The organism is Nonomuraea sp. NPDC052116, assembly GCF_040680035.1.
GTDB lineage: Bacteria > Actinomycetota > Actinomycetes > Streptosporangiales > Streptosporangiaceae > Nonomuraea > Nonomuraea angiospora_A.
In genome coordinates this window covers 55,130-168,745 of sequence record NZ_JBFAWA010000012.1, presented here as the reverse complement: position 1 = coordinate 168,745, position 113,616 = coordinate 55,130, and the positions used below count along the sequence as shown (strand labels likewise).

Here is a 113,616-nt window from a genome sequence, read left to right as displayed (position 1 = left end):
GCTTCGGCGTGCGGGCCGACGACCGAGACGGATGCCGTCAGTAAGAGAGCCGGCCCGATCGTCCATCGACCCATGCTCATGCGCTCCCCGCTCGGTTCCGTGCCGTCCGGAACGGAGGCTGTGGGAGATCTTCGCGAATCAAGATCTCAACGCCGTCACGGATGCGTTCCGGCGGAGCCCGGCCGGTGCCTGCGCAGGGTGGTGGCGGCACCGGCCGGTCAGGCAGGAGCGTCAGGTGGTGAGGGTGGCCACCGGCTCCAGGTCGTAGGTGCGGGCGTAGCCGTTCTCGGTGCCCACGAGCAGGTCCACAACGTCGAAGTAGCGGTCCCAGAAGGGGGTTTCGCGCAGCGCGTCGATCAGCAGCCGGTAGGCGTCGTGGTCGTCCGCCTCCCAGACCCAGATGTCGGTGACCCGCGCCGAGTAGAACTCCGTGTCGTAGAAGCGGGAGCGCACGCCGCGGGTGCGGGCCTCGATCACCGGGACGACGTGGGTGGTGAAGGCCTGGACGCGTTCGGCCACGGTCATCGCGAGCCACTCGGGCGTTGTCTTGACCAGCATGAACGCGGTGACCGGTGGCTGGGTTCGGTCAGTGGGCATCGACGGCCTCCGGTGTGGCGAGGACGGCGGGCTTGAGAGTCTGCGCGCACCACTGCGCGAATCCGGTGGCCGGGCCCGCCTGTGGCGAGCGGTCGACGCCCGCGTCCAGGCCCTGGTCCTTGGCGCGCTTCATCTCGACCATGCCCTCGACGAACGCCTCGTTGAGGCCGTAGCCGAGCAGGGTGGACCGCAGCTCGTCGAGCGGCCGGCGCCGGTAGCGGACCGGACGGCCCAGCTCCTCGGTCATGATGCGGGCCAGGTCGTCGGGCGACAGGTCCTGCGGGCCGAGCACCGGAACGCTGCCGACGCCGGTCCAGGAGCGGTCCAGCAGCAGCCCGGCCGCCGTCGCGGCGATGTCGGCGACGGCCACCAGCGGGGCCGGACGGTCCGCGGCGACGGTGTCGGTGAAGACGCCGTGCTCGCGGATCGAGTCGGCCTCCTCCAGCAGGTTCTCGAAGAAGGACGGGCTGGCCAGGGCGCGGTAGGCGACGCCGGAGCCGGCGATCAGGTCGTCCATGGCCAGGGAGGCGGTGACCAGCCCGGCCCGGGCGGCGTGCGGCGTGCCGCGGCCGAGCGCCGAGACGCCGACGACGTGGCCGACGCCGTGGGCGGCGAACGCCCGCGCGGCCGGGCGGGTGAAGCCGCTGTACGCCTCGTCGGGTGTGGCCGAGGCGTCCGGCGGCACCAGCCAGAAGACGGCGTCGGCCCCGGTGAAGGCGCGCTCGACGGTCGCGGCGTCGCCGTGCGAGCCGGTGACCACCTCGACCCGTCCGCGCACGGCCTCGGGGAGCCGGGCAGGATCGCGGACCACGACGCGCAACTCCTCTCCGCGGGCGGGCGCGGCCTCGACCAGCAGCGACAGCAGCCGCCTGCCGATGTTCCCGGTGGGGGCGGTAATGACGATCATGAAAACCTCTCGGTCTGTATCGGATCGGTACGGCCCTTTGATCGTGCAGACCCGAATCGCATTGCCACAATGGGAACTTCAGCATCCAATCATTGCCTGAAACGGAATAATGCCGGTGAGCAGCCCAGACCCGAACCTCGACGCCAACCTCGCCGTCGCCCTCGACGCCCTGCTGACCGAGCAGAGCGTCACCCGTGCCGCCGCCCGGCTGCACACCTCCCCCGCGGCGATGAGCCGTACCCTGGCCCGGCTGCGCCGGGTGCTCCAGGACCCGCTGCTGGTGCGGGCAGGACAGGCGATGGTGCCGACACCCCGCGCCGAGGCGCTGCGGGACGAGGCCGCCGCGGTGGTGCGCCGGCTGGAGGCCTTGCTCACCCCGAGCGGCGGGATCGACCCCGCCACATTGCGGCGCACGTTCACCGTCCAGGCCTCGGACCTGGTCGGCGCGGCGCTGGCGCCGGGTCTGCTCGGGCTGGCCCGGCGCCGGGCGCCGGGCGTCTCGCTGCGGGTGCTGGCCGAGGAGTGGGAGGCGGGCCCCGCGCTGCGCGAGGGCCGGATCGATCTGGAGATCGGGGCCATCGACCACGTCGACCCGGAGACCCGGGTCGAAGAGCTGGTCACGCTGCGGATGGCGGCTGGCGTCAGGGCCAGGCACCCGCTCGCCGAAGGAACCCTGACCCCCGCCAGGCTGGCCGCGGCCGAGCACGTCACGGTCAGCCGCCGGGGACGCTTCACCGGCCCGCTGGACGCGGCCTTGGCCGAGCAAGGGCTCAGCCGGCGGGTCAGCGCCGTCCTGCCCGGACATCTGGCGGCGATGGCGCTGGCCGCCGTCGGCGACGTGGTCTGCCTGGTGCCGACGGCGCTGCCGGGCGAGCCCCCTTCACCACTCAGCGACGCGGCGCACGCGCTGGGACTACGCCTGCTGGAAATCCCGCTGCCGCTGCCACCACTGACGATCGGCATGGCCTGGCACCCGCGCCACACCGCCGACGGGGCCCACCAGTGGCTGCGTGGCGCCGTGCGCCGGGTACTCCGTCCGGCCATATACGAAACTCCGGTTGCGTAAATGGATGGCTCCGGTGTACCTTGAATTTCGCTACCCAAGTAGCGAAATGGAGGGATCCACATGAGGCCACGGGGGCGACCGCGTGACACCGAGGTCGACGAACGCGTCCTGCAGGCGGCCACCGAGCTGCTGCTGCGGCGTGGGTACGGCGGCCTGACCACCGACGAGGTGGCCGAGCGGGCCGGCATCGCCAAGACCACGCTGTACCGCCGCTGGCCCACCAAGGACCACCTCGCCCTGGCCGTCGTGGCCAGGCTGCAGGACCACGACGAGATCACCGACACCGGCGACATCCGGCGCGACCTCACCGACTACATGGAGAAGGTCGCCGCCGGGCTCAACCGGATGCGGGTCGCGGGCCTGCCGCCCGGCCAGGAGAGCCGCTCGGCGGGGACGGTGGCCGAGCTGGTCGCCGCCGCCGCCCGCCACGACGACGTCGGCGAGCTGGAGCGGGATGTCTACGCCCGCCGCAACGCGCTCGCCTGCCGCCTCATCGAACGCGCCCGCGACGAGGGCCGGCTCCGCCCCGACGTCGACCCCATGACGCTGCTGGAGCAGCTCGCCGGAGCCCTGTACTACCGCGTCCTGATCACCGGCAACCCGGTGGATCGCGCCTACGCCGGACGCCTGGTCGCCGCCGCCCTCGACGGCGCCCTGTAACTCCTGAGGAAGGACTTCTCACCATGTCGCTCATCACGCCCGAGACCGCGGTCGTACGCGCGGCCGACGCCGAGATCATCGGCGGCGGCGACGCCCCGGCCACCGGCCGGCTCCTGCTCGACTCCAGCGCCACCGGAGGCGCCCTGAGCAGCCTCCGCATGACCCTCACCCCGGGCGCCGACGGCGCGGTGCCCCACCTGCACACCTCCTCCAGCGAGCTGTTCTACGTCCTGGGCGGCGCCGCCCAGGTGCTGGCGGGTGAGGAGGTGCTCACCCTGGAGGAGGGCGACATGGCCGTGGTGCCCCCGAACGTCGCCCACGCCTTCGCCGCCGCCCCCGGCTCCGAGGCCGACCTGCTGATCGTCATCACGCCGGGCGTGGAGCGCTTCGAGTACTTCCGGCTGCTGGCCCGCCTGCGCACCGGCGAGGCCACCCTCGTGGAGCTGCTCGATTCGCAGGAGCTGTACGACAACCACTTCCTCGACAGCCCGCGGTGGAAGGAGGCCCGCTCGCTCGGGCAGGGCTGACGATCAGGACTCCACGGGCGGCTTGGGCGGCTTCCGGTCCCACCCCTGGCTGCCCTTACGGCCCAGCGACCACATCTGCATCCCGCGTTCGATCTCCAGCGCCGACGGCCAGGACACCGCGGGCGGGCCGAGTTCGAGGGTGGCGCTCTGCTTGATCCGCCGGGCCAGCTGGGGGTCGGCGGCGGCCATGGACACGAGCCGGGTGGCGGTGTCCAGCATGGCGTGCGGCTCGGCCACGTCCCAGGCCAGGCCGCGGCGTACGGCCTCGGCGCCGGACAGCGCCGCGCCCAGGGCTCCGAGCGCGATGGCGTGCTGATACCCGGCCGCGCGGCCGAGCAGGGCCAGGTGACCACCGCCCGGATGGATGCCGCGCGCCACGAACCCGCTGTCGAGCACCGCGTCCGGGCTGACCAGCATCAGGTCGGTGGCCAGGGCGAGGTTGAGCCCGGCGCCGACCGCGCCGCCGGTCACCAGGGACACGCTGGGCACCGGGAGCCGCCCGACCTGCACGAACGCCGCGTACACGGCCGAGGTCCGCGCGACCGACTCGGGCGCGGCGGGATCGGCGGAGGAGGCGGCCAGGTCGCGGGTGTCGGCGCCGCTGCAGAAGTAGGCGCCCGCGCCGTCGACGAGGACGGCGCCGATGGTGTCGTCACCGTGAACGCGGGCGCAGAAGTCCTCGATGACGGCGGCCATCTCCAGCGTGATGGCGTTCTTGCGCCGGGGGTTGTTCAGGGTGAGCCTGGCGATCCCGTCGCCGACGGTGGTGATGGCGGGCGGTTCGGCGGTCATGGTGCTGCTCCTGTCGTCAAAGGGGCCTCGACCCCGGCTCGCCGGTGACGAGCTCCCACACGTCGCCCGATCCTCTCGCCAGGTCGGCGCATCTGCGCTGCCAGTGGAGCTCGTTGCCGTGTTCCTCGCGCCACGCCCACAGCCTCCTGGTGCAGGCGCCGAGCCGGTGCTCCATCGTGAACCCGATCGCGCCGTGCAGCTGGTGGCCCGCGGCGGCCACCGACCGGGCCAGCGCGGACGCCTCGGCCTTGGCCGAGGCCACGGCGAGCTCCCGGTCCTGGGCGCCGTCCCGCAGCGCCGCGACCGCCGCGTCCGCCGCCACCTCGACGGTGACCACGTCGGCCGCCAGCCGCGCGAGCCGGTGCTGGACGGCCTGGAACCGGGCCAGCGGCCGGCCGAACTGCACCCGGTCGGCGACGTGCCGCGCGGTGAGCGTCAGTACGGCGCGGGCGGCGCCGGCCAGCTGCAGCGCCCGCGCCGCGGCCCCGTGCAGCTCCAGCTCGTGGCGCCACGGGCCGGGCGGCAGGGGCGTGACCGCCGCCTCGGCGCGGTCGAGCACGGCGCTGTCGCGCTCCTCCCCCGCCAGGTTCTCGCCGGGGGAAAGCACGGCGGTGGCGGGCAGCACGGCGGTGGCCGGCCCGTCCGGGGTGCCGACCAGGGCCACCAGGTGATCGGCGGATCGCAGCCAGGGCACGCGGATCAGCGGGCCGGTGACCCGCCACCGGCCGCCGGGGCCCGGCTCCGCCACCAGATCACCGGTGTACGCGGTCACCACCCCGGGCTGCAGGGCGGCTCCCGACGCGGCGAGCAGCGGGCCCGCGACGAACAGGGCCTCGGCCAGGGGCAGCGCCGCCCCGGCCGCGCCGGCTTCGCGGACCACCACGGCGGCGTCCGTGAGCGTGCCGCCGCTCCCGCCCTGGGGCTCGGGAACCGTGAGCGAGGTGAAACCCAGCTCCTCCAGCCGGGCCCAGAGCGCCGGGCCTGGCAGCTCCGCGTCCAGCAGGCCCCGCACCGCCTCGGCCAGGTCGCGGAGATGGGCGGGGGTCATGAGGACAGCTCCTTGGCCACGATCGAGCGCAGGATCTCGTTGGTGCCGCCGCGCAGGGTGAAGGCCGGGACGTGCAGGACGGCCTTGGCCAGCATGGCCGCGAGCCCCCGGCCGCCCGGCTCCGGACGGACGTGCCGCCGCACGGCGTCCACGACGTCACCCTCGAACTCCGTGCCCAGATCCTTGACCAGGGCCGCCGCCACGGCCGGGCTCTCCCCCGCGGCCAGCCGCGCGGCGACCGACAGGGACAGCCGGCGCAGCGCCACCAGCCGGGAGACCAGCCGGCCCAGCTCGGCGTGCGCGACCGGGTCGTCTCCCAGGTTCTCCGGCCGGGCCCACTCCCGCAGCAGCGGCAGCGTGCTGAGGATGCGCTCGGGGCCGGAACGTTCGTTGCCCAGCTCCGCGGTGACCTGGCGCCAGCCGTCCCCCCGGCGGCCCAGCAGGCCGTCCGCCGGGATCACCGCGTCGTCGAAGACCACCTCGTTGAAGTGGTGCGCCCCGTCGATGGTGATGATCGGCCGGATCGAGACCGCCGGGTGGGGCAGGTCCACGATGAACTGGGAGAGCCCGGCGTGCCGGTCGCCGGCGTCGTCGGTGCGCGCCAGGACGACCACCGCCGTGGCGATGTGCGCCACGCTGGTCCACACCTTGGTGCCGGTCAGCCGCCAGCCGTCCTCGACCTCGGCGGCCCGGGTCCGGACCGAGGCCAGATCCGAACCCGAATCGGGCTCGGACATGCCGATCGCGAAGAAACCCTGGGCGCGGGCGATTTGCGGAAGATACGTATGTTTCTGTTGCTCTGTGCCGTTATGCAGGATGCTGGGGGCGATCTGCCGGTCGGCTATCCAATGGGCCGCCACCGGCGCCCCGGCGGCCAGAAGTTCCTCGGTCACCACATAGCGCTCCAGCGCGGTCCGCCCGTGCCCGCCGTACGCCGCGGGGATCGTCATCCCCACCCAGCCGCGCCCGGCCAGGCGGCCGCTGAAGGCCGGATCGACGCCCGACATCCAGGCGTCGGCCTCGGGGGCGAAGCCGCCGGAGGCGATCTCGTCCTCGAGGAACCGCCTGACCCGCACCCGGAGGTCCCGTAACCCCTCCGGCAGCCCGGCGACCGCGCCGAGCGCCAGGGCCTGAGCATTCACGAGGGGATCTTATATACGCGATGCTTCCCACTCCGGGAAATGCGCGGCCAAACCGGCCGTTCCCAGGAAAACAAGTAGATCTTTTGCTCATATGTGCCATTCATCAGCCCCTGACACCTAAACTTCGGGAATGCGTTATGTCCCTTTTGTCCTGGTTGCCGCTGCGACGCTGGCATACACCGCGACTCCGGCAGCGGCCATCACCAACGGTTTCACCGACGGTGACGCTCACCCGGAAGTAGGGGCTCTCATCTCCGATGAGGCGAATCCCGACGGCACGTGGTCGTACTGCACCGGAACGCTCATCTCGCCGACCGTCTTCCTCACCGCCGCCCACTGCGGTGAGCCGAAGCAGAAGACGGCCACCGTCTCCTTCACGGGCCACTACAAGCGCGGGGGCCAGGTCTACTCCGGCCGTTACATCCCGGACCCCCGCTTCTCGAAGAAGTCCGACCTCCATGACATGGCCGTCGTCCTGTTCAACAAGCCCGTCCCGAACATCACGCCCGCCCAGCTGCCCGCTCTGGGCCTGCTCGACCTCCTCAAGGCCCAGAACAAGCTGGACTCCACACGTTTCACCCCCGTCGGGTACGGCTCGCTCAAGCCCACCAAGAAGAAGCCGCGCGGCCAGAGCTTCCACTACACCGACACGCGCCACCAGGCGACCATCTCGTACAAGAGCATGACTCGGAGATGGCTCAACCTCTCGCTGTCCACCAAGGGCGACGGGAGCACCTGCTTCGGCGACTCGGGCGGCCCGAACTTCCTGGGCGGGCTCACCTCGCACCTCCTCATCGCCACGACGATCTCCGGCGCGGACGACGCCTGCAGGAAGACCAACTACGACTACCGGCTGGACTCCGCCTCGGCGCGGCAGTTCCTCGGCAAGTACGTCACCCTTCCCGGAGATGCCTGGTCAGCGGCGATCGCGGCGCTTCCGGCCCGTCCGAGCGCGGGCTGAAGATGGGGCGGGGCATCGGGACCCGCTCCGCCGCCGGCGGCGGCGCCTGATCCACCAGCGCCTGGATCGCCGTCCTGCGCCTCTCGATGCCCGCTCCGTCGATGCTGATCCGCGGCCTGCTCCGGCTCTTGTCTTCCATCACGCACGGGAGCGTACTGAGACGGAGACCAAGAGCAGGTCACGAGCGCGCCCGGTTACTCCCCGTCAGTCGAACGTCTCGTGGACGGCGTCCGGGACGTCCTCGTCCAGCTCCACGCGAACCCGCTCGATCGTGCCGGTGAAGGGGAAACCGCGCGGATAGTCCCAGCTCACCGGGGACAGCGCGTCGCGCCCGAGCACCAGGCCCTGCCAGCCGATCAGGTAGCGGGCGGTCGTGAGCGGCTCCTTGCCGCCGTCGGGGCGGCCGTCCACGGCCAGGGCGGCCACACCCTGACAGGGGCCGGTCCTGGTGAAGATCATCGACAGGACGTGGTCGCCCGGCGGCAGCGGGCGCTCGCCGTGCACGCGGTAGCGGGTGCCCTGGTGGTTGTACTCGTAGTGGAGCCGGCCCTCTGCCACGTACAGGACGTGACCGCCGTTCACGTCACCCTGGGAGATCAGCACGCCTTCGTCGCCCTCGCGCAGCCGCACCTCGGCGTCGATGCGGTACGAGCGGTCGTAGATCAGCGGCGTGACCCCGCCCGGGATGCGGCTCATCTCCGGGTAGAGCACGAAACTCCGCCGCCTTCTGGGCGAGGCCGCGCTGTGGTATTTCGCGGCGCGTTCGGCGAAGTTGCGGTCGTCCAGGGGGAAGACGCCGTACCGGTCGGCCTCGGACCACCAGCGGCCGATCAGCTCATGGAGCACGTCGGGGCGCTCGGCCGCCAGGTCGTGGCACTCGGAGAAGTCGTCGTCCAGGTGGTACAGCTCCCACCGGTCGTCGTCGTAGGAGGTGCCGCGCTCGTGGTAGGCCACGGCCTTCCAGCCCTCGTGCCAGATCGCGCGGTGCCCGTACATCTCGAAGTACTGGGTGGGGCGGCTGGTCGGGGCCGTGGCGCCGTCGAAGGTGTAGCGCATGGACACGCCGTGCACGGGCAGCTGCGCGAGCCCCCGGTACGTCTGCGGCATCTCCGCGCCGACGACGTCCAGGATCGTCGGGGTCACGTCGATGACGTGGTGGAACTGCGTCCGCACGCCGCCCTCGGGGACCCGCCCCGGCCACGAGACGATGAGCGGGGCCCGGACGCCCCCGGCGTGCGTGTTCTGCTTGTAGCGCTTGAGCGGCGTGTTGCCCGCCTGCGCCCAGCCCCATGGGTAGTTGCCGTGGCAACGGAAGCCGCCGATCTCGTCGAGGCGGGCGAAGTTGTCGGCGTGGGAGACGGCGTCGCCGTTCTCGTAGGCGATCGAGTTGGTGTTGCCGAGCGCGCCGCCCTCCTGGCTGGCGCCGTTGTCCGACAAGAGCACGATCAGCGTGTTCTCGCGGGTGCCGATGTGCTCCAGGTGGGCGATGAGCCGGGCGAGGTGGGCGTCGGTGTGCTCCAGCATCGCGGCGAACGCCTCCTGCAGCCGGGCGGCGACCGCGCGTTCCTCCTCGGGGAGCTCGGCCCAGGGCCGCACCCCGTCGTTGCGGGGCGCCAGCGCGGTGCCGGGCGGGATGATCCCGAGCTCGACCTGCCGGGCGTGGCGGCGCTCCCTGATCACGTCCCAGCCCTCGTCGTAGCGGCCCCGGTAGCGCCGCAGGTACTCCTCGGGCGCCTGGTGCGGCGCGTGGCCCGCCCCCATGGCCAGGTAGAGGAGGTACGGCTTGTCCGGCCCCACCGACTTGTGGTCGGAGACGCAGGCGATGGCCCGCTCGACGAGGTCCTCGGTGAGGTGGTAGCCCTCCTCCGGGGTCCTCGGCGGCTCCACCCGGTGGTTGTCCTGGACCAGCTCGGGAAAGTACTGGTCGCTGATGCCCTCGAGGAAGCCGTAGTAGCGGTCGAAGCCCCGGCCCAGCGGCCACTGGTCGTAGGGGCCGATCGCGCTGGTCCGGTCCATGGGCGCCAGGTGCCACTTGCCGAAGGCGTAGGTGTTGTAGCCGGTGTCGCGCAGCACCTCGGCGATCGTGGCCGCGCGGTGGGTCACGGTGCCGCGCTTGCCGGGGAAGCCGCTGTCGGCGTTGGACAGCAGGGACATGCCGACGGCGTGGTGGTTGCGGCCGGTGAGCAGCGAGGCCCGGGTGGGCGAGCACAGCGGCGTGACGTGGAAGTTGGTGTAGCGCAGCCCGCCGGCGGCCAGGGCGTCCATCGTGGGGGTGGCGATCTCGGATCCGTAGCAGCCGAGGCTGCCGAACCCGACGTCGTCGAGGACGACCACGATCACGTCCGGCGCGCCCTCCCGGGGCCTGGGCGGCTGCGGCCACCACGGCGTGGAGTCCTGGTAGGTACGTCCCACGTGCCCCGAGGTCATGCACGCATCCTTTCTTCGAGCTGGCGCAGGGTCAGGCCACGGGTCTCCGGGGCCAGTTTGAAGGTCACCGCGGCGTTCAGCACGGCCAGGGCCGAGATGACCAGGAAGGAGACGGCGCCGAGCGCCTCGAACATGCTGGGCAGCGCCAGCGTGCCGACCACGCTGCCCGTCTTGCCGACCATGTTGACGATGCCGACGGCCCGCCCCCGCACCCCCGCCGGGAACAGCTCGGGCGCCCAGGAGTAGAAGGCCAGCGAGGTGCCGCCGTTGATCACCGCGATCGTGACGGCGAAGGCCGCCAGCACGAGCCACGAGGTGCCGAACCCGGCCCAGATGAGGAACGTGCACGCGGCGGCGACGGCCGTGCCGGTGATCGCGATGAAGCGGCGGCCGATCGACTCGATCACCCACAGGCAGACGATCAGGCCCAGGATCACGGCCAGCGCCGTCGTGCAGGCGGTGAACAGCAGCGAGGTGAACGTGCTCGGCGTGACGATGCGTTTGATCAGGCTGGGCTGGTAGAGCAGGATGGCCGAGCCGTACAGGTTGTTGCAGCCCCAGTACACGCAGAGCATGACCATCATGATCGCCAGCGGCCGGCGGAACAGCATCCGCAGCGGGGCCGGCTGCCCGCCGCCCGTCGCGGCGGGCTCGGGCGGGCCCGCCTCGCCGGAGGTGGCGTACCGCCAGGCGGCCACGGCCTCCTCGTGGCGGCCGTGGGCACGCAGCCAGTACGGCGACTCCGGCGTACGGCGGCGCAGGAAGAGCAGCAGCACCGCCGCGACGGCCCCGGTCGCCATCACCCAGCGCCAGTGCTCCACCCCGGAAGCGGTGAAGACCAGCAGCGTGACGGCGATGGCGGTCAGCGCGCCCAGCATCCAGGCCACCCCGCCCAGGCCGGTGAACGTCCCGCGCCTCCTGGACGGGATGAACTCCGTGATCAGGGCGGCCGAGGCGGGCATGTCCGCGCCGATCGCGAACCCGACGCAGAACCGCAGCGCGATGAGCTGCCACACGTCGTTCACGAACAGGAAGCCGAGCGAGGCCAGCACGAAGACGGCCATCGAGGCGAAGAACACCGGCCGCCGGCCGAAGCGGTCGGTCAGCGGGCCGGTCAGCAGGGAGCCGAGTGCCATCCCGACGAACGCGGACGCGCCCACCAGGCCGAGGACGCCGGGGTCCGGGGAGAGCTCGGGCACGATGCCGAGCAGGGCGCCGGACAGGACCAGCAGGTCGTAGCCGTCCACGTAGTAGCCGCCGATGGCGGTCAGCGCTATCCTGCGCTGACCTCTGGTCATGCGTCCGGCATCGAACTCCACAATCTCGCTCGTCATATTCCGGGAATTTAGGACAGGCGCAACCATTCGTCTATTGCCATGGCCCGGCTCAAAACCATACGTTTTCCGGATGATCGAACGCCTGGACCTGCAGCTGAGCTGGCTGGCCACCTTCGTGGCGGTCGTGGACCACGGGGGCTTCACCGCCGCGGGGCGCTTCCTGTGCCGCTCGCAGCCCCGGGTCAGCGCGCACGTCGCCGCCCTGGAGCAGGCGCTCGGCGACACGCTGCTCATCCGTACCAGCAAGGAGGTCACGCTCACGGCCGCCGGCGCCAGGTTCCTGCCCAAGGCCCGCGCGGCGCTGGCCGCGATCCAGACCGGCGTGGACGAGGTGCGTACTCTGCGCGCCGAGCTCAAGGGCCGGGTCACGGTGGGCGGCTACCCGGGGCTGAGCGCGGTGCTCCTGGCGCCGCTGATGCAGCGGTTCAGGCGGCTGCACCCCGGGGTCACGGTGGTGCTGCGCGAGGGCGACCCGCTGCAGCTGGAGGAGGCCATCGCCCGCGGCGAGCTCGACGTCGCGCTGCGCACCTCGGACGTGCCGCAGGTGTACCACAACGTCCCCTCCGCGCACCTGTTCCACGAGAAGATCGTGCTGGTGGCCCCGAGAGGCCACCCGCTGGCCACGGCCTCGCCGGTGGACCTCGGGCTGCTGTCCCAGGAGACCGTGATGGTCACCGGCGACCCGTACGCCGGCTGGGCCGACTACCGCGACCGGCTCGACCGGGTCGGCGCCGATCCCGTCGAGATCATGGTGATCGCGCAGGCCACCACGATCTCGGCCATGGTGGCGGCCGGTCTGGGGGTGGCGATCCTGGGCGCGTTCGCCGCGCAGGTGGCGGTGTTCGGGGACGACGTGGTGACCCGGCCGCTGCCGGCCCCCTTGTGGCAGCGGGAGATCCGCGTCTACCGGAAGGCCGGACGCGTGTCCACCAGGCCGGTGGACGCCTTCCTCGACCTCCTCCACCAGGAGGCCCCGGCCCTGACCGCCCGCACCGCCGTCTGGCCGCATTGACCCGCCGCTAGGAACGGCGCCGGAAGTAGCAGATCGTGGCGGTGGCCAGGGCGGCGCCCCAGATCGGCCAGAAGCACTCCGGGAGCCAGGCGCCCCATTCGTCCAGGGTGAACCGGCCGGCGATCGTGGACCTGATGTAGGTCAGCCCGGCCACGGTGACGACGATCGAGACGAACCCGGCGGGGATGACCGCCAGCAGGGGCGGCACCCGCCTGCCGCGCAGGCCGAGGATCCAGCGCGGGAAGACCTCGCCCCACCGCTGGGTCAGCCCGAGCGTGAGCACGCCGCCGAGCGCGCCGAAGGTCGCCAGGTACGCGCCGGCCAGCCACAGGCCGTCCTCTCCCTGGGCGAGGAACTCCGGGGTCACGCCGAGCGGGATGCCCAGGGCCCAGGCCCACCGGGTCAGGCAGTAGACCAGCGGCACCGCGACCGCCACGTACACGGCCCGCCGCCCCCGCTCGGGGGTGAACCAGCGCGCGGCGTCCCGGCCGCGGCCGTACGACAGCGCCGCGGCGGCCAGGAGCAGCCCGCCGAGCACGCAGACGAGCTGGTTGAGCACCGGCCACGGCCAGGCGTCGGCGAGGGTGACGCCGCCCAGGCTCCAGCCGAACAGCGGTGCGACCAGCAGGAGGGGGGTGTAGGCCAGGCCCATCATGAGCCGGGAGTCGGGGACGACCAGGATCAGGAGCACGGCGATCGGCCAGGCCAGGTAGAGCGGCGTGCGGCCGCCGTCGCCGCGGGCCAGCGCCAGCGCCGTCACCAGGGCGAGCAGCGCGACGGCGGCGATCCACCAGCCGAAGCTCGGCGTCGTGCCGGCCAGGACGGACAGCGCCCCGTCCGGGTCGGGGTCAGAGGCGCCCCAGGGGAAGCCGGGCGTCCCCAGCGCCCACGCCGCCCCGAGCAGGCCGTAGCCCAGCGCCCACAGCGCCGCCGCGTAGCCGCGTCGGCCGGAAGTGAGGGTTTCCATGCGATCAAGCCTCGCGGGGGCCCGGTCGCCGGGGCCAGATGCCGTTCGGCACCTCTTGACCCCGGCGACCGTGCCGTTCGGCACCTAGGAACGGTTTCCCACGAAGACCGGAGGAGTCCGGTCCTTCCAGGGCATCGCCTGTTCCAGGTGGGCCGCGATCCGGAACAGCAGATCCTCGCGGCCGTAAGGGGCGACGATCTGCACGCCGACGGGCAGCCCGTCGGCGTGGCCGAGCGGCAGGCTGATCGCGGGCTGCCCGGTGACGTTGAACAGCACCGTGAACGGCCCGTAGCCGTCGAGCGACTCCAGCCAGCTCGTCAGCGTGTGTTCGGGATCGTCGTAGCGCAGCGCGCCGTGTGGTGCGGGCAGGCGGGCCAGCGTGGGGGTGACCAGCAGGTCGTGCTCGGTGAAGAACGCGCCCACGGAGCGGGTGACCCGGTTCTGGGCGTCGAAGGCGGCCAGCAGGTCCAGCCCGCTGTACTCCCGCGCCGCCCGCAGGGCCTGCCGGGAGACGGCCTCCATCCGGGCCGGGTCGGGCTGTCTGGGGGCCATGAGCAGCGTGGAGGCGATCGCCACGCTTTCGGCCACCAGGCTGCGCATGACCGCCTCCTGGCCCACGTCCGGGGTGGCCTCGGTGACGTGGTGCCCGGCCCGCTCCAGCGCGTGGCCCACGCGGAGCGCCGCCTCGGCCACTCGGCCGTCCACCTCGGTCCCCGACCAGGCCTTGGTGGTCACCGCCACCCTCAGCCGGCCGGGGTCGGCCCCGACCTCGTCGGCGTAGCGTCGCCGCGGGGGCGGCGCGGTGTACTTGTCGCCGATGCCGGGTCCGTGGACGGCGTCCAGGAGGTGCGCGGCGTCGCGGACGGTCCGCGTGAGCGCGAACTCGTACGACATGCCGAGCATCGCCTCGCCCGCGTCGGGCCCGCAGGTGATCCGGCCACGGCTCGGCTTGAGCCCGACCAGCCCGCAGCAGGAGGCCGGGACGCGGATGGACCCGGCTCCGTCGCTGGCGTGCGCGACGGGCACCGCGCCGGCGGCGACCAGGGCGGCCGCGCCGCCGCTCGACCCGCCCGCGCCCCTGTCCAGGTCCCAGGGGTTGCGGGTGGGCCCGTACCTGAGCGATTCGGTGGCGAAACTGAGGCACAGCTCCGGGACGGTGGTCAGGCCCAGCGTGACCAGGCCGGCGGCCCGGAAGCGGGCCATCAGCTCGGTGTCGCGCCCGGCGACGATGCCCGGCAGTGCCCGGCTGCCGAGGGTGAACGGCACCCCCTCGGCCACCGGCCCGTGATCCTTGATCAGGAACGGCACCCCGGCGAACGGGCCGTCCCCTGCATGGTCCAGCGCCTGCCTGAACACTGGTAGAGCCAGGCCGTTGACCTGCGCGTCCGCCTGCTCCAGGGCCCGCCTGGCGGTGGCCTCGACCTCGCCGGCGGTGACCTCACCCGACCTGATCAGGTCGCGGATCCCGACGGCGTCGTACCTTGCGTATTCGTCAAGCTCCATGAAGAGCCTCTTTCTGGCGTCCTCGATCACATGTGGCGGTGGGCGGCGCCCGGGGCGCCGCCGATGACGAACAGCCTGAACAGCGGCGATGGCCGCGAATCGGGGGCCATCCCCTGCTGTGATCGAGGTGCTTCTACGCTCGGTACATCAGGACCCATGGTGGCGGGTGACGCCCAGGGCCGTCGAGCGGTTTTCCCCGCGACCGGGGTCCTCCCGGCGCACGGCTCGTGCGCCGGGAGGGCGGGCCGGCGTCAGTCGGCGGAGTGCCCGGAGCGCTTCCACGGGCCGGTGATGGCGAACACGTGGCCGGGCGTCTGGATGTTGGCGAACAGGATGCGGCCGTCGGCGCTGAAGGTCGGGCCGGTGAACTCGCTGTCGTTGAGGTCGTTGCGGGCCAGCGGGTACGACTTGCCGTGCGCGCTGACGCCCACCAGGTGCTGGATGCCCTCGCCGTCTTCGGCGAGGATCACCCCGCCGTACGGGGAGACCGTGATGTTGTCGGGTCCGTCGTAGTTGGTGTCCTGGCTCGGGTCGGGGTTGACGCCGAAGAGGACCTTGAGCGTGACCGTCTCGGTGCGCGGGTCGTAGAACCACACCTGGCCGTCGTGCTCGTTGACGCTGCCGTCGGTGTGCCGGGCGAAGCTGGCCACGAAGTACGCGCCGCCGTCGCCCCACCAGGCGCCCTCCAGCTTGCGGCTGCGGGTGACCTGGTCGTTGGCGAACTGCAGGCGTACCGACTGGGTCTTCGCGTCACGGTCGGGCACCTCCACCCAGCGGGCCTTGAAGCGCGTGCCCGGCTCGGTCGCCTCCGACAGGTCGGCGATGTGCGTGTCGTCCCGGTAGCAGCTCAGCGCCTCCAGCTTGCCCGCGGTGTCGCCGCCCTCGGACAGCGCCAGCGCCCGCAGCGCGCCCTTGCGGCCGTGGAACTTCCTCGGCGGGGTCCACCGGTAGTAGAGCCCGTTCGGCCCGCCGGCGTCCTCGGTCAGGTAGATCGCCGACGTCCTCGGGTCGACGGCGACGGCCTCGTGCGAGTAGCGGCCGAGGAACTTCAGCGGCACCGGGTCCTGGTTGGCCTCGCGGTCGAACGGGTCGACCTCGAAGACGTAACCGTGGTCCTTCTGGTAGGCCCCGCCGGCGCGCTGCTCGGTCTCCTCGCAGGTCAGCCAGGTGTTCCACGGGGTCTTGCCGCCGGCGCAGTTGTTGTGGGTGCCGGCCAGGCTGACGTATTCGCGGATCCGCTCGCCGTGCGCGTCGACGTCGATGTTCGTGGTGCCGCCCCCGGCGCCGGGGTCGTAGGTGAGGCCGGGCAGCGCCGGCACCCGATACGGCTCGCTGCCTCCGATCTCGTGGTTGTTGACCAGCGTGGCACCCCGGCCGTGCGGGAAGGCCGCGGTGCCGTCGGCGTCGCTCGGGGTCGGCTCGCCGCTCTCCAGCAGCGTCACCCCCGCCTCCGCGACGACGCGGTACGAGAATCCGGCGGGCAGGGCCAGGATGCCGGCCGGGTCGGGGACCAGCGGGCCGTAGCCGAGCGGGGGCCGGGTGGCGGCGAGCGCGGCCGGACCGGCGATGGTCTCGATGCTGCCGGCTAACGCGATGCCAAGGCTCCCCGCGGCGGCGCGGCCGAGGAAGGAACGACGAGGAATTGAGTGAGGGTCAACAGGTGAGGACACGGGACATCTCCTCTAGCGTCTGGGCGCTTGTACACCAGCCGACCCAACGATGCCACGGAGACGGCCGCCGCGCCGCCCGCAGTCCGCATGATGAACGCCGGATGAACAACCGGTTCCGTCCGGCGCCCTGGTGAGCGGGTCGGGGTTCGAAATTCTCACGACGCGGATAACAGTTGAAGAACGGACGATGGCGGGTCAGTGGTGCGGTGCATCAGCATGGAAACGTGACAGTCATTTCCGCCAGGCGGCGATCGACCGGGCGCCGGGGGCCGTACGTGGCCCGCGCGGTGGCCCAGCTGTTGTCCTGGCCGGCCCTGGAGCTGAGCGACACCAGGCGTGGCATGGCCTTCACCGTCCGCGGGACCGAGATCCTGCGCCTGACCGGCGCGGACGAGGTGCGCCTGTGCCTGACGGAGCCCGCGATCGAACGGCTGGAACCGTACCTGCGCGACTGCGATCAGGTCCAGGTGGACGCCGACCACACGTGGGTGACCCTGAGGGTCGAGGCCGAGCCGGACCTCGATCTGCTGCTGGCGCTGACCAGCGTGGCGATCAAGGCGCACGCCGCCTCGGAGGTCGTCTGATATCGGGCATGGGCCGCCCGCCCAAGCTGACTGATTTATACCGACAAAGTGCTCTATGGTGCGGGGCTTTGGAACGTGCTATGACAAAATTATGGCGTACGACGAGCGCCTCGAACGTGAGGCGATCCAGGACGTGGTGACCAGGCTGGTCGCCAGATTCACCGGAACGCGTTCGGCCGAGCAGGTCGAGGCGGCAGTGCGGGCGGCCTATGACCGATTCACCGACAGCCCGGTGCGCGATTTCATCCCGGTGCTGGTGGAACACGATTCCAAGGAGCTGCTGCGCGGCTCCAAGGAGTTGCTGCGCGGCGGCACCAGCTGACGGGGCCGCCTGACGGGTGACGGTCTCCCTTTCCGGGGTAGCTGAGCCGGCGGAACACGACAGGCTCGGCGCGGGGAGCGGGGATGTACTACGACCAGTTGCTCAAGATCGTGGAGCAGCAGACCGGGGCGGGACCCCAGGCCGCCGAACGCGCCGTGCAGGCCACGCTCCGTACGCTCTCCGAGCGGCTCTCCAAGGACGAGAGCCGCGACCTGCTCAGGGAGCTGCCCCCGGAGGCGATGCCCTGGCTCTACACCGAACGGGACCCCGAGACCTTCGGCATCGAGGAGTTCCTGCGGCGGGTGGCCGAGCGCGCCGGGATCGACGTCGAGACGGCCGGGCGGCACACCCGCGCGGTCTTCTGGGCGATGGGGCAGGCGGTGAGCCCCGAGGAGTTCGCCGACATGGCGGCCGACCTCCCGGACGACTTCGAGGCCCTGGTCGCGGAGGCCGGACGCGGGTACGTCGAGATCGTGCCGGCCGGGGAGTTCCTGGCCGGGGTCGCGGAACGGACCGGGCTCGACTACTCGGGCGCGCGCCGGGCCACCGAGGCGGCGCTGGAGACGCTCGCCGAGCGCATCGCCCCGGGCAAGGTCGAGGACCTGGTCGGCCAACTGCCCGTCCAGCTGCACGCGCCGCTGAAGCGCGGGGTGGGCGGGGATTCCGGCCGGGAGGTCCCGCTGGAGGAGTTCGTCCACAGGATCGCCGCGCGCGAGGGCATCTCCCCCGAGCGGGCTCGCGAGCACGCCAAGGCGGTCTTCACCATGCTGCGCGAGTCGATCGCCGGCGAGGAGTACGCCGACCTGGCGGGCCGGCTGCCCGACGAATACCGGATCCTGCTACCACGTCCCTGACAATCACCATTTACACGAATATTTGACGGCTGTTCGAGCAGAATGCCTTTCATGGTCACCTTGATCAAGCGGCTACGGCAGGGGCTCGCCATCCGGGTGATGCGGGCGGCCAGGGCGGCGAACCGGAGCCCTCTGGCCCGCAGGCTCCTGCGCGGTCGCAGCATCCGGCGCTTCGCCCTGGTCAACCGCCTCTACCACACGGTGTTCCGGCTGGGGGTGGCCACCGGCGACCGCGACGCCGAGGCGCGTTACCGGGGCGTCGTGCTGACCGGCCCCGCGTGGGACGCGACGATCATGCCTTCGGTCTCGGCGGGGTACTACGAGGAGTTCGAGGTCGGCGTCTTCGAGCGGCTGGCCTCGATCAGCCGTTCCGTCCTCGACGTGGGGGCGAACATCGGCGTCTACACCTGCACCGGCGCGGCGCGCCTGCCCGAGGACGGCAGCCTGATCGCCTTCGAGCCGGTGCCGGAGAACCTCGGCTACCTGCGGCGCAACGTGGAGCGCAACGACCTCGCCGCCCGCGTGACCATCGAGCCCGTGGCCGTGGGGGCGGCGCCGGGCCGGCTGACCGTGCACCTGTCGGGCGAGCAGACGGGCAAGCACTCGGCCGCCGCGGCGAACGTCGGCACCGCCGCGGGCACCCTCACCATGCCCATGACCTCGATCGACGCCTACCTCGCCGACGGCGGCCTCGGCCCGCCCGACCTCATCAAGATCGACGTCGAGGGGTACGAGGGCTTCGTGCTGCGGGGCGCGGCCGAGAGCCTGGCCGCGCTGCCGGCGCTGCTGTTCGAGGTGCATCCCGAGCTCCAGGAGAACTGCGGCTGCGCCGCGGGCGAGCTGCTCGACCTCGTCTTCGACCGCTACCCCTGGGTCTTCGTGATCGACGAGCTCGAAAACGTCCTGCGGCCGTGCACGCGGGCCGAGCTCGACGACCCGCACGCGATCGGCCTCTACCGCTCCAACCTCGCCGCCGTCGGCAGGCCGGAGCACCTCGACGCGTTGCGGCAGTGGCACGGCCTCGGCTCACCCTGAGGGATCACTGAGGGATCACTGCTCGGCCCTGCCGGTGGCCCAGGCCCACGCGGCGATGGCGACCCGGTTCCTGGCGTCGATCTTGCGCTGGATCGCGGCGATGTGGTTCTTGACCGTGCCCGGAGCGAGGAAGAGCTCCGCGGCGATCTCGGCGTTGGTCCTGCCGTGCGCCACCATCGCCACGATCTCGTCCTCGCGCTCGGTGAGGACGACGTGCGGCGCCCCGGGGGGTGTCTCGGGCAGGCCGCGCTGGCGGAGCAGCCGGACGGTGAGCTGGGGACTGATGAGCATGTCGCCGTTCATCGCGGCCCGGACGGCCTCGACGAGCAGCGCGGGGCCGGAGCGCTTGAGGATGAACCCGGAGGCGCCGTGCCGCAGCGCCGCGTCGACGTACTCGTCCAGCCCGAACGTGGTGACGATCACGACGTGGATGCCGGTGCCGGCCAGCGCGCGGGCCACCTCGATGCCGTCGGCCCCGGGCATGCGGATGTCGGCGAGCACGACGTCGGGCCCGATCGCCCGGGCGGTCTCGATCGCGGCCCGGCCGTCGGCGGCCTCGGCCACGACGGTCATGTCGGGCTGGGCGTCGAGGATCAGCCGGAAGGCGGCGCGGATGCCTTCCTGGTCGTCGGCGATGAGGATGCGGATGGCCACCCCGGCGATTGTGCCAGCGGCAGGCGGGCGGCCAGCGACCACCCGTCCGGTACGGCCCGCGCCACCAGGTCACCGCCCTGCTCCCGGACGAGCGCGGCCAGCGCGGGCAGGCCGGAGCCGCCTCGCCGGCCGCCCCGCGTTCCCGCCACGCCGTCGTTGGTCATGGTGATCTCGAGCGCGCCGGACCCGGCGGTCACGGCGAGGTCGAGCCGGGCCGCCCGCGGGGCGTGCCGCCGCACGTTGGTCAGCCCCTCGATCACGATCCGGTAGGCCAGGGCCCCGGTGTCCGCGGGAACCGCCGGCAACGCGTCCATGCGCAGGCGGACCTCGGCGGGTCCCGCCTCGGAGAAGCGCTCGGCGGCGGCGCGGACGCCGTCGAGGTCTCCCGCGGGGGTGAGGGGCCGGTCGTGGTGCAGCGTGTCCAGGGTCCGGTCCAGCATCGACAGGGCGCGCTGGCCGGCCGCCTCGACGCGTTCGAGGGCGTCCAGCGGATCGCCCGCCACCATGCCCGCCTGGGCGTGCGCCACCATCTCGCTGATGTCGTGGGCGACGAAGTCGTGCAGGTCCCGGGCCAGCCGCAGCCGCAGCTCGGTCCGGGCGTCGGCCGCCGCGCGCGCCTGCCGTACGTCGAGGAAGCGCAGGTAGCCGCCCACGGCGGCGGCCAGGAGCGCGCCCAGGCCCCAGAACGCGGACGCGCCCACCGCTTCCAGCCACGAGACCGGGAAGAAGAACCGCAGCAGCCAGACGGCCCCGGCCAGGCCCGCCGCCGACGCGGCCGGGGCCGCCCGCCGGGGCGGCGCGTACCGGACGACCAGACCGGCCAGCGCCGCGAGCGCCAGCCCCTCGGCCATCCCCAGCGCGTCGGCGCCGGGCGCCGCCTCCACCACGCCCATGACGTGGGCGAGCGTGACGGCCAGGGAGACGGCCGCGGCCAGGAGCGTCAGCGCGGGCAGGCGCGACCTGAGCCGCGGGCGGAACGACGTGGCCGCCACGCACGAGACCGCTGCCAGCGCCGGCATGGCGTCGGCGACCCACATCAAGCTCACCGGACCGACGATACGCGCAGACCGGACACCGACCGGAACTCCCCGCGTGCTCACCGCAACTTTGGCGGATCCGGGGGCATCTAACCCGCCGTGGAGGCGCTGATCGCGGGAGATCCGCAGCAGATCGGGGACTACTGGCTGGCCGGGCGGCTCGGCGCGGGAGGTCAGGGGGTCGTCTACGACGCCTACGACCCCGACGGGCGGCGGGTGGCGGTGAAGGTGCTGCACGCGGCGGGTGACCGCGGGCGCTTCGCCAAGGAGGCGGCCGCGGCGGAGCGGGTGGCCTCGTTCTGCACCGCCCGGCTGCTGGCGGCCGATCTCGACGGCGGCAAACCGTTCCTGGTCTCGGAGTACGTGCCGGGCCCGAGCCTGCGCGAGGCCGTACGGGAGGGGCGGCGCTTCACCGGCGACGACCTGCACCGGCTGGGGACGGCGGTGGCCACGGCGCTCACCGCGATCCACGAGGCGGGCGTCGTCCACCGCGACCTGAAGCCGGACAACGTGCTGCTCGGCCCGGACGGGCCGCGGGTGATCGACTTCGGCATCGCCAGGACGGCGGAGATGTCGCTGACCAGGACCGGCGAGCTGGCCGGAACGCCCGGTTACATGGCGCCCGAGGTGCTGACCGGGCAGCGGGCGGGGACGGCGGCCGACGTCTTCGCGTGGGGCGCGATCATGGTGTTCGCGGCCACCGGGCAGGACGCCTTCGGCGGCGAGAACCTGGGCGGCGTCATGCACCGCGTGCTGACCCACCACCCCGACGTGAGCGCGCTGCCCCCGGGGCTGGCCACGCTGATCGAGGCCGCGCTGGAGAAGGATCCGCGGGCCCGGCCGTCCGCCCGCGACCTGCTGCTGGCGCTGGTCAGCGGCGACGGGACCGACGTGGGCGGGCTGCTGGCGGCCGGCAGCCGCCGCGCCGGGGGGATGCGGGCGCCCGACCGGGACGACCCCGCGCTGGGCGCGATCGCCGAGGACGCCTACGGCTCGCTCGGCCCGGAGGCGCGCGACCTGGCGGCCGAGGTGTTCCTGCGGCTGGTCGCGGTGAACGCCGAGGGCCAGGAGACGCTGCGGCGGGCCGGCCACGAGGAGCTGTTCGGCGGCCGGCCGGACCACGAGGCGGCGGCCGTCCAGCGGATCCTGGAGGCGTTCTCGTACGTGGTCACCACCAGGGACGGGTCGGTGGCGCTGGCGCGTCCCGGCCTGGTGCGGGCCTGGCCGCGCCTGCGGACGTGGATGGAGGCCGAGCGCGCCGGGCTGGCGATGCTGGACGAGATCAACGCGGCGGCGCGGCACTGGGAGGAGCACGGCCGGCGCGACGGCGACGTGCTGCAGGGCAGCCGCCTGGAACAGGCGCTGAGCTGGGCGGCGACCGGCCGCAGGCACCTGACGCTGACCCCGTTCGAGCGCGATTTCCTGCGTGCGGGCACCGAGCTGACCAAAAGGCGCAGCCGGCGCAGGACGCTGGTGACGTCGGCGCTGGCCGGGCTGCTGGCGGTGGCGCTGGTGGCGGGCGGGCTGGCCGTGTGGCAGCGCCGGCAGGCCGTCGAGCGGCTCGACATCCTGACCGCCAAGCAGGTGGCGGCCGAGGCCGACCGCATGCGCACCGCCGATCCGGGCCTGGCGATGCTGCTCAGCGTGGCCGCGTACCGGGTCTCGCCGCAGCCGGAGGCCCGCTCCAGCCTGATGGGCTCGCTCCAGCAGTTGGAGACGGCCGCCTTCCGCGACCCGCCGGTCAAGGGCATGGGCCGGCGGACGCTGAGCCGCGACGGGCGCACGCTGGTCAGCTTCAGCGAGGGCGGCGTCAACGTCTACGACGTGCGCACCGGCCGGCGGACGGCGAGCTGGCCCGGCATGACCCTGCGCGGGACGATCATCCAGGGCCCCGCGCTCAGCCGCAGCGGGCGCCTGCTCGCCCAGACCACCTCGGACGAGCTCGGCGTCTGGGACCTGAAGACCGGCAGGACGCTGGTGCGCAGATCTCTTGAGCCGACCGGGAACGGCGGCTACGGCGTCGTGTTCGGCGAGCACGAGACGACGCTCGTCGTCACCATGGCCGACGACGTCCCCTTCCTCATCGACGTGACCACCGGGAAGCAGTTCGGCCGGATGGTCTACGCGGACCGGACGATGGCGCAGACCCCCGCGCCGCTCGTGGATCCGACGGGGAGACACCTGCTGCTGCCCGGCTACCGGTTCGACCAGATCGCCCTGCCCGGCTGGACCACCGAGCGCCCCTTCCCCGCCTGCGTGAAGAACCACGTGCTGGCGGCCTACAGCGCGGACGGAAAGACCCTGGCCTGCTCCGACGTCGCGGGCGACATCGTCCTCGTGGACGCCGTCACCGGGCGCCCGCACAAGCTGAAGGAAACGCTGAACTGCGGGATCTGCCACGACTCCGGACGGCTCCGGTTCAGCGCCGACGGGCGCTACATCGCCGGCTTCTACGGCCGCGACCTGGAGGTCATGCGGATCGGCGACCAGCGGACCGTCCTGCGCTACCGCGCCGAGGGCGAGTTCGGCGACGTCCGCTTCGACCCCGACGGCAGGACGCTGCGCTACCTCGTCGACGACACCGTCATCAGCGTGGACCTCGTGCCGCGCACCCCGTCCGTCGCCCTGCCCGACACCCCGACGCTCAGCCGCGACGCCCACTGGGCGGTGTCCTGGACGAACGGCGCCGAGCTGAGCGTGTTCGACCTGCGGACGCGTAAGGAGGCGGGCCGCCTGCGCGTCGGGGAGGAAGGGTCCATCCTGGGCATGGACGACGCCGGCACCAGGCTGGCCGTCGCCGGCATGGACCGCACGATCACCCTGTGGGACCTGGCGACCAGGAGGAAACTCTGGTCCAAGCGGGTGGGGGAAGGCGACTACCAGCCGGCGTACGTCAACTTCACCCCCGACGGGCGCAGGATCGCCGTCACCCTCCTGCTGGGCGAGAGTCCGTTGATGAGCATGGTCGTGGTGGACGCCGCCGACGGCCGCGCGGTGGCCGCGTACAAGACCCGGCTGAGCGTCGGCCCCTTCCTTCCGGGACGGCAGGTGTTCGTCTCGGGGGACGGCAGGCTCGTCGACGTGATGACCGGCAAGGCCGTCGGCTCCGGGCTCGGCGACGCCGGCACGCTGGCCGTCAGCCGTGACGGGCTCCTGGCCGTCCAGGAGTCCGCCACCCACCGGATCGGGCTGTGGGACGTCAAGGGCCCGACCCCGCTGCGTCCCGTCCTGCCCCGCGCCGCCGGCGCCAGCGACGTCATGGTCTTCTCGCCGGACGGCAGGATCCTCGCCACGTCCACCGACGAGGGCGTGCTCGAGCTCTGGGACGTCCGGTCCAGGCGCCGGCTCGGCAGCTCGTACCGGGTCGGGGAGTTCGCCCCCTCGTCCATGGCCTTCGGCGCCGACGGGAACGTCCTGTACGTCGGCATGCAGGACGGCCTGGTGGCCGGGGCCGTGCGCGAGGTGCCCGTCGGCGACGCGCTGATGATCGGGAAGGTGTGCGCGCGGGCGGGTCGCCCGCTCACGCCCGCCGAATGGGACCGGTACCTCCCGGACGTGCCGTACCAGGACGTGTGCGCGCCCCGGTGACAGAATGCATGGCTCTTGCTCTTGCGAACTACTCGCAATTAGGCTTCGCGCATGCGTCACGACGGACCTGGCATCACCGCGATATCCACTCAGATCATCGACCTCTACCGGCGTTGCTACGCCGCCCCGCCGTGGTCGGAGACTCCCGAGCAGCTCGGCCGCTATCCCGCCAAGCTCGCCGCGGGCGCCGCCAAACCGGGTTTCAGCGCGCTGACCACGACCGACGACGCCGACCGGCTCACCGGCGTCTGCTACGGCTGGCCGACCCCGGACGAGCTGAGCGGCAACCGCGTCTATGACGCCCTCGTCACGGCCTTCGGCCTGCCCGCGGCGACCGCGCTGACCCGCGGCGCCTTCGAGGTCGTCGAGCTCTTCGTCCACCCCGGCCACCAGGGCCAGGGGATCGGCGCGCGGCTGCTCGACGGGATGACCGCCGGCCGGCCCTCCGCCTGGCTCATCACCGACCCCGGCGCGCCGGCCGCCGGCCTCTACCGCAGGCTCGGGTGGCGGGAGGCGGGCCCGCTGCCGGCCGGCTTCTACCCGCAGTCGCGGGCGTCGGTCTTCACCCTGACCCGTCCGGACGCGTGATGACCGGGCTCTAGATCCAGCCGCGCTCCCGGGCCGCCAGCCCCGCCTGGAAGCGGGTGATGGCGTTCAGCTCCTGCATGACGGCGTGGATGCGGCGCTGAACGGTGCGCAGCCCGAGCCCCAGCGCCCGCGCGATGGCCTCGTCCGTCAGGCCGCCCGCGAGCAGCGCGAGCAGGTCCCTGGTCAGCTCGTCGGGCTCGCCGGGGCCGGCGGCGGGCCGGGGCTCCCCGCGCAGCGGGAACCCCCGCCGCCACTCGAGCTCGAACAGCGCGATCAGCGCGTCGAGCAGGGCGGACCGGTGCAGGATGAACGCCGCGTCGATGGAGTACGCCCCGTTGCGGATGGGGATCAGCGCGAGCGCGTCGTCGGCGATCCACATCTTGGCCGCCGCCCCGGCCACCACGCGGGCCTTCTCGCCGTGGGCCACGGAGTCCTGGACGAGCCGCAGCTTGCCGGGCAGCGCCAGCGACTCCAGGTCGTACACGCTGCGGTAGTCGATGCCCGACCTGAGCATGCGCCGCTCGCGCTCGACGTTGTCGGCGTGGCCGCGCATGACGTACGGGGGCTTGTCGATGTTGCGGAACATGGTCTGCGCGCTGTCCTGGAGCGCGTACGCCCTGCTGATGATGTTGTCGGTCCCCGTGACGACCTCGACCTGCTCGGCCGGGTGCGCCGCGTAGCGGGAGGCCAGGTGGAACGACGTGGTGAGCTCGTGGATGGCCGTGCGCACCTGGTGGAGCTCCTCCTCCTGGCGGGTGAGCAGCGGCCTGAAGGCGATGTCCGGGGCGACGGCGACGTAACGGGCGCGGCGGCCCGGCAACCTGCTGGCCAGGCCGCGCCGCGCGAAGGCCGCCAGCGTCCGGGCCGCCAGGGGCGTCGAGACGCCGCAGTGCGTGGCGAGTTCGGCGGCGGATGATCGCGGGTTCTCGACGAGCGTCGCGTACAGGCGGCTCTCTGCCGGTGACAGGCCGATCGCTTTGAGCATCGGCGACGCCCTTCCTCCCGCCTCAGGGATGGCGGGTTACCGCCACCTGGCGGGTTTTGGCCCGTTCGGCGGACTTGTGCCCTGACTCAATCCCAGATTAGGTCAGCGAGGAAACGATCTCCGGCGTTTCCCAGGTCTGGAGAAAGGTGTGCGTATGCTGTCCACCCCCCGGCGCCGCGGACTCGTGGCCTTATTCGCGTCCTTACTCGCGGCGCCGCTCGCCGCGGTCCCGCAGGCGGCCGTCGCGGCGACCGTCACGACGGCGACCACGAGGGTGAACGCGCCGGTGACCGGCCTGCCGGTCAAGATCACGCTGATCACCGGGGACACCGTCACCTACGCGAAGGACGCCTCGGGCCGCGCCTCGGCCACGCTGGAGCCCGTCGAGGGTGCGGAGGCGCGGACGTACCAGGCCCAGCAGGACGACCACGGCTACTACGTGATCCCCGCTGACGCCGCCCCTTACGTCAACGGGGGCCTGCTGGACAAGGAGCTGTTCAACGTCGACTACCTGGCGGCCAACGGCTACGGCGACGCCAAGACCGCGCAGCTGCCGCTCATCGTCCAGTACCAGCCGCAGACCAAGGCCGCCGACCTGGCGGGCAAGGCCAGGTCGCTGAAGGGCGGCACGGAGCCGATGGTGCTGGAGAGCATCGACGGCGCCGCGATCAAGGTGGACAAGAAGCAGGCCGCCGCGTTCTGGCAGTCCCTGGGCGGAGGCCGGAACGACGCCAGGGCCCTGACGAGCGGCCTGCGCAAGGTGTGGCTCGACGGCAAGGCCAAGGCGCTCGACGACGTCAGCAACCCGCAGATCGGCGCCCCCGCGGCGTGGGCGGCCGGCTACGACGGCACGGGCGCCAAGGTCGGCATCATCGACAGCGGCATCGACCTGGCGCACCCCGACCTGCAGGGCAGGATCGTCGCGTCCCGCAACTTCGTCCCGGCCGGCATGCCGGGCGGTGGCAACCCCGACGAGGTCACCGACCGGGTCGGCCATGGCACCCACGTGGCGTCGATCATCGCCGGCAGCGGCGCCGCCTCCGGCGGCAAGTACAAGGGCGTCGCCCCCGGCACCAAGCTGACCATCGCCAAGGCCCTGGACGACACGGGCAGCGGCAACAACTCCGAGATCATCGCGGCGATGCAGTGGCAGGCGGCCACCGAGCGCGCCCGGGTGGTCAACATGAGCCTGGGCAGCAGCAGCCCGACCGACGGCACCGACCCGCTGAGCCAGGCGGCCAACGAGCTGACCGCCGAGTACGGCACGCTGTTCGTGGTCGCTGCGGGCAACTCGGGCCCCGGCCGGTACACCATCGCCTCCCCCGGCGCGGCGACCTCGGCGCTCACCGTCGGCGCGGTGGACTCGGCCGACAAGATCGCTTCGTTCTCCAGCCGCGGCCCGCGCCTGAGCGAGGACTTCGCGATCAAGCCGGAGATCACCGCCCCCGGCGTGAACATCATCGCCGCGCGCGCGGCGGGCACCTCGCTGGGCGAGGGCAGCAGCGTCCCGGGCGGCGGCCCGATCGACGACAACTACACCGCGGCGTCCGGCACCTCGATGGCCGCCCCGCACGTGGCCGCCTCCGCCGCAATCCTCGCCGTCCAGCACCCCGACTGGACGCCCGAGCAGCTCAAGACCGCGCTGACGGGCACCGCGAAGCCGACCGACGGCACGGTCTACGACCAGGGCTCGGGCCGGCTGGACATCGGGCAGGCCGTCACCCAGCAGGTCTTCGACGACCTCGCGACGGTGCACGCGGGGTTCACCGACCCGTACACCGGCCAGACGCTGGCCAGGAAGGTGACCTTCCGCAACACCGGCAAGGACCCCGTCACGCTGGCCCTGTCGATGACGCTCAAGCGTGGTGACGCCCAGCCGCCCGCCGGGATGGCCACGCTCACCCCGTCGTCGCTGACCGTCCCCGCGGGCGGCACCGCGAGCGCGGACCTCACCATCGAGCCCACGCTCGGCGACCCCGGCTGGTACGAGGGCCGCCTGACGGCCACCGCGGGCACGACCCGGTTGACCGCGCCGATCGCCCTGCACAAGGGCGCCAAGCTGGACACCGTACGCGTCAGGCTGGTCGGAAAGCCGGAATGGACGCTCAACCCGGGGGTCCTGACCGCCCTCCGGGTCAGCGACACCGACCCGCTCCTCCAGGGCGAGCCGATGACCACGGCCACCGGTAACTGGCGGACCACCGACACGCCCGGCACGGTGGAGACCGAGCTCAAGCTCGCGCACGGCGGCGTCTACTCCATCGGCGACATGCCCTGGTGGTACACCAGGCCGGACCGGCAGATCCAGTACGCCACACTGCTCGCCCCCGAGATCAAGCTCGACGGCGACACCACGGTGACCCTGGACGCGACCGAGGTCGAGCAGATCCAGGTGAGCACGCCGCGCACGTCGGAGCCGGTGTTCATGAACCTGATGGTCGCCCGCACGACCGCCTCGGGCCAGATGTACGCGGGCGCGTCGCTGCTCAGCTACGAGCCGGTCAGCAGGGGCAGGTTCTGGGTCACGCCGGTGCGCAAGGCGCCCACGGTGGGCACCTCCACGGTGCTGTTCGACCAGATCCGCCGGGCACCGGAGGTCGAGCTGGCCGTGCCGGGGCTCCGGCTCAACCCGCACTACGTCAGCGAGCACGATCCGCTGGTGCCGAAGTTCGCCGCCGACCAGCGCCTGAGCCTGACCACGGGCGACGACCTGCGCGGCGGCGCGGACGCGCGCGGCAAGCTCGTCTACCTCCCGGCCAGGGACTCGCTCGACCTCTTCACGGCCGACGTGGACCTGGCGATCAAGGTGGGGGCCGCCGGCGTGGTCACCAGCGACCGGTTCGCCTGGCTGCTCAGCGACTCGCACTACGCGGACCACAACAAGATCCCGGTGCTGTGGATCGACAGCGGCGAGGCGGACCGGCTCGGCAAGGCCCTGGCCCGCAAGCCGTACCCGAGCGCCGCCCTGCGCGTCACGCCGACCACCCCGTTCGAGTACAAGCTGGCCTACTACGTGAAGGGGACCACGGCGGGCAAGCTGAGCTTCGCCCCGAAGGCGCGCGACCTCACCGAGATCGACACCACCTACCACGCCCGGTTCGCCCCCCAGCCCGGCACGTGGGGCCCGTACACGAACTTCACCGAGGTCAACCACACCTACAACCCCGAGCAGCGCTTCAGCATCCGCGGCTCGCACGCCTTCGCCGGACCCACGGCGAGGACCGAGTACTACAACGCGCCCGGCCGGGACGTGCTGTGGGAGCGCGAGTTCACCTTCATCGACCCCGCCTCGGGCGGCGCGCGCTTCGCCGCTTCGGCCCGCGGCTTCAACGGCGCCACCAAGGAGCGGGAGGACTGGAACGAGGCCATCATGCCCTCGCAGTTCGCAGCCGGCGCCGGACTGCCGGACTGGGTCACCCCCACCATCTACTGCGACGGCTGCCGCCAGGGCGACCGGCTGCGGCTGCGCGCGCTCAGCCCGATCGGCTTCGGCTACTACTCCGACGCCTCCGACCCGACCCACATGTACCAGGGCGCTCCGGGGACCGAGGAGCTCCGGCTGTTCAGCGGCGCCGCCGAGGTCAAACCGCAGTACGACGACCTGGGCGTGCCCTACTACGGCGTCCCCGCCGGGTCCGGCACGTACCGGCTGACGAGCTCGTGGAAGGACGCCTTCCCCGGGAAGCACGCCGGCACCGGCGTGGAGACCAGCTGGACGTTCCGCTCCGCCCGCCCCACGGGCGACAGCAACCCCTACCCCTGCCTGGACTCCGTGCTGTGGGAGGACAAGCAGCCCTGCGCGCAGGTGCCGATGATCCGGCTGCGGTACGAGCTCGGGCTGCCGGAGAACGACACGGTCCAGGGCGGCCGGCCGTTCGCCTTCACCGTCAGGACCGAGGGTGGCCGCTCGTCGTCGCTGCGGGCGGCCTGGATCTCCGGCGACATGGGCGCGCACTGGACCCGGGCCACGGTGCTGCCCGGCGGCAAGGTGCTGGTGCTCAACCCCAAGGGCCCCGGCAGCATCTCGATCAAGGTCGAGGCGCAGGACAAGGACGGCAACTCCGTCCAGCAGATCCTCTCCGACGCCTACCTCGTGAAGTGAGCACCGGAGCGGGGGCCGGGACATCCTGGCCTCCGCTCTCAGCCGCCGGGTCCTCTCCGCCGGATGGGAGCGGCGTCGCCGTTCGGGGGCAGATCGCCGCGCTCCACCGGGGCCGGTGGCGAGGGAGCGGGCGGGCCCGTGCCGGTCGCCGGGCGGGCGCCCTGCGCGGCCCGCTTCAGCACCGGCCGGTCCACCTGGCCGACCGGGCAGATCAGCCGGATGTGGTGGTCCTTGCGCACGGCGACGTACTCCTGGTCGCCGCCGTGCACGACGTACCAGCCGCCGCCGTCGCGCTCGCACGGGCCCGTGCGCACGTACGGCCCGCGGTCGATCCGCAGCTCCACCCGCTTGCCGTCGGGCGAGATGTAGACCGCGCCGAAACCGTCGTCGTTGATCACGCCGACCGACTGTTCGGACACTTCGTACCCGGGCAGGTCCACCACGTACATCAGCTCGGGAGCCGCGCCCTGCCGCCGGGCCAGGTCCATGGCCGCCCGGCTCAGCTCGGTGCCCCGGCGCGACGGCACGATCAGGGCTTGCGCGCGATGCCGCCGAACATGAGGCGCTGGCCCACGGACAGCTCCTCGGGGACGTCCGCCTCCGGGCGCCACAACGGCAGCGGCACGACGCCCGGCTCCACCAGCTCGAACCCCTCGAAGAAGCCGGTGATCTCCGCGACGGTGCGGAACCTGCCGGTGCCGAGAAGCGCGAGGTACTGCTTCTCCGCGTCGCGGGACTCCTGGCTCGAGTCGCAGAAGTGGGTGATGAAGAGGTAGCTGCCGGGCGGGACGGCGGCCATGTACGCATCGACGATCCCCTGCGGGTCCTCGTCGTCGTGCAGGTGGTGCAGGATGCCGACCAGCATCACGCCGACCGGCCGATCGAAGTCGATGAGCTGCTTGACGGCCTCGTCGCCGAGGATCGCCGCCGGGTCGCGCAGGTCCGAGGTGACCACCGCGGTGCGCTCGTTCTCGGCCAGGAGGGCTCTGCCGTGGGCCAGCACCATCGGGTCGTTGTCGACGTAGACCACGCGGGCCTCCGGGTTCGCGCGCTGCGCGACCTGGTGGGTGTTCTCCACGGTCGGCAGCCCCGAGCCGAGGTCGATGAACTGCGTGATGCCCTGGTCGATCATGAAACGGACGCCGCGGTCCAGGATCTGGCGGTTGTAGGCCGCCACGTCGTAGATCTCCGGGATGACCTTGACGATCTCCGCGACGAAAGCGCGATCGACCTCGAAGTTGTCCTTGCCGTGCAGGACGACGTCATAGGCCCTGGCGATGCTGGGCCTGGTCGTGTCGATCGCGCTCTTCCACTCATCCGACTTCTCGCCCACAGGTGCCCTTCCTCACGGAGTCGATCATCAAGATCATAGGGCGGATCCGGCCCGACAAATGCGCTTATCGCCGCATTGTCACCAGCCGTCTGCTTCGCCGCGGCGGCACGCCGTACGCGCCGCGGCCCCGGAAGGCGGCTTCGGCCCGGCCTCCCGGTCTAAGCTGATCACGGCGGTGAGCGAGCTGGCCCGCGACTGCTACGGACAGGGGGGCTGGTGGTCGAGCAGCCTCGGCGTGGGCGGGGGGCGGTGTGAAGTCCGTCCCCGATGAGCCGCTGCGGCGGATCCGCACGCTGGAGGGCGAGCTGGCCGACGCCCGTCAGGACGTGCTGGCCCTGGTCGCCGAGCTGGAGGAGCGCGACGTACGGCTCAGGCGGGCCCACCGGGCGATCTTCCGCGAGCTGGAGGACGCCCTGCGCCCGCCGATCCCACACGTGGAGCAGGCGCGGCTCGCGGTCTACTACTCCTCCTCCGAGGACGACGCTCCGACCGGCGGCGACCTCTACGACGTGGTGATCATGCCGGGCGGCGAGCTGCACGTCGTCGTGGTGGACGCGGCCGGCCACGGCGTGGCCAGCACCCGCGCCGCGCTCAACATCATCCACGCCGTCCGCGTGCTCTCCCTGGCCGGGCTGCCGCTGGAGAACGTCGTGGAGCGCGCCGCGGCCATCCTGCAGCCGGTCTACCCCGATCTGGCCGGCACCGTGCTGGTGGCCCGCTTCGACCCCCGTACCGGAGTGCTCCGGGTGGCCACCGGCGGCCACCCGCCACCGCTGATCGTGGCTCCCGGCGAGCCGGCGACGTACCTGGAGGCGTGGGGGCGCGGCCTCGGCTACCCGGATCCGGGCAGCGACCACGTGGCCGAGCGGTGGCTGGGGCCCGGCACGCTGGTGCTGTTCTACACCGACGGGCTGGTGGAGGCCCGGCGCGACCTCAACGCGGGGCTGGACGAGCTGGCCGAGCTGGCGGGCCGGCACCGGGACCTGCCGGTGGACGAGCTGACCGACACCCTCGTACGGATGATGCGCCGCGAGGTGCTGCACAGCGACGACACCCTGCTCCTGGCCATGCGCTGGACGCCGGCGCGCGAAAGTTGACCTGGAGCGCGCTCCAGCAGGCAGGGTGGACCCATGCACAACGCCATGCGAACGCGCACCATCGGAAACCGCCAGGTCGGGGCCGTCGGGCTCGGCGCCATGCCCATGTCGGTGGCCGGGCACATGCCCGACGAGGACCAGTCGATCCGCACCCTGCTCGCGGCCCTGGAGGCCGGTGTCACCCTGATCGACACGGCAGACGCCTACACGCCTTCGCACGACGACGTCGGCCACAACGAGCGCCTGGTCGCCCTCGCGCTGGCCCGCTGGGGCGGCGACGCCGACACGGTGCTGGTCGCGACCAAGGGCGGCCACACCCGCGTCGCCGGCGGCGGCTGGTCCGTGAACGGCGACCCGTCGTACCTCAAGGAGGCCTGCGAGCGCTCGCTCAAGGCCCTCGGCGTGGAGAGCATCGGCCTCTACCAGCACCACCGGCCCGACCCGAAGGTGCCGTACGCGGAGACCATCGGCGCGCTGAAGGACCTGCACGACGCCGGCAAGATCCAGATGGCCGGCATCTCGAACGCCGATCCGGAGCAGATCAGGCTCGCCCACGACATCCTCGGTGAGCGCCTGGTGAGCGTGCAGAACGAGTATTCTCCGCGCTTCCGCTCCAGCGAGCCCGAGATCGACGTCTGCGCCGAGCTCGGCCTGGCGTTCCTGCCCTGGTCGCCGCTGGGCGGCATCGGCCGTACCGGGGAGCTGAGCCAGAGGGACGCCTTCACCGAGATCGCCGAGGCGCGCGGCGTGTCCCCCCAGCAGGTCTGCCTCGCCTGGGAGCTGGCCCGCAGCCCGGTCGTCATCCCCATCCCCGGCGCGAGCCGGCCGGAGACGATCCTCGACTCCATCGGCGCCGCCGACCTGGAGCTCACCGAGGAGGAGCTGGCCCGCCTCGGCTGACCTCTGCCGTCACGGTCCGAGGGTGACCGGGCCCGTCACGAGCCGCGGGTGGACGGCGGCAGTGCGCGGGAGATGGCGCGGGCGCTGGTGCGCAGGAGCGGGGCGAGCGCGTGGGGCGACGTGCTGCCGTGGTGGACCACGAGGGACACCGCGGCCACGACGTCGCCCCGGGCGTCGTGGATCGGCGCCGCGACCGACAGGGCGTCCATGGTGACCTGCCGGTCGCTGACGGCGTAACCGCGGGCGCGGGTGTCGGCGAGCGCGGCGCGGATCTGCCGCGGGGTGGTCATGGTCCGTTCGGTGTAGCGGGTCATGGGGCCGGCCACGACCTGCTCCTGCACCTCGGCGGGCGCGTACGCGAGCAGCACCAGCCCGACGCCCGTGGCCGTGAGCGCGAAACGGCCGCCGACCCGGGTCAGCACGGGGACGGCCTTGCTCCCGGCGATCCGTTCGACGAACACCACCTCGGCGCCCTCCCGGACGGCCAGCTGCACGTTCTCGCGGGTGACCTGGGACAGGTCCTCCAGGTACGGCAGCGCGGCCTCGCGCAGGCCCAGGCCGCGCGGGGCGAGCGAGCCGATCTCCCACAGCCGCAGGCCGATGTGGTAGCACCCGGCCGGATCCCGTTCGAGCGCGCCCCAGGCCAGCAGCTCAGCGGCCAGCCGGTGCACCGTGGAGACCGGCAGGCGGGCGTGCCGGGACAGCTCGCTGAGGGTGAGCGAGCGCCGGTCTGGCGTGAACGCGCCGAGGATCTGCAGCGCGCGGGCCACGACCGGGCCGGTGCGTTCGGCCGTTTGCCTGGGGGCTGGGATCTGCATCGGCGGCTCCCTGGTCAGAGTTCGAGGACCAGCTTGGGGCAGGCGGCGCGGGAGACGCAGACGAACATGGTGTCGTTCACCGCCCGCTCCTCGGAGGTGAGGAGAGAGTCGCGGTGGTCGACCGCGCCGGCCAGCACCGCGGTCTCGCAGGTGCCGCACGTCCCCTCATGGCACGAGGATAGGACCTGCACGCCGGCCTCCAGCACGACGTCGAGGATCGAGCGGTCCGGGGGCACGGTGAGGGTGACGCCGGTGACGGCCAGTTCGACCTCGAAGGACTCCGTCCGTACGGGGTCGGCCGCCTCCTTGGGCTCGAAGCGCTCCATGTGCAGCGTGCCGGACGGCCGGTCCGCGCAGCGGCTCTCGACGGCCGCCAGCAGCGGGGCGGGGCCGCAGCAGTACACGAGGGTGTCCGGCGTGGCCCGCGCCAGGAGGGCGTCGAGGTCGAGCAGGCCGTGCTCGTCCTGCGGGCGCAGCTCCACCCGGTCTCCGTGCTCGGCTTCGAGGTCGCGGGCGAACGCCATCGAGCCCGCCGTACGGCCGCCGTAAGCCAGGTGCCACCGGGCGCCGACGGCGTCGGCGGCCCGCACCATCGGCAGGATGGGGGTGATGCCGATGCCTCCGGCGACGAACAGGTAGCGGGGCGCCGGGTGGAGCGGGAAGTGGTTGCGCGGGCCTCGGGCGAGGACCGTCGTACCCGGGTGGAGGTCCTCGTGCACGTACGCCGAGCCGCCCCGGCCGTCCGGCTCGCGCAGCACGGCGACGCGCCAGGTCGTGCGGTCGGCCGGGTCGCCGCACAGCGAGTACTGGCGGACGCGGTCGCCGCCGAGCACCAGGTCGATGTGCGCGCCGGGCTCCCACGCGGGCAGCTCGGCGCCTGCCGGGTCGCGCAGGTCGAGGGCGACGACCCCGTCGGCGACCGGGTCACGAGCCTGCACGACCAGCTTGCGCTCCGCGCTCATCGGACTGCCGAGGTCCGGGCCGGGTGCGCGCTCGATGCTCATCGGACGGCTCCCGCCCCTGACAGGGCGTCCGGCCCCGCCATCCCGGCGTCGGTTCGCGCCGCCCCGGCGTCGGTTCGCACCGTCCCAGCGTCGGTTCGCGCCGCCCCGGTGGGGGTGTCGGGGGGCGGCGGGTTCGTGGAGGCGTTGTGGCCGGTCGGGTGGCCGAGGAGCCATTCCCAGACCTCGACGGGCCCGTCGGCCACGTGTACGGCGCCGCAGTGGCAGGTGCCCTGGAGCAGGTCGCTCCCCGGCAGCCACACCACGCGGAGCAGCCCCCGCCGGGTGGGCACGCGTCCGGGCTCCATGCCCGTCACACCTGCCGGGCCGGAGCACCCTGCCCCGCCAGTCCGGCCAGCATGCGCCGGGCCGCCAGCCCGCCCGTGTCGATGTTGATCGACAGCTCCTGGTAGCCCGCCGGCTCGGTCGCGATCACCCGTTCCAGCACGTCGAGCGCGGCCACGTCCTGCAGCACCACCGTGCGGTTCTGTTCGGCCAGGAAGTCGGACACGCCCTGGTCGTCCAGGGCGAAGTCGCGGGCCACCGCCCAGAAGTCGTGCGTGGAGTGCTCGGTCTCCGGCGTGATCGCGTACACGACCTCGACGTGGAAGGCGTCCGGGTCGCCGCCGTCGGCGTCGGGCAGCACGCCGAGCGGGGCGATGCGGGAGTGCAGCTTGTACAGGCACGGCGGGGTGTACTCGATGTCCTGCCAGCGCATGATGCGGCCGGTCAGCCCGGTGGACTTGGAGTAGAACGGCGGGCATTCGGCGTCGTCCATGTGGCGGCTCACGTGCACGATCCCGGCCTCCTCGTCCACCGTGGTGGTGATCGGGGTGGCGGCCACCTCGGGGGTGCCGATGTACCCGCCGTGCAGGTACGTCTCGTGCGACAGGTCCATGAGGTTGTCCACCAGCAGCCCGAACCGCGCCTGGAGCGGCTCCATCCCCGACACCGTCGTGTACTCGGGCGAGTCCAGCCAGGGCGCGCGCGGGATGCGGGCCGTGTCGGCCCGGGCGGGGTCGCCGATCCAGACCCAGACGAAGGAGTCCAGCTCGACGACCGGGTAGCTCTTCAGCCGGGCGGTACGCGGCACTCTGGTCTGGCCGGGGACGGCGACGCAGCCGCCGTCGGCGCCGTAGGTGAAGCCATGGTAGCCGCAGACCACCTGGTCCTCGACGAGCCGGCTGGGCGGCTGCGACAGCGGGAACCGGCGGTGCACGCAGCGGTCGGACATGGCGGTGACGGTGCCGGCGCGGGTGCGCCAGAACAGGATGGACTCGCCGCATATGGTGCGGGTGAACAGCTCCTGGCCGATCTCTCGCCCGTACGCGGCGACGTACCACTGATCGCGGGGGATGCTCGACACGGCGACTCCTTCGTGGTGCGGCTGCCGGTGGGAACGATGGTGGCTCGGCCACCCGGAGCGCGGAACAACGATTCCCGGATGCCGGAAAACTCGCTCTTCCCGAGTGCCGGATTCTTCTTTATCCTCATGCTCAAGCAGTCTGTGAACGTTCACAGTATGCATAAGGCCGATTTCGCCCCTCAAAGGCGCATTTTTCGGGCGAATCGTCGCCACATGGGTCCGTGAACGTGCACACAGTCCGGAATTCGGCTCTATCAACGGGACCGATCATGACCACGTACCACTTACGAAGGATCCGGGTCACCCTCCTGCTGACACTCGCGGCGCTGATCGCGGTCGCGCCGGCGACGCCCGCCCGGGCCGCCACGCTGAGCATGCGGGGCGCGGACATCTCCTCGCTCCAGCGGAGCCTGGACCTGGGGGCCAAGTACTACAACGCCTCCGGCACGGCCGCCGACCCGCTGGACATCCTCATCGGCGCCGGAGTCAACTACGCCCGGCTGCGCATCTGGAACAACCCGGCCAGCGGCTACAACAACAAGGCGAAGGTGCTGGCCTACGCCAGGACGGTCAAGGCCAAGGGGCTCGGCCTGATGATCGACTTCCACTATTCGGACACCTGGGCCGACCCGGGCAAGCAGTTCAAGCCGGCGGCGTGGGCCAGTCACGGCATCGCCCAGCTCCAGACGGACGTCTACAACTACACGTACGACATCTGCACCAGCCTCAAGGCGCAGGGCACCACACCGGACAGCGTGCAGATCGGCAACGAGATCAACGTCGGCATGCTCTGGAACGACGGCAAGGTCATCAACAACGACTTCACCAACCTCAGCCTGCTGCTCAAAGCCGGTTACAACGCGACCAAGGCGTGCAACAGCGGCACCCAGGTGATCATCCACACCGCGGACGCCGACAGCCTCGCGAACGCCCGCTGGTTCTACGACGGGATCCGCGCCAAGGGCGTGCCGTGGGACATCACCGCCCTGTCGTACTACTGCATGTGGCACGGCTCGCAGTCCACCCTGTCCAGCGTGATCAACGACGTGCGGACCCGTTACGGCAAGCCCGTCATCGTGGCGGAGACCGCGTACCCGTTCACCGCGAACAACGCCGACAGCGAGCCGAACGCGATCAACGGCTCGGCGCCGTGCTCCGGCTACCCGGCCACCTGGGCGGGGCAGGCGAGCAACTTCACCGCCGTCCAGAACACCGCCCGCAGCGCCGGGGCGATCGGCGTCTTCTACTGGGAGCCGACCTGGTACGCCATCCAGGGCAACGGCTGGGACCCGGCCAACATCAACGGCACCGGCGACCAGTGGGACAACATGGCCACCTTCAACTGGACCGGCGGCGTCAACCCCGGCATCAGGTGGACCCCCTAGCCTGATCCGCTCCCCGGCTCGACGGCGTGCTCGACGGTGTCGGGCCGGGGTCCAAGACGTCCGCAAGTGAGCGCCAAGACGTTCTGGAGAAGCCTTCCGCACACTGTCTCCGGAGGACGGAAGGGAGACAGGCGATGATCACAGGCTTCACGACCACAGCCCCTGCGGGCGGGACCTACCCCGACAAGGCCGAACGCGCCCGCCGTGACCCGCGGGTGGCGCTGCTGTACTCCGACCCGGCGGGCAGCGGCCTCGACCGGCCGCCCGTGGTGCTCGTCCAGGGGCGGGCCGCCGTAAGCGACGCCGACCTGCAGGCCAACACCGACCGGTACGTGCGCGAGGCGCTGACCAAGGCCGGGAGTGGGCTCGCAGACGCGCCGCTGTTCCTGCTCAGGGGGCTGACCTGGTATTTCGCCCGCGTCTACGTGGAGGTGACCCCCGAACGCGTCACCTGGTGGCCGGAGGGCGACCTCTCCTCCGCACCCCGCACCTGGACCTGCCCGGGCGGGACGAGCTTCCCCCGGTCCGACCTGGCGCCGTCGGGGCCCCGGCTGCCGAGCCGGTCGGCGCCGCCGGTGGACTGGCGGCCCTACGCCGCGCGGGCGATGGGGCTCGGCGCCCCCGTCGTCTCGATGGTGGCCGACGGCCTGCCGATGACCGTGCGTGCCCGCTCGGTCGTCCGCACCAGGCGTGGGTTCGAGGTGCTGCTGCCCGCCGGGGTGACGGGCTCGCCGGGGCCGGTGTGCCTGACGTTCCACCGGTCCTCGGGGACCGGAGGGCAGGAGAACGTCGTGCTGCTGGGATCGACGACGGGCTCGGGCGACCTGCTGGAGGTCGAGGTGGAGCGGGCGCTGAACGACTGGAGCCTGGCCGGCGGTCCGGTGGGCCGTACCTGGTCGTTCGTCCGGCACGCGAAGGAGCTGCGGAAGCGGGTCAGGGCGGAGGCCGCCCGCCGTGACCAGCCGGTGCCCGTCGTCCGGCGGTGACGCGCCTACTACATCTGCTAGTACACTCCGTCACTATGCGCGACCCCCGGGCATCATCGCAGGTCAGGTCGGCGGAGAACTCTGAACGGGTCGCCAGCCGTATCCAAGACCAAATGGACATCACAGTTACCGGATCCGGGCCCCTCCCGGCCGGCGGCCCGCACCCGGGCCTCATGCACACTCAGGTGCCGTCGTGAGCGCCCCTCGCTCGCGGCGCGTGCTCATCATCACCGCCGCCGTCATCCTGGTCGCGGTGCTCGGCTACGCCGTGCCCGCCATCGCGCTCTCCGGCAAGGTCCCTCCGGGCACGCGCGTGGACGGCGTGGACATCGGCGGGCTGGCGCCCGAGGCCGCCCGCTCCCACCTCGACCGGCAGCTGGCCCAGCGCGTACGGCAGCCGATGACGCTGGTCGCCGGCGGCAAGCGGGTCCAGCTCACGCCCGCCGAGCTGGGGCTCGACTTCGACGCCCGGGCCACCATCGAGGCCGCGATGGCCGGGGCCGCCACCCCGGCCGGCATCGCCCGCTCCCTCTTCGGCAGCCGGCAGCTCCCGCCCCGGGTCATCGTGGACGAGCAGCGGCTGGCCGCCGGGCTCGCCGGCCTGGCCAAGAGCGTGGACACCAAGCCGGTGCAGGGCGGCGTCCGCTACCAGGGGCTGGAGCCGCGCACGGTCCTGCCCAAGCCCGGACGGGCGCTGGACCGCGACGGAGCGGCCCAGGCGGTGCGGGCGGCCTTCGCGGCCGGGCGCCGTTCCGTCGAGCTGAAGCTCCAGGTGACTCCTCCCACGCTCACTGCCGCCCAGGTCAAGGAGGTCGCCTCCGCCACGGCGCGCACCGCGGTCGCCTCCCCGCTCACGCTGGCCAGCGGCGGCAAGCAGGCCACCGTGTCCAGGGAGCAGCTGGCCGCCGGTCTCCGCTTCGTCCCCGACGGCAAGGGCAGCCTGCGCCCGTCGTACGACGCCGGCAAGATCGCCGCGGACATGGCCAAGTCGCTGCTGATCACACCGCCCAAGGACGCCTCCTTCACGATCGTCAAGGGCAAGCCGAAGGTCGTCCCCTCCCGGGCCGGCCACGGCGCCGACATCAAGACGCTCGGCCCGGCCATCGCCGAGGCCGTCGCGGCGGGCAGCCGCCGCGTCGACCTGCCCGCCACGGCCCGGCAGCCCCGGGTGACCACGGCCGAGGCGGCCAAGCTCGGCGTCAAGGAGCAGGTCAGCTCGTTCACCACGCAGCACCCGTGCTGCGCGCCCCGCGTGACCAACATCCACACCATCGCCGACATCGTGGACGGCTACGTGGTGCAGCCCGGGGAGACGTTCTCCCTCAACGACGTGGTCGGCAAGCGCGACAAGGCCCGCGGCTTCGTCGAGGCGCCGATGATCCTCAACAACCGGTTCGTCAACGACGTCGGCGGCGGGGTCTCCCAGTTCGCCACCACCATGTTCAACGCCGTCTTCTTCGGCGGCTTCCAGGACGTCCAGCACCGGGCCCACCAGTACTACATCTCCCGATACCCGGCCGGGCGCGAGTCCACGGTCTCCTTCCCCCAGCCGGACTTCCGCTGGCGCAACGACTCCCGTCACGGCGTCCTGATCAAGACCTCGTACACGAGCACCTCGGTCACCGTGCAGTTCTGGAGCACCAAGCGCTACGACATCGAGTCGCAGAGCTCCGACCGCTACAACGTCAAGCCCGTCGAGACCCTCAGCGAGAAAAGGGACGAGTGCATCCCCATGGACGGCTCGGAGGGCTTCGCCATCGACGTGTGGCGCATCTTCAAGAAGGACGGCAAGGTCCTGCGCAAGCAGCGCTTCCACACCGTCTACGACGCCGAACCCCGCCTCACCTGCGAGAAGTGACCTCGGGACCGGTGAGCTCGGGCGAGGACGGTGTCCTCATCGGAGAAGGGCGTTGAGGCCGCCGTAGTCGAGGCCGTCGGCGAGCGTCGCGTACGTGCCGCCGCCGAGCAGTTCGGCGGCCGCCCGCGCGGCGCACGCGTAGGCGGCCTGGGCGATCGCCGAGCCGACGCTGACCCGCGCGACGCCGGCCGCCGCCAGCCGCTCCACCGGCGGGGCTCCGGGCCCGGCCATCACGTTCAGCGGCAGCGGCCCGCCGGCCAGGCGGGCGATGGCGTCCAGGTCCAGCAGGCCCGGCACGAACAGCCCGTCGGCCCCGGCCTCGGCGTAGACCCGCGCCCGCTCCTCGACCTCGGCGAGCCGGTCCCCCGGAGCACCGGCCAGGTAGACGTCGGTGCGGGCGTTGACGAACAGCTCGACCCCCGCGGCGTCGGCCGCCGCCCGCGCCGCGGCGATGCGCCGGGCCTGGTCACCGGGTGACAGCAGCGGCTCGCCGTCGAGGCCGGGGGAATCCTCGAGGTTGACGCCGACCGCTCCGGCCTCGATCAAGGCGGCGGAGGCGGCGTCCCAGGCGTTGGGGAGCACGAGGACCGTGCCCTCGTGCAGGTCTCTGAACCGGGCGGCCTGCGTGACCGTGGTCGGCGTCATGCGGATCTCCTTGACGAAGCAGCTCTACGGACACCAAAGGATCTTCCGCGCCGCAGGCTCAGGTCCGGCCATATCCGGACATCAGCCGCGACCGTGCCGCTGCCCACCAGAGCACACGCGACCTCAGAACAGTCAGGGCGCGACCGACGGGCAACTCCCCCGTCGCGCGCCCCGACCAGCGTCCCCCGCCCGGACGCGAGGCCGGTCACCCCGTGACCTCCCGCCCGGTCGAGACCCTCGCGTCATGGAATCCGGGCGAGGAGCTTCTTCATCTGCGTCACCTGGGCCTGCTGCTCCTTCATGATCCGATCGGCCAGCTTCTTCGCCTTCGAACTCTTCCCGTGCTTCCGCTCGACCCGCGCCATGGCGATCGCCTCCTCGTGATGATCGACCATCATCGTGAGGAACTCCTTGTCGAAGGCCGAGCCCCGGGCGTCCAGCAGTGTCTTGATGTTCGCGTCGGATATGCCGGCCGCCGCCTCATGCCCCGCCTCGCTGATCGGCGTGGTCTTGCCCCAATCCTTCAGCCAGCCCTGCAGGGTCTCGATCTCCGGCTGCTGCCCGGACTTGATCTTCTCCGCCAGCTCCTTGGTCTCCTCGTACGTTGCCCGCGTCATGGCCAGCTCGGCCATCTCGATGGCTTCCTGGTGGTGCGCGATCATCATCTGCGCGAACATCACGTCGGCGTCGTCGAAAGCGGGTTTCGACTGAGCGCTCGCCGTCGCGACCGGCACGGCTTGGGACATCATGGTCGTGTCCCGCCGCGCCGGGCTACTGCCGCAGGCGGCGAGGGCGAACGCCCCCACCGCCAAGGACGTGGCCAGTGAGACGCCGTGCACTGCCGCTGGTTTTATGGTCATCGCCGCTGAACCCCCCGATTTCAGCACGTCAGCCCAAGCCGTCTACGCGGGGCTGACCTGGCCATATGTTCCCCGGGAAGGGCCGTTGCTACCGTGCTGTGAGCGTCAGGAACCGGCCGTGGAGCGCGTTCGTTGTGCGGGACAGACGGACCACCGAGCGTCGGGGAGTTCAGCATGGCGATCACCGGCATCATTTCCGGACTCATCATCGGCATCGTGATCGGCGCCCTCGGGCGGCTGGTCATCCCGGGGCGGCAGCGCATCCCCATCTGGCTGACGATCGCGATCGGCGTCGTCGCGGCGCTCGTCGGCACCGCGATCGCCTCCGTTCTGGGCGTCGCCGAGACCGGCGGCGTCGACTGGATCGAGCTCGCCATCCAGGTCGCCCTGGCGGCCCTCGGCGTCTCGCTGACGGTCGGCCTCTACGGCGGCAAGCGGCGAAGGTAGCGGCGGCAGCCGTCCCCCGTCAGGGGCCCTTGCCGCCCGCGGGCGTGGGCTCGCGCGTCAGCAGCTGGTCGAGCTTGGCGTTGACCGCCGCCAGCTCCTGCTTCACCTCTTCCAGCTCCGCCTGCGCGCGGGTCTCCGCCGGGGACGGCTCCGTCTCGTGCATGGCGTTGACCACCACCGCGATGAACAGGTTCAGCGCGACGAAGGTGGACATCAGGATGTAGACGATGAAGAAGACCCACGCCCACGGCTTGTGCTCCATCACCTCCTGCGCGACGTTGCCCCAGTCGTCGCCGGTCATGATCTGGAACAGGGTGAACAACGAGCGCGGCAGGTCGGCGAAGCGGTCGGGCACGAGCTCCCCGAACAGCTTCGTGGAGATCACCGCCGCGATGTAGATCATCAGCACCAGCAGGCCGATGATGGAGGCCATCCCGGGCATGGCAGTCAGCAGCGCGCCCACCACGCGCCGCATGCTGGGCACCGCCGAGACCAGCCGCAGCGCCCGCAGGATGCGCAGCGACCGCAGCACCGACGTGGGCCCGGAGGCCGGGACGAGCGCGATGCCCACGATGGCGGCGTCGAACCAGTTCCACGGGTCGGCGAAGAACGACTTGCGGTAGGCGTACAGGCGGGCGGCGATCTCGACCGTGAAGATCGCCAGCGCGATCCGGTCGACGGCGTGCAGCAGCCCGCCGACCTGCGCCATCAGGTCCGCGCTCGTCTCGCATCCGATGGTGATCGCATTGATGACGATCACGGCGATGACGCCGCGCTGCACGAACTTGCTCTCCAGGACGGCACGAACGCGTTCTGGCCCTGACAACTTCTACCGCCCCCACGTGACGACCACAATTATTGATCATCGTAGTGGGCCGCGGCGCCCGCGCCGGCTGGGCCGGAGGTCCGGGATCGCCGTGGCGAGCGGCGCACCCGTACGATGTGGCCATGGTGGCACGGCTGATCGTCATGATCGGTTACGACGGCATCGAGCTCGTTGACGTGGCGTCCGTGACGACCGGGTTCGACCACGCCAACCAGCAGGGCGCCGACCCGGCGTACGAGGTGGTGTTCGCGACGCCGATGGGCCGGCCCGTGCGCTGCGACTCCGGGCTCGAGCTGTCCGGGCAGCACCGGATCGACCGGATGGACGGCCCGATCGACACCCTGGTCGTCTCCGGCGGGCGGGGACACGCGGCCGCCGCCGCCAACCCCCGGTTCGTCAGCCAGGTCCTGCGGCTGGCCGGGCTGTCGCGGCGGGTCGCGTCGGTGTGCACCGGGGCGACGGTGCTGGCCGCCACCGGGCTGCTCGACCACCGCCGGGCCACCACGCACTGGCACTACGCGGGGCAGCTCGCCGCTCGCTACCCGCGGGTCGACGTCGACCCGGCGCCGATCTTCATCCGGGACGGCGCGGTCGCGACGTCGGGCGGGGTCACCGCCGCCCTCGACCTCACGCTGGCCTTCATCGAGGAGGACCACGGGGCCGAGCTCGCCCGCCGCGTGGCCATGGGCATGGTCGCCTACCTGAAGCGCCCCGGCAACCAGGCGCAGGTGAGCCTGTTCAACCGGATGCCGCGCTCCGACCAGGCCCTGGTCCGGCGGGTCATCGACCACGTGATCAGCAACCTCACCGGCGACCTGAGCGTGCCCCGGCTGGCCGCGCTCGCCGGGGTGAGCGAGCGGCATCTGAGCAGGCTGTTCGTCGAGCACGTGGGCCGGACCCCGTCGCGGCTGGTCCGCGACGCGCGGCTGGAGGCGGCCTCCCAGCTGCTGGCCGGATCGCGCGAGCCGGTCGCGGCCATCGCCCGCCGGTGCGGGTTCACCTCCGCCGAGTCCTTACGGCAGGCGTTCGTGGCGTGGGCCGGCGTCTCACCGTCGCAGTTCCGCTCCAGGGCCGTCGGACGCGAGCCCGGCCCCTGATCAGGTGAGGTCTCCGGTCACGTCCGGGACCGGCGTCTCCACCCGCGGCAGCCTCCGGTAGCCGCTGGGGGCGGGCCGCGGCGGGATCTTCAGGGGCGCCCGCCGCACCTCCTCGTACGGGATCGTGGACAGCAGGTGGGAGATCATGTTGATCCTGGCCCGCCGCTTGTCCGCGCTCTCCACCTCGTACCACGGCGCCTCGGGGATGTGCGTGTGGATCATCATCTCGTCCTTGGCCCGCGAGTACTCCTCCCACCGCGTGATCGACTCCAGGTCCATCTCCGACAGCTTCCACCGCCGCATCGGATCCTCCAGCCGCGACCGGAACCGCCGCTCCTGCTCGTCGTCGCTCACCGAGAACCAGTACTTGCGCAGCAGGATCCCGTCCTCCACCAGCAACCGCTCGAAGATCGGGCACTGGTGCAGGAAGCGGGTGTACTCCTCCTGCGTGCAGAACCCCATGACCCGCTCCACCCCGGCCCGGTTATACCAGCTCCGGTCGAACAGCACGATCTGCCCCGCGGCCGGCAGGTGCTCCACGTACCGCTGGAAGTACCACTGCGTCCGCTCCCGCTCGGTGGGCGCGGGCAGCGCCGCGATCCTGGCCACGCGCGGGTTGAGATATTCGGCGACCCGCTTGATCGTGCCCCCTTTGCCCGCCGCGTCCCTCCCCTCGAAGACCACGACCACCCGCTGCCCCTCCGCCTTCACCCACTCCTGCAGCTTCACCAGCTCACCCTGCAACTGCAGCAGCCGCTTCTCGTAAGGCTTGCGCCGCAACCCGTCAGAACTCATGCCCTCGGACTCCCTCCACCGGTCAGGGCGCGTGATGCTGGCGCCCGCGTGCCATCATGCGCCATCCTCGGGCGTGCTCCGTTTTCTGCCCGGCCTGGTCACCCTGACCGCCTACCGGCGCGCATGGCTGCGTGGCGACCTGCTCGCCGGGCTGACCGTCGCCGCCTACCTCGTCCCCCAGGTCATGGCCTACGCCACCGTGGCCGGGCTGCCGCCGGTGGCCGGGCTGTGGGCGATCCTGGCCCCGCTGGCCCTGTACGTCCTGCTGGGCTCCTCCCGCCAGCTGTCGGTCGGGCCCGAGTCGACCACCGCGCTGATGACCGCCACCGCCATCGGCCCCCTGGCCGCCGGGGACCCGGTCAGATACGCCTCCCTGGCCGCCTCGCTGGCCGTCATCGTCGGGCTGCTCTGCCTGAGCGCCCGGCTGCTGCGGCTGGGCTTCGTCGCGGACCTGCTGTCCAGGCCGATCCTGGTCGGCTACCTCGCCGGCGTCGCCGTCATCATGATCGCGAGCCAGCTCGGCAAGCTCATCGGCGCCCCGGTGACGGGAGAGTCCCTCATCGAGCAGGTGTCGTCGTTCGTCCATCTGCTGCCCCGCGCTCATCCCGGCACCGTCATCATGGCGGCCGCGGTGCTCGCCTTCCTGTTCCTGCTGCAGTGGCGGCTGCCCGCGGCCCCGGCGCCCCTGCTCGCCGTGCTGCTGGCCACGCTGAGCGTGGCGGTGTTCCACCTGGAGGCGCGGGGCATCAAGGTGGTCGGCGCGATCCCCGCCGGGCTGCCCGCCCCCTCGCTGCCCCCGCTGGAGAACCTGCTGCTGCCCGCCGTCGGCGTCTTCCTCGTCGGCTACAGCGACAACATGCTGACCGCCCGCTCCTTCGCCGCCCGCCACCACCAGGACATCGACGCCAACCAGGAGCTCCTCGCGCTGGGCGCGGCCAACCTGGGCGCGGGCCTGCTGCACGGCTTCCCGGTCAGCAGCAGCGGCAGCCGCGCCGCCCTCGCCGACGCGGCCGGCGCCCGCACCCAGCTGTACTCGCTCATCTGCCTGGTCGCCGTCATAGCCGTGCTCATGTTCGCCGGGCCGCTGCTGGCCGACTTCCCCACCGCCGCCCTCGGCGCGATCGTCGTGTACGCCGCCACCCGGCTCGTCTCCCTGCCCGACTTCGTGCGGCTGGCCCGCTTCCGCCGCGCCGAGCTCGTGCTCGCCCTCGGCGCCTTCGCCGGGGTCCTGATCTTCGACATCCTGTACGGCATCCTGCTCGCCGTGGCCCTGTCGGTCGCCGAGATGCTCCACCGAGTGGCCCGCCCTCATGACGCCGTCCTGGGCCTGGTGCCGGGCCTGGCGGGCATGCACGACATCGACGACTATCCCGCCGCCCGCACCATACCCGGCCTGGTGATCTACCGCTACGACTCGCCGCTGTTCTTCGCCAACGCCCATGACTTCCACCGCCGCGCCCTGGCCGCCGTCGACCAGCAGGACGCCCCCGTCCGCTGGTTCGTCCTGAACGCCGAGGCCAACGTCGAGGTGGACATCACCGCCCTGGACGCCGTCGACTCCCTGCGCCAGGAGCTGGAGCGGCGCGGCATCGTCTTCGCCATGGCCAGGGTCAAGCAGGACCTGCGCACGTACCTGGACGCCTACGGCCTGACCGCCGCGGTCGGCGAGCAGCGGCTCTTCCCCACGCTCCCGACCGCGGTCGCCGCCTACCGGCAGTGGGAGGGCGAAACGCCCTGATCAGCGCTCATCGCGGGGAGGGGCCGAGCGCGCGAGGGGCGTCCACGGCGGCCAGCCTGAGTTGCAGGCGGGTGTGGAACGACAGCGTGGAGACGAGCGCCTGGTGGCCGGCCCGCGGCGTGGCGGTGCGGAACGCCTCGTGGAGCAGATCGTCGGCACCGGCGATGCATCTGATCTCGTGGCTGACGGTGAGAGCGCGCCGGAGGTAGCGCGTGGTCTCCGCGTTCCGCCCCGAGGCCAGGCTGGCGAACCCCATGGCGGTGAGGGCGAGGCTTTCGCTCCAGCGGTCGCCGATCTCGCGGGAGATGGCGAGCGCCTGGCACAGCGGGTGGGACGGGTCCCCGTACTCGCCGTTGATCAGCAGGCCGAGGCCGATCACGATGAGGGCCATGCTCTCCCCCCAGCGGTCGCCCATGTCCCGGGAGATGGTGAGAGCCCGGTAGAGAGGGCGGGTGGCTTCCGCGCCGTAGCCGCCGGTCAGGCGGGTGAAGCCCATGGCGGTGAGGGCCAGGCTCTCGCCCCAGCGGTCGCCGATCTCGCAGGTGATGGCGAGCGCCCTCTTCAGGTGGACCATGCTCGCGCTGTGGTGCCCGAGCTGGCGGTAGGCGTTGCCGATGCCGACGAGCGCGCGGCCCTGGCCGCACAGGTCGCCCGCCTCCCGGTAGCGGGCGAGGGAGCGCTGCTGCTGGCGCAGCGCCTCGGCGAAGTGGCCCGCGCGGTCGTGGATGAACCCCAGATGGTTGCGCGTCTTGGCCTCGCCCCAGCCGTCGCCGCTCTCCTGGTCGAGGACGAGCGCCCGGCCGTGGTGGTCCAGCGCCTCGGAGAGGTGCCCGGCCCGCCAGTACGCGAAGCCGAGGTTCTTCATCGTCTCGGCCAGGACGCGGGGGTCGCCGGCGTCGCGCGCGGCGTCGAGCGCCCGGAGATGCGTGTCGATCCAGTCGCGGACGTGCCCGCGGATGAGGAAGAACCGCCAGAGCGCATGCGCCAGCCGCCACGTGTAGTCGTCCCAGCCGTGCTCGGCCGACAGCGCGACGGCCGCCACGAGGCTGGCCCGTTCCTCCTCCACCCACATCAGCGCGCCTTCCGGGCCCTCCAGCGCGGGCGGCTCGGCGGGGGCGCGGTCGATCACGTCGGGGAAGCGTCTCCGGGTGGGTTCGACGAGGTCCGCGGCGCGGCTCGCCGTGTGGAGGTACCAGTTCAGCACGCGACGGACGGCGGCCGTCCGTTCGGCCGCGCCGTCCGCGAGGGCGCTCTGCTCGGCGGCGTACGCGTGGAGCAGGTCGTGGAAGCGGTGCCGTTCACGGCCCTGTTCACGGCCCTGTTCACGGCTGGGCCTCTCCAGCAGCGACCGGTCGGCCAGGACGTCGAGCAGCCGCCGCGCCTCGGCGACCGGGACGCCCGCCAGCGCGGCCGCCGCCCCCGGGCCGACGTCGGGACCGGGATGCAGGCTCAGCAGGCGGAACATCCGGGCCGCCGGCGGCTCCAGCGCCAGGTACGACCAGGAGAGCACCGCCCGCACGCTCGCCTCGTGGTCGTCGGAGGTGTCCAGCGCGTCCAGCCGGGTCCGCTGGGCCCGCACCTCCTCGGCCAGGCTCTGCAACGGGCTGTCCGGGCGGTACATCGCGTGCTCGGCCGCGATCGTCAGCGCCAGCGGCAGGTGGACGCACGACCGGGCCAGTTCGGCGGCGGCCCACGGCTCGGCGCCGATCCGTTCCGGGCCGAGGATCGCGGCCAGCAGGGCGGTCGACTCGCCGGGCGAGAACCGGCCGAGCACGAAGGGCCGCGCCCCCTCCCGTACGGCCAGGCCGCGCAGCTGGTTGCGGCTGGTGACCAGCACGAACGAGCGCGAGCCCGGCAGCAGCGGACGCACCTGGGCCGCGTCGCGGGCGTTGTCGAGCAGCATCAGGACCCGCCGCCCGGCCAGCACGCTGCGCAGCAGCGCCGAGCGGGCGTCCGTCTCCTTGGGAACCCGCTGCCCGACCACGCCCAGCGCGTTGAGCAGCAGCTCCAGCGCGGCATGGGGCTCGACGGGCGTGCCCGGGCCGAAGCCGCGCAGGTTGAGATGGAGCACGCCGTCGGGGAACCGGTCGGCGACCGAGTGCGCCCAGTGCACGGCCAGCGCCGTCTTGCCCACTCCGCCCATGCCGCTGACGGCGGCGATCACGATCGGCGGCGACGCGTGAGCGTCCTCGCGGTCGAGGAGGGCGTTCAGGGCCGCGAGCTCGTCGCGGCGCCCGGTGAAGGAGGCGAGGTCGGAGGGGAGCTGCCGCGGGCGTACCGGGCCCGGCGGCGGGTCGTCCGGCTGAGAGGCCGGCGGGAGGTGACCGTCATCGAGCACGCGCGCCACCTCGGGGTCGCCGGCCAGGATGGCGGAGTGCAGGCGCACCAGCTCCTGGCCGGGGTCGACGCCCAGCTCGTCGCGCAGGAGTGCGACGACGCTCCGGTACGTCTCCAGCGCCTCCGCCCGGCGGCCGGACCGATGCAGCGCGACCAGGAGCTGCGCCCACAGCCGCTCGTGGAACGGATGCTCCGCGGTCGCCTCCTTGAGCACCTTGACCATCTCGTCGTCGCGGCCGAGCCGCAGGCCGAGCTGGAACCACCGGTCAACGGCCCGCAGCCGCTCCTCCACGACCGGCGGCACCTCGTCACGATGCAGCGACTCCGACGGAACGCCGGCCAGCACGGGGCCGCGCCACAGCCCCAGCGCGCGGCCGAGGAGATCCGCCGCACCGGCGGCATCCGTGCCGGCGCCGGCGCGCGCGACCAGCGCCCGGAACCGCGACAGGTCCAGCGCCTCGGGCGGCACATCGATGACGTAGCCGTCGTCGGACGTGCGGATCAGCCGGTGGGAGCCGTCACCGCCCGGGTCCTCGCCCAGCGCGCGCCGCAGCCGCGCCACGTGGGTGTACAGCGCGCTGCGGGCGTTGTGGGGAACGTCGTCGGCCCACAGCCGCTCGATCAGCTCGTCCGGCGAGACGTTCCGGTTGGCGCGCAGGAGCAGCGTGGCGAGCACGATCCGCTGCTTGGCCGCCGGAAGGGAGATCGGCCGGCCGTCACGTACGACTTCGAGCGGGCCCAAAATCCCAAACCGAAATCCGGCATTCGACCTTATGTCCACATTCATCCTGACGTCGCGAAGTGATGGACGACAGCACGGGCGGGTGGGGAGGCGGCGTCTCCCCCGTCGCGCCTTGGATCCGCACCCATCCTATGCGGGCCGTCCGGCTACGCCCGGCTGTGGCGCGGAGCGGCGACCGGCCCCGATCCGCCCCGGCCCTCGTTCGGGGCAGATCGCTTTCTCATGAACGACGGTAGCCACCGGCGACGCCATCGTTCTTGCACAAACCTTGCGTCGCCCGGACCGCCTCCTTTCGCCGGGTTTCGGCGTGGCCCGCACGACAGGTTCAGGACAGGTCCACGAAAGGAGCCGATGGGATCATGAGGGCCGGACGACATCGCTGAGCCCACTGGGAGGACTCTGTGGAAGGCTTGCGGATCACGGCGCTGATGGCCGCGACGCTGTCGATGGGCCTCGTGGCGGGGGCCTTCGCCCTGTACGCGCACACGGTCATGCCGGGCCTCGAGCGGACCGACGACCGCACCTTCGTGGGCGCGTTCCAGGCGCTCGACCGAGCGATCATCAACCCGTGGTTCATGGGAGGCGGCTTCCTGGGCGCCCTGCTGTTCACGCTCCTCGCCGCGGTGGCCCATCTCGGCCGCCCGGCCCTGCCGTGGATCGTCGCCGCGCTCGTCCTGTACGTGATCACCTTCGTCATCACCCTGGTGGTCAACGTGCCGCTCAACGACGCGCTCAAGGCGGCGGGGGATCCCGGCCGCATCGACGTGGCCGCGGCGCGCGAGGCGTTCGGCGAGATGCGGTGGCGGAGCTGGAACCTCGTCCGCGTGGTCGCCTCCACGACCGCGTTCGGCCTGCTCGCCTGGGCTCTCACGTTGTCCGGGAAGTAGAGCCGGCCCCTGACACGCCTTTCCATCCAAACCGTAGGCGTCCGGGTGATGGTTTTCCGGCCGGGGTGTCGGTCACGATGTGTGCGTGTCCATGTGGCGACTGTGGCCGGGCCCGTCAGGGCGGTCGCGCCGGATTCCGGCGGGAGTGGCGATCCTCCTGGTGGTGCTGGGCGTGGTGGCGACCGCCGCCGGGCTGGACACGCCGTCGGACGGCAGCGTGGTGCCGCTGGGCTGGCACGCCGACGGTGTGGCGGTGAACGTCCCGGGCACCCCGGCGGACGTCGCCGGCACCCCGGTGGACGTCCCCGGCGCCCCCGTGAACGCACCGAGCACCCCCGTGGAGCTCCCCGGCGCCCCCGTGAGCGCGCCGGGCGCGTCCGGCGGGGTGGGGCTGCGGACCGGTGACCTGGTGACCGGGGTGGCCGGGCATCGGCTCGCCGACGGTCTGGGCGTCGTCCCCCGTCCGCGGCCGGGCACGACCCTGGTCTACGACGTGGTCCGCGAGCGGCCGACGACGGTGGCGGTCCGGGTCGGCCGCCCCGATCCGTACCCGCTGCTCATGGAGGGCTGGGGGGACCTCGTCTTCGTGCTCGCGCTGGCCGGGCTGGCCGTCGCGCTGTATCTGCGGCGGCCCGAGGAGCCCGCGACGGCTCCGCTGCTCGTGCTCGCGGCGGGCCTGCTGGGCAGCACGCTCACCGTCACCGCCGGGCTGCCCGTCCTGGCCCTGGCCACCGGCGGCGCCCAGCTGTGGCTGTTCCACCTCAACACGATCGTGGCGTACTCGATCTCCTGGGGAGGCCTGCTGGCCTTCACGATCGCGTTCACCGCGCCCCGGCCGCTGCCGGCCCGCAGCCGCCGGGCCATGGCCGTCGCGTACGCCGCGCCGCCGGCCGCGATGGCACTCTGGAGCACGCTCGCCGCGCCGCTCGCCCCCAACGCGCTCGGCTGGCTGGGGCTGGTGCACAGCGGCCAGACTGCGGTCGTGGCGGCCGTCCTGGTCACCAGCACGGTGTGGGGCCTCGCCGCCTACCGCCGCAACCCCGATCCGCTGGTGCGCGCCAGGATGCGCTGGCTGGTGGCGGGCGGCGCGGTGGCGACGCTGCTGAGCCTGGCCGGCTGGCACCTTCCCGAGCTGCTCGCCGCGGCGCGTCCCCTGCCGCCGGGAGCCCTCGGGCTGTCGGGGCTGCCGTTCGTGGCCGGGATCGGGGTGGCGCTGCGCCGCCATCGTCTGTTCGACATCGAGCGGCTGGCGAACCGGTCGCTGGTATACGCCAGCGTGGTCGCGATCCTGGTCGCCGGGTACGCGGCCGTCGTGGCGCTGCTGGTCAGCGGGCTGGGGTTGTCGCAGCCGGTGGCCGCCGCGCTCACCGCGGCCGGTGCGGCGCTCGCGCTGGCGCCGCTGCGCGCGCTGGCGCAGAGCACGGTCAACCGGGTGATGTACGGCGACCGCCGCGACCCGTCCGCGGCGCTGACCCGCCTCGGCACCCGCTTGCAGGCGGTGCTGCTGCCCGCCGACGTGCTGCCCGCGATCGTCGAGACCGTGGCCCGGTCGCTGCGCGTCCCGCACGCGGCCATCGACCTGGTGGACGGCTCCGGCGCCGGTCACCTGGCCACGCAGTACGGCGTCCCCGTCGGCGAGGTGCACGTCGAGCCGCTGCGCTACCACGGGACGCTCATCGGGCACCTGCGCGTCTCGGCCCGCGGCAGCGACGACCCGCTCGACCCCGTCGACCTCGGCCTGATCGCCTCCCTGGCGCAGCAGGTGGGCACCGCCGTGCAGGCGGTGCGGCTGCATGACGACCTGGTCAGGTCCCGCGCCGAGGTCGTGGCCTCACGCGAGGACGAGCGCCGCCGCTTACGCCGCGACCTGCACGACGGTCTCGGCCCGACCCTGGCCGCGATCCGGATCAAGGCCGGCCTCGCCGCGCGGGACGTACCGCCCGGCTCGGCGGCGCGTCCGCTGCTCGACGAGATCTCCGCGGAGGCCGCCGCGTCGCTGACCGATGTGCGGCGCCTGGTCGAGGCGCTGCGCCCGCCCGCCCTGGACGAGCTAGGCGTCGTCGGCGCGATCCGGGCGCGGGCGGCGGCCCTGTCGGGCGCCATGTCCATCGAGGTCGTCGGCGCCGAACCGCTGCCCGCGCTGCCGGCCGCGGTCGAGACGGCGGCCTACCGGATCGCCGTCGAGGCGATCACGAACGCGGTCCGCCACAGCGAGGCGACCCACTGCACCGCCACGGTCACGCCGTCGGACGGCGGCGTGGAGGTGACCGTGCGGGACAACGGCCGCGGGCTCGACCCCGATCGGACGGCCGGCGTGGGGATCCGCTCCATGCGGGAACGGGCCGCCGAAGTAGGCGGGGCCTGGTCGATGCGCTCCCCGCCCGGCGGCGGCACCCACATCCGCGCCTTTCTGCCGACGAGCCTGGGAGGGGACCATGATCAGGCTGATCCTCGCCGATGACCATCCCGTCTTCGTGTCGGGCCTGCGGGCCCTGCTCGACGCCGAGGCCGGGATGACCGTGCTGGCCGTGGCCGCCACCGGAGCGGACGCCCTGCGCCTGGCCGTCGAGCACCGGCCCGACGTCGCCGTGCTCGACGTGAACATGCCCCACGGCGACGGCCTCACGGTCACCTCCCGGATGCGCGCCGCCGGCCTGCCCACCCGTTCGCTGATCCTGACCATGTACGACGACGACGAGAACGTCCTGGCCGCCCTGCGCGCGGGCGCCCACGGGTACGCGCTCAAGGGCGCCGGGCCCGAGGAGATCGTGGCCGCGGTACGCGCGGTCGCCCGCGGCGAGGCGGTCTTCGGCGCCGGTGTGGCCGCGCGCATCCTGGCCCACTTCGCCCGGGTCGCGGTGGCGTCGCCGTTCCCGCAGCTCACCGAGCGCGAGCACGAGGTCCTGGGGCTCGTCGCCCGTGGCCTGGACAACATGGCGATCGCCCAGCGGCTCGGCGTGAGCGGCAAGACCGTACGCAACTACGTCTCGAACGTCCTGACGAAGCTGCACGTCACCGACCGGTCGGCGGCCATCGTCCGGGCCCGCGAAGCGGGACTCGGCGGCGAACCCCGATGAACCCGGCCCCGAAGTAACCCGGTGCGGCCTCCCGGGCCGGACTCTCCGCCCGGCTTCCCGGTGCGGCTTCCCGGTGCGGCCTCCCGGTAAGGCAGGGACATCTGCCCCGTGACGCCGGGACGCGGTGGCGCCGACGCTGGCGGTCATGAGGACGCGGGTGGCCGGCGGGCTGTGCCTGCTGGCGTCGTCGGCGCTCTGCCTGGCCGGGTGCCTGGCGGGCGAGCCGGCCCTGTGCCCGGCCGGACGGCTGGCGGGCGGGCCGGCCCTCGGGTTCGTTCGCGGTACCGGTGCGTGGCTCGCCGTCGTGGCCGTCTCGCTGGTGTACCGCGACCTGTCCGCCTGGGGGCCCCGCCACGCCGGCCGCGCGCCGGCCGCCGTGGTCCTGGCGCTGCTGGGCCTGGTCGCGTCGGCGGCGACGGTCGAGGCGGCGCTCCACGTCGCCGGCCCGGTCCTGCCGCCCGCGCTGGCCGTCGGCGCGGCCTCCGCCCTCGCGGGGCTGTCGTACGTGGCGGGCCGGGCCGGACTGGCGCACCCGGTCATCGGCGGGATCGCGGCGGTGGCCGCCCTGCTCGGCGCGCTCACCGCCGACCTCGCCGTCCCCTACCTCCTCGGCGCCGGCCCGCTCGGCGCCGCCCTGCTCGTCAAGGCGCTCCGCTCCCCGTCGAAAGGACAGGAACCATGAGAATCGTCTACAAGGTCTTGGCGTACGCCGTCGCCGTCGAGGTCGCCGTCCAGGCGGCGGCGATCGTCCTGGCCATCGCCGGGCTCGGCAAGTGGGTCTCGGCCGGCAACGTGTTCGACAAGGCCGTCATGGAGAGCGACGACCTGGCCTTCCCGGAGGTCGTCGGCCTCATCGTGCACGGCATCAACGGCGGGCTCGTCATTCCGGTCGTCGCCCTCCTCCTCCTGATCGTCTCGTTCTTCGCCCGGATCCCGGGCGGGGTCAAGTTCGCCGCGTTCGTGCTGCTCCTCGTCGCCGTCCAGGCGATGCTCGGCTACTCGGGCCACGACCTGCCGTGGGTGGGCGGGCTGCACGGGCTCAACGCGATGGCGCTGTTCGCGGTCGCCCTGCACGCGGCCCGGCGCGCCCGGCCCGTCGCCGCCGAGGCGCCCGCCTCGGCGGCGGTGTGAGGGTCATGATCCTCACCCGTCGCGTGCGGCTGGTCGCGGCCTGCGCCACGACGCTGGCCGTCGTCGTCCCGCTGGGCTGGCTGTGGCAGGCGAGCCGGCTGCCGCGGGCGTACTCCGTCATGGACATGGGGTACGCCGACGGCGGCCGGCAGGCGGGCGGGCCGCACCACCACCAGGACTCGGCCGCCCGCGACATCACCACCCTGGTCGCCGACCCGGCGCGCAGGCCGGACGTCGAGGTGACGCTGACCGCGCGCGAGCAGCGCGTGCGGCTGGCATCGGGCCGCGAGATCGACGGGTACACCTTCAACGGCCACTCCCCCGGCCCGCAGATCACGGCCGTGGTGGGCCAGCTCGTACAGGTGCGGCTGGTCAACGCGTCGGTGCCCGGCGGGGTCACCCTGCACTGGCACGGCGTGGACGTCCCGGGAGGCGAGGACGGCGTCGCCGGGGTCACCCAGGACGCGGTCCGGATCGGCCGGGACTTCGTCTACCGGTTCGTCGTCCGCCGGGCCGGGACGTTCTGGTACCACTCCCACCAGCTGTCGCACGAGCAGGTCGCGGGCGGCCTCTTCGGTGCCCTGGTCGTGCGGCCCGCGCGCCCGCAGGCGCCGCTCGACGTCGTCGCCCTGGCGCACCTCTACCACGGGATCCGCACCGTCAACGGGTCCGAGTCCGACGTCACCGTCCCGGCCCCGCCCGGCGCCACGGCGCGGGTACGCGTGGTCAACACCGACAACGGCCCCACCCCGGTGTGGGTCACGGGGGCCGCCTGGCGCCTGGTCGCCGTGGACGGCACCGACCTGCTCGGCCCCACGGCCATCGAGCGCGCCGCCGTCCTCGTGACGGCGGGCGGCCGGGCCGACCTCGAGGTGACCATGCCGTCCGGCGGCGGCTCCGTACGGGTGCAGATCGGCGGGCCGCTGTCGGTGGTGCTCGGCCGCCCGTCCGACGTCCCGGCGAGCGCCCGCCCGGCCGCCACGCTCGACCTGCTGACCTACGGGACCCCCGCGCCCCTCGGCTTCGACCCGGCGCACCCCGACCGCGCCTTCCGCTACGAGATGGGCCGCCGGCCGGGCTTCCTCGACGGCGTCCCCGGGCTCTACTGGACCGTCAACGGCCACATGTACCCGGACGTGCCGATGTTCACGGTCGCCGACGGCGACGTCGTCCGCATGACGATCGTCAACGACAGCGGCGAGGTGCACCCCATGCACCTGCACGGCCATCGCGCGGTGGTGCTGGCCCGCGACGGCGTGCCCGCCACCGGGAGCCCCTGGTGGGTCGACTCCCTGAACGTCGAGGACGGCGAGTCCTACGACATCGCCTTCCTCGCCGACAACCCCGGCATCTGGGTCGATCACTGCCACAACCTGCCGCACGCGCGTGAGGGGCTGCTCGTCCACCTCATGTACGAGAACGTCACGACCCCGTTCCTCATCGGCGGCCCGGCGGGCAACTCGCGAGAGTGAAGGAGGACACCCGTGAAGACAGCCCCGCGCCCGCGGGTGGACCAGGGTCGGCCTGGTCGCCGCCGTCCTGGTCGTCGTGCTGCAGGCGCTGCTGCTCACGGGCCTGATGCCGTTCGAGTACCAGGTCGTCCCGGTGAGCCTGAGCGCCGTCGCCGGCATGTGCTGGGCGGGCGCGATCAGCGCCGCGGGGGCGCGCACCGGCACCCTGCCCGCGGCCGTGACCCGCCTCGGCCGCGCCATCGTGATCGGGCTGCCGGTCGCCGTCGGGGCGTTCGGCGTCGGCTTCCTCGTCACGGTCGTCTTCGACGTGTCGTGGGCCTGGGCCGCCGGCGGGATCCCGGGCGCCGTCGTCTGGACGATGTTCCCCGCGTGGACGCTGCTCGTGGGCCTGCGCCGGTGATGCCGGTGGGGGTGGGCGGCGCGGCCGGCACCGCGTCGCCCGTGATCACGGTCGGTTCAGGGTTGGTCGTAGTGGCCCGCGGCGATGTCCTCCAGGAGGGTGGGGCCGGTGGGCCGCCAGCCGAGCAGGTCGCGCGTGATCGTGCTCGTTGTCGGGAAGTCGGCGGCCAGAAACCCGCCGATGAACGGGATCTCGTGGGCGATCTGCTCCGCCGGGGCGGGCTTCGCCGGCACGCCGAGGCGGTCGGCGAGCGCTTCGGCGATCCGCCGGACGGGCACGCCCTCTTCGGCGGCGGCGTGCAGGATCGTGCCGGCGGGGGCGTCCTCGAGCCCCAACCGGACCAGGCGCGCGGCATCGGAGCGGTGGACGGCGGGCCAGCGGTTGTGCCCCTCGCCGGGGTAGACGGAGGCTCCGCGCCGCCGGGCGGCCTGGGCGATGATGGAGATGAAGCCGTGGTCGCCTTCGCCATGGACAGTCGGGGCGAAGCGGGCGGAAATCACCCGTACGCCACGGTCGGCGTAGGTGAGGGCGAGGTTCTCGGCACCGCCGCGCGGTGAGTCCGGGCCGACGGCGGGATTGGGATCCCGCTCTGTCGACGGGCGTCCGAGGCCGGGCAGAGCGAGGCCGGCCGCGAGCACGAACGGCCGATCGGACCCGGCGAGCGTGTCGCTGATGGTCTGGACCGCGGCCCGCTCGGCGCGGTTGGAGATCTCGGGGTGGGCGAAGTCGTGCTTGTTGGCGAGGTGGACGACGCCGTCGGCCGCGTTCGCACCCTGGCGGATCTGGTCGAGGTCGTCGAGGTCGCCGGGGTGGACGTCCGCCCCGAGGTCCTTGATGACGGATGCCGATGCCTGGGAACGGGCCAGTCCGATCACCTTGTGACCGGCGGCGATGAGCTCGGCGACGACGGCGCGGCCGATGAATCCGGATGCTCCGGTGACGAAAACGTACATGGTTGGGCTCGCTTCCAAGAATGATGTCAGGGACTGACATCACCAGCATAGCCGTGATGTCAGGCTCTGTCATCACCTCGGTTCGGGCTACGATCCGGACATGGCACGTTGGGCACCTGGAGCATCGGACCGCCTGCAGCGGGCGGCGATCGAGCTGTTCGCCGAGGACGGCTTCGAGGCGACGACCGTGGCCGGGATCGCCGGGCGGGCCGGGGTGACCGAGCGGACGTTCTTCCGGCATTTCGCGGACAAGCGCGAGGTGCTGTTCGCCGGCGGGGAGCAGCTCGAAGCCGCCTTCGTGGGCGCGATCGCCGACGCCCCGGCGGACACGTCCATGGCCGGCCTGCTCGCCGCGGCGCTCGATGCCGGGGGCCGGGTCCTGCAGGACGCACGGGGCCGGGAGTTCTCCCGCATGCGGAACGGGATCATCACGGCGAACGAGCAGTTGCGGGAGCGCGAGCTGCTCAAGCTGGCCAAGCTCTCCCACGCCGTGACCGCCGCGCTCGTCGCCCGCGGCATCGCCCAGGTGACCGCTTCCCTGGCCGGCGAGCTGGGCGTTCTGGTGTTCAAAACGGCCTTCGCCCGGTGGATCGCGCCCGATGAGACCCGCGATCTGCTCGACCTGCAACGCGAAGGTCTCGCCGCCGTCAGCGACCTGACCCGTGCCGAGACCGTGTGACCCGATGTTGACGCGGTCGCTCTCCGCTCAGTGCGCCGGACCGGGCGGCATCCGCTGAGGTCGGTGGCGGCGCCCGGGCGCCGTACCTGGACGTCACCGGTCCGGGCGGCACAGGCCCCGCGTTTGACCTCAAGCGCTTGAGGTGTGTTTCGCTGACCGCATGGCAGTTCTGACCATCCATGAGATGTCCCGGCGCAGCGGGCTGAGTGAGCCGACCCTGCGCTACTACGAGGAGGTCGGGCTGGTCGGCCCGATCGACCGTGACCAGAACAGCGGGCACAGGCGTTACCGCGACGAGGATCTTCACGTGATCGAGGCGCTGGCCTGCCTTCGCGCGGTCGGCGTGGGCATCGGAGACATGCGCACCTACCTGGCGAACCGCACCCGCGGGCGGCTGGCGGCGGCCGAACAGCGCGATCTGCTGCTGCGTCACGCGGAGCGCATCGAGGCCGAGATCCTCGCCCAGCATGCCCGGCTGGCCTATCTGCGGGAGAAAGCGGCGCTGTGGGACGCTCGCGACCGCGGCGACACGGCCGCGGAGTCCGAGGCGATGCGGCGTTCCATCGATGCGGCCGGTCGCTTGGGGGTGCTGTGATGAGCCGGGTCCTGGTCACCGGCGGGGCCGGCTACGTGGGGACACACCTGATCGCCGCACTGCTGCGGGCCGGGAGACCGGTACGCGCCACGGTGCGCCGGACGGCTCAGGAGGCCGAGCTGCGTGCGGCGGTGCGCCGCGGCGACGCCGACGACGCCGGCCTGGAGATCGTCGCCGCCGACCTGACGGCCGACGACGGCTGGCCCGCCGCGGTGGCCGGGTGCGAGGAGGTTCATCATGTCGCCTCGCCCATCCCGGTCGCCCAGCCCGAGAACCCTGACGAGCTGATCGTCCCCGCCCGGGAGGGCACGTTGCGGGTGCTGCGTGCCGCGCGCGACGCGGGTGCCCGGCGCGTCGTGCTCACCTCGTCCTTCGCCGCGGTCGGATACACGCCCAAGCCGGGCGCCGAGTTCACCGAAGACGATTGGACCGATCCCGACACGCCGGGCCTGGCGCCATACCCGCGTTCCAAGGCGATCGCCGAGCGGGCCGCATGGGCCCTGATGGAGCGCGACGGCGGCGACACCGAACTCGTCGTGGTCAACCCGACGGCCATCTTCGGGCCCACCCTCACGACCGGCCTGCGCTCCTCGACGCAGCTGATCAAGGCGATGCTCGACGGAACGATGAGCCTCGCGCCCCGCCGGCGCTTCGGCGTCGTCGACGTGCGCGACGTGGCCGACCTGCACCTTCGCGCCATGGCGGAGCCCAAAGCCGCGGGCAAGCGCTTCCTGGCCGTCGCCGACGGCGCGACGCTGAGCTTCCTGGAGGTGGCCCAGATCCTGCGCCGACGGCTCGGCCCTGCGGGCGCACGCGTACCCACGCAGGAGGTGCCGGGGGAGGACCCGCCACGGCCGATCATCCACAACGACCGGGCCCGCGGCGAGCTCGGCTGGCGTCCGCGGCCCGCCGAGACGACGATCGTGCAGACGGCGCAGAGCCTGCACGACCTCGGCCTGGTGTAGGCGACGGGGGTCCCGGGAAACTCTCGCCTAGGGCAGGGACGCCCCCTGCACGGCCTGGATGTCCAGCTCCACCTTCAGCGTCGACCCGATCAGGTTGACCCCGGCCCGCACGACCTGGTTGTACGTCATCGCGAAGTCCTCGCGGCGCAGCTCCGTCTCGGCCCGGAACGCCGCCCGCAGGCCGCCCCACGGGTCGGGGCCGGTCCCGAGGTAGGCCAGGTCGAGGTCGACGGGCCGCTGCACCCCGGCGAGCGTCAGCGTCCCGTGCACGATCCACCGGTCGGGGCCCGCAGGTGTGAGCCCGGTGCTGCGGTAGGAGATCATCCGGTACGCGGCGGCGTTCAGGAAGTCGGCCGAACGGAGATGGTCGTCGCGGGTGCCGTTCCCCGTCTCGATCGAGGCGGCCACGATGTCGGCGGCCACCGACGACGTCTCCGGGTCCGTGCCGACCTCGATCCGCCCGGCGAACTGGGTGAACCGTCCCCGTACGGTGCTGAGCCCCAGATGCTGGGCGGTCGCCGCGATCGTGCAGTGGGCCGGGTCGAACGTCCAGATCCCGGGCGGGGGAAGGTCGACGCCGCCCTGCCGGGCCAGCACCACCGTGCCCAGCTCGGCGGCGCCGGACCCGGTCGCGATGGCCGTCATCGCGGCCGGCGTGTATCCGGCCGCGGTGGCGACGGCCGTGTAGACGCCGGGCGCCAGCGGGCCGGTCGCCACGACGCCCTCGGGGTCGGCCTCGGCCCGCGCGACCTGTTGCCCGGTCAGGTCGGTCACCGTGACGATCGCGTGCTGCACGGCCCACCCGTCCTTGGTGCGGATCAGGGCGTGCAGGCCCCGGCGTCCGGCCGGGGCGCTCTGAGGGCTCCCCGGGGCGCTCCGCTCGTCCGGCCGACTTGCCGGAGCGCTCCGCTCGGTCTGCCGGCTCGCCGTGGCGTTCCGCCCGGCCTGCTCTTGGCTGGTGTACATGGTGCTCCTGCTCTCCCTGCTTTCCCTGCTCGTCCCTTCGAGCGGTCGTCGCGGTGTCGGGTGTCAGTCGGCGTGGACCAGCCACAGGTCGCGGTCGTCGTCGCGGCCGTTGATGCTCACGGTGTCGGCCACGGGCGGGTATCCGGTGGCGATGAGCGTGTACTGGCCGCCGGTCAGGTCGGCGAAGGCGTACGCGCCGTCCTCGCCGGTCGTCGTGGTGCCGACCACGTTCCCGGCCGCGTCCAGCAGCGTCACCCGCGCGTCGTTCAGCGGGCCGCCGTCGCCCACCCGTACGGTGCCGCGGATCCGGGCGCCGGGCCGCAGCTCGACGTCCTGCCTGGTGTGGCCGGCGCCGGCGACCTCGACCGGGACGGCGGCCGGGCGGAAGGAGTCCGCGCTGACCGCGAGCGTGTAGCCGCCCGAGGTCACGCCGGACAGGCTGTAGGAGCCCTCCCCGTCGGTCGCGCCCGTGGTGACGACCTCGCCGCGGACGTCGGTCAGCACGACGACCGCCCCGGACACCGGCTTGCCCTCCAGGTTGCGCACCACCCCGGTCAGCTTGTTCGAGCCGGTGAGGATCAGGTTGAAGTCGACCGGCCGGTCGCCCACGACGAGGGTGGCCACCTGCGGGTCGCGTTCGGCGGCCGACGCGATCAGGACGTAGGTGCCCATGCCGGGCGTCCAGATGGCGTACCCGCCGTCGGCCAGGGTCACGGCCCGGGAGAGCTGGTGGCCACGCGAGTCGATCAGCGTCAGCGTGGCGTGGCCGACCGCGTGGCCGTCGTCGCCGCTGACGATGCCGCGGATCTCGACGCCGCCGTCCGGCGCGTCCGTCCAGGCGGTGCCCACCGCCGCGTACGCGGGCTCGGCCACCTGCGCGGGCCCCTGCGCGGAAGGCGCCGGGGCGGCGGCGTGCGCCGTGGTGGCTGCGGCGGCGCTCCGGCGCGGGAGGAAGGCGGCCAGGACGAAGGCGAGGAGGGCGGCTCCGGCGCCGATGCCCATGACGACGCGGAAGCCGTCCTCGGAGGGGAGGGCGACGGGGCCGAACGTGGTGGTCATCTGCGACAGGACGACGCCCGCCACGGCGCTGGAGACGGAGGTGCCGACGGCGCGCATGAGGGTGTTGAGGCTGTTGGCGGCGGCCGTCTCGGACACCGGCACGGCCCCCATGACGAGGGCGGGCATGGAGGCGTACGCGAATCCGATGCCGGCCCCGATGATGCAGGAGACCAGGACGAGGTGCCAGATCTCGGACATCAGCCCGATGTTGAGCGCGTAACCGGCGGCGACGATGACGGCGCCGATCATCAGGGTGACTTTGGGCCCCTTGGCCGCGGACAGGCGGGCCGACAGCGGCGCCAGCACCATCATCACCAGGCCGGACGGCGCCATCACCAGGCCCACCGCCAGCATCGACTGGCCCAGTCCGTAGCCGGTGGCCTCCGGCAGCTGCAGCAGCTGCGGCAGCACCAGGGACATGGCGAACATCGAGAAGCCCATCATGGTGGAGGCGAGGTTGGTGAACAGCACCTGACGCCGCGCGGTGGTGCGCAGGTCCACCATCGGCTCGCGGGTGCTCAGCTCCCACCAGCCCCACAGCAGCAGCACCACGACCGCCGCGGCGAACAGGCCGATCGTGAGCGGGTCGCCCCAGCCCCAACTGGCGCCCTTGGAGATCGCCAGGAGCAGGCACACCAGCGCGGCCGACAGCCCGACGGCGCCGACCAGGTCGAAGCGCCCGCCGCTGCGCACCGCGGACTCGGGCACGAGGGCCAGCACCAGGACCAGGGCCACAACGCCGAGCCCGGCCGCGGTCCAGAACAGCACGTGCCAGTCGGCGTTCTCGGCGATGAGGGCGGCGGCGGGCAGGCCCAGGGCGCCGCCCACGCCGAGCGAGGCGCTCATGAGCGCGGTCGCGGAGCCGAGCCGTTCGGCGGGCAGCTCGTCGCGCATGATGCTGATGCCGAGCGGGATCACGCCGGAGGCCAGGCCCTGCAGAGCCCGCCCGACGATCATGGGCGTCAGGGAGTCGCTGAAGGCGCACACGACCGACCCGGCGACCAGCAGGATCAGGCTGAGCAGGAGCATGCGCCGCTTGCCGAACATGTCACCCAGCCGTCCCACCACCGGTGTGGCGACCGCGCTGGCGAGCAGGGTGGCGGTGATCGCCCAGGTGGTGTCGGACGCCGGGGCTCCCAGGAGCTTGGGCAGCTCGGGAACCAGCGGGATCACCAGGGTCTGCATCAACGACACCACGATCCCGGCGAAGGCGAGCACCACCACGAAGGTGCTCGACCGCGGGGGGTCGGCCGCGTGGGCGCGGCGGGCGGGGATGTTGGCCATGCGAGGTCTCCGTTGCGGGGTTGAGGGAAGCAAACGACGAGGTATTAGTAAATCAGTCGCTTGACTTAAGGCTAACAGCGTCGATTTACTGAACACAACCGACGGTCAGGCCCCCGAAGGAGGTCCTCGTGAGCAGGCGTGACGTTCCGGTACGGTGGTGCCGATGACCGGCAAGACCGTACGCGCCGAGCGCGCCGGAGTGACCCGCGAGCGGATCCTCGCGGCGGCGGAGCAGCTGTTCGCCGAGCACGGCGTGCTCGCCGTCTCCAACCGCCAGGTCAGCGAGGCCGCCGGGCAGGGCAACAACGCGGCTGTCGGCTACCACTTCGGCACCAAGACCCACCTCGTACGCGCGATCGCCCGCAAACACGCCGAACCGGTCGAGCGGATCCGCGAGCGGATGGTGGCCGAGCTCGGCGACTCCGCCGACGTGCGCGACTGGGTCGCCTGCATGGTGCGCCCGGTCACCGAGCACCTGGCGGACCTCGGCTCCCCCACGTGGTACGCCCGCTTCGTCGCCCAGGTGATGACCGACCCCGCGCTCCGCGCGATCATGGGCGACGAGACCCGCTCCTCCCCCTCGCTGCGGCAGACCGTCGAGGGGTTCAACCGGTGCCTGCCCGAGCTGCCCGCCGAAGTGCGGGCCGAGCGCGGCGACATGGCCCGCCAGCTGATCGTGCTCACGTGCGCCGACCGTGAGCGCGCGCTCGCCGAAGGCGCCCCCACACCCCGCGCCACCTGGCACGACGCCGCGACCGGCCTGATCGACGCGCTCGTCGGGATGTGGCTCGCGCCCGTCACGCGCGAGCCGTGACTCGCCGGAACAGCGCCCGCCGGTAGACCTCGCCGACGGACAGGCGATCAGGCGCGTCGCCCACCGGCGACAGGCCGGTCCCACAGGGCTGCGGGGCGGCGTCTCGATTTGGGCGGAAGTTCCGGTTCGGTTCATGGTCCGGTCGGCTTCGCTCATGAGGATCAAGGCAGCAAGGTTCCTTGATGAGGAGAAGTCGATGCGCCCCCTGACCTCGCTGGCGTCCGCAGCGCTGACGATCGGCCTGTTCGGTGCCCTGGTCCCACCGGCGACCGCGCAAGACCTGCCCGCCGTCGAACCGCGGGTCGAGACCCCGCCGCTGTTCGACGACGAGGCCGGCGGCAATGCCAACGGCGACGACCCGGCGATCTGGGTCCACCCCACCTCTCCGGCGGAGAGCCTGATCGCGACCAGCGCCAAGGAGGGCGGCCTGTACCTCTACGACCTGGACGGCAGGCAGCTCCAGCACCTGCCCGCACCGGCCGCGCCGGGTCAGGACGACGAGCCGGGCCGGCTGAACAACGTGGACGTCGTCTACGGGCACGCGTCCAAGGCGGGCCGGTCGGATCTCTTCGTCGCCTCCGACCGTGGTTCCGACAAGCTGCGCGTCTACCGGATCAATCCGGCGAGGGCGGGCCAGAACCGGCAGCCGCTCACCGACGTCACCGACCCCGCCGCGCCGTTCATCTTCAACGCGACCCAGGCGGAGGTGAACGACGCCGAGACCGTGTACGGCCTCGCGACGTGGAAGCGGGGCTCGGGCACCTACGTCCTGGTCAGCCGCCGGCACACCACGCGGCTCGCGCTGCTGAAGCTCACCGACGCCCCTGGCGGCAAGATCGGCTACACGACGCTCCGGACCATCGATCTCCCATCGAGCTTCACCCTTCCGAACGGCCAGAGCTGGACCCCGTGCGACGAGCCTGGCGTGGGCCCGCAGATCGAAGGCATGGTGGTCGATGCCCAGACCGGCACGCTCTACGCGGCCCAGGAGGACGTTGGCATCTGGCGCATCTCCGGCGATCTCACCGGCTCACCGAAGCTGGTCGACCGGGTCCGCGAGTACGGCGTACCGGCCACCTACGACCCCGCCACCGAGGAGTGCTCCCCCGGAACCGACCCCGGATACGGCGGCGACCACCTGACGGCGGACGCCGAGGGCCTGACCATCTATTACGGCAAGGACGGCAAGGGCTACCTGATCGCCTCCAGCCAGGGCAGCGGCACCTTCGCCGTCTATGACCGCAGAGGCGAGAACGCCTACCTCGGCTCCTTCCGCGTCGGCGAGAGCGGCGGCATCGACGGTGTGCAGGGCAGCGACGGGACGATGGTGATCAACGTGCCGCTCGGCCGCCGCTTCCCCAAGGGCCTGTTCGTCACCCACGACGGCGCCAACACCCCCGAGGCGACGGATCCGGAGGGCGAGGTGCGCGAGAACACCAACTTCAAGTATGTGAAGTGGGACGACATCGCTCGCCGTCTCGGGCTGGACGTCGACGTCGCAGGCTGGAACCCGCGCGGCTGACGTGAATGGGTCGCCGGATCACTCCGGCGACCCATTCAGGCTTTTCCGGGTCAGGTCCGGAACGGGCCGGTCACGCAGTAGGTGATGCCGCCGGACGACGACCCCGAGGTGCCGCGCTGGGAGGAGAAGTACAGCCGGTTGCCCGCGGGGTTGAAGGCCGGGCCGGTGATCTCCGACGAGCTCTGGCCGCCGATCCGCAGGAACGCGGAGATCTTGTCGTCGGGAGTGATCAGGCAGATCTCCATGTTGCCGCCGTCCTCGGCCACGTACAGGTCGCCGTAGGTGGAGCCGGTGACGTTGTCGACGCCGGTGAGCGGCGGGGTGCCGGGGCTGACGAGGCTGTCGTCATAGGCGAGTTCGTAGGTGTTGCCGGTCAGGTTGACCTGCCACACCCGGTTGTCGCCCTTCGTGGTGAACCAGACCGTGTCGTCGGCGTAGTGGCAGCCCTCGCCGCCGTTGAACGACTTGGAGCCGGACACCTGGCTGCGCGTCGCCGTCGGCGAGCCGTCCGGGTCCGGGACGTTCGCCCAGGTGAACGAGCCCGACGTGGCGGATCCCGCCACCAGCACCTGGAGGGTGCCGGAGGACAGGTCGCCCCACGTCGTGGGGACGAACCGGTAGAAACGCCCGTTGGTCTCGTCCTCGGTGAGGTAGATCACCTGCCGTACGGGGTCGGCCGCGGCGGCCTCGTGCTTGAAGCGGCCCATCGCGGGCCGCTGCACGGCGGTGCCGCCGAACGGGTAGGTCTCGTAGACGAAGCCCAGGCTGACCTCCTCGCACGACAGCCACGTGTTCCAGGGCGTCTTCCCGCCCGCGCAGTTCTGCCGGGTGCCGGACAGGATCCGGTTCGCCGAGGTGACGGCTCCGCCGGAGTCGAAGCGGATGGCCGAGGCGCCGCCGCCGGGATTGATCTCGGAGTTGGAGACGTAGATCCAGCCACTGCCGTCGGCGAAGCAGGCGCCTCCGTCAGGGGCGCTGTGCCAGGTGTAGGACGTGCCCGGGACGGACTGGCCGGAGCGGGCGATCACCTGGCTGGTGAAGCCGGCCGGCAACTGGATGCCGTTGGCGTCGGCGGCCTGCAGCGGGCCGTAGGGACCGGGGGCGTTCTGCGCCGGTGCGGCCAGGGCGGCGCCCTGCCACAGACTGCCGGAGAAGGCGACGGTGCTCGCGCCGAGCACGGTCGCGCGCAGGAAATTACGGCGTTCCATCGACGAACCTCCTTGAGGGGGTGCGGCCACGCCGACAGTATGTCGATCAAACCGACATTCGCCCGTCAGAGAAGTTAACGGGAATAGTGCGCTGGATCACATTCGCGTGCCCGGCGTGGCGTCGCACCCGCCGATGGTCTGAACTGGGTGGGGACAGCCGTACGACAGAGGAAGGCCGATGACCGCGGGCCGGGTCGACATCATCGAGCAGGGCCCGCGCAGGCCACGCCGGGCAGGGATCGCGGTGCTGGTCGCTCTCGCGGCGGTGTCGCTCATCGGGGCGCTCATCGGGATTCTCACGAACCCGGAGACGAGCCGCCCCACACCAAAGCCGGAGCCGGTGCGCGAGGCGGTCACCGTGAATCCCAACGCCGTCTACCCGGAGGCGAGCGGGACGGGCGGGTCCAGGACGTTGCGGGTCACGTTCCCCGACGGGTCGCGGGCGGAGGTGACCTACCCGGCCGGCCTGAACCTGGCGTCGCTGGGGGCCCGGCCGTACACCAGCGGCACCCTCACCGGCGCTGGGAAGGGCGAGACGTTCCGCTCCCTGACCGCCCCGCTGTACGGCGAGGCCGAGACCGCCGCCGGCCGGCCGATGATCCGCCGCCTCACCGGCGACGTCACGCTCTGGCCCGGGCCGCTCGGGGTGGACACCGCCGGCCCCGTCCTGCTCTTCGCGTTCGGCGACTGGCGGATCGCGTTGCAGGACGAGCGGGCCGGGATGACCTTCGAGCAGCGGCGGGCCTGGGCGCAGAACCTGCGCGGCACGCTCACCCCCGACGGCTTCCTCACCCTGTCGGCCGGCGGGCCGCTGCGTCTGTCGCGCCCCGGCGAGATCCGCGACGGCGTGCTCGTCGGCCCGCAGCTGTGGCTCGGCGGGCTGAGCCGCCGCATGCTGGTGCTGGCCCCCGTCGGCCGACACGACCCCGACTGCGAACGGCAGGGCCGGGCGACCGTCGCCCTCGACCCACGCCACACCATCTCGGGCAGCGCCTGCCGCGCGGGCTTCTACCTGGCCGCCTCGGGCGACGAGAGCTTCGTGCGGAGCGCGCTCCGGGACGTCCGCGTCCGCTCCCTGTGAGCGCGGAAACGCTTTCACGCGGCATGAAACTTTCAGCGGGCATTCCCGGCCCAGCAGGCCCGTCTCCCTGGTCTCACCACGTCGCTGACAGCCGACCTTGACGCTCCCAGACTCGATTCTTACGGTTAAACCGCTTTAACCCTACGAAGGGGAAGTCGGTCATGGCAGACATGCACACGTCCGTACCCGCCGGGCTGAGCAGGCGGGCAGTCCTCCTCGGCGCCGGCGCGCTCGCGCTGGGCGCGGGCACGGGAACGCCGGAGGCTCAGGCGGCGACCTTCGTCAAGGGCGCCGACATCAGCTGGATGCCGCAGATGGAGGCGCAGGGCCGGAGCTGGCGCAACGGTGCCGGGACCGCCCAGGACCTGTTCACCATCCTCAAGGGGTACGGCATCACCGCGATCCGCCTGCGCACCTGGGTCAACCCCTCCGGCGACCCGGTGCACGGCCACTGTGCCGTCGAGGAGACCGCGGCGATGGCCGTACGCTGCAAGAACGCGGGGCTGTCCGTGCTCATCGACTATCACTTCGGCGACACCTGGAACTCGGTCGGGGTGCAGAACCCGCCCGCCGCCTGGGCCTCGATGAGCTACAGCCAGATGCTGGACGCGATGTACGACTACGTCTACCACACCATGAACGTGATCAAGTACAACAACGTCACGCCCGCATGGGTGCAGATCGGCAACGAGACCAACTCCGGCATCTGCAAGCCGGTCGGCAGCATCAGCCGCCCCGCCCAGATGACCGGCCTGCTCAACGCCGCCTACGACATGGTCAAGCACGTCTTCCCGGCCACGCCCGTGCTGGTGCACCTGGCCCAGCCGCAGAACCTCGCCGGCGTCCAGAACTTCCTCAACGCCTACCGGGACAACGGCGGCCGATGGGACATCACCGGCCTGTCCTCCTACGCCCAGGGCGGCAACGTGGCCCCGGTGCTGGACAACATGCACACCATCCAGAGCACGTACGGCAAACCGGTCATGCACGTCGAGTACGGTGGCCCGCTGAACAAGCCCACCCAGGTGCGCGACTCGCTCCGCGCCTTCGTCACCGGCCTGAAGAGCTTCGGCGGCCTCGGCACGTTCTCCTGGGAGCCCGAGGTCTACTCGCCGTTCGCGACCTACGGCAGCGGGGCGTGGGACCCCGCCACCCTGCGGCCCACCGCCGCCATGGACGGATTCCTCAACGTCTGACCCGGCAGGAGAAGACCCATGGGACAAGCGATCGAACCCGCCTCCGGCGTGCGCAGGAGGACGGTGCTGGCCGCCGCCGGCGCACTGGCGCTGGGCGCCGCCGGGCTCACCCGCGCCGACGAGGCGACCGCCGCGACGGCGAGCGGCCGCGTGGTCTACAACCTCAACCCGGACTGGCGGTTCGTCAAGCAGGACGTGGCGAACGCGCAGGCGCCCTCCTTCGACGACTCGGCATGGGCGGCCGTGAGCGTCCCGCACACCTTCAACGACGTGGACTCCTTCGACAACTACATCACCAGCTCCGGCGAGTCCGCCGTCGCGATGCAGCCGGTCTGGTACCGCAAACGGTTCACCCTCCCGGCCGCGCACGCCGGACAGAAGGTGCTGCTGGAGTTCGAGGGTGTCCGGCAGGCGGCCACGGTCTACGTCAACGGCACCCAGGTGGGCCTGTACGAGTACGGCGTCACGCCGTTCGGCTTCGACATCACCGGCCAGGTGCTCTTCGGCGCCGAGAACGTGATCGCGGTCAAGGCCGACAACACCAAATGGCGGCCCGAGCAGTCCACCGGCACGGCCTTCCAGTGGGACACCCGCGACTTCAACCCCACCTATGGCGGGCTGACCCGCAACGTGCGCATGTACGTGCTGCCCAGGACGTACTTCACGCTGCCGCTCTACACCAACCTGCGGACCGTCGGCACGTACGTCTACCCGAGCGTCGTGAACGTCTCCGGCGCGACGGCGACCGTCAACGTCGAGGCCCAGGTCCGCAACGAGCAGACCTCGGCCCGCACCGTCACGGTCTCCGCGAACGTCGTCCAGGCCGACGGCCAGGTCCGCGCCACCATCACCGGATCGCCGGTCACGCTGGCCGCCGGGCAGACGCAGATCGTCAAGCTGTCGCAGCGGATCAGCCAGCTGCGTTTCTGGGAGCCCGGCCGGCCCTACCTCTACACCGTGGAGGTGGTCCTCTCGGAGGGCGGTACCGTGCTGGACGCGTACCCGATCGTCACCGGGTTCCGGAAGGCGGAGTTCAAGGGCGGGACGAGCGGCGGCGGCGTTCACATCAACGACAAGCACGTCTTCCTCACCGGCTACGCCGTCCGCGCCACCAACGAGTGGGCCGCCATCGGCGGGGCCGTGCCGGAGTGGATGACGCACCTCGACGGCGAGATGATCCGCGACAGCAACGCCAACCTGATCCGCTGGATGCACGTCGCCACCTCCCCGGCGAACATCCGCATGACCGACCGGTACGGCATCGTCTCCGTCCAGCCCGCGGGCGACAAGGAGTCCGACGCCACCGGCCGGCAGTGGGAGCAGCGGGTCGAGCTCATGCGCGACGTGCTCATCTACTTCCGCAACAGCCCCAGCATCCTGTTCTGGGAGGCCGGCAACAACTGGATCACCGCCGATCACATGCGCCAGATGACCGACCTGCGCAAGACCTGGGACCCGAACGGCGGCCGGGCGATGGGCTGCCGCGCCATCTCCGACGACTCCGCGTACGGCGGGACCGCGGCGGTGGACGCCGCCGAATACGTCGGCACCATGCTCAACCGGCACTATTCGGTCTACGCCCGTGACCGCAAGCCCATCATCGAGTGCGAGTACACGCGGGACGAGGCGCCGCGGCGCGTCTGGGACGACTACTCTCCCCCGGACTTCGGCTACGTGACCGGCCCGGACGTCACGTACCACCTGACCTCCGAGGACTTCGCCGGCCCGCACGCCGCCGCCACCCGCTACGAGTTCTGGGGGCAGCGCATCCAGGGGCCCGGCGATCGCCGCTACTCCGGCGCCGCCGCCCTCGTCTGGGCCGACTCCAACCAGCACGGCCGCCAGTACAACTGGGAGTGTGCCCGGCTGTCCGGCCGGGTCGACGCGGTCCGCATCCCCAAGGAGTCGCTGCACACCTTCCGCGTCATGCAGAGCCCCACCCCGGACATCCACATCATCGGGCACTGGACCTACCCCGCCGGCACCGCCAAGACCGTGTACGTCATGGCCTCCTCCCACGTCCGCCGTGTGCAGCTGCTCGTCAACGGCACCCAGGTGGGAAACGACACCTCCGCGACCCAGGACTTCCTGTACTCCTTCGCCGGGGTCGGCTGGCAGTCCGGCACGATCACCGCCGTCGGCTACGACGCGGCCGGTCAGGAGATCGTCCGCACCTCCAAGACGACCACCGGCGCCGCCACCGCGCTCCGGCTGACGCCGCGCACCGCGCCCGGCGGATTACGCGCGGACGGCAGCGACATCGCCTTCTTCGACGTCGAGGCCGTGGACGCGCAGGGCCGCCGGATGCCCACCCACCAGGCCCGGGTCGACTTCACGCTCACCGGCCCGGCCGCCTTCCTGGGCGGCTTCAACCCGGGCAAACCAGGCAGCGTCCACAAGCCCTACCTGGACACCGAGGCGGGCGTGAACCGGGTCTTCATCCGGGCCTCCCGCACGCCCGGCACCATCGCCCTGCGCGCCACCGCCACCGGCCTGGCCGCCGCCACCGCGAGCATCACGTCCGTCTCGTTCGCCGTGACCGCCGGCCTGACCACCCAGCTGCCCGCCACGTACTGACCGGCGCCGCGGCTCGGTCAGGCGCCGGTGAGATAGTTCTTGATCCCGTTCGCCAGCGAGCCGGCGATGCGCTTGCGGAAGGCGACGTCGGTCATCTTGGCGGCGTCGCCCGCGTTGCGCATGTTGCCGCACTCGATGAACACGACCGGCCGCGTCGACAGGTTGAGCCCGCCCAGGTCGGTGCGCGACCGCAGGCCGTCCTCGCCTCGGTAGTTCGCGTACGGCATGCCGGTGCCGTCCCGGTACGCGTCGCGGATCGCCAGCCCGAGCTTGCGGGACGGCTCGATGACCTCGTCGTTGCGCCCGGCGATCAGCCCGGGGGTGATCACGTGGAACCCGTGCCCGCTCGGCTTGCCGCTGTCGCCGTGGATGGACACCACCGCGTCCGCCCTGGCCTCGTTCCCGATGGCCGCCCGCTCGGTGACGCAGGGACCGATGCCCTCGTCGTTGCTCCGGGTGAGCACGACCTGGGCGCCCATCGTCTCCAGGAGCGGCCTGAGGTGCTGGGTGACGCTCCAGGCGAAGGCGTTCTCCTCGTACCCGTCTGCGGTCTTGAAGCCGACGGCGTTACAGGCCTTGCTCTTGGTGATGATGTCGACCTGGCGGTTGACCTGCTCGGGGTGCGCGGCGTTCCCGCCGTTGTGCCCGGGATCGAGGACCACGACCTTGCCCGCCAGCGGCCCCTTGCCCGTGCCCGGCGGCGCGGGCAGGCCCGCCCCACCAGGGGCCGGCGCGGCGCCACCGCACCCACCGGACAACGCGGCCAGTACGGCGAGTGCCACGAATCCAGGTCGATGAACGCGCATGATCAGACCGTATCCGGCGATGACCCGTCAGGACCCGGGATTTCGCGGGACGAGCAGCCCCCGGTTGAACGCCTCGGTGACGGCAGCGGCGCGGTCGTTCACCCCGAGCTTGGCGTAGATGTTCAGCATGTGGGACTTGACGGTGGCCTCGGTGAGGAACAGCTTGGCCGCCGCCTCCCGGTTCGTGGCTCCGGCCGCCACCAGGTGCAGCACTTCTACCTCGCGCGGGCTGAGCGGCCCCGGGGCGGGCCGGCGTACCCGGCTCATCAACAGGGCCGCCACCGACGGCGCGAGCACCGCCTCGCCCCGGGCCGCCGCCCGGACCGCGCGCAGCAGCTCGTCGCGGGGAGCGTCCTTGAGGAGGTATCCGGTGGCGCCGGCCTCGATCGCGGGGAGCACGTGGCTGTCGGTGTCGTACGTGGTCAGCACCAGCACGCGGGCCTGGCTCCCCCGCTCGGCGAGCTCCCTGGTCGCGCTCACCCCGTCCATGCCGGGCATCCGCAGGTCCATGAGGATCACGTCCGGACGCAGGGCCTGGGCCAGCCGGACCGCCTCGGCCCCGTCGGCGGCCTCGCCGAGCACCTCGAACTCCGGGTCACGGGCGAACATGCCGGCGAGCCCGTCCCTGACCACCGGATGATCATCCACGATCAGCAGCCCGATCGGGCCGGCGGGGCGGCTCACGCGCTCACCTCCGCCCGCTCGGCGGGGACGCGGGCCGAGATGCCCGTGCCGGCGCCCGGCTCCGACTCGACCTGCAGCGTGCCGGACAGGCTCTCCATCCGCTGCCGCATCGCGATCAGGCCGAACCCGCCGCGATCGGCCCGGAAGCCGTCGGCGGCGGCGTCCAGCGCGTTGTCGAGTTGGGCCGGGTCGAAGCCGCCGCCGTCGTCGCGGACGTCCAGGGCCGTCTCGTGCTCCAGATACGACAGCGTCACCCCCACCCTGGTCGCCCGCGCGTGCTTGGCCACGTTGGCCAGGGCCTCCTGCGCGATCCTGAGCAACGCGGCCTCCGCCTCCGGCCGGATCGGCCACGCCGTACCGGTCGTCGTGACCTGGACCGGGATCTCGTGCAGTGCCGACCAGCGCTCGGCGACGCCCGCCAGCGCCTCGCTCAGCATGGCCGATCGCAGCGGCTCGGGACGCAGCGCGTGCACCGACCGCCGCGCCTCCGACAGGCTCTCCCTGGCCAGCTTGGTCGCGGCGGCGACGTGCCCGCGCCAGGCCGCCGGGTCGTCGCCGGCGTGCTCGGCCGCGCGCAGCTGGCTGACGATGCCGGTCAGCCCCTGCGCCAGGGTGTCGTGGATCTCCCGCGCCATCCGCTGCCGCTCGTCCTGCACGCCGGCGTTGCGCGCCTGCGCCAGCAGCCGTTCGTGCAGGGCCGCGTTCTCCGCCAGCGACGCCGCCAGCCTGCGGTTCGCCTCGCGGGCCTCCTGGAGCGCGCGCTCCCGCTCCTCGTTCTGCCGGGCGCCGCGCCGGGCGAACCAGGCGAAGGCGCACATGGGGAGCGCGTTCGCGGCCACGACGGCGGCGTAGGTGGCCAGGCCGGCGACCGTGGTCTTGTCCACGCCGTACGCCTGCGCCGTGCCCGCCACCACCGCCACCGCGCCGACGCCGACCGGCTGCCACGGCCAGCGCAGGAGCCGGAAGGCGTAGACGTACCCGGCGGGGGTGAAGGCCCCGAACCACGGGTCCCTGATCGCCAGGATCGCCATGAGCAGGATCAGCACCGCGCAGAACACCGCCATCACCGGCGCCCGCCCGCGCCAGGCGGGACGGAGCGTGAAGACGCCCAGCATCCACGCCGCCGTCAGCGCGCACAGGACCAGGTCGACGACCAGGGACTCGCCCGCCGAGCTCTTGAAGGCCACGGTGACACCGGTCAGCAACGCCAGCAACGCGTACGGCCCGACGGTCAACGCCACGGACCACCGTGCCGGCGGATCGCTCATCCGCGTCCTCCTCCCCGGCGCCTGCCCCCGGCGGACAATCTAGCCCGGATGCCGGTCAACCGGCCTGGGGAGGTTCGACGGCCAGCGCGTGCCGGAAGACGTTGCGCGGGTCCCACCGGGCCTTCACCCGCTGCAGGCGCGGGTAGTTGTCCTTGTAGTAGAGCGTCTGCGCGGGCACGCCCGAGGTGTTCCACGCGGGGTCGGCCAGGTCGGCGTCCGGGTAGTTGATGTAGGAGCCGTCATTGACCTCGCCGGGCACGGGCACGCCGCCGGTGCCGGCGTACACGTCGCGGTAGAACTCGCGGACCCAGGCGAGGTTGGCCGCGTCGTCCGCCTCGTCGCGCCAGATCGTCTGGTAGACCGCCTTCATGACCACGTCCCGCTGGGCGGTCGCGGTGGCCCCTGGTGCCACCGCGCGGACCTGGCCGCCGTAGCCGACCAGCAGCATGCCGGCGTCCGGCCCGCCGGTGGAGTTCGTCAGGTTGCGGTAGACGGCCGCGAGCTGGGGCTCGGTGAGCGAGCGTCGCAGGTAGGCGGCCTTTATCTTGTACCGCCGGTTGATCACGTCACCCGGCTCGCCGCTGCCCGGCCAGGTCATCCGGTGCAACCACGGCATCGTCCGCCGCAGGTCGAGCGCCGGGGTGAGGTCGACGCCGGCGGTCACCGCGGACACGAAGTCGGTCACCATGCCGTCGGCGCCGGGGAGGTCCGCGTCGATCTGCGACACCAGCGTGACGGTCCCGCCGACGCGGTGCGAGATCAGGAGGATCCCGTACAACCCGGCGTGCGGGGAGCCGGGCGCGCTGTTGCGCTCGTGCCAGTTTCCGAAGTTACGCATCAGCCCGGTGAGCGCCTGCTCGGTCATGTGCTCCCAGGACCAGATGACCACGTGCTGCACCATCCGCCGCGGCGCCGGGGGCAGCAGCCGGGACGGGTCGGTGCCGGTGACGCCGGGCGAGCGCAGCCAGTACCGGGTGACCACGCCGAAGTTGCCGCCGCCACCGCCGGTGTGCGCCCACCACAGGTCGTGGTTCGGATCGTCCGGGTCACGGGTGGCGACGACCGCGCGGGCGGTGCCGTCGCGGTCGACCACCACGACCTCCACGCCGTACAGGTGATCCACCACCGAGCCGTACCGCCGGGACAGCGCCCCGTACCCGCCGCCCGCGAAGTGCCCACCGGCGCCCACCTCGGGGCAGCTGCCGCCGGGGATCGTCACGCCCCAGCCGGTGAGCAGCGTCCGGTACACGTGGCCGAGGGTGGCGCCGGGTTGCACGGAGAACGCCCGCCGGCCGGCGTCGTAGCCGACCGCGTCCATCGGGGACAGGTCCAGCAGCATCCGCACCGCCGGGTCGGCGGTGAAGTTCTCGAAGCAGTGACCGCCGCTGCGTACCGCGACCCGCCGGCCGGACCGCACCGCCTCCTGCACCGCGCGCACCACCTGCTCGGTCGACCCGGCCACGCGGATCTCGTCCGGGCGGCCGACGAAGCGGAAGTTGTTGCCGCGCAGCAGCTGGTCGTAGCGGATGTCGCCCGGACGTACGGTCACCGGCCCGAACGCCTCCGGCGCGGCCTGGGCCTCGGCGTCGCCCGTGCCCAGCAGGGTGACCGCCGCGGCGCCCGCACCGGCGAGCACCCCACGACGGCTCACCGCCGCGCCCGTTTGTCCCTCGCGCGCTTCTGGCATGTGTTCTCGCTCCTTCCGACTGGCTAGGAGCCGTCAGCCTCTCAATCCGGCAGCGAGCCACACATCCGTCCATGTCATGAATCGGCGGCTGAGCCCCTCACCCCGCCGAACGGCTGATCCGCCCCGCCGAACGGCTGACCGGGGGCCGTCCTGCGGATGGCCCATTCGGCCACGGCGAGGTTGATGCCCCAGGCCAGGCCGTGGAGCAGTGCCCTGGCGACGGCATGGGCATCGCCGCCCGTAGCCGCGTACCAGACGGCGAAGAGCACCGCCTGCGTGCCCGCGCCCATGCCGAGCGCGTAGGCGCGGATCATCCAGGCGCGGTGCCGGGCGACGTCGCGCCGCAGGATCGCGGCGAAGCCGAGGGCGAGGGAGCCGGCCATAGCCGTGCCGGCCGCCAGGCGGAAGACGGTCAGGAGTCCGGTGTCGTCGGCGGGAAGGTCGGAGAACAGGGTCATCCACAGGCCGGTGAGCGCCGCGAGCAGGCCGCACGGCACCAGCACCCGCCCGGCCGCCCGATGCCAGGCGGGCCTGCGGCGGCGGAAGCCGGGCGCGAATTGGAAGGCGCCCAGGACGCTGTAAACGGTGACGCCGACGATGTGCAGCATCACGGGCACGGGGTCGGCGTGGAAGCGGGCGCCGTCCGGGAGGATGGCGGCGCCGCCGGCCAGCTCGGCCGCGCGGGCGGCGCCCGCGAGCACGGGGACGGCGCTGAGTACGAGCAGTCCGGCCGGGATGAGCCGGCCCGCCTTCGTAGGGGTCATGGCTCGATGGTGGCAACGGGGGCGGGGCCGGTTCATCGGCGGAAGGGCTCGTGCTCGTTCCGCCTTTCGGCCGCCGGCAGCGTAGTACTTTCGGCCGAAGGGTGAACCTGGCCGGCTTCTCGTCCGACTGTGCTGGGTGACGGGAGGACGAGATGACCGATGAGCTGCTGGTGGTCCGCGCCCAGTTGGGTGAGCGGGCGGCACTGGCCGAGCTGGTGGAGCGCTGGCGGGTGCCGGTGTGGACGTACGTACGGCGCATGCTGGACGCCGAGCGGGCCGACGACGTGAGCCAGGAGGTGTGGCTGGCCGTGATCCGGGGCCTGCCGCGGCTGAGGGAGCCCGCCCGGTTCGCGCCCTGGCTGTTCACGATCGCCCGCCGGTCGGTGACCGACCGCCTGCGCAGCCAGTACGCCCGGGAGGAGCTCGCCACCCGCGTCGTGGTCGCCGAGGACCCGGTGGAGGCCGCACTGGACGCCATGGTGGACCGGGCCGAGCTGGTGAGCGCCCTGTCGGAGCTGCCGGTGCTGGAGCGGGAGATCCTCGTCCTGTTCTACCTGGAGGACCTGTCGGTGGAGGACTGCGCGCAGATCTGCCGGATCCCCGCTGGCACGGTCAAGTCCCGGCTCAACCGTGCCCGTCGCCTGCTGCGTGAACACCTCGAGGAGAAGGGATCCCGGGCATGACCGAGGACGAACCGCGCCTGTCGGCGCGAGAGATGATCGAGCGGCTCGAGCCCGCGCTGTCGCCGAAGCGGCGGCTCCGGGCGGTGGTGGCGCTGGCCGCCGGGTCGGCCGGGGCGCTGTTCGCGGGCGCGCTGTGGTGGAGCGAGCCCGGGCCGCTGCCGGAACGCACGCACCTGGCCTTCGCGACGCTCACCGTGTTCTGCCTGGCCTGGGCCTGCTACGGCGGCTGGCTGGTGACGCGCCGGGTGCCGTTGTTCGCCGCCGACCGGGTGATCGCCGCCTGGCTCGGCCTGGCCGCCTCGCTCACCACCACTGGTGTGCTGGCCGCCTTCGCCGTCCAGCGCGGCACCGGGCTCGGGCTGCCGCTGGCGGTCGGAGGGCTGTTCGTCGCGGGGGCGCTGGTGCTGGTCGTACGCGCGCATGCCCGCCAGGCCGCGCTGCTGCGCCGCCTGCGCGAGCTGACCGAGCCGCCCTCGTCATGAGGCGGCGCGCCGTGGACCACGTCGTACACCGGCGGCAGCGCCAGCCTGTGGGCGCCCGACATCTCCTACCGCAACGGGCGCTACTACCTCTACTACTCGGCGTCGACGTTCGGCTCGCGCAATTCGGCGATCTTCCTGGCCACCAGCACCACGGGCGCGTCAGGCTCCTGGGCGAACCAGGGCATGATCATCTCCACCACCTCGTCGAGCAACTACAACGCCATCGACCCGAACCTCGTCGTGGACGCCCAGGGCCGCTGGTGGCTCTCCTTCGGGTCGTTCTGGACCGGGATCAAGCTCATCCAGCTCGACCCCGCCACCGGCAAGCGCCTCGGCACCTCGATCACCGGCCTGGCCCAGCGCACCGGCACGACCGCGATCGAGGCGCCGTTCATCTTCCGGCACGGCTCGTACTACTACCTGTGGGTGTCGTTCGACGCCTGCTGCCAGGGGGCGAGCAGCACCTATCGGATCATGGTCGGCCGTTCGAGCAGCGTCACCGGCCCGTACGTGGACCGCAACGGCGTCGCCATGACCTCGGGCGGCGGCACCCAGGTCCTGGCCGGGCACGGGAGCGTGCACGGGCCGGGCCACCAGGCGGTGGTCCCCGACAGCGACGCCGAGGTGCTCTACTACCACTACTACGCCGACAACGGCGCGCCCCTGCTGGGGATCAACCTCCTCGGATACGACAGCGCGGGCTGGCCCTTCGTCTACTGACCCGCCACGGATCGCAGCACGGCGACGCCCGAGGGCGGCAGCGTGACGGACTCGACGTCCTCGCCGGAGAGGGCGTCGGTCCACTCGCCGCCGGGGGTGACGTCGTGCTTCTCGCCGGTGTGGTTCAGCAGGATCAGGAAGCGGCGGCCGGCGCCGGCGCGCACGCTCGCCTGGACCCCCGGAGGCAGCCCTTCGACGGCGGGCGTGACGCCCGCCTCGGCGAGCGCCCGCGCGAGGACCGCCCGCATGGCGGGCTCGTCGAGGCGGGTCGACAGGTAGCGGGCGGTTCCCTCGCCGAAGTCGTGCCTGGTCACGGCCGGGCGGCCGTCGGGACCGTCGAAGACGACCTCGGGCTCGGCCCCGGTGAGGCGCAGGTCCTCGCGCCACAGGTCGGCCGTCCCCTCGAGGTGCGCCAACGCCCCGCAGCCCCGTACGGGGAACGTCTCGTGCTCGGCCGCCGGCCAGAACTCCTCGACCCGCACCCCGAGGACCTCACGCAGCGGCGCGGGATAGCCGCCCAGGTGGACCCGGTCGTGCTCGTCCACGATGCCGCTGAAGAACGAGACGACCAGCGCGCCGCCGCCGGCGACGTACGCCGAGACGCGCCGCGCGTCCTCGCCCGCCAGCAGGTACAGGTTGGGCACGACGACGAGCCGGTAGCCGGTCAGGTCGGCCGACGGCGGCACCACGTCCACGCCCGCGCCGAGCTCGAACAGGGGTCCGTAGTGGTCGAGCAGGCGGTCCTGCTGGCGCACGCCGTCGGAGGGGTGGGAGTCGAGCTCGAGCGCCCACCAGCTGTTCCAGTCGAGCAGGATCGCCACCTGGTTGCGCACCCGCGTGCCGGCCAGGTCGGGCACCGAGGCCAGCTCCCTGCCGAGCGCCACGATCTCGCGGTAGACCCTGCTGTCGGCGCCCGCGTGCGGCACCATGCCGGAGTGGAACTTCTCGGCGCCGCCCCGTGACTGCCGCCACTGGAAGTAGAGGACCGCGTCGGCGCCGTGCGCGACCGCCTGCCAGCTCCACAGCCGCATCTGGCCCGGCTGCTTGACGGCGTTCCTGGCCCGCCAGTTCACCGCGCTCGGCGCCTGCTCCATGAGGATCCACGGGTCCCCGCCGCCGGCTCCGCGCATCGTGTCGTACACCAGGCCGGGGCCGAGGTGCGGCCGCTCGTCGTGGGGGTCGGGGTAGGAGTCGACCGCGACGACGTCCAGCCCGGGCGCCCAGTCGAAGACGTCCACGGCCTTCAGGCCGGCCAGGAAGTTCGTGGTGATCGGCACGTCGGGGGTGACGCGCCGCAGGATGCCGGCCTCCAGGTCGTAGCAGGCGCGCAGCGCCTCGTTGCCGAAGCGCAGGTAGTCGAGCTGCTGGGCCGGATTGGGGTACGTCGGAGCCACGCGGGGCGGCCGGATGTGGTCGAAGGTGGCGTAGCGCTGCGCCCAGAAGTCCGTCGACCAGGCGTCGTTCAGCGCCTCGATGTCGTCGCCGTACCGCTCGCGCAGCCAGCGGCGGAAGTCGTCCGCCGACACCTCGCAGTAGCAGGCGGGGATGTGGCAGCCGTACTCGTTGCCGACGTGCCACAGGCCGAGGGCCGGGTGGCCGCGATAGTGCTCGGCCAGCCGCTCCGCCAGCAGCGCGGCGCGTTCGCGGTAGACCGGGCTGGACGGGCAGAAGTGCTGCCGCCCGCCGGGGCCGAGCACGGTCCCGTCGGCGGTGACCGGCAGGATCTCGGGATGCTCGTGGACCAGCCAGGGCGGCGGCGAGGCCGTCATGGTGGCCAGGTCGGCGGTGATCCCGTGCGCGTGCAGGTCATCCAGGACCTGGTCGAAGAGGGAGAAGTCGTACGCGCCGCGCGCCGGCTCCACGCGGGCCCAGCCGAACACGCCGACGGTGACGAGGTTCACCCGGGCCTCGGCCATGAGGCGCAGGTCCTCCGCCCTGGTCTCGGCCGGCCACTGCTCGGGGTTGTAGTCGCCGCCGAAGGCCACACCGCCGAGCCGGCGCCGGAGCCGCTCGGCCGGTGACGGGGTGCCGGCGGTCCCGGAGACCGGGCTGACATCGCGAGGAACGGCGTTCATCGTCGGCGCGGCGGCCTCGCCGGGGCGAGGTCCGCCGCTCCTCCCTTCTTTCTGGGTCACGTACGGGGTGGCGCGCCGGTGCTCTGCCGGACGACCAGCTCGGGGGCGACGAAAGCGGTGGCGGACGGGGCCGCCCCGGTCTCGATCTGGCCGATCATGAGCGCCACGATCTTCTCGGCCACCACGTCGAAGTCCTGGCGGACGGTGGTGAGCGGCGGGGAGAGGTAGGCCGACTCGTCGAGGTCGTCGAAGCCGGCGATGCTGACGTCCTCGGGGACGCGGTGACCCGCCTCGATCATCGCGCGCATCACGCCGAGGGCCATCTGGTCGTTGGCGGCGAAGACGGCCGTCACGCCGGGCCGCCGCGCCAGCTCGCGGCCCGCCTTGTAGCCGCTGGCCGCGCTCCAGTCGCCGAACAGTAACTGGGGAGTGGCGGCCCCCGCCTCCTTGAGGGTGGCGTGCCAGGACTCGGCCCGGCGCCGCGCGGCGTAGGAGTCTTCGGGCCCGGCGACGTGCCAGACGGTCTCGTGACCGAGGTCGAGCAGGTGGCGGGTGATGAGCCGGGCGCCGAGGGCCTGGTCGGTGTCCACCATGGGGTGGCGGTGGCTGACGTCGCCGTCGGCCATCACGACCGGGACGCCCGGCGGCAGCCGGAGCGACGGGGTGTCGAGGATCTGCGCCTCGATGAGCACGATGCCGTCGACCGCCTGCACCGTGAGCTGGTCGAACGCCTCGTGCACGGCCTGCTCGGTCTGCGACTCGACGGCGATCATGTTCACGGTGTAGCCGGCGCGCTGCGCCGCCCTGGTGACGGCGTCGACGGTGCGGGCGTTGCCGAAGCTGGACAGCCCGAAGCTGATCAGGCCCAGGGTACGGAACTGGCCGGTGACCAGGGCACGCGCAGCGGTGTTGGGCCGGTAGCCGAGGACCCGCATGGCCGACAGCACGCGCTGGCGGGTCTCCTCCTCGACGTTGCTGCGGTTGTTGACCACCCGGGAGACCGTCTGGCTGGAGACCCCGGCCATCGCGGCGACGTCGGCCATGGACGGCCGCCTGCGCGAGCGTCGTCCCGCCGGTGATTCCTGGGTCGTCCCGTCCAACTGCCACCTCTGATCGTCCGATGCTCTCGCCAGATGTTTACGTAAACACGCCCCAGTCGTCAATGGCCGCGAGAGATCGACATAAAAGACCACCAAATCGCCACGCATGTTAACTGACGGTTACCTATTGACATGATCCTGCGGCGGCTCCAGACTACGGGACACCTTCTTCATGTTTACGTAAACACATGATCATCGCAGCTACCGCAGCGGGCAGGCCCACGGTGGCGCAGGTAGCAGCGCGGCTCATCCGCCGCAGATGGCCCCCGACAAGGAGAGCTCAGTGCCAGTATTCGTGGCAGCGCGAACATCGCAGAGGAGCGCGACATGACCGCGCGGGCCGCGCGGCCCGGCCTCGGCCGGCCGCTCCTGCGCCTGCGGGTCGCCGGCTACGCCTTCTTCCTGCCGTTCTTCGTGGTCTTCCTGGTCGCGGTGGTCGCGCCGCTGGCGTACGCGATCTACCTCAGCTTCTTCCAGGACCGCCTCATCGGCGGCACGGTCTTCTCCGGCGTGGCCAACTACACCCGCGCCCTGGGCGACGCGCTGTTCGGGGCGGGTCTCCTCCGCGTGGCGCTCTTCCTGGTCGTGCAGGTGCCCGTCATGCTGCTCATCGCCCTGGGGTGCGCGCTCGCCATCGACAGCGGCCGGCTGCGCTGGCCGTCGCTGTTCCGCATCTCGATCTTCATGCCGTACGCGGTGCCGGCCGTGGTGGCGGCCCTCTTGTGGGGCTACATGTACGGCGACCAGTTCGGCCTGGTCGGCCAGATCGGCGACGCGCTCGGTGTCACGGCCCCCGACCTGCTGTCGCGCCCCTGGATGCTGACCTCCATCGGCAACATGGTGACCTGGGAGTACGTCGGCTACAACATGATCATCCTGTACGCCGCGCTGCGGGCCATCCCCGAGGAGCTCTACGAGGCCGCCGAGATGGACGGCGCGGGCGCCATCCGCATCGCCTGGAGCATCAAGCTGCCCGCCCTGCGCCCCGCGCTGCTCGTGGCGACGATCTTCTCGATCATCGGCAGCTTCCAGCTCTTCAATGAGCCGAACATCCTGCAGAAGCTCGCGCCCGCGGTGATCTCGACCGGCTACACGCCCAACATGTACGCCTACAACCTCGCCTTCAACGGCCAGCAGATCAACTACTCGGCCGCCGTCGCCGTGGTCCTCGGCCTCGTCACCGTCGTGGTCGCGTACGCCGTGCAGCTCATCACGGCGAGAAGGGAGCAGACCCTGTGAACGCCCCTGTGACCGGCGTCCCCGGGCGCCGCAGGAAGAGCATCAGCCTCACCGTGATCATGCTGGTGATGTTCGCGTATGCGGTGCTCCCGCTGTTCTGGCTGCTGGCCAACGCCAGCAAGAGCAGCGGCGACCTGTTCTCGACCTTCGGGCTCTGGTTCGGCGGGGACTTCCACCTGTTCGCCAACATCGGCGACACCCTGAGCTACCAGAACGGCATCTTCCTGCGCTGGTTCGGCAACACCGTGCTCTACGCCGTGGTGGGCGCGGGCGGCGCCGCCCTGCTGGCCACTCTCGGCGGGTACGCGCTGGCGAAGTACGACTTCCCGGGCCGCAAGCTGCTGTTCGCGATGGTGCTCGGCGCGATCTCCATCCCGGGCACGGCCCTGGCGGTGCCGACGTACCTGCTCTTCAGCCAGGTCGGGCTCGTCGACACCCCGTGGGCGGTGCTCATCCCGGCGCTGTGCAGCCCGTTCGGCCTCTATCTGATGCGGGTCTACGCGGCCGACGCCGTGCCCGACTCGATCCTGGAGTCGGCCCGCATCGACGGCGCGGGCGAGTTCAGGATCTTCCGCACCATCGCCCTGCGACTGCTGGCCCCCGGGTTCGTCACGGTGCTGCTCTTCGCGCTGGTCGCGACCTGGAACAACTACTTCCTGCCGCTGATCGTGCTGAACACGCCGGACTGGTTCCCGCTCACCGTCGGGCTGAACCAGTGGAACGCCCAGGCCAACAGCGGCACCTCCGGCGCCGGAGACGCCAGCTACCAGCTCATCCTGACCGGCAGCCTGCTGTCCATCGTGCCGTTGATCGTCGCCTTCCTGGTGCTCCAGCGGTACTGGCAGTCGGGCCTGGCCACCGGAAGCGTCAAGCAGTAACCCCCCGTGAGTGAGGAAACATCATGAGAAGACATGCGATGACCGCCGGTGTCGCCGCGGCCCTGTCGCTGGCGCTGGCCGCGTGCGGTGGCGGTTCTGGAGGGGGCGCCACCGCACCGGCCGCCGCCCCGAGCGCGACGGCGGCCGTCCAGGACGCGCTGAGCAAGCCGGCCGAGCTGACGTTCTGGACCTGGGTCACGGGGGTCGAGAAGACCGTCGCCCGCTTCCAGGCGAAATATCCGAACATCAAGGTCAACGTGGTGAACGCGGGGCAGTCCGCCGACCAGTACACCAAGTTGCAGACCGCGATCAAGGCCGGCTCCGGCGCGCCCGACGTGGCGCAGGTCGAGTACTTCGCGCTCCCGCAGTTCGCGCTGGCCAAGCAGGTCGTCAACCTGGCGGACTACGGCGCCGCCTCGTTGAAGGACAAGTTCGCCCCCGCCGCGTGGGGCCAGGTGGCGATCAACGGCGGCGTCTACGGCATCCCGCAGGACACCGGCCCCATGGCGATGTTCTACCGCAAGGACATCTTCGACAAGCTGAAGATCAAGCCCCCGACCACGTGGGCCGAGTTCGTGGACGCGGCCAAGAAGATCAAGGCCGACAACCCGGACAACTTCCTCACCACCATCGACCCCGGTGACGCCGGCGGCGTGGACAGCATGATCTGGCAGGCGGGCGGCGCGCCGTTCAAGACCTCGGGCGAGAGCTCGGTCGGCGTCACGCTGTCCTCCGACCCCGGCGTCAAGCAGTGGGTCGGCACCTGGACCACCCTGCTCGGCGAGAAGCTGGTGGACCCGCAGCCCGGCTGGACGGACGAGTGGTGGAAGGGCATGGGCTCCGGCAAGTACGCGGCCTGGCTGACCGGCGCCTGGGCCCCGAACGGCATCATCAACTCCATCCCCAAGACGAAGGGCAAGTGGGCGGTCGCCCCGATGCCGCAGTTCGACGCGGCCAAGCCGATGAACTCCGAGAACGGCGGCTCGTCGGTCGCGGTCATCCCGCAGAGCAAGAACATCCCGGCCGCCGTCGCCTTCGCCGAGTGGCTCAACTCCGACCCGGAGGCCGTCAAGTCGCTGAACTCCGAGGCCGGGCTGTTCCCCGCCACGAAGGCGCTGCTCGACGACCCGGCCTTCCGTGACGCGCCGCTGGACTTCTTCGGCGGGCAGAAGATCAACCAGGTCCTGGGCGACGCCTCGGCCGCCGTCCGCCCCGACTGGCAGTACCTGCCGTTCCAGGTGTACGCCAACAGCGTCTTCAAGGACACCGTGGGCCAGGCCATCGACGGCGGCGGCGACCTGGCCGGCGCGCTGAAGGCGTGGCAGGACCGCATCACCGCCTTCGGCACCGAGCAGGGCTTCACGCTCACCAGCGGCTGACCCGGCGAAGCGGGCGGCCCGGCGAAATGCCGAGCCGCCCGTTTCTTTATGATCGGACCCGTGCTGTCCGCTCTGGAACGCGAGATCCGCGAGATCGCGGCGAGCGACGAGCCGCTGCCCGGACTGCCGTACACGGCCTTCCGCGAGTACGGACGCACGGGAGAGCGGCTGGGCTACGAGCGGCGCTACTTCGGCCGCCGCGCCAGGCTCGCGGCTCTGGCCCTGCGTGATCCCTTGGGGGACGCGCTCGACGACGTGGTGTGGGCGACCTGCGACGAGTACACGTGGGTGCTGCCCGCCCACCGGTCGATGCCCGTCGACCTGTTCGCCTGCGAGACCGCCCACACGCTGGCCGAGCTCGCCGGGCGGGTGGACCCGGTGGTCGGCGAGCGGGCCCGCGCCGAGGTCGGGAACCGGGTCCTCGACCGGTTCCTGGACCCGCGTCCCATGGAGTGGGAGGGGTTCGGCAACAACTGGGAGGCGGTGTGCGGGGGCGCCGCCGGGATGGCGGCGCTCGCCGTGCTGGACGACCCGGAGCCGGTGCTGGCGCGATGCCGGGCCGCGATGCGGCGGTTCCTGGACGGGTACGGGGACGACGGCGGCTGCGTCGAAGGCGTCGCGTACTGGGTCTACGGGTTCGGCTACTTCGTCTACTTCGCCGAGGCGCTGCGCGAGCGTACCGGGGAGGATCTGCTCGACCATCCCAGGGTGGCCGCGATGGCCGCGTTCCCGCACCGGGTGCGCTTCGCCGACGGCGGGCACGTGCCGTTCTCGGACACGACGGACGACCCGTTCCTCCCGGCCGGCCTGCTCACCAGGCTGGCCGAGCGTTTCGGCACCCCCGGGCCGGACGCCGTCCCCTCCTTCCACGCCGACCACTGCTACCGGTGGGGCCACCTGTCCAGGACGCTCGCCTGGTACCGCCCGGTGCCGTCACGGCCGGTGGAGACCACCAGCTACCTGCCCGACCTGGCCTGGGTGGTGGACCGGGGGGAGCGCGGCCACGGCTTCGCGGCCAAGGGCGGACACAACGACGAGCCGCACAACCACGACGACCTCGGCCATTTCGTCCTCAGGGCCGGCGGCCGCAACGTGCTGGACGACCTCGGGGCCGGCGAGTACACGCGGGACTACTTCGGCGACCGGCGCCACACCTTCCTGCACCCCTCGGCGGAGGGCCACTCGCTCCCGGTCGTCGGCGGCGTCCCCCAGCGCGGCGGGCGCGCCGAGGTGCTGGAGTACGCCGAGACGCCCGACGGCCTGACCTTCGCGCTCGACCTCAGCTCCGCCTACCCGTCGCCCGTGGTCCGCCGCTTCCGCTGGCACCGGGACGGCCGGCTCGACCTGCGTGACGAGTTCACCGGCGACGTCCCGGTCGAGGAGGTGTTCATCAGCCGGATCCGCCCCGAGGCGCGCGGCGACCGGGTGAGCTGGGACGGCCTGGTCACCCTCGACCATCCCGGGTTCGCGGCGACGGTCGAGACGCTCGCCACCCGCGACCACCACGGCCGTCCCGACACCGTCCACCGCCTGCGGCTACACGTCCCGCCCGGCCATCCGGCCGTCGACCTCCGCTTCACGTGCCATTGACCCCACCCCGGCGAGGGTGAGCTCGGCCGCATGGTGGCAGGCCGCCCGCCGCTCGCCGTGCGCGCGCAGATCGGGCACGTCGGCGCCACGCTGATCAACACCGCCCGCGGCACGCTCGTCGACACCGAGGCGCTCACCGGCGAGTGCGTGTCCGGCAGGCTCAACGCGATCCTCGACGTCACCGACCCCGAACCCCTGCCGGCGGGCCATCCCCTGCTGTCCGCGCCCGGGGTCTGGGTGACCCCGCACGTCAGCGGCGCCCGGGGCAGGGAGCTGCGCGCGCTGGGCGAGTACGCAGTGGGCGAGGTCGAACGGTTCGTCACGGGACGGCCGCTGCACGGGCAGGTCCGCCTCGCCGACCTGCCGCGGATCGCCTGACTCCCGTCGGTTCACACCGGTTTGCAGCGCACCGCCGTGACGTCGCCGCGCAGCGCGCACTTCCCGGCCGCGTACGGGACGAGCAGCGTGTCCCCGGCCCCGACCTGGAGCGGCGCGCCGTGCTCGCACTCGACGGAGCCGGCACCGGCGGTGATCACGACGACCGAGTACGCCGGCTCCAGCACGCTGACCGGATCGGGCCGCAGCCGCTCGGCCGCGAAGAACTCGTCGGCGAGCTCGGTGAAGAGCCGCTGGACCCCGGGCCGGGCGTCGGCCGACGGGCGGCGGGCGCGGCTCAGCTCGGCGAGCCCTTCCTCACCCCAGCCGCTCCTGTCGACGCAGGCGAGCGCCTGGTCGTAGCCGAGCCCCAGGTGCCCGGCGGCCGAGCCGTCGATGTCGAAGCCCGCCCACTCCAGCAGCACGGAGAAGTCGGTCGGCTCCTGCACCTCGACCATGAGGACCCCGGCCCCGATGGCGTGCGGCAGGCCCGCGGGGCAGAGGATGGCGTCGCCGGCCCGCACCGGCACCCGGTTGGTGGCGTCGAGCATCCGGTCGATCCGCTGGTCCGCGACCCAGCCGGCCAGCTCGCCCGGCTCGACGTCCCTGGCGAAGCCGAGGTGCACCGCCGCCCCCGGCTCGGCCGAGACGATCACCCACGCCTCGGTCTTCCCGTACGGCGAGGCCAGGTGGGCGGCGGCGAAGCGGCGGTCGGGGTGCACGTGCAGCGGCAGGCGCTCGCCCGCGTCGAGCAGCTTCACCAGGATCGCCGGGTCCGCGCCGTGCTCGGCGACGTGCCGCTCCCCCAGCCACCACACGGGATCTCCGGCGATCGCCTCGGCCAGCGACCGGCCGTCGGGCAGCGTGGTCAGTCCCGCGGGCGCCGCGCCGTGCCGGCTCGTGGTCGAGGCGATCCAGTCCTCCGGAAAGTACGGGTCATCGGCGGGACGGACGCCGCGGAACCTGCCGATGCGCCCTTCACCCCGGTAGAACGAGCGGGGTGTGTTGGCGGGCAACCGGTAGATGGTCATGCTTCCTCAATGACGGGGTGACGTGGGCTCTTGAACGATAGCGCGCCGCCGTACCGGGAGCCTGCCCTGGGTGACGGCGAGGACTGCGCCGACGAGCAGCACGGCCGCGCCCACCGACTGCACGGTGCCGAACGACTCCCCCAGGAACAGGGCGGAGCACGCGGTCCCGACGACGGGCACGACGAACATCATGATCGACGCCGACGCCGGCCCCACGTCGCGGATGCCCCGGTAGTACAGCAGGTTCGCGACCGCGGTCGGGCCGAGCGCCACGAAGGCCACGTTCAGCCAGACGTAGGCGGGCACGTCGTGCCAGGCGACCTCGGCGGCCGACGGCGCGCTGTAGATCGCCAGGAGCACCGCCCCGCTCACCGTCGCGTACGTCGTCGCCTTGAGCGGGTCGATGCCGGCGAGCACGCGGCGGCCCATCAGCGTGAACGCCGCCCAGCAGCAGGCGCTCAGCAGGAAGAGCAGGTCCCCGGCGAGCCGGCCCTGGCCCGCGCCCGCCTCCCCGCCCGAGCCCACGAAGAAGACCACGGCCCCGGCCGCGCCGATCGCCAGCCCCGCCACCCGCGCCACCGACGCCCGCTCCTGGCCCATGACCAGCAGGAACGACGTGGTCAGCACCGGACTCATGACCGGGACGATGGTGCTCCCGTCGATCGCCGGAGCCAGCGACAGCCCCCAGAAGAACAGCACGTTGTAGACGAAGACGCCCAGCACGCCCGCGCCGGCCGCCCGCGCCCAGTCGCGCACCGGCGGCCGCCGCCGGCCGCCGGGCTGCTGGGAGAGCCGCAGGGCGACCAGCAGCGCCAGGGCTCCGCCGCCGAAGCGCAGGGTCGCGACCACGGAGTGGGGCAGGTGGTCGACGATCACCTTGGAGGCACCGAAGCCACTCCCCCACAGCAGCATCGTCGTGACCAGCAGAAGGTACGGCTTGGTGCCGCTCGTTACAGTGCTTGCCATGGGTTCACCTCCGCGACACGCCGGTCCGCGCCGGAGAACAGAGGAGACGGGCGCGGCGGCAGCGATCCAGCCTGCGCCCGGGGCGCCATGCCGGTCTTGTACGCTCGTGCGCGGCGATGACCGGATGGTGATGCGATGACCGGCGAGCGCCGCGGGCCCCGGGAGTGGACCAGCTACTGGCGCGCGGACGGGATGCCGCTGGAGGCCATGTACGCGAGCTTCCTGCGCCACCGCTACCACCGGCACAGCCACGAGACCTACTCCTTCGGCGTCACCGAGCACGGCGCGCAGACCTTCACCTGCCGTGGCGCCGGGCACACGAGCGCGGCCGGGATGGTGATGGCGTTCAACCCCGACGAGGTGCACGACGGGCACGCGGCCCACGAGCTGGGCTTCACGTACCGGATCGTGCACATCGGCGAGGACCTGATCACCGACGTGCTCCGGGATCTGACCGGGCGCCCCGCGGGGCGGCCCCTGTTCGCCGCGCCGGTCCTCGGCTCACCCGTGCTCGCGGAGCGGCTGCGCCGGCTGCACACCGCACTGCAGCACGGCGCCGGCCCGCTCGAACGCGACGAGCTGCTCTCCTCCACCGTCGCCGCCCTCGTGCGCCTGGCCGCGCGCACGCCGCCCGGACCGCCCGCCGCTCTCAGCGCGCCCGCCGTCACGCGGCTGGCCGCCAGGGCGCGCGAGCTGATCCACGACCGCCGCGCCGAGCCGATCAGCGCCGACGACCTCGCGGCCTGGACCGGCTCCAGCCGGTACGCCGTCTACCGGGCCTTCCGCACGGCCTACGGGCTCGCGCCCAGCGACTATCAGCGCCAGCTGCGGCTGCGCGCCGCCCGCCGCCTGCTCGCCCAGGGCCATCCGGCCGCCCGGGTGGCCGTCGAGGCCGGGTTCACCGACCAGGCCCACCTCACCCGCTGGTTCACCCGCTCGTACGGCGTCACGCCCACCCAGTATCGACTGGCACGACCGGTCTGAACCTCTTCTCAGTCCGTCCCAAGTCTGCCACCATTCCGCCCCAAGTCACCCTCCCTAACGTGACTCGCGACAACACCGGACAGGGAGGATGCGATGAAAAACGTCTACAAGGTCTTGGCCTACCTGGTGGCGATCGAGGTCGCCGTGCAGGCGTCGATGGTGGTCTGGGCCGACGCCGGGCTCGGCCTGTGGGTCGAAGGGGGCGGCGTGGTCGACAAGACGCTCATGGAGAGCGGCGAGACGCCGTTCGCCGAGGCCCTCGGGCTCATGATCCACGGCATGAACGGGATCTTCGTCATCCCGGTCCTCGCGCTGCTCCTGCTGATCTCCTCGTTCTGGGCGAAGCTCCCCGGGGCCGTGAAGGCGGCCGGGCTGGTGCTGCTGCTGGTCGTCCTGCAGATCACCTTCGGCCTCGTCGGCCACAGCATCCCGATGGTGGGCCTCGTGCACGGCCTCAACGCGCTGCTGCTGTTCACCGTGGCGCTCTACGCGGCACGCCGGGGCGCGGCCGTGACCTCGGCCGCCGTGCCGGGGTCGCAGCACGCGGCCCGCGGCTGACGGCGCTTCCCATGCGTCGCAACCGCCCGGATCGCGGCCGGGTCCGCACCGCCGTCGCGTGCGCCGCGACGGCGGCCGTGCTCGGGCCGCTGATCTGGCTCTGGCAGGCCAGCCTGCTGCCGTCCGCGTACTCCGTCATGGACATGGGGTACGCGGACTACGGCGGCGGGCCGCGAGGCGCCCAGAACCACGGGGCGCATGCGATGGGAGGCGCCTCAGCCCACGCCCCTGCTCAACATGGCGGGCGCGACGTGACGGAACTGGTCGCCGACGCGGACCGCCCGGCCGACGTCACGGTGACCGTGGTGGCCCGCAAGCAGCGGTTCCGGCTGGCCTCCGGCCGCGACTTCGACGGCTACACGCTCAACGGGCAGTCGCCCGGCCCGGTCATCAAGGCCGTCCAGGGCCGGCTGGTCCAGGTCCGGCTGGTCAACGAGTCGGTGCCGGGCGGCATCACGCTGCACTGGCACGGCGTCGACGTCCCCAACGCCGCGGACGGCGTCGCTGGCGTCACCCAGGACGCGGTCGGCATCGGCAAGGAGTTCACCTACCGGTTCGTCGCCGACCGCGCGGGCACCTTCTGGTACCACTCGCACCAGATGTCACACGAACAGGTCCGCGGCGGCCTGCTCGGCGCGCTGGTCGTCGCGCCGGCCAAAACCGCCGGTGTGCAAGACGTCGTGGCACTGGTGCACCTGTACGGCGGCATCCGCACCGTCAACGGGCGCGAGGGCGACGTCCAGGTCAAGGCGGCGCCCGGCGCGCGGACCCGGGTACGGGTGATCAACACCGAGTACGGCGTCATGCCTGCCTGGGTGAGCGGCGCGCCGTACCGGCTCGTGGCCGTGGACGGCACCGAGGTCAGCGGGCCGGCGCCGGTGCGGGACCAGGCGGTCGCGGTGGCCGCCGGCGGACGCGCCGACCTCGAGGTCACCATGCCTGCGGACGGCTCCCCCGTGCGGATCCACCTCGGCGGTCCCGCCGGCGTCGTGCTCGGCTCGACGTCGTACGACGCGCCCCCGGTGCCGCGACCGGCGGCGACGCTCGACCCGCTCACGTACGGCACCCGGGCGCCGCTCGGGTTCGACCCCGCCAAGCCCGACCGGCGCTTCGAGTACGACGTGGGCCGCCGCCCCGGCTTCCTCGACGGGGTCCCCGGAGTGTGGTGGACGATCAACGGCCACCTGTACCCCGACGTGCCCATGTTCCACGTGACCGAGGGTGACGTGGTGCGGATGCGCATCTCCAACAACAGCGGCGAGGCGCACCCCATGCACCTGCACGGCCACCACGCGGTGGTGCTCACGCGCGACGGCGTGGCCGCCACCGGCAGCCCCTGGTGGGTGGACTCCCTCGAGGTCGGGATCGGCCAGACGTACGAGATCGCGTTCGTCGCCGACAACCCCGGCGTCTGGATGGACCACTGCCACAACCTGCCCCACGCCTCCGAAGGGCTCACGGCCCATCTGATGTACGAGGGGGTCACCACCCGGTTCACGGTCGGCGGCTCGGCCGACAACCAGCCCGAGTGAGCCCTATCGGGCGTTCGCCTGATCCCGGAGGCGATCTTGAGACCGCCGGCCGGTCACCGACTCCATCCCGGTGGACTGGCCGGACTCCAGGCCGGCCCCCTTCTACTCGGTGATCACCCACGGCATCGCCTGGGCCGACGAGGCGGGCGGCGCCGGCTTCAACGCACCACCCGGCCCCCGCTGAGGTGCGTCAGTCGCACTCGCGTCACGCGAGAGGATCCATCGGTCCTCCGGGACGACTCCGGCACGGCCCGGTCTCAGGACCAGGCGATCTCGCCATGGCGGGAGACGAAGCGTCCGGTGCCGGTGCCGGGCCCTTCGGTGGCGAGGGCGACGATCGCGTCCACGCCCTCGGCAACGGTCTGGGGGCCGCTGTGACCGTTGAGGTCGGTCGCGGTGTAGCCGGGGTCGGCGGCGTTGACGCGGATGCCCTTGAGCCCCTTCGCGTATTGCGTGGTCAACATCGTCAGCGCCGCCTTCGAGGAGGTGTACAGCGGCGCGATGACGTGCGATTCGGGCCGGCCGGGGTCGTGGGTGAAGGCGAGGGAGCCCCTGCCGCTGCTGATCGCAGGGGCGTCCGAGCGGCGCAGCAGCGGTCACGGTGGACTGCGACATCCTGACCGACGGCGACTCCGAGCTCAAGATCGTCATCATGACCGCCGTACCCGGCAGCGAGGACGAGACCAAGCTCCGGCCCCGGACCACGATGCCGACCTACAGGCCACATTAGGAGGAGCCCTCACTAAGTAGCCCCCGATTCCTCCCCTATGTCGTTGACCACCCTCCAAGTTGATGTTAGTAATGCAGGAAACCTTCATAATAACGGAGGCCACCTGTGGTCACGCGATTAGCCGCACTGGTCCTGCTCCTCACCGCCCTGCTGGCCGTCCCCCTGCCCGCCGAGGCGGCCACCGGCTACGCGTTGACGGCCGCGCAACTGGCTCAGGTCCGGCCGCTGGCGTTCACCTCGACCCTGTCGGCGCGTGACGCGGTGCTCTCCACGCTGCCGGTGACCAAGGTGCGGATGGACACCGTCATCGCCGGCGGCTACACCACCCGCGCGATCTGCCACCCCACCGACCTCCACGTCTCCGTCCCGGTCAGCGGATTCTGCTGGAACGCCACCGACGACACGACCGCGAACTGGTTCCCGCAGGGGATCACGGGCAGCGGCGACGGCATGAACGGCTCGGTGCTCTACCCGCCCTGCGACGGCTGCGCCGGCCGGAAGATCGTCGCGGTGAGCTGGCGTAGCGGCGCCTCCCACGAGTACGGAGCCAACCGGCTCGCCAGGGTCACCTTCGTCGACGTCACCGCCGGAATGTCGGGCGCCCCGTACCGGCACGTCGTCCTGGTCGAACCCGACGGCACCGCTGAGGGCTTCCACGAGATCGCCACCCACGCCGACGGCATCTCGTGGTACGGCAACAAGCTCTTCCTCGTCACCGGCGGCGACCCGGACGTGTCCGGCGGCGACCGGCTGGTCCGCGTCTTCGACCTCACCCACTTCTGGAAGATGAACTCCACCACGTCAGGGAACGTCGGCTGCGTGAGCGGCGTCTGCTCGGCGGCATACTCTGGCTTCGCCCTGCCGCAGATCGGCTACTACCGGCTCAACTCCCCGGCGGTGTGCGCCAGCCTCGACCTGACCAGGCCCTGCCTGAACGGCGTCTCGCTCGACCGGAGCGGCGCCGACCACCTGACCACCGTCGAATACAAGAGGGGCGCCTCCGGCGGGAAGATCCTGCGCTGGCCCCTCGACCCGTCCACCGCCCTGCTCAAGACCGGCTCCGACGGGCTCGTACACCCCACCGAGGGATGGACCAGCCCGGTCTGGGAGCTGCAGGGCGGCGTGTTCACCGGCGACAACGGCGTCCTCGTCGGGCTGTGTCCCGACGGCGCGCCCGCCGTCACCTACATGCCGGGCGGCACGGCGAACATCTCAGGGGATTTCCGCAAGTCCTGCCTGCACCGCGTCACGATCTCCGCCGACCGTGGCACGCTCGACGTCCACTACATGACCACCGCCCCGGGCAACGCGCAGAACGTCGCCTACTGGCCGGCCAGCGGAGAGATATGGCTGGTCAACGAGTTCCGCGGCGATTACGACGCCATCTACGACAGCGACCGCCTCGTGCTCGCCCTGAACTGCCCGAACCTCGACTGCTGAGACCGGCACCTCGCCGGCCACCGTGCGCGATCGATCCGGTCAGCGGGCGCTGACCGGATCGCCCACCCGGATCGTGCCCGGCTCGAGGGTGACGAGGCGGATGCCGAACCAGGTCTTGCCGTCCCACTTGTGGTACCGGGCCAGCGTCCGCAGCGGCTCCTTGCCCTTCACCTGGGTCTCCGGATCGATCGTCGTCACCGCGCAACGGTCGCAGATCTCCGAGACCCGGAAGGGGACGTCGCCGATCCGCACCTCGCGCCAGCCCTCCTCCGCGAAGGCCTCCGCGCCCTCGATGATCACGCTGGGACGGAACCGTACCCGTGACAACCGCCCGGGCGGATCCTCGCCGTTCCTGGCGGCCTCCTCGGCCAGCCACCCGTCCAGGGTGAGCGCGGACGACTCCGAGATGAGCAGGAGCGGCGCGTCCCACGCGAAGCTCACCACCTCACCCGGCAACCCGCCGTGCGCCGGGTCGATCGTCCGCCGTGTGGGGTCGTCCAGCCACACCAGCCGGGCCGGGCGTCCCAGCAGCTCGCTGAACCAGGCGTGCGCGGCGTCGTCGGCGAGCACCGCCTTGTCCAGGCCGGTGAAGCCGACCCGCGTGGCAGCGCCGGTGGCGGGCGGCACGGTCAGGGGTTCCATCCCGCGCGCCGCGAGCCGCAGGCCGTCCTCGGCGGTGGGGTGCGCGGCGACGGACGCCAGGCGCGGGAACTCGCCCAGCCACAGGTTGTCGCCGTGCTCGTCGACGACCGCCCACCGCCGGTCCCCGTCCAGGCCCCAGGGGTGGACGACCGCCTCGGACCGCGCCCAACCCTGACCCGATTTCAGCGGATAAATCAGGATTTGATCAAGGATCACCGCCCAAGCTTATCCGGTTCAGTAACGGCCGTCAGGAGGCAAATATGTCACCGCTCCCGCCGCTCCCTCGCTGTCCGGGGCCGATGCCCGGACGCCAGGAGGTCCCGCATCCGGGACACCCACGGGGAGGACACCGGTTCGGCCCGTTCGTCGGTGACGAGGCCGCGCAGCTCCTGCCAGGCGGGTAACGGGATCACTTGTGTCATGGGCGGGAGATTAGAGATCATCACCGACAAAGCGACCGGGTGCGGATCCGGCCGTTCACAAGATCGAGTCGGGTGGGGAAAGGCCGCGTGATCGACGACGTACTCCGTTCCATGGCCGAGAAGATCGCGGCCGCGGCACCCCCGAAGTGGCGCCGGGCCGAACTGCGGGGGTTCGCGACCGCCGGCGGCGGATCCGGGCACAGCGGCCTGACGTACGAGCCCGGCGCCGGCGGCGGTGACGTCGACCTGCACGCCGAGCTGTGCGCCGTGCACACGCTGGCGGGGCCGGCCGGCGATCATCTGACCGTCGAGCTGGTGGTCGAGGCCAAGGGGCGGTTCGAGGCGGTGATCAGCGAGTCGCTGGAGCGTGCCCAGGGCGGCGGATTCCTGTACGTGCTCGACCGGCACGCGCTCCCGGCCGAGCCGGCGGCGTTCCAGAAGGGCCCGGTGGAGCCCACGCAGGCGGGGGACCCGCGGGAGGCGGTCGCGCTGCTCGGCGCCTATTTGCGGGAGCGGGACCGGATCCTGGGGCGGGACACGTACGCGCCGCCGCCCGCCCTGCCGGAGGCGCGCCGGGCCGAGCTCGCGATGGGGCTCCCCGACGACCTCCGTGCCCTGTACGCGCACATCGACGGCGACGGCGGCGAGGGGCTGCTGGACCGGTACCCCTGGTTCGGCCTGGAAAGGCTGGTGAGCCAGAGCCGCCCGGAGAACCGCTGGTGGGCCGCGGGCCGCGCCTGGCGTGACCACCTGCGCACCCCGTTGATCACCAGCACCGGCCCGCCGCTGGCGGTGCGCCGGGCGTCGGACCACCCGGGCTGGATCCCGTTCGCCACCAGCACCGGCGGCGACTTCCTGGCCGTGGACCTCGCGCCGGGCCCCGGCGGGCGCTCCGGCCAGGTCATCCGCATGGGCGTGCACCACGACGACGGCCCGGTCTACGTCGCCGACTCGGTGACCGGCCTGCTGCATCGGCACGTCGCCGCGCTGCGGGCGGGCGCGTACCGGGCCGAGCAGGGCGAGCTGTGGATCGACGCCGAGGAGCCGGAGGAGGAGCCCCGCACGCTGGTCGTCGCCGGCGCCGACGCGGCCTCCATGCGCGGCATGCGCGCGGGGATCGAACGCCTGACGGTGCTCAACGCCCCCTGGGCCGACTTCCGGCCCCTGCGCGGGACGCCGACGCTGTGGCAGATCACCGTGGAGAACGTGCCCGGAGCGGACCTGGGCCCGCTCCGCGACACGCCGGTGGAGCTGCTCGACCTGGCCATGGACGCGATCGACCTGTGGCCGCTGGCGGGCCACGCCACGCTGCGCCTGCTGACGCTGCGTACCGCGAACCCCGTGGACCTGGCGCCGCTCGTGTCGTGCCCGCGCCTGTACGGGCTGGACCTGTCCGAGGCCACCGTCAACGACCTCGGCGTGCTCGCCGACCTCAAGAACCTGCTCTACCTGCGCCTGCGCCGCGCGCAGTGGGAGGAGCTCTGGGAGCGGGCGGGCCACCCGGCGGGGCTGGCGGCGGCCGCGCTGGCCGCCGAGCCGCCCCGGGAGCGGGCCTGGTGGTGGTCGGTCGACAGGTCCTACCACGCCCCGGAGCCGTCGCTGAGGACGGCGGTCAAGTGGGCGGCCGACCTGGCGGGCAGGTCGGCGGACGTGCGGACCTTCGCGGGCCGGTTCGCCCGCGGCGGGTCAGCCCCTCGTTGAGATCAGCTCCAGGGCGCGCTGGTACTGCTCGGTGGACGGCTGCCGGGTCCAGGTCATGCCGGGCAGGCTGTCCGAGAGCATGCGCGCCATGACCATGGACATGACGTCGGACGGCTGCGCCTGCGGCATCTGCGGGCGCATCGACCGGTATCCGGCGAGCACCCGGCCGTAGTCGTACATCAGCGTGTTCGTGAAGCGGCTGCGCTCGGCGTCGGCGCTCTCCAGCCCCGCCACGAACTCGGGCTCCGGCTCCTCGATCACGGCCTTGTAGACGTCGAGCCGGTTGCGGATCTCGCCGGGGGCGGCGTGGCTGTGGGCGTCGTCGTACATGCGGGCCACGTGCTGCGGCATCTCCACGAGCACGGTCAGCATGCCGTAGCCGCCGTCCTCGTCGCCGTAGCCGCCGACGCCGCCGTCCACGCCCTGGGCGTGCGTGGCGCTCATCATCGCGCTGGTGAAGTCGTACTTGTCCATGCCGTCGACCGGCTCGGCCATCCAGTCGTCGTCGAGGTGCAGCACGCCGCCGGTCTCGCTGTGCGCGGCGCGGTCGATCAGGTGGCGTACGGCGCCCGCCGGGTCGGCCAGGGCCTGCGGGCCCATCGCGGCGAACTGCTCGGTGAGCAGGAAGAGCGAGATCATCATGGACGGGTCGTAGACGCGCAGCGCGCCGGACTCGCGGTGCGGGAAGACCGTGCTCTCCTCGTCGTACGCCTCGAGCCCGGCCATGAAGGCCCGCTCCTGCTCGTCGTCGAGGATGAGCTCCCAGGCCCACTTGCGTTCGACGTGGAACTTGTAGAAGTCCTCGCCTCTGAGCGGATCTCGGAACTTCCACCACAGAGCCACGCCCGCGACCAGGGCGGCGATCACACCCAATGCGATCCACATAGGGGTCCGTCTCTCTTTCTCTCGGGTTTACTGCCGGAAAGGCCGGACGGTAGCAGTGAAGATCCGCCGATCTCCCGGAAACAACCGGAAAGGAAGGACATGATCACCTTCAGTAGCCCCTAGAGAACGTTGTCCATAGGCGGGCGGCACCCGAACGGTGGCGCCGCCCGCCCGTGACGGGGTCAGGCCCAGGCCGTGACGGCCGTGAAGGAGCTGTCGTCGCGGAACCCGGCCGTGCCGTCGTAGGCGTCCACCCAGAGCTCGAAGCCGCGATGGCGCAGGAAGCGGCCGGGGTAGTTGCTCGATTCGAGGCGTACCGAGCCGCTCGCGGCGCCGGGGACGGCGTAGAAGGTGGCGTCGGCCCTGAACTGGGCCGTCCCGTCGTCGGCGCCCAGGCGCGCCCGCCAGCCGAAGTGCCGCAGGTACCGGCCGTCGGCGGCGCGCAGGGAGTAGCCGTTCGGCGCGGCGAGCCCCGTCACGATCGTGAAGGTGGCGTCCTGGCGGGTCTGGGCGTCGCTGGAGGCGCTCACCTCGTGCAGGTAGCCGAGGTCGTTCTGGTGCCTGGCGTAGCGGGCGGGATAGTTGACCGAGCGCAGCGACCTCGTCGTCCCCGTCGGGAGGGTGGCGGCGCCGGGGACCCTGGCGTGCGTGAGCGTGCCGAACCCGAGCTGGTCGAAGCCGCCGCTGTTGGGCCCGTAGTCGCCGCCGCCGCCCTCCGGCCGCACCTTGGCGACGAACGCGGCCGAGTACGGCATCGCCAGGCCGCGCCTGACGGCGTAGTGGTGGTAGACGGTCTCCCAGACGGGCCGCACCTCGCCGCGGCTGGCCGAGGAGATCGCGGTGTGCGTCTGCTGGGCACAGTTCTGGCCGGTGCCCCAGGTGTAGGCGGTGAACGGGACGTCCTCGCCCAGGTTGTACTTGGCGATGTACTCGCACGCCTGGGCGAACCGGTTGCCGTCGTAGCCGTACAGGTCGATGCCCTGGTTCCAGGCCATCTCGCAGAAGGCGCCCATCTGGCCGACGCCCATCATGGTGTGGCCCTGGTCGCGCCCGCTCTCCTGCCACTGCGCGAGCCCGCCGCTGTGCAGGAACGGGATGGCGTGCGCGATCGAGCCGTTGCCCGCGCCCGTCTTGAAGTACGTGACGGCCCGGTCGATGAGGTCCTGCCGGTCGCAGAGCACGCCGATGGCCAGGATCGAGTTCATGGAGCACAGATCCCAGTTGGCCCAGTAGTTGGTGATGCAGGCGTCGTTGTGGTTGGTCAGGAAGCTCTCGTTGAGCGGGTGGAAGACGTTGAGCATCATCCGCTGGAAGCGGGCCAGGTCGAAGCCGCCGTAACCGCGCATGATCTCGGCGACGTTGGCGAACTGGTAGCCGTAGATGCCCGCGGCCAGGAACCGGTCGGCGTTGCCGGTGACCGTGGTGAGCGTGCCGGACCAGGCGTTGAGGATGTCGCGCGCCTTGTCGCCGTGCGCGGTGCTGCCGCTGACCTTCCAGCGCAGCGCGTTCTGGTAGGCGGCGTGGATGTCGTTGTAGAGGATGCCGTAGTTCTGGCCGTCGCCGCCGCGGACGATCGTCGCCTGCGGGTTGGGCGTCCAGGTGCTCTGGGAGTGGGAGTTGGCCACGAGCCGGTCCCAGCCCGCCTTCCACGGCTGGGCTCCGGCGTTGACCATCGAACGCATGCGGTCGAAGTCGGCCTGCGTGTGCAGCAGGCCGGGGTGACTGGCCGCGGCGGCGGGCTCGGCGCGGCCCAGCAGGGCCGCGCCGGCGCCCGCGGCGAGCACGGTGTTGAGCGCTGTCTTGAGGGCTCCGCGACGGGTGACGTGGGGGGTGCGTGCGGACATGACCTCTCCTTAGGGGGTTGGAGGGTACGGGGTCACAGGCTCGCGAGGGCGACGCGCAGCCGCTCGGCCGCGGCGTCGATCTGCTCCTGACCGCTCAGCTCGGAGCGGGCGTGCTCCAGCGCGGCGGTCAGCTCGGGGGTGCGGCGGCCCGGATCGACGGCCTCGGCCTCCTCGATGAGCAGGTCGAGCAGGGTACGGTCGTCGCTCATGGACAGGAACTCGATCTCCGCCACGTTGGTGTTGCCCGACGGGAAGGCGATGCGCAGCCACGGGTAGGCCGCGGTCCGCGGGAGCGGGACGGAGTACCACTGCGCCGCGTCTACCCCGCTGACCGTGTGCAGGTCGGTCCAGGTGGCGCCGCCGTCGGCGGATCCCCTGAACACGGCACCGTTCAGGCGAGTGACGTGGGTGGAGCGCGGGTGGTAGCGGAGCGCGTCCAGCGCGACCGCCGCCGGCAGGCGCACGTCGATCCAGCCCGCCGAGGTGGTGGTGTCGGTGGCGGTGGCCAGGTCGCCGTCGAAGGCTCGCCAGCCGTTCTGGGCCTTGGTGCCGCCGCCTCCCCACGGTTCGGTGGACGCCTCCACCATGGACGGCTCGACGGTCACCTTCTTGAGCAGCGTGCCGACCGGCACGAGCTGCTCGACGGCGGCGTAGATCCGGTCGATCAGCTCGTCCTCGTCGCCACCCGCCCGCGCCTCGGCGATCGCCCGGGTGAGCAGGTAGTGGCTGCCCTTGGTGTAGTCGGCCGCGGGCAGCTTCTCCGTTTCGGCGATCACGGTGGCGAGCGGTTCGGCCGTCGCCATCAGCAGGCCCGAGCCCGGCCGTTCTGCGCCGTCCGCGCCGATCGCCGCGATCCGGTAGAAGCGGGTGCCGTGCCGCAGCGGTTCGTCGGTGAAGTCGAAGGTCAGCGCGCTGGACAGCACCGGGCGCCAGGCGGCGCTCGCGCCGTCCTTGCGGTAGACGGTGAACCGGGTGGCGGCGTCCGGCTTGCTCCAGCGCAGCGTCACCCGGTCCCGGGCCCGCTCCACCCGGGCGTACAGCGTCCCTTCGCGGTCGGGCGACACCGTGACGTGGCTGAACGTGGCCGCCGTGGCCGCCGCGACCCCGGCGTACACGCCTTCGGGGAAGGGCGTGAACAGCTCCGCCACGTACGACCACGACCGGCCGTCCTTGCTCGCCCACGCCCGCACGATCTGGGCGTCGGCATCCCGTACGAGCTTGACGAACGGGTACTCGGCCGCGGTGTATCCCTGGATGCCGGCGTCGATCGGGCTGCGCCGGTCGTCCTGCCAGTCGTGCCGGGAGTCGCGGGTGCGGTTGCGCAGGACGAGCCGGCCCGAGGCGTCCGCGCCGAAGTAGATGTAGCGGGCGTCGGCTCGGAGCAGCACGCCACTGGCCGGGCCCCGCGCCTGCTCGATCCGGGCGCTGACCGAACCACTGCCGGTGAGCACCTCGTTCGAGAACAGCAGGGTGTCCTTGATGTCACGCTTGTCCAGGTAGTAGTCGTCGCCGTCGCCGAGGCCCTTGCCGTCGCCCCCGGTGAGCTCGACGCGGTCCCCGTCCGCCTTGACGCGGCCCGCGACCTCGCCGACGCGGTCCACCGGCGCGGCGGGCGGCTGGACGGCCTGCGAGGCCCAGCCGGAGCCGTGGCGGTTCACGCCGGTCACGGTGTAGGCGCCGGACTGCCTGCCGGCCTCGTACGTCGTGCCGCGGACCCCGGTGGCGACCACCTTGCCGTCGCGCCTGATCGTGTACGACTCGGCACCGGCGGCGGCCTTCCAGGTGAGGGTGACGCCGTCGCGGTCGCGCAGGGCCTGGACGAAGTCCACGTGGTGCGGCTTCGGCCGCTCGGCCACGGCGCCGTCCAGCCTCAGCACCATCGCGGTCTCGGGCGGCACGCTCACCGCGCCCCCGGCCACCCGCCTGCCCGAGACCAGGTCCACCGCGTCGCCGGGCACGTCCAGCGAGAACGAGCGCTTGTTGCCGTGGTCGTCCCGGGTGGTGTTGAAGGCGAACACGTAGTTCCCGTAACGGGCGGTCAGGAAGTCGGCGTATCCGGAGTAGGGGGTGTCGAACTCGTAGTTCTCCCGCCGCACGGTGCCGACCCCCGGCTGGTAGGCCGCGGGCAGGATCTCACCGGCCAGGGCCTGCGGCAGGCCGCCGTCGCCCTTCTGCTGGTCCTCCATGAAGTCGACGTCGATGTTGTCCATCCGCAGGTTGTAGTCGCGGTAGGCGAACTGCGTGTCCGTGGCGATCTGCACGACGTTGTGGTGGTCCTTGTCCAGGACGTGCAGCCGCCCGTTCCCGGCGACGCCGCGCTGCCGTTCGAACAGCGAGCCGAAGATCCGGGTGTCGCCGTCGCGTACGGAGACGAACATGTCGTCCACGTCCGCGAACGCGAACCGCTCGTAGCGGGCCGGGTCGACGCCCAGGGCGGCGAGCTCCGCGGGCGTGTACGCGGCGAAGTCCGTCTGCGGGAGCACGGCCCCGGCCGCCGGACGGGCGCGCAGGTAGGCGTAGGTCTCGGGCAGCCACATGTCGTACTTCCGCTTCGCCTCCACGGAGGAGAAGGTGTTGAAGTACTGGTTGTCGGCGAGCTGCTGCTGGACGAACCCGGCCGCCTCGTTCGCGTAGCGCCGGTACGGCTCCCACTCCGCGCCCGCGTAGCGCTCGGCGTGCTCGGCCATGTGCTTGTCCAGCGTGACGTACTCCATCGTGCGGCCCTCGGTGTTGCGCAGCGCGTACGCGGGCCAGCCCGGGTAGGCCGCGTTGCGCTCGTCGACGGCCATCTCCGCCAGGGCCACCCGCTTGCCGTCGTCGTCCGTGCCGGTGTAGCGGGTGAAGCCGCGGGCGTGCAGGTTCTTCAGCGCCAGCTTGAGGATCTCGTCGTTGAGTTTCTCGTCGCCCTGGTGGCCCCAGGTGCGGAAGAAGTACTCCGGCAGGTAGTTGGTGGCCTCGCCGTAGTTGGCGACGAAGGTGTTCTCCCTGGTCAGACCGGCCTTGGTGATGCCGGTGTAGTGCTCGCCGTACGGCAGGCGGCGCACCACGCGCCCGTCGGGACCGAGCTTGCTCCTGGCCAGGCCCTTGCCCACGATCTGCGCGAAGTCGTCGGTGAAGCGGGCGGTGGTGTCGTGGTAGAAGAGCGAGTGGTAGAGGTCCAGGTCCTTGCCGTCGGGCCCCACCAGCACCTCTTCGCCGAGGAAGGGCTCGACGCCGAGCGCCTCCAGCAGGATCCGGTGGCTCCTGGCCTTGCCCTCGTAGAAGCGCGACCCGATCACCCGCAGGCCCTCGTGCGCCTCCCACGCGCCCTCGTAGGTGTACATCACCTGGTTGTAGATGTAGGACAGGCGCGCGCGGGCGAAGTCGAAGTTGGCCTTCAGCACCCGCTCGTACGCCTCGCGCCGGGACAGCTCCCCGCCGTCCCAGTCCACGCCCTTGAGCGAGGACGGCCCGTCCTGCGTGCCGGTGACGAAAGGCTCGTCCAGGAACGCCTCGAACTCCTTCGTGCCGTACACCTCGGGGATCAGGTTCTCCACGATGTACAGCGCCTCGCCCAGGGCCCCGTAGTAGCCGCCCCAGTCGCCCTGGTGGCCACCCCGCAGCAGCAGCCGGGTGTCGGCGTAGTAGTCCTTGACGTGGTTGTCGATCGCCTTGAACAGCCGTCCCAGCGCCGCCTTCTTCAGCTCGGGCGTGTTCGCCAGCGTCCACGGCTCCAGCAGCGCCGAGGCGTAGAAGCGCAGGTCGTCCTGGTAGCGGACGATCGACAGCTTCGCCGTCGGCGAGGCGTCGAGCTGCCCGCTGTACTGGTTGAACAGGTCGATCTGGCTCTTCCGGTAGCGGTCGACCATCGCCTGCTTCTCGGCGTCGGCCGGCCCGGGCGCGGGCGTCGTGTCCGGAGTGACCGTCCCCTGCTTCTCGCCGGAGACGTCCAGGTACGCGGTGGTGTGCGTGTAGGCCCGGTAGTAGCCGCGCGAGTCGGCGGTCACGGGCTGGGCGAACCCGGCGTCGTACGTCCGGACCGTCATCTCCACGGCCCGCCGGCCCAGGGTGTGGCCGAGCGGCAGCATGATCGTGTTGTAGTAGAACCGGCCCGGCAGCGCCTTGCTCGACCCGAGGTTGATCGCCTCGTAGTCGCCCGAGCGCCGGTAGCCGATCTGCTCGCCGTTGACGTAGGCGATCGTCTTGTAGGGCGAGACGTCGCTCCCCCAGAACTTCAGCGTGAAGTAGTTCTGCGCGACCGGATCGACCGCGACCCTGAACCTCAGCTCACCGCCCTTGACGGTGGGCGGCGAGGTCGGCTTGGCGACGCGGGCGGGCTCCCCCAGCGCCCCTTCGACCACCTCGGTGGAGGCCGCCTGCAGCGCATGCGCGCTCTCGGACTCGGTGTCGCCGAACGTGACCTCGTCCACGTGTCCGGCGGGCAGAGGGGCGGCCATCGCGGGGGGCGCGGCGAGGAAGGGCAGCAGCAGGATCGCGGCGAGCGGGCCGCCTAACCGGTGCCGTATGAGCATGGCGGATCTCCCGATAGAAAACGTTCTCCCCGGAGATTAGGCCGCAGTGAGATGCCCGACAAGAACCCGTTACCCAGGCGTTACATGAGCGATCAGCTCAAGCTCAGCGTTTTACCAGTTCAGAGACATGGTTGGCGGCTGGAAATTCAGGAATGCGCTTTCCCCTCTTGCCGACCCGCCGGGACGCGTTTACGCTGAGCGCACTCTGATAGGTACCGTTAACTACGCTCGCTGGCTCAGAAGGTCCAGAACTCGTTCGCGTTCTCCTTGGTCGCCAGCTTGACCGGGACCGCCACCGACTTGGCGACCGTCTGGCCCTTGGCCGCCTTGATCCCGTCCTGCACCGCCTGCCAGCCGATCAGCCGCGGCTGCTGGGTGACCGTGGCGGCCATGCTGCCCGCCCGCACCGCCTTGATCCCGTCCGGCGTGCCGTCGAAGCCGACGACCTTGACGTGGCCCGCCTTCGGCCCCAGGGCCTGGATCGCGCCCAGCGCCATCTCGTCGTTCTCCGCGAACACCCCGTCGAGGCCCGGGTGGGACCGGATGAGGCCTGTCATGACGTTCAGGCCCTTGGCCCGGTCGAAGTCGGCCCGCTGCGCGGCCACGACCTTGATCTTCGGGTAGGCGGCGATGCCGTCGGTGAAGCCCTTGCTGCGGTCTCGGGAGGCGGAGGTGCCGGCCGTACCGCGGAGCACGATCACCTGGCCCTTCCCGCCGATCTGCTTGGCCAGCTCCTGCGCGCCGAGCTTGCCTCCGGCCAGGTTGTCCGAGGTCAGGGTCTGCGCCACCGAGGCGTGGTTGATGGCGCGATCGGCCGCGATCACCGGGATGCCGGCCAGGTTGGCCGCTCGGACCTCCGTGGCGAGCGCGTTGGAGTCGACCGGGTTGATGATGACCGCTTTCAGCTTGCGGCTGGTGAAGCCCTGGATCTGCGTCGCCTGCCGGGAGGCGTTGTTCTGGGCGTCGGCGACGGCCAGCTTGGCCCCGAAGCGCTGCGCGGCCGCCTCCGCCCCGTCACGGAACTGGACGAAGTACGGGTTGTTCATCGTCGAGACCGACAGGCCGATGGTGAGGCCCTCCGTGTCGTCGCCGTTGGCGGGCACGCCGCAGGCGGCCGCGCCCAGCGCGACCCCGGCAATGACGTACGCGAGACTTCGCATGATCATATCTTCTCGTTGGGCTTCAGCCCCGCTGCGAAAGGGCACCGACCGGCGAGCGCGCTCCACACGCACCCGTGACCGCCCGGCCGCTGCGCTGAGGCCGGGCGGCGGCACGAACGGCCACCACGTAACCGCTGGTCAGAGTGTATGTGATGGTCTTCACGTTTGCCGAACCCGAATTGTGAGACCGTCATCACGGCGACGGCGCGAACCCCAGGAGACTCAGTGGTCCCAGCCGGCCACCAGCTCCACGAACGTCGCCGGATGCTCCACATGCAGGAAATGCCCGGAATCAGGCCACACCACGGTCCTGGATCGCGGATGGCCGGGGAGACCCGCCTCCCACCGCGCGGCCTCCGGCACATTGTGCACGGCGAGCACCGGACAGGCCCGTCTTGCCAGATATCGCTCGGATTCCCGCCGCACCCCGAACGCACCCGGCACGGTGTACATCCCGGCGTAGCACTCGGCCAGCACGTGACCTGGCGTGGCCAGCAGCTGCCCGGTGATCGGCGCGGGCAGCGGCCCGAGCTGCCGCAGCGCGGCGGCCACGCCGTCGGCGCGCAACGCCGCCAGGCGCCCGGGGATGAGCCGTTCCTCCTCCTCGTCGGCGCCGTAGGCGGGGGCGACCACCACCAGCCCGCTGACCAGCTCCGGGTGCTCGACCGCCAGCGCGGTGACCACCTGGGCGCCCATGGAGTGCCCGACGGCCAGCACCGGCTCGTCGAGCAGCGGCACCAGGTCGCGAGCCAGGTCGACGGGCCGGTACCCGGCCTCCGGGACCGGGGAGCGGCCGTGGCCGCGCAGGTCTGGGGCGATCACCCGGCGGCCCCCGAAGTCCAGGCCCCGCCACAGCCGGTGGTCGCCGCCCCAGCCGTGCACCAGGAGCAGCGGCGGGCCGCCCTGGCCCCAGGTCTCGACGTGCACCCTCATGGGGTGCCCGAGGTGCTGGAGAGACCGGTGTTGCTCATGTGCGGTAGCCGATCTGCTCGAAGCGCGCCGAGCAGCCCTCCCCCGCCAGGTCCTGCACCCAGAACCCCACGAACGCGCCGGTGAAGCCGAAGGCCCGCACCTTCCCGTCGATGAACTCGTCGGCGTGCTCGTCCGACAGGATCGTGGCGTCCAGGTCCGGGCCGTGGTTGAAGCGCACCACCGGCCCGTCGAACTCCACGCGCAGCTCGACCTCGCCTCCCGCGGGGCCGAGCAGGCGCTCGGTGCGGGTCCCCTGGTCGCTGCTGGTCAGCACCAGGCCGTCGGCGGTCACGGCCAGGTAGTGCCAGTTGCGCGAGTTGTAGTAGGCGACGATGCCCGCCCACTGGTGGACGCTGTCCGGCTCGAACCGCATGACCGTTTCCAGGGAGCACTTCCGGTCCGTGACCCGGCGGGCGACCAGGCTCGGGCTGCGCAGGCCGTACGGGGACTGACCGCCCTTGACGGTGAGCCCGCCCTGGTCGACGGTCAGCCAGTCGGGCGAGGCGGGCCGCCGCAGCGTGCTCCAGTCCGGCCCGAGCCCGCCGGGGGACGGCGAGCCGCCGTTCCAGCCCTCGGTCGCCGGCCACGGGTGCGCGGGCAGCTCGGGCGCGGCCACCTCGACGGCGGGCACACCGCCCGCCACGCGCGGCCAGCCGTTCTCCCAAGTCACGCGCTGCAGCGCGGTCTCGCGCCCGAGCACGCACCTGCCGTTGTGGTACGGCCGGGCCATCAGGTGGGACAGGTACCACTCCCCCGTCTGCGTCTCCACCAGGCAGCCGTGCCCGGCCTTCTGCAGCTCCAGGCTCCGGTCGTGACGCGAGGTGAGCATGGGCCCCGCCGGGTCCTCCTCGTACGGCCCCGACATCGAGCGGGAGCGCAGCACCGTGACCCCGTGCTCGTAGCCGGTGCCGCCCTCGGCCACCATCAGGTAGTACCAGCCGTCGATCTTGTAGAGGTGCGGGCCCTCGGTGACATTCCGGTTGGGCAGGATCAGCTCGGGTTTGCCGCCGTCGAGGGGCTGCAGCTCGATCCCGGCGAACCCGCGGCCCGGCCGGGAGTCGAAGACCATGTTGAGCAGCCAGCTCCGGCCGTCCTCGTGGTAGAGGGAGGCGTCGAAGCCGCGGCCCGGCAGCCGGACCGGGTCGGACCACGGCCCCTCGATCGAGGGCGCGGTGATCAGGTGGTTGGCGATGTCCTTGTAGCCGAGGGCGTAGTTGTCCATGACGCCGTAGACCAGGTGGAACAGCCCGTCGTGATAGGTCAGGTCGGGCGCCCAGATGCCCCCGGAGTCGGGCACGCCGGACAGGTCGAGCAGCCCGCGCCCGGTCAGGACGCCGCCCAGCGGGCGCCAGTTCACCAGGTCACGGGAGTGGTGCACCCGGACGCCCGGATACCACTCGAAGGTCGAGGTGGCCAGGTAGTAATCCTCGCCCACCCGCACGATCGAGGGGTCGGGGTCGAAACCGGGCAGGACGGGATTGCGGATCATACGATCTCCACACTCTTTCCAGCAGGAAGCTCAACTTCTCGGCGCAGGCCCGAGGCACGGTGAACAACGGTAACGTTCCGGTCGATCGTCCTCCGCCGACTCGGGGAGCGAGTGCATCAGTCCTCCAGGAAGAGCACCACGGTGCTGAGGGGCGCGACCTCGATCGGGGCTCCCAGGCGGACGCGGCGGCCGGTCACGAGGTCACGGGCGTGGCCGGGGCCGGTGGTGTGCAGGCGGCGGGGCCGGTCCTCGGAGGTGTTCATGCCGATGAGGTAGCGGCTGTAGGAACAGCGGTAGAACTGGGCCTTCCCGACGAAGAGCTTCTCCACACCCGGGAAGTCCACCCCGAGCGCGGGGTCCGGGACGTCCGCGGGGTGCGGCCCGACCTTGAGCACCTCGCCCGCTAAGGCCTGGTGGACCTGCGGACCGGGGGGCGGGAAGCCGCCGGGCGGGATGTGGGAGGCGGCGGGGTCGTTGATGGCGAAGGAGAAGCAGACCCAGTCGGCCTCGGTCCAGGTGTCGCCGGTGGGCGTGACCTGGCACTGCTGCCGGACGGTGGCGACCCGGTGGGTGTCCGGGGTGATGTGGTGGACCCGGGCCAGGTCGTTGACGGCCTGCCGGGCGCGCCAGTAGAGGGAGACGTAGAGGATCTCCTTGCCGTTCTTGATCGCGACGACGCCGTTCTCCTCGTCGGAGAAGACGAAGGCAGGGGCGTCCCAGTCCATGGGGAACCGCGTGCCGCTCGCCGGCAGCGCCTGGAACGCAGGCCAGTCGCGCTGCACGAGGCGCAGGGCGTTGAGCCCCACGCGTGGCCAGGTGTTGGTGAGCAGCAGGTCGAGGTGGCCGAAGAACTGGTTGTCGGCGATCATGCGCTGGGCGTGCCCGGTGATCGCGGGGTCGCCGAGCACGGCGGCGGCCATGGCGGGGTGGCCGTCCCAGGCCAGGCGCTGGGCGTAGACGACGTCGCCGGGATAGTGGTCGTCGCGCCAGCCGACGGCGGCCTCCATGCGCATGGTGCGGTAGCCGTCGTTGTCGACCTCGGGGTAGCGGAAGACGGCCCGCGCGTTGATCATCTTGATCAGGTGCGCCTTCAGCTCGGCGTCCTCGACGCCGTCGAAGCGGGTGACGGCCTCGTAGAGCAGGACCAGCCAGTCGGTCACCTCGCCGTAGTTGCCGACGTACCCCAGCTCCCTGGTCAGGCCCTTGCGGGTGACCTGGTGGAAGTGCTCGCCGAGGATCTTGCTGGGGGTGCCGGAGGCGTCCTCCCTGCCCAGGAAGGGCTTCAGGCCGACGGACTGGTGGATGTAGTCGCGGGCCTTCTCCTCGGCGAGCGGCGCCTTCTCCGGATTTATCAGCATCAGGGCGCGGTTGCAGCGGTAGATGCCGAGCGCGCAGATCATCGTCTGGTTGCTGTAGTGCGGCATGTGCCGGCGCCAGTACGAGATCGACTCGGCCAGCATCCTGGTGTACGCGTCCCGCCGTACCGGGAGATCGCCCTGGACCGGCGGGGTGGCCCCGTCCAGCGGCGTGACCTCGACGTCGTCGAACCAGGCGGTGCCGCCGCCCTCGACCCGGACGTCCAGCCGGAGCTCGACCGCGGTGGCCGGGGTGGTCAGCTCGGCGGTGATCTGCGTCCAGTCCCGGGTGCCGGCCGGGGCGTAGAACTTGTTGTCGGTGCCGACGATCTTCCCGGCGGCGTCGTAGAAGAGCACGTCGAGGTAGGCGCCCGGGGCCACGACGTCCTCGGTCCTGACCCAGACGCCGTAGCGGTGCCGGCCCTGGCCGATGAGGGTGCGGTTCTGGGCGGTGTTCCAGCCCGCGGCGGCCCCGGCGGCGACGGTGACCTTGACCGAACGCGCGCCGCCGCGCTTGACCGTGTCGTCCCAGAGCCAGGTGGCCGTGCCGGCCCACCGGGCGGTGTTCCAGGAGGCGGGGGCCGTGCCGCCGCGCTCGAAGCCCGGGTTGGGCGCGCCCACCGGCCGCCCGCCGACCGGGCGTTCCAGCCGGTCGCCCAGGACGTCGCGGAGCAGCAGGAGCGCCGTGCCGACCTTGGCGAAGCCCTCCCACTGCTGGTCGGAGGCGGTCAGCACGGTCGGGTCGGTGAGCCACTTGGTGTAGCGGGCGTCGATGGCGGCCAGCACCTGGTCGATCGCGTCCGCGGACCGGTAGGCGGGGCTCTCGGGCCAGAAGTAGCCCTCGGCCAGCCCCTGGAAGGCCCAGGAGTCGAGCGCGGCGGGGTTGCCGTCGAGCCAGTTGCGGTGCTCGCGCAGCACCCTGGCCTCGATGTCCGCCAGCACCTCGGGGCCGGGCGCGGGCCGGACGGGCGCGTCGGGCGCCGGCCCCTGGATGCCGTCGCCGGGGAAGTACGGCTCGGTATGGGTGTAGATCCGGTAGAAGGGGCGGCTGGGCTTGTCCATCGACCGGTAGAACTCGGCCGCGTTCTGCCCGTAGCCCCAGATCCGGCCCATCGACCGGATCTCCAGCGTGACCTGCTCGCGGTCGCGCGTCATCGCCTCGGGCAGCGGCAGCGTGTGGAAGTGGAAGCGGCCCGGCGAGTGGGCGTCCTGGCTGAGGATGTCCAGCGGATCGACCGCGCCCAGGTGGTAGTGGCCGACCTGCGCGCCCGCGCAGAAGAGCTGGAGCCGGGACTGGTCGGCCTCGCTCGCGGCCCGGTCGCCGCCCCACAGCTTGATCGTGACGTACGTGGTGCCGCGCGGCGCGCACTTGACGGTGAAGGAGACCGTGCCGCCCCAGACCCCGGCGGGCTCCTGCGGGTTGAGCACGCGCGCGGAGCGGCCGAGCGCCCCGGCCACCACCGCCGACCGGTCGGCGGTCACCGCGTGCGCGCTCTCGGAGGCCTCGTCGCCGAAGACCACCACGTCCAGCGGGGCCTCACGGCCTGTCGTGGCGGCGGCGGCCTCGCCGTTCCATAACCACGTGGCGGCGGCCAGCGCGCCGGAGGACGCCAGCACGGTCCTCCGGCTGATGGGGAGCGCCATCGTCACTGGCCCTTCAGGTAGGCGTCGGCCTGCTTGGCCATCTCGGCCTGGACCTTGGCCAGGCCGGCCCGCTCCAGCGCCTTCTTCAGCTTGTCCAGCCCCTGGTCGACATCGACGGCGCCGATGAACAGCGGGTTGGCGAACTGCGTCATGGCCGCGGTGACCTGGGTGTTCTCCCGCTTGATCGGCTCCGGGTCGGGGACGAAGCTGGCGTAGGGGTCGACGGTGAAGTTGTCGATGTCCTGCGCCCAGCCGAACCACTTGGCCTCGGACTCCGTCATGCCCTTGACCCGGCGCTCCAGCTTGGCCCGCCAGGCGAGGGCGAAGCCGGGGAAGGTGTAGGTGGACAGCTGCTCGTACTTGTCGTCGCCGACGGGGTTCCAGTCCTTGCCGGGGAGGCCGTAGTTGATCAGGTCGTGGTTCTCCTTGATCGACACCCAGTCCTGCAGCTGCATGGCCTTCTCGTTGCTCTCGCCCTTGGCGTTGAGCACGACGAAGTTGTCGCTCTGGAACGTCTGGTACGGCTTGGCGCTCTCGCCGCCCTTGAGCGGCATCACGTTCGCGATCATCGCGCCGGGCACGTTCTTGGTCAGCTCGGACAGCCCCGTGGAGGACAGGCCGTCGGTCATGGCCCAGCCGGTGGCGACGCGGCCGGCCTTGAACTGGGAGTCCAGCGCCTTCGAGTCCAGGGTGAGGGCGTTCTTGTTGATCAGCCCGTCCTGGTAGTACTTGCGGATCTTGCGCAGCGCGTCCACCATGCCCGGGGCCTCCCACCACGGGATCGGGTTGGACGAGCCGGTCTGCTTGCCGTCGGCGGCCAGGACGAAGTTGAGCGAGTCGCCGGTGAAGGAGGCGATGCTCATGGTGGGGTTGTCCCACATGTAGGGGTTGAGCCAGCCGACCGGGTTCCACGCCACCAGCAGCTTGGGCATCCGGGAGCTGACCCCGATCGGGATGATGTCCTTGTTCTTCTGCTTGACGTCGTACCAGAACTTCTCCAGCCCGGCGAAGTCCGTGATGTCGCTCATGCCGAGCTTCTCCGCCAGGTCCTGGCGGATGCTGAAGTGGTGGAAGCGGGCGACCGAGTTGATCTGGGGCAGGCCGTAGAGCTTGCCGCTCCACCGGTTGAGCTCGATGATCTTCGGGTCGATCGTGGCGGTCAGGTTGGGGTACTTGCCGCTGGACAGCAGGCTGCTCAGCTCGACGATCGAGCCGCTGGCCGCGAGCTGGGTCATGTTGAGCCAGCGCGCCTGCAGCGCGGTGTCGAACTTCTCCCCCGCGGTGAACTTGAGCAGCGCCTGCTGGCCGTAGCTGGTCCACGGGATGAACTGCGGCTTGATGGTGAAGCCCAGGTCCGCCTGGAGCTTCTTGTTGACCTCGGCCAGGACGGCGTCCCAGCCGGCCGGGACGTCGCCGGGGAGCAGCAGGCTCAGCGCGAGCGCGCCGGCGCTCTGGGCGCCACCGGTGGCCTGCGGCTTCTGGGAGTCGTCCGAGCAGGCGGCGAGCAGGGCGGCCAGGGACAGGCCGCCGCCGGTGGCCAGCAGGCGGCGCCGCGACA

Annotated in this window: 98 protein-coding genes and 1 pseudogene (2 of these 99 only partly in view); 49 read left to right on the top strand and 50 right to left on the bottom strand. The window is 72.1% G+C overall.

Going from position 1 to position 113,616, the window contains the following annotated elements; genetic code table 11:
- The 3 genes from AB0L65_RS24470 to AB0L65_RS24460 form a co-directional block, all read right to left on the bottom strand.
- Positions 1-80 carry the beginning of a hypothetical protein gene (locus AB0L65_RS24470; RefSeq protein WP_364249095.1) on the bottom strand. 742 nt of this gene lie to the left of the window's left edge, so the window shows 80 of its 822 coding nt (coding positions 1-80); its start codon is at positions 78-80; its stop codon lies off the left edge, out of view.
- Between the two features lie 151 nt (positions 81-231).
- Entirely contained in the window at positions 232-597 is a 366-nt protein-coding gene (locus tag AB0L65_RS24465; RefSeq protein ID WP_364249093.1) for a darcynin family protein, read from the bottom strand.
- Complete coding sequence (locus AB0L65_RS24460; RefSeq protein WP_364249091.1) at positions 587-1,504, bottom strand: NAD(P)H-binding protein; 918 nt, start codon at positions 1,502-1,504, stop codon at positions 587-589. The genes AB0L65_RS24465 and AB0L65_RS24460 overlap by 11 nt, the downstream gene beginning before the upstream one ends.
- 115 nt (positions 1,505-1,619) lie before the next feature.
- Here AB0L65_RS24460 and AB0L65_RS24455 point away from each other — a divergent pair, with 115 nt between their 5' ends.
- From AB0L65_RS24455 to AB0L65_RS24445, 3 genes are read left to right on the top strand one after another with little or no spacing between them, the layout of a single operon-like run.
- Positions 1,620-2,570, top strand: coding sequence for a LysR family transcriptional regulator (locus AB0L65_RS24455; RefSeq protein WP_364249089.1), 951 nt, complete (start codon positions 1,620-1,622; stop codon positions 2,568-2,570).
- Positions 2,571-2,630: 60 nt separating this feature from the next.
- Entirely contained in the window at positions 2,631-3,230 is a 600-nt protein-coding gene (locus tag AB0L65_RS24450; RefSeq protein ID WP_364249087.1) for a TetR/AcrR family transcriptional regulator, read from the top strand.
- 23 nt (positions 3,231-3,253) lie between these two features.
- Positions 3,254-3,757 (top strand): cupin domain-containing protein, encoded by a 504-nt coding sequence (locus tag AB0L65_RS24445; protein WP_364249085.1) that lies wholly within the window; start codon positions 3,254-3,256, stop codon positions 3,755-3,757.
- A gap of 3 nt (positions 3,758-3,760) precedes the next feature.
- Here AB0L65_RS24445 and AB0L65_RS24440 read toward each other — a convergent pair whose 3' ends face one another.
- Genes AB0L65_RS24440 through AB0L65_RS24430 form a run of 3 tightly spaced genes read right to left on the bottom strand, consistent with a single transcriptional unit; the run spans position 3,761 to position 6,739 of the window.
- Entirely contained in the window at positions 3,761-4,549 is a 789-nt protein-coding gene (locus tag AB0L65_RS24440; protein WP_364249083.1) for an enoyl-CoA hydratase-related protein, read from the bottom strand.
- A 16-nt stretch (positions 4,550-4,565) separates the two neighbouring features.
- Positions 4,566-5,597, bottom strand: a complete 1,032-nt coding sequence (locus AB0L65_RS24435; RefSeq protein WP_364249081.1) for an acyl-CoA dehydrogenase — start codon at positions 5,595-5,597, stop codon at positions 4,566-4,568.
- Positions 5,594-6,739: an acyl-CoA dehydrogenase family protein gene (locus tag AB0L65_RS24430; protein WP_364249079.1), complete on the bottom strand. Its 1,146-nt coding sequence runs from the start codon at positions 6,737-6,739 to the stop codon at positions 5,594-5,596. The genes AB0L65_RS24435 and AB0L65_RS24430 overlap by 4 nt, the downstream gene beginning before the upstream one ends.
- A 130-nt stretch (positions 6,740-6,869) precedes the next feature.
- On the opposite strand from AB0L65_RS24430, the gene AB0L65_RS24425 reads away from it, so the two are divergent.
- Positions 6,870-7,700 carry a trypsin-like serine protease gene (locus tag AB0L65_RS24425; RefSeq protein ID WP_364249077.1) on the top strand — a complete coding sequence of 277 codons (831 nt, stop codon included), beginning with the start codon at positions 6,870-6,872 and terminating at the stop codon, positions 7,698-7,700.
- 204 nt (positions 7,701-7,904) lie between these two features.
- Here the strand turns inward: AB0L65_RS24425 and AB0L65_RS24420 are convergent, their stop codons facing one another.
- Positions 7,905-10,127: an arylsulfatase gene (locus AB0L65_RS24420; RefSeq protein ID WP_364249075.1), complete on the bottom strand. Its 2,223-nt coding sequence runs from the start codon at positions 10,125-10,127 to the stop codon at positions 7,905-7,907.
- Positions 10,124-11,461 carry an MFS transporter gene (locus AB0L65_RS24415; protein ID WP_364249073.1) on the bottom strand — a complete coding sequence of 446 codons (1,338 nt, stop codon included), beginning with the start codon at positions 11,459-11,461 and terminating at the stop codon, positions 10,124-10,126. Before AB0L65_RS24415 ends, AB0L65_RS24420 begins: the two co-directional genes overlap by 4 nt.
- Before the next feature lie 73 nt (positions 11,462-11,534).
- On the opposite strand from AB0L65_RS24415, the gene AB0L65_RS24410 reads away from it, so the two are divergent.
- Complete coding sequence (locus AB0L65_RS24410; RefSeq protein WP_364249071.1) at positions 11,535-12,476, top strand: LysR family transcriptional regulator; 942 nt, start codon at positions 11,535-11,537, stop codon at positions 12,474-12,476.
- Between the two features lie 7 nt (positions 12,477-12,483).
- On the opposite strand, the gene AB0L65_RS24405 is transcribed toward AB0L65_RS24410, so the two are convergent.
- The 3 genes from AB0L65_RS24405 to AB0L65_RS24395 all read right to left on the bottom strand — a co-directional run bounded on the left by AB0L65_RS24405 (position 12,484) and on the right by AB0L65_RS24395 (position 16,616).
- Positions 12,484-13,443, bottom strand: a complete 960-nt coding sequence (locus AB0L65_RS24405; protein WP_364249069.1) for a hypothetical protein — start codon at positions 13,441-13,443, stop codon at positions 12,484-12,486.
- Positions 13,444-13,527: 84 nt separating this feature from the next.
- Positions 13,528-14,946 (bottom strand): amidase, encoded by a 1,419-nt coding sequence (locus tag AB0L65_RS24400; protein ID WP_364249067.1) that lies wholly within the window; start codon positions 14,944-14,946, stop codon positions 13,528-13,530.
- Positions 14,947-15,197: 251 nt separating this feature from the next.
- On the bottom strand, positions 15,198-16,616 hold the full coding sequence (locus AB0L65_RS24395) for an alkaline phosphatase PhoX (RefSeq protein ID WP_364249065.1): 1,419 nt from the start codon (positions 16,614-16,616) through the stop codon (positions 15,198-15,200).
- Positions 16,617-16,840: 224 nt separating this feature from the next.
- On the opposite strand from AB0L65_RS24395, the gene AB0L65_RS24390 reads away from it, so the two are divergent.
- The 4 genes from AB0L65_RS24390 (at position 16,841) to AB0L65_RS24375 (ending at position 19,411) form a co-directional block, all read left to right on the top strand.
- Positions 16,841-17,200 carry a luciferase family protein gene (locus AB0L65_RS24390; protein ID WP_364249063.1) on the top strand — a complete coding sequence of 120 codons (360 nt, stop codon included), beginning with the start codon at positions 16,841-16,843 and terminating at the stop codon, positions 17,198-17,200.
- 91 nt (positions 17,201-17,291) lie between these two features.
- Entirely contained in the window at positions 17,292-17,522 is a 231-nt protein-coding gene (locus AB0L65_RS24385) for a three-helix bundle dimerization domain-containing protein (RefSeq protein WP_364249061.1), read from the top strand.
- An 83-nt stretch (positions 17,523-17,605) separates the two neighbouring features.
- Positions 17,606-18,376 carry a DUF2267 domain-containing protein gene (locus tag AB0L65_RS24380; RefSeq protein ID WP_364249059.1) on the top strand — a complete coding sequence of 257 codons (771 nt, stop codon included), beginning with the start codon at positions 17,606-17,608 and terminating at the stop codon, positions 18,374-18,376.
- Between the two features lie 51 nt (positions 18,377-18,427).
- Complete coding sequence (locus AB0L65_RS24375; protein ID WP_364249057.1) at positions 18,428-19,411, top strand: FkbM family methyltransferase; 984 nt, start codon at positions 18,428-18,430, stop codon at positions 19,409-19,411.
- A 15-nt stretch (positions 19,412-19,426) separates the two neighbouring features.
- Here the strand turns inward: AB0L65_RS24375 and AB0L65_RS24370 are convergent, their stop codons facing one another.
- Positions 19,427-20,065, bottom strand: coding sequence for a response regulator transcription factor (locus AB0L65_RS24370; protein ID WP_364249055.1), 639 nt, complete (start codon positions 20,063-20,065; stop codon positions 19,427-19,429).
- Entirely contained in the window at positions 20,005-21,111 is a 1,107-nt protein-coding gene (locus AB0L65_RS24365) for a histidine kinase (RefSeq protein ID WP_364249053.1), read from the bottom strand. The genes AB0L65_RS24370 and AB0L65_RS24365 overlap by 61 nt, the downstream gene beginning before the upstream one ends.
- Before the next feature lie 90 nt (positions 21,112-21,201).
- Here AB0L65_RS24365 and AB0L65_RS24360 point away from each other — a divergent pair, with 90 nt between their 5' ends.
- Positions 21,202-24,690, top strand: a complete 3,489-nt coding sequence (locus AB0L65_RS24360; protein WP_364249051.1) for a WD40 repeat domain-containing serine/threonine protein kinase — start codon at positions 21,202-21,204, stop codon at positions 24,688-24,690.
- A 51-nt stretch (positions 24,691-24,741) separates the two neighbouring features.
- Entirely contained in the window at positions 24,742-25,278 is a 537-nt protein-coding gene (locus AB0L65_RS24355; protein ID WP_364249049.1) for a GNAT family N-acetyltransferase, read from the top strand.
- A gap of 10 nt (positions 25,279-25,288) precedes the next feature.
- Here AB0L65_RS24355 and AB0L65_RS24350 read toward each other — a convergent pair whose 3' ends face one another.
- A complete protein-coding gene (locus AB0L65_RS24350) occupies positions 25,289-26,263 on the bottom strand; it encodes a helix-turn-helix domain-containing protein (protein WP_364249047.1) in 975 nt (324 codons plus the stop codon).
- A 154-nt stretch (positions 26,264-26,417) separates the two neighbouring features.
- On the opposite strand from AB0L65_RS24350, the gene AB0L65_RS24345 reads away from it, so the two are divergent.
- Positions 26,418-30,365 carry a S8 family serine peptidase gene (locus AB0L65_RS24345; protein ID WP_364249045.1) on the top strand — a complete coding sequence of 1,316 codons (3,948 nt, stop codon included), beginning with the start codon at positions 26,418-26,420 and terminating at the stop codon, positions 30,363-30,365.
- 38 nt (positions 30,366-30,403) lie between these two features.
- On the opposite strand, the gene AB0L65_RS24340 is transcribed toward AB0L65_RS24345, so the two are convergent.
- Both AB0L65_RS24340 and AB0L65_RS24335 read right to left on the bottom strand, forming a co-directional pair.
- On the bottom strand, positions 30,404-30,892 hold the full coding sequence (locus AB0L65_RS24340; RefSeq protein ID WP_364249043.1) for a hypothetical protein: 489 nt from the start codon (positions 30,890-30,892) through the stop codon (positions 30,404-30,406).
- Positions 30,893-30,894: 2 nt separating this feature from the next.
- A complete protein-coding gene (locus AB0L65_RS24335; RefSeq protein WP_364249041.1) occupies positions 30,895-31,698 on the bottom strand; it encodes an SAM-dependent methyltransferase in 804 nt (267 codons plus the stop codon).
- 251 nt (positions 31,699-31,949) lie between these two features.
- Between AB0L65_RS24335 and AB0L65_RS24330 the strand changes: the two genes are divergently transcribed.
- Both AB0L65_RS24330 and AB0L65_RS24325 read left to right on the top strand, forming a co-directional pair.
- Complete coding sequence (locus AB0L65_RS24330) at positions 31,950-32,795, top strand: PP2C family protein-serine/threonine phosphatase (protein WP_350742927.1); 846 nt, start codon at positions 31,950-31,952, stop codon at positions 32,793-32,795.
- Positions 32,796-32,840: 45 nt separating this feature from the next.
- Positions 32,841-33,695 (top strand): aldo/keto reductase, encoded by an 855-nt coding sequence (locus AB0L65_RS24325; RefSeq protein WP_364249039.1) that lies wholly within the window; start codon positions 32,841-32,843, stop codon positions 33,693-33,695.
- A 35-nt stretch (positions 33,696-33,730) separates the two neighbouring features.
- Here AB0L65_RS24325 and AB0L65_RS24320 read toward each other — a convergent pair whose 3' ends face one another.
- From AB0L65_RS24320 to AB0L65_RS24305, 4 genes are read right to left on the bottom strand one after another with little or no spacing between them, the layout of a single operon-like run.
- Positions 33,731-34,513, bottom strand: coding sequence for an IclR family transcriptional regulator (locus tag AB0L65_RS24320; protein ID WP_364249037.1), 783 nt, complete (start codon positions 34,511-34,513; stop codon positions 33,731-33,733).
- 14 nt (positions 34,514-34,527) lie between these two features.
- Positions 34,528-35,517: a PDR/VanB family oxidoreductase gene (locus tag AB0L65_RS24315; RefSeq protein ID WP_364249035.1), complete on the bottom strand. Its 990-nt coding sequence runs from the start codon at positions 35,515-35,517 to the stop codon at positions 34,528-34,530.
- Entirely contained in the window at positions 35,514-35,822 is a 309-nt protein-coding gene (locus tag AB0L65_RS24310) for a hypothetical protein (protein WP_364249033.1), read from the bottom strand. The genes AB0L65_RS24315 and AB0L65_RS24310 overlap by 4 nt, the downstream gene beginning before the upstream one ends.
- Before the next feature lie 5 nt (positions 35,823-35,827).
- Positions 35,828-36,880: an aromatic ring-hydroxylating dioxygenase subunit alpha gene (locus tag AB0L65_RS24305; RefSeq protein WP_364249031.1), complete on the bottom strand. Its 1,053-nt coding sequence runs from the start codon at positions 36,878-36,880 to the stop codon at positions 35,828-35,830.
- 269 nt (positions 36,881-37,149) lie between these two features.
- On the opposite strand from AB0L65_RS24305, the gene AB0L65_RS24300 reads away from it, so the two are divergent.
- The 3 genes from AB0L65_RS24300 (at position 37,150) to AB0L65_RS24290 (ending at position 41,109) form a co-directional block, all read left to right on the top strand.
- Positions 37,150-38,265 (top strand): glycosyl hydrolase 53 family protein, encoded by a 1,116-nt coding sequence (locus AB0L65_RS24300; protein WP_364249029.1) that lies wholly within the window; start codon positions 37,150-37,152, stop codon positions 38,263-38,265.
- Positions 38,266-38,399: 134 nt separating this feature from the next.
- Positions 38,400-39,251, top strand: coding sequence for a hypothetical protein (locus AB0L65_RS24295; RefSeq protein ID WP_364249027.1), 852 nt, complete (start codon positions 38,400-38,402; stop codon positions 39,249-39,251).
- 193 nt (positions 39,252-39,444) lie between these two features.
- On the top strand, positions 39,445-41,109 hold the full coding sequence (locus tag AB0L65_RS24290; RefSeq protein WP_364249025.1) for a VanW family protein: 1,665 nt from the start codon (positions 39,445-39,447) through the stop codon (positions 41,107-41,109).
- Between the two features lie 36 nt (positions 41,110-41,145).
- Here AB0L65_RS24290 and AB0L65_RS24285 read toward each other — a convergent pair whose 3' ends face one another.
- Positions 41,146-41,754: an isocitrate lyase/phosphoenolpyruvate mutase family protein gene (locus tag AB0L65_RS24285; RefSeq protein ID WP_364249023.1), complete on the bottom strand. Its 609-nt coding sequence runs from the start codon at positions 41,752-41,754 to the stop codon at positions 41,146-41,148.
- Between the two features lie 242 nt (positions 41,755-41,996).
- The gene (locus AB0L65_RS24280) at positions 41,997-42,641 is read right to left on the bottom strand and encodes a DUF305 domain-containing protein (protein WP_364249021.1); all 645 of its coding nucleotides are present in this window, start codon (positions 42,639-42,641) and stop codon (positions 41,997-41,999) included.
- A gap of 147 nt (positions 42,642-42,788) precedes the next feature.
- Between AB0L65_RS24280 and AB0L65_RS24275 the strand changes: the two genes are divergently transcribed.
- Positions 42,789-43,061 (top strand): GlsB/YeaQ/YmgE family stress response membrane protein, encoded by a 273-nt coding sequence (locus AB0L65_RS24275; RefSeq protein WP_350737993.1) that lies wholly within the window; start codon positions 42,789-42,791, stop codon positions 43,059-43,061.
- A gap of 19 nt (positions 43,062-43,080) precedes the next feature.
- Here the strand turns inward: AB0L65_RS24275 and AB0L65_RS24270 are convergent, their stop codons facing one another.
- Positions 43,081-43,887 carry an ion transporter gene (locus AB0L65_RS24270; protein ID WP_355195490.1) on the bottom strand — a complete coding sequence of 269 codons (807 nt, stop codon included), beginning with the start codon at positions 43,885-43,887 and terminating at the stop codon, positions 43,081-43,083.
- Between the two features lie 122 nt (positions 43,888-44,009).
- Between AB0L65_RS24270 and AB0L65_RS24265 the strand changes: the two genes are divergently transcribed.
- On the top strand, positions 44,010-44,984 hold the full coding sequence (locus tag AB0L65_RS24265) for a helix-turn-helix domain-containing protein (RefSeq protein ID WP_350737998.1): 975 nt from the start codon (positions 44,010-44,012) through the stop codon (positions 44,982-44,984).
- Here the strand turns inward: AB0L65_RS24265 and ppk2 are convergent, their stop codons facing one another.
- Entirely contained in the window at positions 44,985-45,779 is a 795-nt protein-coding gene (ppk2, locus tag AB0L65_RS24260; protein ID WP_355195486.1) for a polyphosphate kinase 2, read from the bottom strand.
- A gap of 73 nt (positions 45,780-45,852) precedes the next feature.
- Between ppk2 and sulP the strand changes: the two genes are divergently transcribed.
- Positions 45,853-47,517 carry a sulfate permease gene (gene sulP / locus AB0L65_RS24255; RefSeq protein ID WP_364249018.1) on the top strand — a complete coding sequence of 555 codons (1,665 nt, stop codon included), beginning with the start codon at positions 45,853-45,855 and terminating at the stop codon, positions 47,515-47,517.
- A gap of 7 nt (positions 47,518-47,524) precedes the next feature.
- Here the strand turns inward: sulP and AB0L65_RS24250 are convergent, their stop codons facing one another.
- Positions 47,525-50,596 carry a BTAD domain-containing putative transcriptional regulator gene (locus AB0L65_RS24250; protein ID WP_364249016.1) on the bottom strand — a complete coding sequence of 1,024 codons (3,072 nt, stop codon included), beginning with the start codon at positions 50,594-50,596 and terminating at the stop codon, positions 47,525-47,527.
- Between the two features lie 401 nt (positions 50,597-50,997).
- On the opposite strand from AB0L65_RS24250, the gene AB0L65_RS24245 reads away from it, so the two are divergent.
- From AB0L65_RS24245 to AB0L65_RS24215, 7 genes are all read left to right on the top strand, one after another.
- Positions 50,998-51,483, top strand: coding sequence for an anthrone oxygenase family protein (locus tag AB0L65_RS24245; protein ID WP_364249014.1), 486 nt, complete (start codon positions 50,998-51,000; stop codon positions 51,481-51,483).
- Between the two features lie 91 nt (positions 51,484-51,574).
- Complete coding sequence (locus AB0L65_RS24240) at positions 51,575-53,944, top strand: GAF domain-containing sensor histidine kinase (protein ID WP_364249293.1); 2,370 nt, start codon at positions 51,575-51,577, stop codon at positions 53,942-53,944.
- Entirely contained in the window at positions 53,919-54,560 is a 642-nt protein-coding gene (locus AB0L65_RS24235; RefSeq protein WP_364249012.1) for a response regulator transcription factor, read from the top strand. The genes AB0L65_RS24240 and AB0L65_RS24235 overlap by 26 nt, the downstream gene beginning before the upstream one ends.
- Before the next feature lie 145 nt (positions 54,561-54,705).
- Entirely contained in the window at positions 54,706-55,242 is a 537-nt protein-coding gene (locus AB0L65_RS24230) for a hypothetical protein (protein WP_364249010.1), read from the top strand.
- A complete protein-coding gene (locus AB0L65_RS24225) occupies positions 55,239-55,691 on the top strand; it encodes a hypothetical protein (protein ID WP_355195477.1) in 453 nt (150 codons plus the stop codon). Before AB0L65_RS24230 ends, AB0L65_RS24225 begins: the two co-directional genes overlap by 4 nt.
- Positions 55,692-55,696: 5 nt before the next feature.
- Positions 55,697-57,163 (top strand): multicopper oxidase family protein, encoded by a 1,467-nt coding sequence (locus AB0L65_RS24220; protein WP_364249008.1) that lies wholly within the window; start codon positions 55,697-55,699, stop codon positions 57,161-57,163.
- Positions 57,164-57,239: 76 nt separating this feature from the next.
- Entirely contained in the window at positions 57,240-57,563 is a 324-nt protein-coding gene (locus AB0L65_RS24215) for a hypothetical protein (RefSeq protein ID WP_364249006.1), read from the top strand.
- Positions 57,564-57,619: 56 nt separating this feature from the next.
- Here the strand turns inward: AB0L65_RS24215 and AB0L65_RS24210 are convergent, their stop codons facing one another.
- Positions 57,620-58,516, bottom strand: a complete 897-nt coding sequence (locus tag AB0L65_RS24210; RefSeq protein WP_364249004.1) for an SDR family oxidoreductase — start codon at positions 58,514-58,516, stop codon at positions 57,620-57,622.
- A gap of 100 nt (positions 58,517-58,616) precedes the next feature.
- Between AB0L65_RS24210 and AB0L65_RS24205 the strand changes: the two genes are divergently transcribed.
- The 3 genes from AB0L65_RS24205 (at position 58,617) to AB0L65_RS24195 (ending at position 60,755) form a co-directional block, all read left to right on the top strand.
- Positions 58,617-59,195 (top strand): helix-turn-helix domain-containing protein, encoded by a 579-nt coding sequence (locus tag AB0L65_RS24205; RefSeq protein WP_364249002.1) that lies wholly within the window; start codon positions 58,617-58,619, stop codon positions 59,193-59,195.
- 160 nt (positions 59,196-59,355) lie between these two features.
- Positions 59,356-59,790: a MerR family transcriptional regulator gene (locus AB0L65_RS24200; RefSeq protein ID WP_364249000.1), complete on the top strand. Its 435-nt coding sequence runs from the start codon at positions 59,356-59,358 to the stop codon at positions 59,788-59,790.
- Complete coding sequence (locus AB0L65_RS24195; protein ID WP_364248998.1) at positions 59,790-60,755, top strand: NAD-dependent epimerase/dehydratase family protein; 966 nt, start codon at positions 59,790-59,792, stop codon at positions 60,753-60,755. Before AB0L65_RS24200 ends, AB0L65_RS24195 begins: the two co-directional genes overlap by 1 nt.
- 27 nt (positions 60,756-60,782) lie before the next feature.
- On the opposite strand, the gene AB0L65_RS24190 is transcribed toward AB0L65_RS24195, so the two are convergent.
- The 3 genes and pseudogenes from AB0L65_RS24190 to AB0L65_RS24180 form a co-directional block, all read right to left on the bottom strand.
- Positions 60,783-61,721: a YceI family protein gene (locus AB0L65_RS24190; protein ID WP_364248996.1), complete on the bottom strand. Its 939-nt coding sequence runs from the start codon at positions 61,719-61,721 to the stop codon at positions 60,783-60,785.
- A 63-nt stretch (positions 61,722-61,784) separates the two neighbouring features.
- A complete protein-coding gene (locus AB0L65_RS24185; RefSeq protein WP_364249291.1) occupies positions 61,785-62,393 on the bottom strand; it encodes a carboxypeptidase-like regulatory domain-containing protein in 609 nt (202 codons plus the stop codon).
- Between the two features lie 207 nt (positions 62,394-62,600).
- Positions 62,601-64,064: pseudogene (locus AB0L65_RS24180) on the bottom strand (MFS transporter); the annotation flags it as partial.
- Positions 64,065-64,227: 163 nt separating this feature from the next.
- Here AB0L65_RS24180 and AB0L65_RS24175 point away from each other — a divergent pair.
- Complete coding sequence (locus AB0L65_RS24175) at positions 64,228-64,878, top strand: TetR family transcriptional regulator (RefSeq protein WP_350738041.1); 651 nt, start codon at positions 64,228-64,230, stop codon at positions 64,876-64,878.
- 196 nt (positions 64,879-65,074) lie between these two features.
- Positions 65,075-66,400: a phytase gene (locus AB0L65_RS24170; protein WP_364248994.1), complete on the top strand. Its 1,326-nt coding sequence runs from the start codon at positions 65,075-65,077 to the stop codon at positions 66,398-66,400.
- Positions 66,401-66,450: 50 nt separating this feature from the next.
- Here AB0L65_RS24170 and AB0L65_RS24165 read toward each other — a convergent pair whose 3' ends face one another.
- Positions 66,451-67,608 (bottom strand): alkaline phosphatase PhoX, encoded by a 1,158-nt coding sequence (locus AB0L65_RS24165; RefSeq protein ID WP_364248992.1) that lies wholly within the window; start codon positions 67,606-67,608, stop codon positions 66,451-66,453.
- A gap of 178 nt (positions 67,609-67,786) precedes the next feature.
- Here AB0L65_RS24165 and AB0L65_RS24160 point away from each other — a divergent pair, with 178 nt between their 5' ends.
- From AB0L65_RS24160 to AB0L65_RS24150, 3 genes are all read left to right on the top strand, one after another.
- Positions 67,787-68,689, top strand: coding sequence for a hypothetical protein (locus AB0L65_RS24160; protein ID WP_364248990.1), 903 nt, complete (start codon positions 67,787-67,789; stop codon positions 68,687-68,689).
- Between the two features lie 161 nt (positions 68,690-68,850).
- The gene (locus AB0L65_RS24155; RefSeq protein WP_364248988.1) at positions 68,851-69,885 is read left to right on the top strand and encodes a glycosyl hydrolase 53 family protein; all 1,035 of its coding nucleotides are present in this window, start codon (positions 68,851-68,853) and stop codon (positions 69,883-69,885) included.
- A gap of 18 nt (positions 69,886-69,903) precedes the next feature.
- The gene (locus AB0L65_RS24150) at positions 69,904-72,462 is read left to right on the top strand and encodes a sugar-binding domain-containing protein (protein WP_364248986.1); all 2,559 of its coding nucleotides are present in this window, start codon (positions 69,904-69,906) and stop codon (positions 72,460-72,462) included.
- 17 nt (positions 72,463-72,479) lie between these two features.
- Here AB0L65_RS24150 and AB0L65_RS24145 read toward each other — a convergent pair whose 3' ends face one another.
- The 5 genes from AB0L65_RS24145 to AB0L65_RS24125 all read right to left on the bottom strand — a co-directional run bounded on the left by AB0L65_RS24145 (position 72,480) and on the right by AB0L65_RS24125 (position 77,671).
- Complete coding sequence (locus tag AB0L65_RS24145; protein ID WP_364248984.1) at positions 72,480-73,268, bottom strand: N-acetylmuramoyl-L-alanine amidase; 789 nt, start codon at positions 73,266-73,268, stop codon at positions 72,480-72,482.
- A gap of 27 nt (positions 73,269-73,295) precedes the next feature.
- Positions 73,296-73,952, bottom strand: coding sequence for a response regulator transcription factor (locus tag AB0L65_RS24140; RefSeq protein WP_364248982.1), 657 nt, complete (start codon positions 73,950-73,952; stop codon positions 73,296-73,298).
- Positions 73,949-75,220 (bottom strand): sensor histidine kinase, encoded by a 1,272-nt coding sequence (locus AB0L65_RS24135; protein WP_364248980.1) that lies wholly within the window; start codon positions 75,218-75,220, stop codon positions 73,949-73,951. Before AB0L65_RS24135 ends, AB0L65_RS24140 begins: the two co-directional genes overlap by 4 nt.
- 55 nt (positions 75,221-75,275) lie before the next feature.
- Positions 75,276-76,907: an FAD-binding oxidoreductase gene (locus AB0L65_RS24130; RefSeq protein ID WP_364248978.1), complete on the bottom strand. Its 1,632-nt coding sequence runs from the start codon at positions 76,905-76,907 to the stop codon at positions 75,276-75,278.
- A gap of 74 nt (positions 76,908-76,981) precedes the next feature.
- Positions 76,982-77,671, bottom strand: coding sequence for a DUF2306 domain-containing protein (locus AB0L65_RS24125; protein ID WP_364248976.1), 690 nt, complete (start codon positions 77,669-77,671; stop codon positions 76,982-76,984).
- Positions 77,672-77,823: 152 nt separating this feature from the next.
- Here AB0L65_RS24125 and AB0L65_RS24120 point away from each other — a divergent pair, with 152 nt between their 5' ends.
- The 3 genes from AB0L65_RS24120 to AB0L65_RS24110 are packed head-to-tail and all read left to right on the top strand — an operon-like array spanning position 77,824 to position 79,556.
- Complete coding sequence (locus tag AB0L65_RS24120; RefSeq protein ID WP_364248974.1) at positions 77,824-78,354, top strand: sigma-70 family RNA polymerase sigma factor; 531 nt, start codon at positions 77,824-77,826, stop codon at positions 78,352-78,354.
- Positions 78,351-78,836 (top strand): hypothetical protein, encoded by a 486-nt coding sequence (locus tag AB0L65_RS24115; protein ID WP_364248972.1) that lies wholly within the window; start codon positions 78,351-78,353, stop codon positions 78,834-78,836. Before AB0L65_RS24120 ends, AB0L65_RS24115 begins: the two co-directional genes overlap by 4 nt.
- Positions 78,837-78,881: 45 nt before the next feature.
- Positions 78,882-79,556, top strand: a complete 675-nt coding sequence (locus AB0L65_RS24110; protein WP_364249289.1) for an arabinan endo-1,5-alpha-L-arabinosidase — start codon at positions 78,882-78,884, stop codon at positions 79,554-79,556.
- Here the strand turns inward: AB0L65_RS24110 and AB0L65_RS24105 are convergent.
- Positions 79,550-81,631, bottom strand: a complete 2,082-nt coding sequence (locus AB0L65_RS24105; protein ID WP_364248970.1) for a beta-galactosidase — start codon at positions 81,629-81,631, stop codon at positions 79,550-79,552. The genes AB0L65_RS24110 and AB0L65_RS24105 overlap by 7 nt on opposite strands.
- Positions 81,632-81,687: 56 nt before the next feature.
- Positions 81,688-82,674, bottom strand: a complete 987-nt coding sequence (locus AB0L65_RS24100) for a LacI family DNA-binding transcriptional regulator (protein ID WP_364248968.1) — start codon at positions 82,672-82,674, stop codon at positions 81,688-81,690.
- Between the two features lie 384 nt (positions 82,675-83,058).
- Between AB0L65_RS24100 and AB0L65_RS24095 the strand changes: the two genes are divergently transcribed.
- Genes AB0L65_RS24095 through AB0L65_RS24075 form a run of 5 tightly spaced genes read left to right on the top strand, consistent with a single transcriptional unit; the run spans position 83,059 to position 88,195 of the window.
- Positions 83,059-83,970 (top strand): sugar ABC transporter permease, encoded by a 912-nt coding sequence (locus AB0L65_RS24095; RefSeq protein WP_364248966.1) that lies wholly within the window; start codon positions 83,059-83,061, stop codon positions 83,968-83,970.
- Complete coding sequence (locus AB0L65_RS24090) at positions 83,967-84,848, top strand: carbohydrate ABC transporter permease (RefSeq protein WP_364248964.1); 882 nt, start codon at positions 83,967-83,969, stop codon at positions 84,846-84,848. The genes AB0L65_RS24095 and AB0L65_RS24090 overlap by 4 nt, the downstream gene beginning before the upstream one ends.
- A gap of 23 nt (positions 84,849-84,871) precedes the next feature.
- Positions 84,872-86,227, top strand: coding sequence for a sugar ABC transporter substrate-binding protein (locus AB0L65_RS24085; RefSeq protein ID WP_364248962.1), 1,356 nt, complete (start codon positions 84,872-84,874; stop codon positions 86,225-86,227).
- Between the two features lie 60 nt (positions 86,228-86,287).
- Positions 86,288-87,817 carry a heparinase II/III family protein gene (locus AB0L65_RS24080; RefSeq protein ID WP_364248960.1) on the top strand — a complete coding sequence of 510 codons (1,530 nt, stop codon included), beginning with the start codon at positions 86,288-86,290 and terminating at the stop codon, positions 87,815-87,817.
- A gap of 30 nt (positions 87,818-87,847) precedes the next feature.
- Positions 87,848-88,195 (top strand): NAD(P)-dependent oxidoreductase, encoded by a 348-nt coding sequence (locus tag AB0L65_RS24075; RefSeq protein WP_364248958.1) that lies wholly within the window; start codon positions 87,848-87,850, stop codon positions 88,193-88,195.
- Positions 88,196-88,206: 11 nt separating this feature from the next.
- Here the strand turns inward: AB0L65_RS24075 and AB0L65_RS24070 are convergent, their stop codons facing one another.
- The gene (locus AB0L65_RS24070) at positions 88,207-89,223 is read right to left on the bottom strand and encodes a class I mannose-6-phosphate isomerase (RefSeq protein WP_364248956.1); all 1,017 of its coding nucleotides are present in this window, start codon (positions 89,221-89,223) and stop codon (positions 88,207-88,209) included.
- A gap of 6 nt (positions 89,224-89,229) precedes the next feature.
- Positions 89,230-90,189 carry a DMT family transporter gene (locus AB0L65_RS24065; protein WP_364248954.1) on the bottom strand — a complete coding sequence of 320 codons (960 nt, stop codon included), beginning with the start codon at positions 90,187-90,189 and terminating at the stop codon, positions 89,230-89,232.
- A 135-nt stretch (positions 90,190-90,324) separates the two neighbouring features.
- Between AB0L65_RS24065 and AB0L65_RS24060 the strand changes: the two genes are divergently transcribed.
- The 3 genes from AB0L65_RS24060 to AB0L65_RS24050 all read left to right on the top strand — a co-directional run bounded on the left by AB0L65_RS24060 (position 90,325) and on the right by AB0L65_RS24050 (position 93,263).
- Positions 90,325-91,173 (top strand): AraC family transcriptional regulator, encoded by an 849-nt coding sequence (locus tag AB0L65_RS24060; RefSeq protein WP_364248952.1) that lies wholly within the window; start codon positions 90,325-90,327, stop codon positions 91,171-91,173.
- A gap of 93 nt (positions 91,174-91,266) precedes the next feature.
- On the top strand, positions 91,267-91,731 hold the full coding sequence (locus AB0L65_RS24055; RefSeq protein ID WP_350738118.1) for a hypothetical protein: 465 nt from the start codon (positions 91,267-91,269) through the stop codon (positions 91,729-91,731).
- 11 nt (positions 91,732-91,742) lie between these two features.
- Positions 91,743-93,263, top strand: a complete 1,521-nt coding sequence (locus AB0L65_RS24050) for a multicopper oxidase family protein (protein WP_364248950.1) — start codon at positions 91,743-91,745, stop codon at positions 93,261-93,263.
- Positions 93,264-93,520: 257 nt separating this feature from the next.
- Here the strand turns inward: AB0L65_RS24050 and AB0L65_RS24045 are convergent, their stop codons facing one another.
- Positions 93,521-93,757 carry an SDR family NAD(P)-dependent oxidoreductase gene (locus tag AB0L65_RS24045; protein WP_364249287.1) on the bottom strand — a complete coding sequence of 79 codons (237 nt, stop codon included), beginning with the start codon at positions 93,755-93,757 and terminating at the stop codon, positions 93,521-93,523.
- A 107-nt stretch (positions 93,758-93,864) separates the two neighbouring features.
- On the opposite strand from AB0L65_RS24045, the gene AB0L65_RS24040 reads away from it, so the two are divergent.
- A complete protein-coding gene (locus AB0L65_RS24040) occupies positions 93,865-93,993 on the top strand; it encodes a hypothetical protein (protein ID WP_364248948.1) in 129 nt (42 codons plus the stop codon).
- Between the two features lie 105 nt (positions 93,994-94,098).
- Positions 94,099-95,433: a hypothetical protein gene (locus AB0L65_RS24035; protein ID WP_364248946.1), complete on the top strand. Its 1,335-nt coding sequence runs from the start codon at positions 94,099-94,101 to the stop codon at positions 95,431-95,433.
- A 39-nt stretch (positions 95,434-95,472) separates the two neighbouring features.
- Here AB0L65_RS24035 and AB0L65_RS24030 read toward each other — a convergent pair whose 3' ends face one another.
- Together AB0L65_RS24030 and AB0L65_RS24025 are read right to left on the bottom strand one after the other, a co-directional pair.
- The gene (locus AB0L65_RS24030; RefSeq protein ID WP_364248944.1) at positions 95,473-96,291 is read right to left on the bottom strand and encodes an MOSC N-terminal beta barrel domain-containing protein; all 819 of its coding nucleotides are present in this window, start codon (positions 96,289-96,291) and stop codon (positions 95,473-95,475) included.
- Between the two features lie 47 nt (positions 96,292-96,338).
- Positions 96,339-96,497: a hypothetical protein gene (locus AB0L65_RS24025; RefSeq protein ID WP_364248942.1), complete on the bottom strand. Its 159-nt coding sequence runs from the start codon at positions 96,495-96,497 to the stop codon at positions 96,339-96,341.
- A gap of 87 nt (positions 96,498-96,584) precedes the next feature.
- On the opposite strand from AB0L65_RS24025, the gene AB0L65_RS24020 reads away from it, so the two are divergent.
- A complete protein-coding gene (locus tag AB0L65_RS24020; RefSeq protein WP_364248940.1) occupies positions 96,585-98,198 on the top strand; it encodes an SMI1/KNR4 family protein in 1,614 nt (537 codons plus the stop codon).
- Here AB0L65_RS24020 and AB0L65_RS24015 read toward each other — a convergent pair.
- The 8 genes from AB0L65_RS24015 to AB0L65_RS23980 form a co-directional block, all read right to left on the bottom strand.
- Positions 98,184-99,083, bottom strand: a complete 900-nt coding sequence (locus tag AB0L65_RS24015; RefSeq protein ID WP_364248938.1) for a hypothetical protein — start codon at positions 99,081-99,083, stop codon at positions 98,184-98,186. The two genes, AB0L65_RS24020 and AB0L65_RS24015, sit on opposite strands and share 15 nt — an antisense overlap.
- 182 nt (positions 99,084-99,265) lie before the next feature.
- Complete coding sequence (locus tag AB0L65_RS24010) at positions 99,266-100,927, bottom strand: AbfB domain-containing protein (protein ID WP_364248936.1); 1,662 nt, start codon at positions 100,925-100,927, stop codon at positions 99,266-99,268.
- A gap of 32 nt (positions 100,928-100,959) precedes the next feature.
- Positions 100,960-105,438: a hypothetical protein gene (locus AB0L65_RS24005; protein ID WP_364248934.1), complete on the bottom strand. Its 4,479-nt coding sequence runs from the start codon at positions 105,436-105,438 to the stop codon at positions 100,960-100,962.
- 236 nt (positions 105,439-105,674) lie between these two features.
- Positions 105,675-106,598, bottom strand: coding sequence for a substrate-binding domain-containing protein (locus tag AB0L65_RS24000; protein WP_364248932.1), 924 nt, complete (start codon positions 106,596-106,598; stop codon positions 105,675-105,677).
- Positions 106,599-106,820: 222 nt separating this feature from the next.
- A complete protein-coding gene (locus AB0L65_RS23995; protein ID WP_364248930.1) occupies positions 106,821-107,525 on the bottom strand; it encodes an alpha/beta hydrolase in 705 nt (234 codons plus the stop codon).
- 40 nt (positions 107,526-107,565) lie between these two features.
- Positions 107,566-109,059: a glycoside hydrolase family 43 protein gene (locus AB0L65_RS23990; protein ID WP_364248928.1), complete on the bottom strand. Its 1,494-nt coding sequence runs from the start codon at positions 109,057-109,059 to the stop codon at positions 107,566-107,568.
- A 116-nt stretch (positions 109,060-109,175) separates the two neighbouring features.
- Entirely contained in the window at positions 109,176-112,058 is a 2,883-nt protein-coding gene (locus AB0L65_RS23985; protein WP_364248926.1) for a hypothetical protein, read from the bottom strand.
- Between the two features lie 2 nt (positions 112,059-112,060).
- Positions 112,061-113,616 carry the 3' portion of a DUF3502 domain-containing protein gene (locus AB0L65_RS23980; RefSeq protein ID WP_364248924.1) on the bottom strand. Its footprint extends 16 nt past the window's final position, so the window shows 1,556 of its 1,572 coding nt (coding positions 17-1,572); its start codon lies off the right edge, out of view — the gene reads right to left on this strand; the stop codon is at positions 112,061-112,063.

Excerpts from the sequence above, each read along its gene's own strand:
- AB0L65_RS24185 (WP_364249291.1), bottom strand. The coding sequence starts at position 62,393 with ATGGGCACCTACGTCCTGATCGCGTCGGCCGCCGAACGCGACCCGCAG.
- AB0L65_RS24465 (WP_364249093.1), bottom strand. The coding sequence starts at position 597 with ATGCCCACTGACCGAACCCAGCCACCGGTCACCGCGTTCATGCTGGTC.
- AB0L65_RS24440 (WP_364249083.1), bottom strand. The coding sequence starts at position 4,549 with ATGACCGCCGAACCGCCCGCCATCACCACCGTCGGCGACGGGATCGCC.
- AB0L65_RS24445 (WP_364249085.1), top strand. The coding sequence starts at position 3,254 with ATGTCGCTCATCACGCCCGAGACCGCGGTCGTACGCGCGGCCGACGCC.
- AB0L65_RS24205 (WP_364249002.1), top strand. The coding sequence starts at position 58,617 with ATGGCACGTTGGGCACCTGGAGCATCGGACCGCCTGCAGCGGGCGGCG.
- AB0L65_RS24385 (WP_364249061.1), top strand. The coding sequence starts at position 17,292 with ATGGCGTACGACGAGCGCCTCGAACGTGAGGCGATCCAGGACGTGGTG.
- AB0L65_RS24350 (WP_364249047.1), bottom strand. The coding sequence starts at position 26,263 with ATGCTCAAAGCGATCGGCCTGTCACCGGCAGAGAGCCGCCTGTACGCG.
- AB0L65_RS24405 (WP_364249069.1), bottom strand. The coding sequence starts at position 13,443 with ATGGAAACCCTCACTTCCGGCCGACGCGGCTACGCGGCGGCGCTGTGG.
- AB0L65_RS24190 (WP_364248996.1), bottom strand. The coding sequence starts at position 61,721 with ATGTACACCAGCCAAGAGCAGGCCGGGCGGAACGCCACGGCGAGCCGG.
- AB0L65_RS24200 (WP_364249000.1), top strand. The coding sequence starts at position 59,356 with ATGGCAGTTCTGACCATCCATGAGATGTCCCGGCGCAGCGGGCTGAGT.
- AB0L65_RS24025 (WP_364248942.1), bottom strand. The coding sequence starts at position 96,497 with ATGACACAAGTGATCCCGTTACCCGCCTGGCAGGAGCTGCGCGGCCTC.
- AB0L65_RS24450 (WP_364249087.1), top strand. The coding sequence starts at position 2,631 with ATGAGGCCACGGGGGCGACCGCGTGACACCGAGGTCGACGAACGCGTC.
- AB0L65_RS24085 (WP_364248962.1), top strand. The coding sequence starts at position 84,872 with ATGAGAAGACATGCGATGACCGCCGGTGTCGCCGCGGCCCTGTCGCTG.
- AB0L65_RS24095 (WP_364248966.1), top strand. The coding sequence starts at position 83,059 with ATGACCGCGCGGGCCGCGCGGCCCGGCCTCGGCCGGCCGCTCCTGCGC.
- AB0L65_RS24265 (WP_350737998.1), top strand. The coding sequence starts at position 44,010 with ATGGTGGCACGGCTGATCGTCATGATCGGTTACGACGGCATCGAGCTC.
- AB0L65_RS24315 (WP_364249035.1), bottom strand. The coding sequence starts at position 35,517 with ATGAGCATCGAGCGCGCACCCGGCCCGGACCTCGGCAGTCCGATGAGC.
- AB0L65_RS24195 (WP_364248998.1), top strand. The coding sequence starts at position 59,790 with ATGAGCCGGGTCCTGGTCACCGGCGGGGCCGGCTACGTGGGGACACAC.
- AB0L65_RS24210 (WP_364249004.1), bottom strand. The coding sequence starts at position 58,516 with ATGTACGTTTTCGTCACCGGAGCATCCGGATTCATCGGCCGCGCCGTC.
- AB0L65_RS24100 (WP_364248968.1), bottom strand. The coding sequence starts at position 82,674 with ATGGCCGACGTCGCCGCGATGGCCGGGGTCTCCAGCCAGACGGTCTCC.
- AB0L65_RS24225 (WP_355195477.1), top strand. The coding sequence starts at position 55,239 with ATGAGAATCGTCTACAAGGTCTTGGCGTACGCCGTCGCCGTCGAGGTC.
- AB0L65_RS24145 (WP_364248984.1), bottom strand. The coding sequence starts at position 73,268 with ATGCGCGTTCATCGACCTGGATTCGTGGCACTCGCCGTACTGGCCGCG.
- AB0L65_RS24460 (WP_364249091.1), bottom strand. The coding sequence starts at position 1,504 with ATGATCGTCATTACCGCCCCCACCGGGAACATCGGCAGGCGGCTGCTG.
- AB0L65_RS24355 (WP_364249049.1), top strand. The coding sequence starts at position 24,742 with ATGCGTCACGACGGACCTGGCATCACCGCGATATCCACTCAGATCATC.
- ppk2 (WP_355195486.1), bottom strand. The coding sequence starts at position 45,779 with ATGAGTTCTGACGGGTTGCGGCGCAAGCCTTACGAGAAGCGGCTGCTG.
- AB0L65_RS24155 (WP_364248988.1), top strand. The coding sequence starts at position 68,851 with ATGGCAGACATGCACACGTCCGTACCCGCCGGGCTGAGCAGGCGGGCA.
- AB0L65_RS24070 (WP_364248956.1), bottom strand. The coding sequence starts at position 89,223 with ATGACCATCTACCGGTTGCCCGCCAACACACCCCGCTCGTTCTACCGG.
- AB0L65_RS24285 (WP_364249023.1), bottom strand. The coding sequence starts at position 41,754 with ATGACGCCGACCACGGTCACGCAGGCCGCCCGGTTCAGAGACCTGCAC.
- AB0L65_RS24075 (WP_364248958.1), top strand. The coding sequence starts at position 87,848 with ATGGTGGCAGGCCGCCCGCCGCTCGCCGTGCGCGCGCAGATCGGGCAC.
- AB0L65_RS24235 (WP_364249012.1), top strand. The coding sequence starts at position 53,919 with ATGATCAGGCTGATCCTCGCCGATGACCATCCCGTCTTCGTGTCGGGC.
- AB0L65_RS23990 (WP_364248928.1), bottom strand. The coding sequence starts at position 109,059 with ATGATCCGCAATCCCGTCCTGCCCGGTTTCGACCCCGACCCCTCGATC.
- AB0L65_RS24425 (WP_364249077.1), top strand. The coding sequence starts at position 6,870 with ATGCGTTATGTCCCTTTTGTCCTGGTTGCCGCTGCGACGCTGGCATAC.
- AB0L65_RS24130 (WP_364248978.1), bottom strand. The coding sequence starts at position 76,907 with ATGCCAGAAGCGCGCGAGGGACAAACGGGCGCGGCGGTGAGCCGTCGT.
- AB0L65_RS24240 (WP_364249293.1), top strand. The coding sequence starts at position 51,575 with ATGTGGCGACTGTGGCCGGGCCCGTCAGGGCGGTCGCGCCGGATTCCG.
- AB0L65_RS24065 (WP_364248954.1), bottom strand. The coding sequence starts at position 90,189 with ATGGCAAGCACTGTAACGAGCGGCACCAAGCCGTACCTTCTGCTGGTC.
- AB0L65_RS24060 (WP_364248952.1), top strand. The coding sequence starts at position 90,325 with ATGACCGGCGAGCGCCGCGGGCCCCGGGAGTGGACCAGCTACTGGCGC.
- AB0L65_RS24415 (WP_364249073.1), bottom strand. The coding sequence starts at position 11,461 with ATGACGAGCGAGATTGTGGAGTTCGATGCCGGACGCATGACCAGAGGT.
- AB0L65_RS24170 (WP_364248994.1), top strand. The coding sequence starts at position 65,075 with ATGCGCCCCCTGACCTCGCTGGCGTCCGCAGCGCTGACGATCGGCCTG.
- AB0L65_RS24380 (WP_364249059.1), top strand. The coding sequence starts at position 17,606 with ATGTACTACGACCAGTTGCTCAAGATCGTGGAGCAGCAGACCGGGGCG.
- AB0L65_RS24345 (WP_364249045.1), top strand. The coding sequence starts at position 26,418 with ATGCTGTCCACCCCCCGGCGCCGCGGACTCGTGGCCTTATTCGCGTCC.
- AB0L65_RS24435 (WP_364249081.1), bottom strand. The coding sequence starts at position 5,597 with ATGACCCCCGCCCATCTCCGCGACCTGGCCGAGGCGGTGCGGGGCCTG.
- AB0L65_RS24220 (WP_364249008.1), top strand. The coding sequence starts at position 55,697 with ATGATCCTCACCCGTCGCGTGCGGCTGGTCGCGGCCTGCGCCACGACG.
- AB0L65_RS24105 (WP_364248970.1), bottom strand. The coding sequence starts at position 81,631 with ATGAACGCCGTTCCTCGCGATGTCAGCCCGGTCTCCGGGACCGCCGGC.
- AB0L65_RS24230 (WP_364249010.1), top strand. The coding sequence starts at position 54,706 with ATGAGGACGCGGGTGGCCGGCGGGCTGTGCCTGCTGGCGTCGTCGGCG.
- AB0L65_RS24420 (WP_364249075.1), bottom strand. The coding sequence starts at position 10,127 with ATGACCTCGGGGCACGTGGGACGTACCTACCAGGACTCCACGCCGTGG.
- AB0L65_RS24165 (WP_364248992.1), bottom strand. The coding sequence starts at position 67,608 with ATGGAACGCCGTAATTTCCTGCGCGCGACCGTGCTCGGCGCGAGCACC.
- AB0L65_RS24120 (WP_364248974.1), top strand. The coding sequence starts at position 77,824 with ATGACCGATGAGCTGCTGGTGGTCCGCGCCCAGTTGGGTGAGCGGGCG.
- AB0L65_RS24375 (WP_364249057.1), top strand. The coding sequence starts at position 18,428 with ATGGTCACCTTGATCAAGCGGCTACGGCAGGGGCTCGCCATCCGGGTG.
- AB0L65_RS24055 (WP_350738118.1), top strand. The coding sequence starts at position 91,267 with ATGAAAAACGTCTACAAGGTCTTGGCCTACCTGGTGGCGATCGAGGTC.
- AB0L65_RS23985 (WP_364248926.1), bottom strand. The coding sequence starts at position 112,058 with ATGGCGCTCCCCATCAGCCGGAGGACCGTGCTGGCGTCCTCCGGCGCG.
- AB0L65_RS24175 (WP_350738041.1), top strand. The coding sequence starts at position 64,228 with ATGACCGGCAAGACCGTACGCGCCGAGCGCGCCGGAGTGACCCGCGAG.
- AB0L65_RS24320 (WP_364249037.1), bottom strand. The coding sequence starts at position 34,513 with ATGCAGATCCCAGCCCCCAGGCAAACGGCCGAACGCACCGGCCCGGTC.
- AB0L65_RS24410 (WP_364249071.1), top strand. The coding sequence starts at position 11,535 with ATGATCGAACGCCTGGACCTGCAGCTGAGCTGGCTGGCCACCTTCGTG.
- AB0L65_RS24050 (WP_364248950.1), top strand. The coding sequence starts at position 91,743 with ATGCGTCGCAACCGCCCGGATCGCGGCCGGGTCCGCACCGCCGTCGCG.
- AB0L65_RS24310 (WP_364249033.1), bottom strand. The coding sequence starts at position 35,822 with ATGGAGCCCGGACGCGTGCCCACCCGGCGGGGGCTGCTCCGCGTGGTG.
- AB0L65_RS24115 (WP_364248972.1), top strand. The coding sequence starts at position 78,351 with ATGACCGAGGACGAACCGCGCCTGTCGGCGCGAGAGATGATCGAGCGG.
- AB0L65_RS24295 (WP_364249027.1), top strand. The coding sequence starts at position 38,400 with ATGATCACAGGCTTCACGACCACAGCCCCTGCGGGCGGGACCTACCCC.
- AB0L65_RS24150 (WP_364248986.1), top strand. The coding sequence starts at position 69,904 with ATGGGACAAGCGATCGAACCCGCCTCCGGCGTGCGCAGGAGGACGGTG.
- AB0L65_RS24135 (WP_364248980.1), bottom strand. The coding sequence starts at position 75,220 with ATGAGCGATCCGCCGGCACGGTGGTCCGTGGCGTTGACCGTCGGGCCG.
- AB0L65_RS24160 (WP_364248990.1), top strand. The coding sequence starts at position 67,787 with ATGACCGCGGGCCGGGTCGACATCATCGAGCAGGGCCCGCGCAGGCCA.
- AB0L65_RS24275 (WP_350737993.1), top strand. The coding sequence starts at position 42,789 with ATGGCGATCACCGGCATCATTTCCGGACTCATCATCGGCATCGTGATC.
- AB0L65_RS24300 (WP_364249029.1), top strand. The coding sequence starts at position 37,150 with ATGACCACGTACCACTTACGAAGGATCCGGGTCACCCTCCTGCTGACA.
- AB0L65_RS24400 (WP_364249067.1), bottom strand. The coding sequence starts at position 14,946 with ATGGAGCTTGACGAATACGCAAGGTACGACGCCGTCGGGATCCGCGAC.
- AB0L65_RS24005 (WP_364248934.1), bottom strand. The coding sequence starts at position 105,438 with ATGCTCATACGGCACCGGTTAGGCGGCCCGCTCGCCGCGATCCTGCTG.
- AB0L65_RS24015 (WP_364248938.1), bottom strand. The coding sequence starts at position 99,083 with ATGTGGATCGCATTGGGTGTGATCGCCGCCCTGGTCGCGGGCGTGGCT.
- AB0L65_RS24125 (WP_364248976.1), bottom strand. The coding sequence starts at position 77,671 with ATGACCCCTACGAAGGCGGGCCGGCTCATCCCGGCCGGACTGCTCGTA.
- AB0L65_RS24000 (WP_364248932.1), bottom strand. The coding sequence starts at position 106,598 with ATGCGAAGTCTCGCGTACGTCATTGCCGGGGTCGCGCTGGGCGCGGCC.
- AB0L65_RS24325 (WP_364249039.1), top strand. The coding sequence starts at position 32,841 with ATGCGAACGCGCACCATCGGAAACCGCCAGGTCGGGGCCGTCGGGCTC.
- AB0L65_RS24010 (WP_364248936.1), bottom strand. The coding sequence starts at position 100,927 with ATGTCCGCACGCACCCCCCACGTCACCCGTCGCGGAGCCCTCAAGACA.